Consider the following 113,046-nt stretch of genomic DNA (forward strand, 5'->3'; position numbering starts at 1 on the left):
CCCCTTTGGGAGGGGGGGGGAAGACAACCACGGCGGAGGAGCTCGTTCGGGTGCCGCTGCTCCAAACCCCCCCCCTGGTTGGGGTTCGGGTTGTGCCGCCGTGCCGCGGGCCCGCAGCACGTACCAGACGACCACGGCCGCCTCGGTGACGGCCAGCTGCAGGAACAGCCCGGACACCCGGTGCACCGCGGCGATCGACACGGCGAGCCCCGCGAACGCGACCACCCGTGAGCCGATCGCCGAGGCCAGGAACCGGCGCGGGGCCGCCCGGATCATGTGCCGGACCGACAGCCACGTCGACACCGCCAGCATCGCCTTGTACACGCAGAACAGCGCGATCACGCCGACCGCCACCCGGGTCAGCTCGTCGGCGAGGACGCCCCGCACCCGCGAGCTGCCCAGGACCGCCGCGCTGACGGCCACCAGCAGCACACCGGTGAACACGCGCGTACCGGTGAGGAACCTGCTGGCCCGCCCGCCGACGATGTCCTCCCGGGTGCTCGCCGACAGGGCCACGTGGAACGGCCCGAACGCGAGCTCCATGGCCCGCAGCACCACGATCGCGTCGACGCCCACGATGCGGCCCGCGACGGAGGGCAGCGCGACCGAGTACGACAGATCGACCCCGGCGGCGAGGCAGTACGCGGCCCCGACCCGCACGCTGGCCAGGTACGGCGGCCGGACCGGCCGGTCGGGCGCGGCGCCGCGGCGCAGCCACACCCAGCCGAGCACCAGCAGCTGCGCGGGGACCGCCGCGACGTCCAGGCGCTGGTCCGTCAGCGCCAGGACCGCACCGGTGACGAGCGTGCCGGCGGCGGTGAGCTGCGGCACCAGGTTCGCCAGCTGCCGGGTCCGGGTGCGGGCGGTCGACCAGAACGCCGCCTCCAGGGGCAGCTGCAGCAGCACCGGCGTGATCATCACGAGCCGGCTCAACGGCGTGACGCCGGGCAGCGCGATCGACGCCGACAGGTACGCGACGGCACCGACCGGCACGATCGTCACCGCCGCGGCCCGGCGCGCCCAGCGTTCGAGGTCCCAGCCGGCCGGCACCAGCCCGGCCGAGAGCGGCCGGCCGACCAGGGCCTCGATCAGGGTGTACGGGATGGCGAGCAGCGTGCCCTGCAGCGCGACCAGCGCGAGGTGCGACTGGTCGGTCCACGACGCGAGCAGGAAGACCATGACGCTGCTGAGCCGGGTGATGGCCTGCACCGACAGTTGCGAACGCTGCAGCGCGGCCACCGTCCGCCGGGCGAAGCGCATCGCTCAGGCCTCCTCAGCCGCGACGTCCACGGGCGCGGCGACCGGGGCGGGCGGCACGGCGCCGGCCACGACGAACGCGGCCAGGCACAGCATGGCGCCGTCGTACTCCCATGCCTCCAGCACCAGGAACGCCGCGGCGAGCCCGGCGAGCACCGCGACCTGCACCACGGCGGCGGGCCGGGTGGCGGTGTCCCGGGCCAGGCGCACCAGCAGCACACCGAGAAGCACCACCGCCGCGAGCGCGACGACCGGCCCGAACTGCAGGGCCAGGCTCACGTAGTAGTTGTCGACGAAGACCGGCTCGGCGTGGGCGAACCGTGAGCCGGACGCGGCACCGACCGCACCCACCCCGCGCCCCCACCACGGCAGGTCGTGGCGCAGCAGGCCGGCCCACACGTCGAAGCGCTGGAACAGGCTGCTGGCGCCGGTCGCCCCGACGATCACGAAGCCGGCCGCGACCAGCGCGAGCACGCCGAATCCCAGGAACCGCGCCCGGCGCCGGCGGGCCGCGCCGCCACCGCGGTTGAGGACCACCGCGGCGACCACCCCGCCGGCCAGCAGCACCGCACCGGACCGGCTGGTGCTCAGCGCGAGGCACAGCCCGGCGGCGACCGCGCCGGCGTGCCAGGAGCGCTGCCGTGGGCGGCCGGCCGGGCTGAGCCACAGCGCGACGTAGCCGAGCAGGTACGCGCCGGCGAGCATGCCGAGGTCGGCGTTGAACTCGGTGAGGCCGGGCGCCCGGAAGTTGCCGTCGATGTACCGGATGGCCCGGCCGTGGTTGAGCCCCCACGCGTCGAGCCGTGCCGGTCCGAGCAGCACCTCGAGGAGCGCCGCGACACCGTTCGCGACGAGCAGCCACGCGAGGACCCCGACGAAGCGCAGCCGGTCCCGCACCGGCTGGGCGGCGAGCAGACCCAGCAGCAGCACCGGGAACACCACGTACCGCACCCCGAGCAGGCTCTGCGCGACGCCATGCCGTGCCGCGCCGACCGCGAGGCCCAGGAGCAGCACCGCGCACGCGACGCCGCCGGCCACCAGCCGGCCACGGTGCGGGCGCCGTCCGCCGCGCAGTGCCTTGACCGCGGCCACGGCGCAGTGGACCACCACCACGAGCACGACGGACTGGTCGAGCAGGTACGCCCGCCCGCCGAACGCCGCGCCGAAGACGTGCTCGACCCCGGTCGCCCACAGCCCCAGGGCGGTGGTGAGCACGATCGCGACGTACACCAGGCCGGCGAACGGCTTGGCCAGCACGTAGCACAGCAGGGCGAGGACCGGCGGCAGCCACGGCGACAGCCCCGCCAGGGCGCATCCGGCGACGGCGAGCACCGTCGCGAGCACCGCGACGCCGACCTGCCACGAGGTCTCGCGCATGCGCAGGCGGATGCTCACCCGTGCCCCCTGAGTGCCCCGGGCCGCGCGCCGGCGACCGCGTGGTAGGCCTCGAGCACCGCGTCCACATGGGCCGGCCAGTCCAGCCGGATCCCGTCTTCGGCGGCGGAGGCGGCCATCGCCGCGTGGTGCGCGCCGGTGCCGAGGACCGCCTGCCGCACGGCCGCGGCCAGCGACGCCGCGTCGGTGAACTCGACGACCGAGCCCGCCGACGCCATCGGTGGCCGGGCGACGGCGCTGCTGATGATGGGCCGGCCGGCGCGCAGCGCCTCGACGCAGGAGATCGGGAAGTTCTCCACCCACTGGCTGGGGAACACCAGCCAGCCGGCCTCGGCCAGCGCGGCGGCCTTCCCGGCGGTGTCGAGGTACCCCAGGTAGCGCAGCGTCGGGTCGGCCGCGGCGGCCGCCTCCACGGCGGCGCGGGCCGGGCCGTCGCCCGCCACGAGCAGCGTCGCGCCGACCTCGCGGCCGGCCGACCGCCACGCCTCCAGCAGCACGTCGATGCCCTTGTGCGGGCTCAGCGCCCCCATGAACAGCAGCACGTCCCGGCGTCCCGGCGGCCAGTCGCCGCCCATGCTGTCCGGCACCGCGAGGGGCACCACCCGGCCGGGCAGCCGCCGGGCGCCGGGCACGTGCGAGGCGAGCAGGTCGCGGGTGCGGGCCGCCGGCCACAGCGTGGTGACCCGGCGCAGCCGGCGGACCAGCCAGGCGGAGCGCAGATCGAGCAGCCGGTCCAGCGGGCCGGACCGGCCGCGGTTGGCGAGCGAGTTGTTCGGGTCGGCGATCGCGTAGTCGTGCACGGTGTGCACGACCGCGTGGGCCCGCGCGAGGGCCGCGACCGGCAACGCTCCGACGCCCTGCCAGTTGTGCACGTGCACGACGTCGGGGGCGAAGTCGCGCAGGTCGCGCGGGCCGGCCCCGGTCGGGTCGAAGACGTCGCCCAGATGCGTGAGCAGCTTGCGTGCCACGGGCACGCGCGCGGACAGCCGGGTGCTCAGGACGCCGTCGCCGGGCTGGGCGTTCGCGGACGCGCGCGCGAAGACCCGCACCTCGTGGCCGCGCGCCGCGAGGTCGCGGGAAAGATCCCGGACGTATTGCTCGGCGCCGCCGAGCAGGGCGAACGACGAGTGGACCATGGCGATGCGCACGCGGCACCCTATCCTTCACCGGGCTCGGGCACCGCCTCGGGAACCGGCTGCCGGCGGGCCGCCGCGAACGGCACGCCGAGATGCCCGGCCAGTTCCCCGGCCGCCTGCCGCCAACCGCGATGGGCCGCCGCGGGCGGCGCGCTCCACGTGCCGAGCGTGTGCAGCGCCGCCGCCAGCGCCGCGCCGGTCCAGGTGGCCATCCGGATCGCGCCGCCGCCCGTCGCCTCGTGCAGCGCCGGATCGGGCGAGATCACGGTCGGGACGCCGAGCCGCATGGCCTCGGCGGCCGGCAGCCCGTACCCCTCGAAGTGGCTCGGCATGAGGAACGCCGCCGCGCCGGCGAGGGTGGCGAGGTAGTCGGCGTCGCTGAGCCGCTGCAGGAACACGACCCGGCCGGCGGCCGGCGACGCCGCCACGGCCCGCTCGAACGCCTCGACGCGCTGCCCGCCGGTGAGCACGGCCAGGGTGTACCGCGGGTGCTCGGCCAGTGCCTCGACGGCGAGCTCGACGCCCTTGTGCGCGGCGTGGCCGGGCACCACGAGGTACGGCCGTCCGCGCAGGGCCGCGGGCAGCTCGCCCGGGGACCCGGCGACGTCGCTGCCCGGATGCCAGACGCGGGTCCGCCCGACCGGCACACCGTAGGAGCCGAGCAGGTCGTGCTGCGTGCGGGCGCTGACGCACAGCAGCCGCTCGGAGCGGCGCACCGCCATGCCGTAGCTGGCCTGGCGGTACCGGCGCACCGCCGCCGACAGGTCGTGCGGCCAGAGCTTGAACGCCAGGTCGTGCATGACGGTGACGACCGGCAGGCGGCTGCCGGTGACGGCGATCGACGGGCTGAGCGACAGCACGCGCGTTGTGGCGGGGTCGCGCCCCGCGGTCGCCCGGTGCAGGGCCCTGGTGGCCGCCGCGATCGAGCTGCCCCGCCCGCCGGCCTGGCGGCTCACGATCCGCGCGCCGGCCTCGGCACCGTCCGGCACGTCCCAGCCGGCCGGCACCGCGACCAGTTCCAGGCCGTGCCCGCCGGGCCAGAAACGGACGATCTCGGTGAGCACCCGGGTGATGCCGCCCGGACCGACGCCGCTGCAGTCGACGACCGTCGACGTGGATGCCTCAGCCGCTGGTCGCATCGGTGACCCATGCGCTCGTCCGGGCGGCGAACCGCTCCGGGGAGAACCGCGCCGCCTGCTCCTGCATGCGGCGCGGTGCGGGCAGGTGCGGCAGGCGGCGGACGGCCGCCGCGTGCGGCGCGGGCTCCAGGGAGTCCACCAGGTAGCCGGTCTCACCGTCGACGACCGTCTCGAGCAGCCCGCCGCGACCCAGCCCGATGACGGGGGTGCCGCACGCCTGGGCCTCGACGGGGATGATCCCGAAGTCCTCGTGCGCCGGGAACAGCAGTGCGCGGGCTCCCCAGTACAACTCCCGCAGCCGCTCCTTCGAGGGCCGGACCTCGAACGTGACCGGGACGCGGGCCGCGGCGGCGAGCTTGCGGAGGCGCGGCTCCTGCGGGCCGGAGCCGGCGATCACCAGCGGCAGCCCGGCCTCGTCCGCGATGGCGATCATGAGGTCGAAGTTCTTGTACGGGATCCAGCGCCCGACCCCGAGCAGGTAGTCGCGCGGCTGTTCCCGCTGCGGGCCGGGCGCCGCGGCGAAGTAGTCCACGGCCACCGGCGGGTTGATCACGACGGCGTCGCGCCGCCAGAACCTCCGGATCCGCGTCTGCACCTCGACGGAGTTCGCCGCGTAGGCGTGCACGTGCCGGTTGAGCCGCGAGTCGGCGACCTGCAGCAGTTTGCGCGGTGCGCGCAGCAGCGGGTTCGCGCCGCGGCCGTCGAAGGAGGGGCTCCAGACGTACCGCGCCGGTGAGTGCACGTAGCTGAGGTACCGCGTCGCCTCGTGCGAGCCCAGCCGGACGGTGTGCGCGAACGCGTGGGTCGAGGAGATCACGACGTCGAACGTGGCGCGGCGGTCCAGGGTCCGCCAGACCAGCGGCATCATCGGCAGCGCGAGCGCCTTCCGGCGCCGCAGCGGCGTGCGGGCCAGCCACGACTCGCGCAGGCCCAGCCCCTCGGCGCCGGCGTCACGCTCCGCCCACAGCACGTAGCGCGCCGCGTGCGGCAGGAGGCCGGCGATGGCCATGAAGACCTGCTCCGAGCCGCCGGTGGCGCTGAACCACTCGTGGACCAGCGCCACGGACGAGCCCGCCAGCAGCCCCGCGCCCGGCTGCCTCTCGCTGTCGTGCACGATTCCCCCGTCGCCTCAGCGCGCCGTGCCGGCGCCGCTGCCGCTCAACTGTGCTGCTGCCACAGGTCCCGGAACGGCTGCCAGTCGCCGCCGAGGACCTCCTCGCAGAGTGCCTCCATGAGGACCGCGGCATTGCCGTCGTCACGGTTCCACCAGATGCCGCACAACGCCCGGCCGTCGCTGCCCTTGAGCGCGTACTCGACGTACTGGCCGGTCGCGCCGCTCGCGCCGGTCTTCGGCCCGGGCGCACCCTGACCGGGCGCGATCCCCTGCGAGGTGACGCTCAGCTGGACCCGGAAGGCACGGGCGGCGTCCCGCTCGGTCGGCGACGCGTACTGCGCGAAGTGCACCGACACCCCGCCGTACCGGCAGAAGACGTGCTTGGTCTCGTCGGACGGCAGCTTCGGGCCACCGGTGTCGGTGTTGGTCGCGCAGCCACCCATGTCCATGAGCCACGGCGTGGCGAGCGGCAGCAGGTCGCCGTCGAACTTCGCCTTGTTGAGCGTGGCCTGACCGCGGGTGAACGCGTCGAGCGCCGGGCCCGACGACGCCGCCGGCCCGGGCGTCGGGTCGTTGCCGGCCCGCGCCTTGCCGCCGCCGCCGAGGAGGTAGCCACCGCCGCCGGCGAGCAGCGCGACGACCACTGCCGTCACCACCGTCCAGACGAGCGTCCGGCGGCCGGGCGGGCGGGCGTTCACGTCGCCGAGGGGCGGGATCGGCGGCTCGGCGACCGGCGTGCTCCAGCTCTGCTGCGGCGGGGCGGACGTCGGCGATCCGGCCGGAGGCCAGGAGGTGGGCGCCGGCTGCGGCGAGGTCGGCGCGGCGGTCTGCGCGGCGCTCCACGGCCCGGCGGCGGGCGCCGGCTGCGGCGGTATCGGGGTGGGCAGGGGCTGGGCCACCGGGCCGCCCGTCCCGTACGGGACGCCGGAGGTCTGCGCGTGCCCGTAGGGCGGGGCGGAGGTCTGCCCGTACGGCGGGGCGGACGCCTGCCCGTACGGCGGGCTGGAGACCTGCCCGTAGCCGGCAGCGGGCAGGCTCGGCGGCGCGGTGTACTGCTGCTGCGGAGCCGGGTGCTGCTGCGGGTAGGGCTGCTGCTGGGGCTGCGCCGGATACTGCTGGGGCTGCTGCGGCGGGTACTGCTGGGCCGGTTGCTGCTGTGCTGGGGCCTGCTGCCAGTTCGGCGTCAGCGGCGCGGTCTGCTGGTTCCAGTCGGGCTGCTGCTGCTCCTGCTGGGGCGGCTGCGCCTGCTGCTGCGGCTGGGGCGGCGGCGGGGGTGACGGCGGCCACACCGGGGACGACGGCCACGCACCTTCCGCTGGGTTACCGGCACCTGGTGCTGCATGCCCCTCGTTGCTCACGTGGCGCAGGGTATCAACGATCGGCTAAATTTCCAGCCCGCACCCGCGGCCCCCGGCCGGGCCGCGCCGGCCTGCATCGCGGCGCATCCGGCGGGGCCGGGCGGGGTCGTCAGGCGGCGGCGCCGGCGAGCGCGGGGGTCATGGCCCGGGCGCACAGCTCACGCGCCCACTGGATCCGGCCGGCGGCGATCTCGGGGTGGTCGCCGAACACCGTCGCGGCCCGGGCGTAGCACTCGTCCGGTCCGAGCTGGTCGAGCGTGCGGTGCACGGTCTCGCGGACGGTGGCGTCGTCCAGGTCGGTGGACGCGGAGACGTCGGAGACGAACAGTGCCATGCTCAGCACCGGCTCAACGAGGCAGGTCGTCATCGGAATCACCTGTTCAAGCGGGGGTTTTCGAGGGGGTGTGTCGCGTTCCTGTAACCACGGTCTCTCGTACGGCTGGGGGACGGCCTCGGCGCCAGCGGGACACCCCGACTGCGGGTTTTCGCACCCCCGTATACCCGCTAGCAGGTATACGGTCGCGGCCGGTTCGGCGACACCTGGCACCGGGCCACCGCGACGGGGATGTCCATCCGCCCGTGTCCCGTTCGTAGTCATGCGGAAACGGCCACCATCTCGGCCCGAACCGCATGAGAGGAACACCGTCATGACCGTCCCGCCGACCGCCCGCATCGCATGGCTGGTCAACTGTGGTGCGATCGCAGGTGCCGTGTTCATCGGCGTCTCGTTCGCCCAGGCGTTCACCCGCTCCGGGTTCGACCTGCGCCGGCACGCGTTGAGCGCGCTCACCCTGGGCGGCCTGGGCTGGCTGCAGGTCGCGAACTTCGTGGTCACGGGCCTGCTGGCCGGCGCGTTCGCCCTGGGTCTGCGGCGGGCGCTGGAGCCCGGCAGGGCGGACACGGCGGGCCCGGTCCTGATCGGCGTCTACGGCGTCGCGATGATCGGCGGCGGGATCTTCACCCCGGACCCCGCGCTCGGCTGGCCGTCCGGCGCCGCGGCGGGGCCGCCCGGACAGCTGAGCCTGAACGCGGCCCTGCACACGGTCTTCGGCGCCATGGCGTTCCTGTCGTTGATCGCGGCCGGTGTCGTGTTCGCCCGGCGGTTCGCCGGTCAGGGCCACCGCGGGTGGGCCGCCTACAGCTACGCGAGCAGCGCCGCCGCGTTCGTCCTCACCGTGCCGCCGTGGAGCGAGGAGAGCGCGAGCCTGCGCTTCGCCGCCGGGGCGGTGATCATCTCGACCTGGCTGGCCGCCCTGTCCTGGCGCAGCCGCCGGGAAGGCGGCCCTCTGTCCTAGGAAGCTTCAGGGGGAGTGCGCGCGCTCACCGCGCGCCCTGGTCCGGGCATGACCCTCGATGTAGGTTCTGGCGATGGGCCCTGGGATGTCGCGGCGCTCGGTGCTCGCCGGGACCGGGATCGTGGGGGGATCGCTGCTCGCCGGGGCGGGGTGCGACGACCCGCCGCCGCCGTCGTTCTACGGGGTCCACCAGGCCGGGATCACCACGCCGGTGCTGCCGTTCCTGCAGATCGCCGGCTTCGACGTGGTGACTCGGGACCGTGCCGGGCTGGTCGAGCTGCTGCGGACGTGGACCGAGGTCGCCGCCGGGCTGGGCGGCGCGGCCGGCGGCGGGACCACCGTCACGTTCGGCTTCGGCCCGGGGCTGTTCGCGGAGGGCAGGTTCGGGCTCGCCGACCGGCGCCCGGCGGAGCTGGCCGAGCTGCCCGGCTTCCCCGGCGAGTCGCTCGACCGGGCGGCCGGCGGCGGCGATCTCTGCGTCCAGGTCTGCGCCCGGCATCCGACCACCGCGCACGACGCGGTCCGCGCCCTCGTGGGCGCCGGCCGGGCCGGCGCCGTCCTGCGCTGGCGGCAGGTCGGCTTCCGGGACGCGGGCGACGCCGCGGACCCCGTCGGACTGTTCGGGTTCCGCGACGGCACCGCCAACCTCGACCTGACCGGGCAGCGGGAGCAGGACGAGCACCTGTGGGTCAGCGACGGACCCGGCTGGCTGCACGGCGGCACGTACCTCGTCGTACGGCGGATCCGGCTGCTGCTGGACACCTGGGACCGCACCGACGTGCCGGCGCAGGAGGCGGTCATCGGCCGTCGCCGGGACAGCAACGAGCGCCTGGACCTGCCCGCGTCGCACGCCCGGCTGGCGTCGCCCGAGGCGAACGGCGGCGCCAAGCTGCTGCGGCGGTCCTACTCCTACGACGCCGGCGCCGACCCCAACGGGTTGATCGACGCCGGTCTCATCTTCATCTGCTTCCAGCGCGACCCGCGGCGGCAGTTCGTCGCCGTCCAGCGGCGGCTCGCCGCGGCCGATCCGCTCAAGGGTTTCAGCCAGCACCTGGCCAGTGGCGTGTTCGCCTGCCCGCCGGGGGTGGCGCGCGGGTCGTGGATCGGCGCCGCGCTCTTCTAGGGTCTGGCTCTGGGCAGTGCGATGCGGGTGACGGCGACGGCCTTGCCCTTGGCGTCCGCCGGTGGGTTGCGGCCGCTGAACTTGGTGATGACGTGTGTCTTGCCGCTCATCACCTGCAGCTCGTACTTGTCCGGCGTCCAGTAGGCCTCGTCGCCGATCCCCGTGACGGCCTCGACGGCGGCCGGGTTGCTGCGCCCGCGCTCGAAGTCCTCCCGGCCGCTGGTCTGCGAGTCGTCGAGCAGGTACAGGTACTCCGCCACGGCGGGGGTCGCGCCGGGGGCGAGTGGTCCGAGGCCCGGCGTCAGGCCGAAGGCGCACACCGGTGGCCAGCTCTCCACCTTCTGCGGTGCGTTGACCGGGATCGCCAGGACCTGCGCGGCCTCCTGCTGGGTGAGGGTCCGGCACGGGTCGTCGACCTGGCTGACGTCCCACGAGCCGTGCAGTGCCGTCGGGCTCGTGGACGGATGCACCGGCAACCCGGCGGCCGGGGGAGGGAGGACGGGTCCGGCGACGGCGGGTGATCGGTGTTCCGCTGGTGGCTGCCCGGCGGTGCAGCCGGCGCAGGCCATCGCGATCATGGCCGCTGCTACCACCCGGGCGGCGGGTGTCGTCCACATGCAGCGGAGTCTACGACCATCGATAGTATTTTGACAGGTCGCGAAAAAAGTCCCGATCATGATCGCGGGCGGTGCCCGTGCGAAACCCTACTATCCTACGTAGTAGCTGTGGGGCGTGGTCGTGTCGCGGCGGGGGTACGCTGACCGTCAGTCGTCGGAGGGTGTCTGTCGTGCAGGGGTTCGGGGAGCTGGAGACGGCACTGATGGAGGTGCTGTGGAAGCGGAATGCGCCGACCACCGTCCGCGAGGCGATGGACGACCTGCGATGGCGCCGGCAGCTCGCCTACACCACCGTCATGACCGTGATCGACACGCTGTACCGCAAAGGCTGGCTCACCCGTGAGCCGGACGGCCGGGCATACCGGTACACGCCGGCGCTGACCCGCGACCAGCTCGTCGCGAAGACCATGCACGAGGTGCTCGTCGACAGCGGCGACCGCGGCGAGGCGCTGATGCACTTCGTCGGCCGGATGACGATGGACGAGGCCGCCGCGCTCCGCGAAGCGCTCGGCAGCTACGAGCGCCGGATCTCGGGCCGATGAGCCCGCTGCTGCTCGTCGCGTTCACCCTCCTCCTCGCGTTCGTGGCCGCGCCGCGGCTGGCCGGGGCGGCGTGGGTGGCGCGGGCGCCGCGGCTGGCCCTGACCGCCTGGCTCGCCGGGTCGTGCGCCGTCGTGGCGTCCAGCCTGCTCACCGGGCTCAATCTGCTGCTGTACTGGGACCGCACCCACGACCTGGTGAGCGGCGCCTGGCACTTCTGCCTCGACTCGCTGTTCGGCAGGCACGACGCGGCGGCCCAGGTCGCCGCGTTCGTCGGGCTCCTGACCGTGGCGGCGCTGTGCTACCGGATGGGGCTCGGCACCAGCCGGATGGTCACCGCCCAGCGCGCGCGGCGGGCCGATCTGCGGATGCTCGTCCGGCTCGCCGGCATCCCATCGCCGGTGCCCGGTGCGACGGTGGTCCGGCACGAGCAGCCCGCCGCCTACCTGATGCCGGGCCGGGCGACCGGCATCGTGATCACCTCCGCCGCCGTGGATCGGCTCCGGGCGCCGGAGCTGCACGCCGTGCTCGCCCATGAGCGCGCCCACGCCAGCGGGCGGCACTACCACCTCACCCACTGGGTCCGGTTCCTGGTGCAGGCGTTTCCCGGGGTCGCCTGCTTCAAGCTGGCGCGGCGGCAGGTCGAGCGGCTCGTGGAGCTGTGCGCCGACGACACCGCCGCCCGCAGTGCCGAGCGGATCGACCTCGCCCGGGCGCTCGTCACCATGGCGCGGCCGGCCGGCTCGGTGAGTGCCGACGGCGGGCTGCTGGCCGTCAGCGGCGGCGACAGTCTCGAGCGGCTGCACCGCCTCCTCACGCCACCGCGACCGCTCACCGCGGCGGCCAGGGCGTGCGTCGCCGCCGGGGTCGCCGGGGTCGCCGCCGCGCCGCTCGCCATGGCGATGTTCGACCGCTACGTGCCCTGGGTGCCAGACGCGCTGTCGTTGTGACCGCCCGGCCGGCGGTGCGACCGCGGCCGGTGCGACGCGCCTTCCGTGACGGCGCGGGACTCAGCTACCTCACAGCCGGCGGCCCGTAACCGGCGTGCGCGGGACGTGTTGATCCACCCGACTGATCCGCCGGCGGGGGCCGACGAGGGGGTGGATGGTGCAGCGCAACGTCATGTCCGTCGTGGCGATGATGCTGTGCGCGCTGCTGCTGCACACCGGCGCGGTGCACCATCCGGCCGGCACCGCCCCCGGCGGCCACGCGGCGGCCGGCACCGAGCGGTCGCCGGTCGTGGAGCGTCCCGCCGACTGCCCGGGGCTCGACCGCGACCGGGTCGCGCGGCCTGTGCGGGGCCAGCCGGTGGCGGAGCGCCGGGCCGGCGCGGTCGGTGACGCCGTCCAGGGCCGGCCCGTCGATGCCGTGCTCGCCGGGCCGCCGGAGGCCCGCCACGGCCGGCGCGTCGTGGGCCGGGCCCGGGCCCTCCTGCAGATCCTGCGGTGCTGAGCGGCGCACCTCACCTCCGCCGCTCGCGACCGTGCGCGCCCCGGCCTGTGCCGGGCGACGCGCGCCGGCGGGTGCGGCGGGTGCGAGGCGCCGTCACGTCGCTCACGCCGCTATCGGAAACCTGGATGATCATGCAGACCTTCATCGACCACGCACGTGCCTTTCCCGACACCGTCAAACGGCAGCCGCACCGCTTCGCCCGGCTGGCCGGCGAGCAGCAGCCGCAGGCCATGTTCATCTGCTGCTCCGACTCCCGGGTGGTGCCGGCGCTGTTCACCGGCGCCGGCCCGGGCGACATCTTCGAGCTGCGGGCCGTCGGCAACATCGTCCCGCGGTACCGGCCCCAGGCGGCCTGCGCCGCCGCCAGCGCGATCGAGTTCGCCGTCACCGGACTGGAGGTGACCGACATCGTCGTCTGCGGCCACTCCCACTGCGCCGCCGTGCGCGCCCTGGCCGGCGCCGCGAGGACCGTGCCGATGCCGATGGTCCGGCGCTGGCTCGGCCACACCGCGGGCCTCGCGACGGCGGGCGCGGACCTGTCCGCGGCGACGCAGCGGCACGTGCTGACCCAGCTCGACCACCTCCGCAGCCACCCGTGCGTCGCGCAACGACTGGCCACCGGCCGCCTCAGGCTGCACGGCTGGGTGTACGCGGTCGACACCGGCCAGGTGCTCGCCGCGCAGCCCGGGTCCGACGCCTTCCAGCCGCTGTGACCACACCCGTGCGCCGGGCGATGCGGGTCGCCCGCACCGACCTGCCGGCCTCGGTCGTCGTGTTCCTCGTCGCGCTGCCGTTGTGCGCCGGCGTCGCCGTGGCGTCCGGGGTGCCGGCCGAGCTGGGACTGGTGACCGGCGTCGTCGGGGGACTGGTCGCCGGGTCGCTGCCCGGCAGCAGCCTGCAGGTCAGCGGGCCCGCGGCCGGCCTGACCGTGCTCGTCGCCGAGGCCGTCGACGCGTACGGGGTCGCCGCCCTCGGGCCGATCGTGCTGGCCGCCGGGCTGCTGCAGGTCGGGCTGGGCGCGTTGCGGTTCGGCCGCTGGTTCCAGGCCATCTCCGTCGCGGTCGTGCAGGGCATGCTGGCCGGCATCGGGCTGCTGCTCATCGCCGCGCAGCTCTACGTCCTGGCCGGCGCCACGGCCCCGGCCGGCGGCATCGCCAAGCTGACCGGCCTGGTCCAGCTGGCCGTGCGGACCGGCACGTCGAGCGCCGCGCTGGCCGCGGTCGCGGTCGGCTCGGGCACCGTCCTGATCGCCGTACGGTGGGCGCAGTTGCCCGGCCCGGCGCGCCTGGTGCCCGGCACCCTGGTCGGGGTGGCGGCCGCGACCGCGGCGACCGCGGCGCTGGACCTGCCGCTGGCGACCGTGGACGTCGGCGGGCTGCTCAGCGTGCTGCAGCCGTCGGTCGGGCAGCTGCGGCAGCTGGCGGACGTCGGGGTGCTCGGCACGGCCGTCGCGTTCGCGCTCGTCGCCTCGGCGGAGAGCCTGTTCAGCGCGTCCGCCGTGGACCGGATGCACCACGGGCCGAGGACGGCGTTCGACAAGGAGCTCATCGCGCAGGGCGTCGGGAACAGCGTCTGTGGTGCGCTCGGCGCGCTGCCCATGACGGCGGTGATCGTGCGCAGCGCGGCGAACGTCCAGGCCGGCGCGCGGACCAAGGCGTCCCGGGTGCTGCACGGGGTGTGGCTGCTGGTGTTCGTCGCCGCGCTGCCGGCCGTGCTCGCGCTCATCCCGCTGCCGGCGCTGGCCGGCGTACTGATCCACGCCGGGTGCAAGCTGCTGCCGGTCAAGGTCCTGCCGCAGCTGTGGCGCGAGCACCGCGGGGAGGCGCTGGTGCTGGCCGGCACCGCTGTGACCATCGTGCTCACCGACATGTTCCAGGGCGTCCTGATCGGGCTGGGGCTCGCGGTCGCGAAGCTGGCCTGGGAGACGTCGCACGTCCGCGTGCACGTCGCCGACTCCGGCCGGGGACCGGTCCACGTCAGGCTGGTCGGCAACGCCACGTTCCTGCGGCTGCCCGTCATCCTGGCCGCCCTGTCGGCCCTGCCGTCGCACCGGGCCGTGCAACTGGACCTGCGCGGCCTGCGGCACGTCGACCACGCCTGCCAGTCCGCCCTGCGGGCCTGGACCGACCAGCACAACAGCACCGCGCCGACACCGGTCCTGCTGCTCGCCGGCGGCCGGCCGGACCCGCCGGCGGCGTCCGGGCCGTGACCGGCGCGGCGCCGGCCGGTCCGCTCCCGCCCGGCGAAAAGGGGCGTGTCCTCCGCCTGACGGCGGTCGACACGCCCCGGTGGCGCCTGTGCGGGGGTGGCCGCGGGTCAGTGCCCGGCGATGGCGGGGCCGTGATCGCCGGTGGAGATCTGGGTGCCCTGGGCGAAGGAGGACTCGAACTGGGCGCGCAGGGCCTCGATGCTGGAGAACTCCGAGGCGTGCGACTGCTCGCTGCCCTCGGCGGCGAAGACGCTGTTGGTCTCGGCCTCGTCGTGGCTGTAGCTGGTGTAGTCGGTGGACTCGTAGCGGGAGCCGTCGGCGCCCTCGTACTCGACGTGCTTGCCGGTCTCGAAGTCGGTGGACTCCGCCGACGCGCTGTCCTGGCTGTAGACGCCGAAGTCGGACTGGTAGTCCTGCTCGCTGCCGGCCTCCGTGTGCAGCTGCTCGACGTCGCCGGACTCGTACCCGGTCTCGAACTCGCCGTACTCACTCATCGCGGTGTTCCTTCCACTTGGTGGTGTCGTTGTCGTCCGTGCCGATGGGCAGAACACTACTAGGCTGACTAGTAGGATCGAATCCCCGAATCGTGCCACCGCTGTACCTGCGCCTGCCCGGCTACTACAGCTGGTAGGAGGTGTTGGTACCGTGGTGGCTCGCGGCCGATCAGGGGGTGCCCGGTGGGAGACTTCTTCGCGGGGGGTCGCCGCGGGCGGCCCCCTGCTGGCGGGCATGGCGGTGGCGCTGCTGGCCGGGCTGGTGAGCTTCCTGTCGCCGTGCGTGCTGCCGCCGTGCGTGCTGTCGCTGGCCACGGTGGAGGCGACGGCCGGCCGGGGGCTGCTGCTCGCCGCGGCGTACTGCGCCGGGCTCGGCCTGCCGTTCCTCGCCGTCGCGGTCGGCCTGCGGCGCGGGCTGGCCTTCATCACCGCGACCCGGCCCTACCGCCGGGCCGTCAACGTGGCCGGCGGGGTGCTGCTGACGGCGGTCGGTCTCGCGCTGCTGACCGGCGCGTGGTCCGACTTCGTCCTCTGGCTGCGCACGACCGTCGGGCCCGGCGCCGTCGGCATCTGACGGGCGCTGTCACGCGGCGCGAGCCCCTGAGCGAGACGGGACCCGCGCCGCGTCGAGCCGGGTCAACAGCGACCACACCAAAGGTCCCCGGCTCGCGCCCAGACTACTATCACGCCTAGTAGATAGTCGAGATGCCGGCCTACGCGCCGACCGGGATGCGGGCGGTGACCGTCGCCTGGTTGATGTCGTCGACACGCACGGTGACGCGCATGTCCCAGGTACCGGCGGCGGGGAAGGCGACCTGTCCGCTGGCGTGGTCGGGGGTGAGCCCCACCAGCGGCACCGTGATCGGCTCGACCTCCTTCGACGGCAGCGCGACCGTCGCCTTCCACTCCACGACCTTGAGCGGCGCGCTGCCGTCGGGTCTGCGGGCGTACAGGTGGACGGTGTTGATCCCGGTCCTGGCCGGTGCGACGTCGACGACGACCTGGAACAGGCTGCTGCTGACCTTGACCTCGACGGGCCGGCCGGGCTGCCCGGCGGCGGCCTCGACGCTGCGCGCCGGGGTCGTCTGCACCAGCACGGACGTCACACCGAGGACGAGCACGACGACGCCGACCTCGACGAGGACCCCGATCCGCAGCCGCCGGCGCACCGCGGCGCCGGCCGTCTCGTCGTCGTCCGCGTCCCCGGTGTCCGCCGGGTAGTGGCGGTTGGTGACGTTCCGCGCGTACGCGGCGGCCGCGAGGATGACGGCGAAGAGGCCGGCCTTGACGAGGACCAGCTGCCCGTACAGGGTGCCGGTGAGCGCGCCGAGGGTGCCGACCTCGACGAGGGCCTGGGCGGCGCCGGCCAGGACGAGCACGGTGACGGCGAGCAGCGCCCAGCCGGACCAGACCGGCATGATGACGCCGATCTCGCGGTCGTCGGCGTGGCGGAGGAGGAACCCGAACAGCATGACCAGGCCGCCGGCCCAGACGGCCATCGCCGCGAGGTGCGCCGCGTCGGCGACGACGGTGAGCGCCGGGACCGGGGAGGCGCTCGGGTGCCCTGACAGCGGCCAGGTGGCGGCGCCGACGACCCCGAGCCCGATCAGCAGCGCCCGGTCGAGCCTTCCCGCGCGCAGGCCGGCGACCGGCCGCAGGAGCAGCACGACCGCGGCGACGGCGGCGACACGGACCAGGTGGGCCGCCCCGTAGGTGCTGCCGAGCACGTCACCGGCGCCGGCGGTGGTCGCGCCGAGGAGGCCGCCGCCGGAGGTGTACGGGACCTGCAGGTACAGCTCCAGCAGGGCGCTGAGCGCGACGAGTCCGGCGCCGGACAGCGCGGCGCGGACCGGGCCGGTGGTGGGCAGCCGGGCCGGCCACAGCGTGAGGAGGACGAGCGCCGGCCCGACGAGCAGGATCAGGCCCAGGCAGCCGATCCAGCGCGCGGCCGACATGGCGTTCTTCACCAGCGGGTCGGTCCGCACGTCGGCGCCCGCGTCGTCGGTGGGGGTGGCGGAGACCTCGCCGTAGGAGAAGGCGAAGCCGCCGCTGATCGGGTGGTTGTCGGCGGAGATGACCCGGTAGCTGACCAGGTACGTGCCGCGGGGTCCGGCGCCGCGCAGCGGGATGACGAGGTCGGCGCCGCGGGCCGTGGCCCTGTCGGCGTCGAGGCGGCCGCCGTCCGGCGCGATGACCCTGACCTTGCCGGCGACCGGCCGGACCGGCTCGGTGAACGTGACGACGACCTCGCCGGGCAGCGCGTCGACGACGACGTCCGCGGTCGGGGTCGAGCCGACCAGCGTCGCGTGCGCGGCCGCCGGGGCGGCCGGCAGCGCGAGGACGGCGAGCACCCCGAGCAGCACCGCGACCAGCAGCGGCCGGGTGGTCGTCACAGCAACGTCCTCCAGTAGTCGCGGAACTCGGCGCCGATCAACGCGGTCAGCAGCAGGAGCCAGGCGGTGAGGACCGTGCTGTGGTACCGCGCGGCGGCGGCGAACGGCCGTCCGCGGAGGTTGTGCAGCGTCACGTACCAGAAGACGGCGATCGTGACGACCCAGACGAGCATGCAGTACGGGCACAGGGCGCCGATGCGGTAGACGCTCTGCGCGAACAGCCAGTGCACGAACAGCACGCCGGCGACGGCGCCCGCCTGCAGCCCGAGCCACCACCAGCGGGGCAGGACGGCCCCGGCGAGGACGGCGACGCCGGTGGTGACGACCACGGTGAACCCGACGAGGCCGAGCAGCGGGTTCGGGAACCCGAAGACCCCGGCCTGGTCGCTGGCCATGATCGAGCCGCAGGACAGGAGCGGGTTGACGCTGCACGTGGGCCGGTACGCCGGATCCTGCAGCAGCCGGACCTTCTCCACCGTGAGCACGAACGCCGCGGCCAGCCCGAGCGCGCCGGCGACCGTGAGCAGCCAGCCGAGCCTGCGGGTGTGGACGGGCATCAGCCGGCGGCCGCGAGGGCGTCGTCGACGGCCTTCTTCAGGTTGGCGTACGTCGGGGACGCGCGCAGCTGCTCGCCGTTGAGGAAGAACGTCGGGGTGCCCCGCACGCCGAGGTCGGTGCCGTCGGCCTTGTCGCGGCCGACGCGGGCGGCGGTCTCCGGCGCGGCGACGTCGGCACGGTAGCGGGTCATGTCGAGGCCGAGCTGTTCGGCGTGGCCGGCGAACGTGTCCGCGTGCGAGGTGCGTGCCTCGCCCCACTCCTTCTGGGTGTCGAACAGCTTGGCGTACATGGCCTCGAACCTGCCCTGTCTCGCCGCGGCCTCGGCCGCCAGCGCGGCGTTCTGGGCGTTGGTGTGGCCGGGCAGCGGGAAGTACCGCACCACGTAGGTGATCCTCCCGGCGTACTCCTCGCGGAGCCGCTCGACCGACGGGTAGGCGGCGCCGCACGACTCGCACTCGAAGTCCAGGAACTCCACGAGGGTGACCTTCCCGTCGGCGGCGACGTCGAGGCGGTGGCTGTCCTCGCGCACGAGGCGGGGGTCGGTCGCGCCGGCGGGCGGCTCGGCCTCGCTGCCGGTGCCGTCGACGAGGAGGAACGCGCCGGCGGCGACCACGGCGGCGACGACGAGGGTGACGGTCAGCATCAGGTTGCCGTTCTGCCACCACCTGCCCGCCGGCCGCCGGGCGGGTGCGGTGCGCCGGGCCGGCGCGTTGAACGCGGTGGTGCGGGGGCTGGGCTTCTTGGTCATCGGCGGGAGGCTCCCTCGTCGGTGGCGTCGCCGGTACGTCCAGCGGACGTGCGGGCGGCTCCGGGTCGTGCCGCGGCGGCCCAGGCGGCCAGCTGGCGGTTGTAGGCGGCGAGGGCGTGGTCCTCGCCGGCGGCCTCGGCCCGGTCGATGGCCCGGTCGACGCGGCGCGCCTCGCGCTGGTCGGTGCGCCACCACTGGGCGAGGAGCACGAGCGCGACGGCGGCGGTCGGGAGCTCACCGAACGACCAGGCGATCCCGCCGCCGAGCTGCTGGTCCTGCAGCGGTGCCGGGCCCCAGGGCCGGGCGAGGGCGGTGTACCAGCCGGCGGCGAGCACGGTCGTGGACTGCTGCACCGCGAGCCCGAAGATGGCGTGCAGGGCCATCGCGGCGAACAGCAGCACCATCCGCAGCGGGAACGGTGCGGGACGGCGGCCCGGGTCGACGCCGATCAGGGTGTGGAAGAAGAGGTAGCCGGCGACGAGGAAGTGCGCCTGCATGGCCAGGTGCGCGGCGTGGGAGCGCAGCGCGAGCTCGAACAGGCCGGTGAAGTACAGCCCGTACAGGCTGCTCACGTAGACCGCGAGCGCGACGAGCGGATGGCTGAGCAGCGCGGCGGGGCGGCTGTGCAGGGCGGCGGTGAGCCACTCCCGGGGGCCGGGCCAGCTGCTCCCGTGGCCGGGGCGCAGGGCGCGCAGCGCCAGGCTCACGGGCGCGCCGAGGACCAGCAGGATGGGGGCGAGCATGCTCAACGCCATGTGCACCACCATGTGCGCGCTGAACAGCACCGGCGCGTAGCGGGCCAGCCCGGAGCTGGTGACGATGACCACGACGGTCCAGCCGGCGGTCCACACGACGAGGCGGTGGACCGGCCAGGCGCCGCCGCGCCGCCGCAGCCGCCACCACCCGGCCGCGTAGCTGCCGGCGGCGACCAGTGCGACCGTCAGCATGAGGGGCTCGACCAGCCACTGCGTCAGCAGCCGCCCGGCGGACACCGGGCCGGGCATCGGGAAGCCCAGCAGCGTCTGGGCGAGCGTCTCCTCGCCGCCGTCCGCGGGCGGCGGCGTCCGGGACAGGGCCACCGCGAGCCCGAACGCCGCGGCGAGGACGGCCACCTCGACGACCGCGATCCGCCGGAACGTCCCGGGCCGGCCGCCGGCCAGGGCCGGGATGCTGACCCGCCGGTGCCACGCGGCGAGGCACACGACGAGCACCACAGCGACGATCTTGATGGTGATGAGCCGCCCGTACGCGCTGCCCCACAGCTCGTCGGGGTGCCGCAGGCGGGTCAGGGCGTTGAGCGATCCGGCGGCGACCACGAGCGGCAGGCACCAGGCGGCGAGGACGGAGAACCTGCGCACCGCCAGGTGCCGGTCGGCGGTCCCGCGGTGGCGGAGCAGGAGCAGCGCGGTGAGCCCGCCGAGCCAGGCGGCCGCGGCGACGCTGTGCAGGACCAGCGACGACACGGCGAGCTGATGGTTGCCGGACGAGGCCGCGTGCCCGGCGAACGCGGGCGCCGCGAGCCCCGCCACGGCCACCGCGGCCAGGGGCACCACCGTGCGCACCTCGAGGGCGGCGCGGGCGGCGACCGCGATGACCGCCGCGGCGGCCGCGCTCACCAGCATCGCCCGGCCCTGCACGAGGTCGAGCAGGAAGCTCACCGCCGCCCGGCCGCGCAGGACGTCGCCGGCCGGCACGGCGAGGAGGTCCGACACGGTGAACACGGCGAGCGCGGCGACCGCCACCAGCCATCCGGCCGCGGCCAGCGACGCCAGCCGGGTGGCGTGGAACCCGGCGGCGGACAGCGACATCCGGCGCCCCCGCTGAGTCTGCCGGGACTGCTGGGCCCGCTCGCGGTCGACCGGCGCGAGGCAGACGGCGGCGAGCAGCAGCCCGAGCGTCGCCGCCGCGCCCACGTCGGCGAGCACCCGGGCGATCGGCAGTCCCCACGCGGTCACCGGCCCGGCCACCCGCAGCCCCGGCAGCGCCGTCGCGTCGGTGCCCCCGCCGGCGTACACCGCGCCCGCCGCCGCGACGACCCCGGCCACGACCGGCACCGCGACCGCCGCGCGCCGCCTCGTGACGTCCTTCACCACGACCGGGTCACTCCGGTCGTGGGTGCGCGGTGCGGCGGGCGCCGGCGACGGTCAGTACCAGCGCCGCGAACGCGACGGCGAGCGCCGCCGCCGACAGGGCGACCGGCAGCGGGCCGGTGCCCGGGGACCCGGGCGTGGCGGGTGCCGCGGCCGGGGGAGCGCTGCCGGGCGCGGCGCGGGTCAGGCGCAGGACCGGCGCCGGGTCGCCGGGCTCCTGACCGCCGGTCGGCTCCTCGATCCAGCGGGAGACCTCGCCGTCGGAGTAGGTCTGCAGCGCCTTGAACACGATGGTGTCGGCGTCGGGCAGCGGGCCGGCGGACAGTTCGAAGTCCTCGAAGTAGCCGGGCCTGATACCGCCGCCGGCCGCCGCGGTCCAGGTCACCTTCGTGACGGCCGCGGTGAGCCGGCCGTCCGGGGTGTCGACCGGCTGGGGGAGCGGGGCCCGTTCGGTGCTGGCGGTCCAGCCGGGGACGGCCTTGAGCGCGACGGCCGCGATCGGGGTCGCCGTGGGCATGACCAGCTCGAGCTTGACGGTGCTGGCGGTGTCGCTCTCGTTGGGCACGCGGAACGTCAGCCGGGCGGTCGTGCCCGGGACCGCGTCCGCGGCGGTGACGCTGACGTGTGCGGCGGCGGCGCCGGGCAGCAGGACCACCGCGGCGGTGACGGCGACGGCGACGGCGATCGGCAGCCGCATGACGGTGAACATGTGCGTCCATACCTCCGGTAGGGCGGCGGTCAGGTGGCGTCCGGCGATCCGGCGGGTGCCGGTCCGCCCGGTGGACCGGGCCGGCGGCGCCGCGGCCAGAAGGCGAGCGCGGCGGCGACCGCGATGAGCCCGCCGAGCAGCCCGGCGACGAACGCGACGCCCCACGGCTGGACCGGCTCCTGGGCCGCGGCCGCGGCAGGGGACGTGCCGGCGGCGGTCGTGGGTGCCGCGCCTGCGCCGGCCGGGGTCTGCGCCGGGCTCTGTGCCGGGGACGGGCCGCTGCCGGCCGCCGCCGGCGACGCGGCCGGGACCGCGGTCACCGTGAAGGTGATCCGTCCTTGGACCGGGTGCCCGTCGGTGGAGATGACGCGGTACGTGACGCTGACCGCACCGGCCGCGGTCGCCGCCCGCAAGGGCTGGGTGAGGGCGGTCCCGGCGCCGGTCGGGGCCCCCGCGACCAGGTCGGCGCCCGCGGCGTCGACCACCACCACCTGCGCCATGGCGGCGTTCGGCGCCTCGCGGAAGGTCATCGTGATCGACGCCGGGCTGGTGGGCAGGCTGGCGCCCTCGGCCGGGGTGCTGCCGCGCAGCGCGTTGTGCGCCCAGGCGGGCGACACCGTCGTGACCAGGGCCGTGACGACGCTCACCACCGTCAGCGCCGCGCCCGCCCGCCACCGGATCCGCCTCCGCGCCCGCGTGTCCGCCCTCACCGCACCCGTTCCTTCCCCTGGCATGACTCCTACGTCACGTAGTCGTTCGCCGGCCCAGGAAAGTTCCCGGCGGGTGCGACTCGGCCCACGCCGGCATCACTACTACGAAGCAGCATAGTAGCTAGCGGTGCCTTGACGCGTCTCCAGAGATGCATATTAGTATGCGCATGTCGGCATGTAATGTGGGGAGGCGATCCGATGGGCCATGGACACGATCACGACCGCCGGGTGACGGCGACCGGCCGGCACCGGGCCGCGCTCGCGGGCGCGCTCGCCGTCTCGGTGGCGATCTTCGCCGTCGAGGTCGCCGGCGCGCTGGTCACGGGCAGTCTCGCGCTGCTCGCCGACGCCGGCCACGTCCTCGCCGACGCGGGCGGGGTGGCCCTGGCCCTCGGCGCGACGCTGCTCGCCGCCCGCCCGGCGACGGGCCGCCGCACGTTCGGCTGGGCGCGCGCGGAGATCCTCGCGGCCGCGGTCAACGGCCTGGTCCTCGCCGGCATGGGGGTCTACGTGTTCGTCGAGGGCGCCCGCCGGCTGTTCGAGCCGTCCGCGGTCGAGCCCGGGGGCATGGCGCTTTTCGGGGCCGTCGGCCTGGCCGGCAACCTCGCCGGCGTCGCCCTGCTGTGGCGGGCCCGCAACGCGAGCCTCAACATGCGGGGCGCGTTCCTCGAGGTCGCCACCGACACCGCGACCTCGGTCGGGGTCCTCGTCGCGGCCGCCGTGATCGCGGCGACCGGGTTCACCCGCGCCGACGCGATCGTGTCGGTGCTGATCGGTCTCGTCATCGCCCCGCGCGCGGTCCGGCTGCTGCGCGAGGCGGTGAACGTGCTGCTGGAGGCGACCCCGCCCGGCATCGACCTGGACCTGATCCGCCGGCACGTCGTCGAGCTCGACCACGTCCTGGGCGTGCACGACCTGCACGTGCACGCCGTCACCTCCGGCCTGCCGGTGCTCAGCGCCCACGTCGTCGTGCGCGACGGGTGCTTCCAGGACGGGCACGCCCCGCGGCTGCTCGACGCGCTCCAGTCATGCGTGGCCGACCACTTCGACGTGGCCCACTCGACCTTCCAGCTGGAGCCGGCCGGCCACGCCGGCCATGAGCACCCCGCCCACCCGTGACCGGGCGGTCCGGCGGCCTATCCGGCCTGCCGGCTCCCGCGCTCCTGCCTGCGCTGGACGCGGTCCTGCACGTCGGCGGTCACCTGGGTGCGGAGGCGGCGCAGGACGAAGACCGACAGGACCATGCTCACGACGAACGCGACGGCGAGCCGGACCACCGGGTCGAGCTCGACCGGCAGCACGAACATGAGGCCTGCCACGGCGATGAACAGCACGAGTCGTGCGGTGAGCAGCTTTGCTACGGAGCCCATCGGACGACTGTAGCGCCAGGCGCCGCACCACCGGCGCGCGCCGCGGGGCACGTGGCGAGGATCTACTAAGAAGCATAGTATTGCAGCGCCGGCGCCGGTGCTGTCCCGCGCCGCACGGCTGGTGCGCTTCGCGGCCCCGGAGTTTCGTCGCTGTGACCCCGGGGTCGGGTGCCGGCCGATGCCCGCTCCCGGTCCACCCATCTCCCCGGACCGGGGGCCGGCATGAACGCCGCGCCGGGCCGGGTGACGAACGTCGGCCCGGCGCGGCCCCGGGAGCACCCGGGCGCCCGGCCGGCGTTGTCGTGTGCGTACATGAGCACATATTATGCGGGCATGAGCGGTGAGCACGACCATGAGCACGGGCACGACCACGCGCACGGCCCGGTGGCCTCCCGCCTGGCGGCGGGGTGGCATCGCGCCAGGCACCTGCTGACGCCGCACTCGCACGACGCCGCGGACAAGGTCGACAGCGCGCTGGAGTCCTCCAGGGAGGGGATCCGCGCGCTGTGGATCTCGCTGCTCGTCCTCGGCGCCACCGCGGGCCTGCAGGTCGTGGTCGTGCTGGTGTCAGGTTCGGTCGCGCTGCTCGGCGACACGCTGCACAACCTCGCCGACGCGCTCACCGCCGTGCCGCTCGGCGTGGCGTTCGTCGTCGGGAGAAGGGCCGCCGACCGGCGGTACACCTACGGCTACGGCCGCGCGGAGGACCTCGCCGGCATCCTCATCGTGCTCACCATCGCCGCGTCGGCGGCCTTCGCCGGCTACGAGGCCGTCGACCGGCTGCTCAACCCCGCCGGCGTGACGCACCTGCCCTGGGTGGCCGCCGCGGGGGTCATCGGCTTCGCGGGCAACGAGGTCGTCGCCCGGCTCCGCATCCGCACCGGCCGGAGGATCGGCTCCGCGGCGCTGGTCGCGGACGGCCTGCACGCCCGCACCGACGGGTTCACCTCCCTGGCGGTCCTGCTCGGCGCCGGCGGCGTCGCCCTCGGCTGGCGCTGGGCCGACCCGGTCGTCGGCCTGGCCATCACGGCCGCGATCCTGATCGTGCTCAAGGACGCGGCGCGCGAGGTGTACCGCAGGCTGATGGACGCCGTCGACCCCGCGCTGGTCGACACCGCCGAGGAGGTCATCGCCGGTACGCCCGGCGTGCGGCGGGTCCCCGCGCTGCGGATGCGCTGGGTCGGTCACCGACTCCACGCGGAGGCCGACGTCGTGTCGCGGACACCCTGACGGTCGTCGAGGCGCACGGGATCGCCCTGGCGGCCGAGCACCGGCTGCTGCACGCCGTGCCCAGGCTCACCGCGGTCACCATCCACACCGACCCCGACACCGCCGACGCGCACGCCGCCGTCGCCCACCACCGGTAGGTACACTGCGTGCTCGTGCCTGCACCTGACCATCCCATGCCGACCGATGCGCAGGTCGGCGTGGCCGTGACGGCGCTGCGGATGCTCGCCGACCCGACCCGCCTGCGGCTGCTGTGGGTGTTGCGCGACGGCGAGCTGGACGTGGGCACGCTGGCCGCGGCGGTCGGCGCCGCCCGCCCCGCGGTGTCGCAGCACCTGGCCAAGCTCCTCCTCGCCGGCCTGGTGCACACCCGCCGGGACGGCCGGCGCGTGCTGTACCGGGCGGCCGGCGGGCACGTCCGCCGGCTCGTGACCGAGGTGTTCCACGCGGCCGACCATCATCTGACCGGGGCGCCCGAGCACGACTGACGGCGCCGGTGCCGCAGCTGCTTCAGCGCCAGGGCGCGGCGCTCGACGAGATGCCACGACGCGTAGGCGACGGCGCCGGTGACCACCAGGCTGAGCACCGTGTACGGCAGGTAGCCCCAGCGGTTGCCGCCGAACGTCGCCAGGAGCTGCTGGACGACGAAGCCGTAGATGTAGACGCCGTAGGAGTAGTCGTTGACGGCAGCGACCCGGCGCAGCCGCCGGGGTGCCCGGACCGCCGCCCACACCAGCAGGTAGGCGAGGGCCGGGAAGCCGGCGACGAAGAACCCGCCGAGCAGCAGCGACCCGGTGAGGACGGCGAGGCAGGCGACTGCGAGGCCGTCGTGGACGGGGACGCGGTCGCGGTACAGCTCGATCGTGGCGCCGGTCAGGAACAGCGCGCCGAGGTAGATCAGCCACTGCACGGAGACGCTGCCGATCAGCGGCGCGACGACCGCCGCGTAATGCTCGGCCGGCGGGCCGGCCAGTCGGCGGCCGCGGATCTGGTCGGCGAGGACGAAGCCGTACAGCACGACGGCGAGCAGCGGGACGAGCCACCGGACCCGGCGCAGCACGGCGGTGACGGCGAGCACGGCGACGGCGGCGTAGCAGGCGCTCTCGTAGACCAGCGACCACAGCGCGCCGTTGAAGACGCTGGTGCCGCCGACCTCACGCCCCCAGGGGGTTTCGGCGAGCAGGTCCTGGATGCCGTACTGGCGCACACCGGTGAACCAGTTGCCGGCGACGTACCGCAGCGGCCCCTTCGGCCCGTCCCAGAACCCGGCGAGGGTGCCCCGCTCGTGCAGCGCGACGACCGGCGCGGCGACGAACGCGGTGACGAGCAGGCACACCCACAGGCCGGGCAGGATGCGCAGCGCGCGGTGCCAGAGGAACCGGCCCACGCCTGTGTGCGCGGCGGAGCGGGTGATGAGCAGCCCGGACAGGACGAAGAAGCCGAAGACCGCGAGGGTGCCGACGTTGGTCTGCCCCTGGAACAGGCTCTGCCCGAGGTCCTCCCAGCCGAAGCCGAGGGAGGTGGCGTGGGCGGCGACGACCGCGGCGGCGAGGCCGAGCCGGACGGCGCCGATGCCGTTGTCGCGCCCGTTCCACCGCTCGGCGAGGCTGCCGTGGGCGAGCCGGTGTCCACGCGGCGGGAGGTCCTGCGTGTGGTCGTCGGTGTCGGTGTCGGTGTGGGTTTCGGTGCCGGGGGCATGGTTCGGCGGCCGCCGGTCGGCGGTTGCGGGCATGTGGGAGCTCCAGGTGTGTGGCGCCGGTCAGGACACGTCGCGAGCGTCGCGCCGGCCTAGATCCGCCATACCTGCAGGAGCGCCTGTGGAGGTTGGCCGGGGTCACGGACCGGGACCGGGACCGCGCCCGGCGCGGGTCCGGCGGCGACCGTGGTGACGGTCGCGGTGCCACCGGTCAGCTGCGGCTGCTGCGGGCCGGCGAGCGCTCCGGCGGTGTGCAGCACGGCGTGGTGGTGCTCGTGGGAGTGCTCGCCGGCCGCGTCGTGGTGGTCGTGCCCGGCCGCTGCCGACTGGCCGGCCGGGTGCCCGAGCCGCAGATGGGTGGCCTGCGCCTGGGCCACGGGCGTGAGCAGCAGCGAGGTGAGGAGCAGGACGACGAGCCCGGCCCGTGCCACCCATCGCCGCATACCCCGGATGATGGCAGCCCGCCGGGCCGTGGCGGTGTCGCGAACCTGCCACGGCCCGAAGTGTTCACCCGGACGGAACACCGTGTTGCCTATCGCGCCGGCGGTGCGTCGACCCGTTCGCCGCCGGCGTGCGCCCCGGCCGCGACGGGTGCGGGGCGGCCGGCCCGGTCGGCGACGACGAGGACCGCGGCGAGGACGCCGAGCACGATGATCGCGGTGGAGGCGACCCGCTGGGCCCGCTCGGAGGTGAACCGGGCCGGCAGGTAGCTCGCGATGAGCATGACGGCGACGAGCGCGATGACCTGGCCGCCCTCGATGCCGATGTTGAACGCGACGATGCGGGTCAGGCTGCCGGTGCCGTGCACGTCGATGTCCTGCAGGCGGGTGGCCAGGCCGAGACCGTGGACGAGACCGAAGCCGAGGACCGCCCCGCCGAACAGCCGCCGGTGCAGCGGCGTCCTCGGCCGGGCGAGGAGGGCGACGGCGCCGACGAAGACGACGCTGAGGCCGATGACGAGGTCGACCTTCACCGGGCTGACCCGCCACTCGGTGATGGCGGCGGTGATGAGCGTGACGCTGTGCCCGAGCGCGAACAGCGACACGAGCGCGGCTGCGCGGCGGACGGTGCCGGCGATGAGCGCGACGCCGGCGACGAAGAGCAGGTGGTCCCAGCCGAGCAGCATGTGGGTGACGCCGAGCCAGACGAACTCGGGGACGGATCTGCCGGCGGCGTCGCCGACGCCGTGCGCGGACGCGGCGGCGGGCAGGAGCAGGAGCAGGGTCAGGGCGGCGCCGAGCACGGTGGTGCCCCGGCGCAGGGCAGGTGGACGCATGTGCAGCCTCTCGCGGTGTTCCGGGCACGGCGAAGCGACACCCGGCGGGCGTTGGGAACGGAAGGAATCAGGTTCCCGACGCGGGCGGGGCGCGGCCCGCCACCCGGAGCATCGACCAGATCGACCCGCCGCCGGCGCTGCCGCACCCGGCGAGGGCCGGCAGGGCGGGCAGCTCGAAGCCCTGCGGGGCGACCGCCGCCGCGGCGAGGCAGATCCGCTCGACGGCGCCGCGCCAGACCAGTGCGGCGATCACACCGGCGGCGCCGTGCACCGCGAGGCCGAGCAGCAGCACGATCGGCGGCGGCACCACGTGCGTGTCGGAGGCCGCCCACGCGCCGGTCTCGGCGGCGAGGAACGCCCCGGTCGACCACAGCCCGGCGGTGCGGGCCAGCCGCCGCTTGTGCACCGCCGGCAGGCGTCCACCGGAGGCGAACGCCGCGGCGGTCACCGCGAGCAGCGACGCCGCGGTGAGCGCGAGCGCCACGACGACGGCGGCGAGCTCGGCGGCGTGGACGTGGGAGACCCCGTCGGCCATCCCGTGCGCCGCCGCGTGCCGGTGCGCGAGCACCCGCGACGTGACCAGGTGCGCGGTGCTCCAGCCGAGCCCGCCGGAGGAGACCGCGGAGACGGCGACGAGCGCCCGTCCCGCATGCCGCTGGTCCGTCGCACCCACCTCCCGCGCTCGTCCGGCCGCCGTCATCGTACGGTCTCGCCGGCGGCGCCCGACGCAGCCTTTCGGCCGGAATCCACCTGACCGGGCGCGGTGCGTCTCCCGGCACCTGCGTCCCCCGGGCGGATGAGGTTTTCGAGGTGGGAGGTCACCCGCATCGGGTGGTGTTGACCGTCGTCAGCAAGGCGAACGGTCGGACGTGTGCACGTCGGACCGGCACGGCACGGCCCGGGCCCAGGACCTCGCCGACCGGGAGGCCGTATGACGGTGACCAGCGTCGTCCGGCGCCGGCTCATGGCGTGGTTGCTGCCGACCCCGCCGCCGCCGATCACCGTCGGCATCGCCGTCGCCGCGGTCGCCGTCATCGTCGAGACGGTCGTGGTCGGGGTGCTGCACGCCGCCCACCCGCAGGGGCAGCCGAGCGCCGCCGTGTACATGCTCGGCGTGGTGGCGTTGACGATCGTGTGGGGCGCCCGGCTGGGTCTCGGTGTCGCGGCGGCCAGCACGCTGGTGTTCAACTTCGTCCACATCCCGCCGGGCGGGCTGCACCTGAACGCGGCGCAGGACCTCCAGCGGGCCGTGATCTTCGGGATTCTGGCGCTGGCCAGCGGCGGGCTGGCCGACCTCGCCCGGGAACGCGCGCTGGAGGCGCAGGAGCGGGCGGACGAGGCGGACATCGTCGCCGAGGTCGCCCACCGCGTCCTCGGGGAGGACGACGTGGCGTCCGGGCTCCGGGCCGGGTCGCGGTGCCTGGCGGCCCGGCTCGGCCTGCCCGGCGCGTCGATCGAGGTCGGGGACGCGCCGGGCCCGCACGAGGTCGCCGGCGCGATCGTGCTCACGGCCGGCGGCGAGCACCGCCTGCTGCGGCTCGTCGTCCCGGACGACACCCCGCCGGCGACGCTGGACCGGCTCCGCGACCGGCTGTGCCCGGCGCTGGAGGAGACCGTCCGCACCGCCGTGGACCGGCAGGAGCTCATCGCCACCCTGCGGGCCAGCCAGCGGGCGACCCAGGCGCTGCTGGCCGAGCAGGCGGCACTGCGGCGGGTGGCCACGATGGTCGCCACGGGCGGGTCGCCGGGGCAGGTGTTCGCGGCGGTGACGGCCGAGCTGCACCGCCTGTTCCGGGGGTTCCACACCGCGCTGCTGCGGTACGAGCCGGACCAGACCGTCACGGCGGTCTCGGAACGGGACAAGGGCGGGCGGCTGCTGCCCGAATACCCGAGCCTGCCCATCGCGGGCGAGAACATCGTCGGCATGATCCTGCGCACCCGCCGCACGGCGCGGATCGACTACCGCGCCGCCACCGGGCCGATCGCCGCGGAGCTGCGGGCCCGCGGCTTCCACCACGGCCTCGGCGTGCCGATCGTGGTCGACGGTGAGCTCTGGGGCGTCACCCTGGTCCTGTCCTCCACGACGGAGCCGGTGCCCGCCGACGCCGAGCGACGCCTGCACGCCTTCACCGAGCTGGTCGCCACCACCATCGCGAACACCGAGAACCGCGGCCGCCTCGTCGCCTCCCGCGGCCGGCTGGTCGCCGCGGCGGACGAGGCACGGCGCCGCATCGAACGGGACCTCCACGACGGGCCGCAGCAGCGCATCGTCGCGCTCGCCCTGCGGCTGCGCATGGCCGAGGACCCGGCGCCGGACGACCCGCGGGCGGTGCGGCAGCTGCTGTCGGACACGGTCCGGAGCCTCACCGAGATCCACGAGAGCATGACCGACCTCGCCCGCGGCATCCACCCGGCCCTGCTGAGCCAGGGCGGGATCTGCCCGATGCTGCGCACGCTCGCCCGGCGCAGCGTCGTGCCCGTCGAGCTGCGGCTGCAGGTCCCGGACCGGCTTCCCGAGCGGGTGGAGGTGGGTGTCTACTACGTGGTCTCCGAGGCGCTGACCAACGTCGCCAAGCACGCCCAGGCGTCGGTGGCCACCGTCTCGGTGAGCGCGGACGCGGGGCGGGTCTGGCTGTCGGTCTGCGACGACGGTGTCGGCGGGACCAGGCCGGACAGCGGCACGGGCCTCGTGGGCCTGCGCGACCGGGTGGAGGCGCTGGGCGGCCGGTTCGGCGTCGTCAGCCCGCCGGCGCAGGGAACGACCCTGACCGCGGAGATCCCGCTCACCGGGCCGGACCCGTGCACCGCCGCGGAGTCGTTCCCGATGGTGCCCGCCGGCTGAGACCCGGGGACGCCCGGTGAGGCCCGGCACGCCGGAGCGTGCCGGGCGGCCGTCAGCAGCGTGGGACGCCGGGGATGAAGCCGTCGTAGCCGGTGAGGACGTAGGCGTCGGCGATGAAGCGGCCGGAGCCGATACGGTCCCAGATGTTGCTGGTGCCGTACGTGCCGTCGACGGTCGTGCCGGTGGTCTGGCAGGCGATCGTCACCCTCGTGCCGTCGGCGACCGTGTCGACGGGGGAGTAGTTGGTGCCCGGTCCGGACCGGACGGTCAGCGGCGTGCCGGACGTGTTCACCGTGCCGTTGCCGGAGCCGGACGAGCAGCCGTTGTCGCTGGTGTAGTTCTTCGTGCCCCAGTACAGCGCCTGCGTGCCGTTGAACTTGATCTTCACGGAGGTGCCGCCGGAGCGCTGCTCGTAGTGCAGGTGGGGGCCGGTCGAGCCGCCGGTGGTGCCGACGTAGCCGATGACCTGGCCGTACCGCACGGTCTGGCCGACGGACACGTTGAAGCGGCTCAGGTGGGCGTAGTAGGTGGTGTACCCGCCGCCGTGGTCGATCCGGACGTACTTGCCGTAGCTGGTGTTGCCGAGGTCCGTCACCCGGTCGACGGTGCCGGACGCGCTGGCCACGACGGGGTCGCCGTCGTCGTTGGTGCGGTTGAAGTCGATGGCGTTGGCGGGGCTGTGGTCGGAGCGGGTCTGCCCGGACCACACCTGGCCGCACGGGAACGGGACCTTGAACGTGGGTGCCGCGAGCGCGGCGGTCGCCGGGACGATCACGGCCGCGGCACCCACCAGGACGGCGAACGCGCGGATCATCGCGCGCCGGGACGGAAACAGTGTCACCATGCCCGCCACAATATCGCCAGATATCTATATTTTGCACTAGAGGCGCGGTGATCGCCGGGGTTCAGTATGGTCTTCGCATGGCTGCGGCGGAATCCACCGTCTTCGAAGCGCTCGCGATGCGGATGGAGCGGATCCGGCGGGGTGAGGAGGAATACGGGCCGGGCGGGGCGGTCCTGCAGGCCACCTCGTTCTACCTCGACCACCTCCTGCCCGAGGCGGTGCGGCGGGCCAGGTCGGTGAGCCGGCTGCCGGCGCGGAAGGTCGACCTGCTGATCAGCGTGTGCGGGTTCGCCGCGACGCCGACCGTGCTTACCTACGAGCTGCTGCGCCCGCGGCGGCTGCTGGTGCTGCGGTCGCAGGACGCCTCGGAGAGCGTCAACCTCATCGGCCGGCACCTGCTGGTGCCGGGGAAACTGGACTTCGAGTCGTTCCAGCACGAGACGGTCAACCCGACGGACCCGCTGGACATGTACGCGAAGATCAAGCGCTGGCTGGACGGGCAGCCCGACGGGCAGTACGCGGTCATCGACATCACCGGCGGGCGCAAGGTGATGAGCGCGGCGGCGGCCCTCGCGGCGTGGCAGCTCAACCTCGGCCTGACGTATGTGGAGAACCGGTTCGACGCGGCGACCCGGCGGCCGCTGCCCGGGCAGGACCGGCTCATCACGCTCGAGAACCCGACGGCGATGTTCGGCGAGCAGGAGATGCAGCGGGCCCTCGCCATGTTCCGGTCCGGCGCGTTCGAGGCGGCCCGCGCCAAGTACCAGGAGATCTGCGAGTCGATCGTCGAGCCCGGCGTGGCCCGGCTGATGCGGGACCTCTCGGCGCTGTACCGGGCCTGGTGCGACCTGGACCTGACCGCGCTGCCGGCCTGCGTGCCCGCGGTGCGGGCGAACCTGCGGCAGATGAGCGCCGGGACCAGGGCGACGCTGGAGGCGCAGCTGTCGTTCGCGGAGCGGCTGGCCGCGGGGGACGAAACGGCGTTCGTCGTGTGGTTCTACGTGCTGGGCCGGCACTACCAGCGGCTCGGCCGGCACGACTTCGCGGCGCTGCTGTACTACCGGACGATCGAGGCGTGCATGACGACCCGCCTGCGGCTGCGGTACCCGGGCTTCGACCCCGACGGCTGCGACTACACGCTCATCGGTGAGCCGCCGGAGGTCCGCGCCCGCTACCAGGCGGTGGGGCAGTCGCTGACCCCGCCGTCGCAGGGCACGCCGCCCGGGAAGCTGACGCTGTTCGCGGCGGCGCTGCTGCTCACGGCCGAGCGCGACGAGCTCGCCGGGAAGGTCGGGATGATCGGCGACCCGGCCAGGCTGGAGCGGCTGCGGGACCGGACCCTGGCGCGGAACAAGTCGGTGCTCGCACACGGCACCCAGCCGATCTCCGAGCGGCACACGGAGTCGCTGCGGGTGGAGGCCGCCGAGCTGCTGACCGGGTACTGGGGACTGCACGGCGACCCGGTCGAGCTGGAGGCGCTGCTGCGGCAGCTGACGTTCATCGGGACAGATCGTTGAGCGGCAGGCTCGCCCTCCCGCCCGCGTGGGCGGAGGAACGCTGCCGCGACGAGGCGCCGGAGCTGTTCGAGCCCAGCGGCGCCGAACGCATCCGGGTGCACCTGTCCCACCCGCGCGTGGCCGGGTGGATGGCGCAGTTCGAGCCCGACGACGTGCGCGCCGACCTGGCGGCCGGCTTCGTCGTCGAGCGGCGGGGCAGCGCCGCCGACCCGTTCTACCGGCTGGTCGGCGGGCGGTACACGGTCTTCGCCAAGCCCCGGTACGCCGAGAACAGCGGCGCCGAGATGGCGGCGGTCACCTCGGTCAAGCCGACGCAGGGCCCGCCGCGGACGCTGGCGGTGCGGCCGCGGTCGGTGGAGCTCCTGCCGTTCCGCAGCGAGCTGCCGTGCGACCTCGACGCGCTGGCGACCGCGTTCGAGCAGGGGCTGCAGCGGGTGCAGGCGCGCCGGGCGGCGCTGCACCGGGCCCGCGCCGGGCTCGCCGTCACCGCCGAACCGGCGCGGCCGCACACCGAGCTGCACGCCAAGGTCCGGCGGCGGTACCAGCCGCTGCGCCTGCTGCTGGAACTGCTGGAGCAGCGCAGTGACCTGGAGGGCACGGTCCGCGCCGGCGGGGTGACCGCGGGCAGCGGACCGGCCGACGGCGGCACCGTGCTGTGGATCCGGCCGGACCGTCCCGCCGCGGTCGTCGAGGGGCGCTTCGTCACGGTCGCCGGCGACGGCTGGCGGGCCGGTAACCTGCGGGTCCACGCGGTGGAGGACGACGGCGCGCTCATCGCTGTGTCGATGCCGGCCGACCGGCACGTCGAAGCGGGCGTCACCGTGCGGCTGGAGCAGCGGGGCAGGTTCGCGCTCGGCCGGCACAGCGTGGCGCTGGCGCAGTTCCTGGACGGCAACGTCGAGGGCGACTGGACGCACCTGGCGCAGCTGCTGACCGAGCCGCACGCGCTGCCGGTCGTGCCGATGCCCGCCCTGCCGCGGTACTTCGACACCGGCCTCGACACGGAGCAGCGCGCCGCGGTCGACGGCGCCGTCGGCACTCCGCACACCTTCCACATCCAGGGGCCGCCCGGCACCGGCAAGACCACGGTCATCACGGAGGTGGTGCGTCAGCTGCTCGCCCGCGGCGAGCGCGTCCTGCTGCTCGCGCCGATGCACGTCGCGGTCGACGAGGTGCTGTCCCGGATCGCGGACCAGCCGGGTGTCCTCGCTCTGCGCATCTCCTGGGACGAGGGACGGGTCGCCCCCGGCCTGCGCCGGTACCTGCCCGAGCAGGCCGGCCGCACCTACCTGCGGCAGGCCCGCCGGCCCGCGACGTCCCAGGCGGAGCGGTGGCGGTCCGAGATCGCCGGCTGTGCGGCCCAGCTGGAGGTCCTCCGGCGCCGGTTCGACGCGGAACGCCGCCACCACGCCGCGACCGGCACGCTTGCCGCCGCCGAGGACGAGCAGGGGCGGTTCCGGGACCGGCTGGCCGCCGCGGTGGCCGCGGCCGACACGGAGCTGCGCCAGGCCGACCAGGCGTTGCGGCAGATCAGCGGCCTGCTGCCCGCGGCCGTCGCACGGGAGGCGGACCTGCGCGCCCGGCGCGACGCGGTGCCGCTGCTGCGCCGGCTCTGGTCCGGGGTCCTCGACGCGTTCGGCACCACCGGCGAGGTGGCCCAGCTGTCCGCGGCCTGGCGGGCGGCGGACGGACACCGGCGGCGGCTGCTCGGCGACGGGGAGGCCTGGCTGCGCCGGCGGACCGCCGCCACGGCCCGGCTCGCTGCCCTGCACCAGGACCGCGGCAGCGGCGAGCGCCGGCACGAGGCCGCCGTCGCGGCGGGGCGGGCCGCGCTCGCCGCGGCGGGCACCGCGCTCGCCGCCGCCCGGGACGAGGTCCGCGGGCTCAACGGCCGCGACGCCGACGGCGACGAACTGCGCCGGTGGCACGACCACCTCCTCCGCGAGATCGACCGGCGGGAGCACCGCATCGCGCTGGAGCAGCGCTGGTTCGAGCTGTCCGGGCTCGGCGACGGCGCCGCCGACGCGCTGCTCGCCCAGGTCGGCACCGACCTGCGCAACTCGGCGAACCTCATCTGCTGCACGACCACCGGCATCAGCCGCGACCTCGGCGACGCCGACTTCGACACGCTCATCGTCGACGAGGCGAGCCGCGTCGTGGACAGCGAGTTCCTCATCGGCGCCCGCCGGGCCCGGCGCTGGGTGCTGGTCGGCGACGAGCGGCAGCTGCCGCCGTACGTCGAGGCCGCGGACGAGAACCACCTGCACGCCCTGAGCGCGCTGTCGCTGAGCGAGCGGGCCGCGCCTGACCAGGGCCCGGCCCGGCCGGGGCCGGGCCTCGACGAGGCCGTCGCGCGGCTCGGCGCGCTGTGGGTGGAGGAGGAGGCGCTGCACCAGTTCCGGGCCGACACGGTCCGGCGCACCGCCGAGCGGCTGCTCACCGGCGGCAGCTGGCGGGAGGCGTACCGCGCGACGTACGACACCGCCTGGACGCACCTGCGCGCGACCGGCGACGATCCGGAGCGGGACCTGCTGCGCGCCATGCTGGACCATCTCGTCCGCAGCCTGTTCGAGCGGACCGTCGAGCAGGTACCCGCCGGGCTGCGCGGGGCACTGCGGCAGCAGCGACGGATGATCGCACCCATCGCCGAGCTCGTGCGGCAGCCGGTCTACGGCGGCGCGTACGTCACCCCGGAGCCGTGCGGGATCGTGCCGCTGCCGTACGGCGGGACCCGCACCCCGGTCGTGTTCGTCGACACCTCCGCGGACGGGCCGAGGGCGAAGGAACGGCTTGTCGGCAACGGCTTCGTGAACGACCTGGAGACCAGGATCGTGGCCGACGTGTGCCGGTCCTGGGAGCGGCGGCTGCGCGACTCCGGCGGTGACCGTGTGACCGTGAGCGTGCTGACGTTCTACCGCGCGCAGGCCGGCGCCATCCGGGCCGCGCTCGGCGGCCCGAGCGCCGCCGAGTTCAAGCTCCTCGACTTCAAGGTGGTCGACGCGATCGACAAGATCCAGGGGCAGGAGAGCGACCTGGTGTTCCTGTCCTTCGGCCGGGCGTTCCTCGGCGGCGGCAGGCCGTCCGCCCGGTACGGGCGCTGGCTGCAGGACGTGCGCCGGCTCAACGTGGCCTGCACCCGGGCCCGCCGCTGCCTGGTCCTCGTCGGGCACGCGCCGACCCTGCGCCGGCTCAACGGCGTGCCGGCGGCCGAGGCGTTCTACCGCAACCTGTTCCACCTGCTGGACGGGGGCGGCGACTACAGCATGGTGAAGCAGGCGAAGTGACCGGCTACCGCCTGCTGGACCGGGCGCCGGAGCTCGCGCCCGGCACGGTCCTCACGCTGTCCGAGGTGCTGGTGCCGATGCGCTGGTGGCGGGGTGTCCAGCTGTACCGGCAGACCGCCGTGACGACGACCCCGCTGGAGCGCTTCACCGCCGAGCTGGCGTTGCGGATGGGCCGCGCCGATCCCGCCGAGTTCTTCCACATCACCGGCCTGCCCGCGGCGCTGCTGCCGGTCGCCGCCCGGCGCCTCGTGACCGGCGGCGCGCTGATCCCCTCGGGCGACGGGTTCGAGGTGGTCCGCCCGGTCGCCGAGCGGGTCGCGTCCACCGCCAGCCTGTACGAGCGGCGGCCGGAGCCGTTCGACATCGTGCTGCTGCCCCGGACCGGCGACCTCATCGCGTTCCCGCCCAAGGGTTCCTGGCTGCAGGCCGCCGAGAAGGCCCGTCCCCGCCCGGTGGGGCGGGCGCCGGTGCCGGCGCCGATCCGCGGCCGCGCCCTGGCCGACCTCGTGACCGAGCGGCTGGCGAGCGGTGGGGTGCCCGGGCTCGGGGACGACGTCGTCGCCGTCGTCGAACAGCCCGGCGAGCCGGTGCGCGTCGACGACGGCGGGGTGTGCCCGGTGTACCGCGCCTCCGCCGAACTGCACGCCGGCGACGGCGGCGCGCCCGTCCCCGTCCTGACGGTGCGCGGCCGCGGGAACCAGGCCGTCGACGTCCGGCTCCCCGGCGCGGACGGCCTGGTGCGGCAGTGGCTCGGCCCGGTCGACGCGCTCGACACGACCGCCGCCCGCGAGGCTGTGTGGAAGGACGCGACCGGCCGCGGCTCGCCGGTGCCCCGCGCCGAGCGGCTGCACGCCGGCCGGTGGCGGTGCTGGATCGACGGCGAGGACGCCGGGCTGCTCGCCGCCCGCCCGCGCAACCTCACCCTGCCCCTCGGCGTCGAGGTCAGCGGCGCGGAGTTCATCGCCGAGGTCGCCTTCGACCTGGTCGCGGCGGACGGGGTGGCGGCCGGCGCGATCGAACTGGACCGGGTGCTCAGCGCGGCCTCCCAGCCCGGCGCCGGTCTGACCGGCGTGCCGAGGTCCGCGGCCGCCCGGTCCCGTGGCTGGCAGCTGGGCCTGCACACCCTCGTGTACGCGCTGCGGGAGGCCGACGACTTCGCCTACGACTGACCCGCCCGACGGCGCGCAGCCCTGACGACCCGCCCGACGGCGCGCAGCCCTGACGACCCGCCCGGAGCCGCCGGGCCGTGACCGACCTGTCCTCGGGCGTGGAGCCCGTGACCGACCTGCCCGGAGGCGCGGAGCCATGACCGACCTTTCCGCGGGCGTGGAGCCCGTGACGGACCTGCCCGGGAGCGCGGACCGGCTGGACCTCGGCGCGCTGCGGGCGCCCGAAGGCTTCTTCCTCGACCGTCCCGTCACCGCGGTGCCGTTCACCGCCGCGCCGGACACGGATCCGTCGTACCGGCACCGTTTCACGTACCGGGGTTCGGACCGGTCGATCCGCCGGGCGGCCGTGGACCTGATCCGCGGCGCCAGGCGCAAGATCTTCCTCGCCAGCTTCCGCATCGGCGACCCGGAGATCTTCGACGCGCTGCTCGGCGCCGTCGACCGGCTGCACGGCGGCGTGTACGTGATCACCGCCCTCGACGACGCGACCCTGCGCCGCGGGCTCGCGGAGCTCGACGACGCCCCCGAGGCGGACATCGACGTCGCGGCCCAGAACAAGCAGTTCGACCGGCTGACCCGCCGGGGCATCGCCCTGCGCGGTCACGAGCAGTGCCACGCGAAGTTCCTCGTCGTCGACGACGAGCTGGCCCTGGTGTCGAGCGCCAACCTGGAGACGAGCGCGCTGGCCGACCAGCCGGGGCGGGGCAGGGACGCCACCGGTGAGAGCGGCGTGGTCCTGACCGACCCGGGCGACGTGCGGCGGCTGGGCCGGTTCTTCACCAGGCTCTGGTACGCCGGATGCACGTGGGAGGCATTGCCGGGCGCGGAGTACGCACTGCGCGTCCGCCCACCCGCCGAGTCCCCGGTCACCGTGACGGAGGCCCCCGGCCCGGTCGGTCCACTGTGGACCGACGGCGGCGAGCACGGCGTCCTGCGGGCGCTGCACGAGATCATCGGGCTGGCCCGGCACGAGCTGCTGCTCGCCACGTTCTCGCTGCAGGGCGTGCGCAGCCGGCCGGACATGCTGCTCGAGCCGCTGCGGCGGGCGATGACCGCGCACCCGCTGGACGTCAGGCTGCTGGTGCGGTCCCGCAACAACGTCGCCGGGCACCGGGCGGACACCGCGGCGCTCGCGGCGCTGGGTGTCCGGATCGCGGCGGACTCCCGTACCCATGCCAAGGCCGCCGTCGCCGACGGCCGGCACGGCGCGGTGTTCTCCAGCAACTTCGACGCCGCGCACGGGCTCTTCGACGGTGTCGAGGCCGGGGTCCGGCTCGACGGCCGGCCCGCGCTCGGCGAGGCGCGCCGCTACCTGCTGCACGCGATGGAACACGCGGACCGCGAGTTCTCGGCGGCGCCCACCGCCCGGCGGCTGGCCGACGGGCTGCACGCGGCGTGGCAGCGCCGGTGGCCGAAGGCCGCGCACTGGCAGGTCCTCGCCGGCGACGCGGACTGGGCGGCGCTGCTCGACGCGGCGCGCGACGGCCCGGTCCTGTGGGAGCGCGACGGCCGGCTCCGCCTGTACGTCGGCGACGCCACCGTCGAGGTCGGCGGCGGGAGCGGGGCGGACCGGCTGGTGGTCCGGCGCGGGGGAACGCCCGCGATCGAGCGGATGCTGCTCTGGTACGGCCGGCGCGGCGACCGGCCCGACGCGGTGCCCCGAGGGATCTGCCCGGCGGTGGTCGAACGGGTCGGCACCTGACGGGCGCGACGGTCACCGAACCTCCACAGATCTGTCACCTCGCGGGACAGCGGGCGGGCCGGTGGGCTGATTACGATCTCGCGGTGCGTCGACCCCTCCTGTTCGTGGTACCCGTGCTGGCGCTGCTCGCCGGCTGCTCACCGGACCCGGCCCCGGCCACCGGCGCCACCCCCGGCGTCCCGGCCGGCTCGGCGCCCGCCGGGCCCGACTACACGAGCTGGGCGGCCGGCAGGTCCGCGCCCGTCGCCGATCCGCTCTACCCGTCCTACGGCAACGCCGGGGTCGACGTGCTGCACTACGGCCTGGAGCTGTCGTGGGCGCCGGAGACGAAGACGCTGACCGGGACGGCGACCATCCGGCTCCGGGCGGTGAGCGACCTGACCTCGGTCCGGCTGGACTTCTCGCAGGCGTACACGGTGGACGGCGTGACCCTCGACGGGGTGTCCGCCGCCGGTACCGTCGCCGACAACGACCTCACGGTGCCCGGCGCCGTCGCGAAGGACGCGTTCGCCACCGTCGTCGTGCGGTACCACGGGACGCCGGTCACGGTGCCGATGCCGTCGCACCGGGGTGACGCGGAGCCGCTCGGGCTGACCGTCACCAAGGACGGCGGGCTGTGGACGATGCAGGAGCCGTACGGCGCGTCGACCTGGTACCCGGCGAACGACCAGCCCTCGGACAAGGCGCTGTACGACATCGCCGTCACGGTGCCCGAGGGGTGGGCGGCGGTGGCGTCCGGGACCGCGAAACCCCAGGAGGGCACCACCTTCCGCTACACGTCCGCGGATCCGGTCGCGACCTACCTGACGACCCTGGCGGTCGGCAGGTACCAGAAGGAGACCGCGGCGGGGCCGCGCGGCATCCCGCTGACCTACTGGTTCCGCCAGGGCGTCGACGACCGGCTGCTGCCGTCGCTGCGCAAGGGCCCGCAGCAGCTCGCCTGGCTGGAGCAGCGGTTCGGCCCGTATCCGTTCGCCAGCGCCGGCGTGGTCATGGTGCCGTCGGAGTCGGGCATGGAGACCCAGCAGATGGTCACCATGGGCACCCCCGACTACGGCACGACGAAGCCGGCCGAGTTCGCGAAGTACTTCGAGGACGACCTGCTGCACGAGTACGCCCACCAGTGGTTCGGCGACGCGGTCGGGCCGGCCACGTGGAAGGACCTGTGGCTCAACGAGGGCTGGGCGACGTACGCCCAGCACCTGTACGCCAACGAGCGGGACAAGATCACGGCGAAGCAGTGGGAGGAATGGGCCCGCGGCGTCGACGGCAGGCTGCGCGGCAGGCTCGGCCCGCCCGGGAACCCGAAGGCCGAGAACTTCGCGGAGAGCAACGTCTACATGTGCCCCGCGCTGATGCTGCACCAGATCCACAAGCAGCTGGGCGACGACGCGTTCTTCGCGCTCGCCCGCGAGTGGGCGCGGCAGCACCGCGGCACCAGTCAGGACCGGGCGTCGTTCATCGCCTTCGTCAACAAGCAGACCGGCAAGGACTTCACCGCGCTCATCAACACCTGGCTGGACTCACCGACGACGCCGAAGTAGCCGGCTCAGGTCAGGCCGCCCGTGTACGGGCGGCCCGACTCGCTCTCCCAGCGGGCGACGGCTTCCTGCTTCGCCGCGGCGGACGGGGCCAGGAAGTCCAGGTACTGCAGGATCGCGGCGCGGGCCTCGTCGAACGTGTAGGTGGCCGACTCGTCCTCGTAGTCGAGCTCGGAGATCCGCACGCCGTCGGGCGTGGCGAGGAACAGCGACGAGTTGCCCTCGTAGGACTCGGCGGGGGACTCGCCGGCGCGGACCCGCTCGATCTTCTCCAGCAGCTGCACGAGGTCGGGCGCGTAGTTGACGATGTCGCTGATCAGCTGGCCGGCGAGGAGGTTGAAGTAGCCGGTGTCGGTCTTGGCCGACGGCGAGCCGTGCTGGTCACGGCTGAAGGCGATCCGGTCGCGCATGGGTGCCCACCTGTCCTCAGTTGATCGGCCAGGCCGAGTTCCACGACGTGGTCGTCGGGAAGTTATCGTAGCTGCCCTCGATCTCCAGGCCGTCGGACGTCCCGCGCCACCGCCTCGGGCTCGTCGGGTGCGGCGTACGGTTGGCGAAGGCGTCCTTGATCGTGTCCTCGACACGCTGCGGGTGCCAGCTGTCGGGGAAGAACGTGCTCGAGCCGTCCTTCGGGTGCCAGGTGCCGTCGGCCGCCTGGACGTCGACCCGGGCCCGGTAGGTCCCGGACGGGTTGCGCTCCAGGACGATCTCCATCCCGTCGGCGTCCCGCCGGACCCTGGCACCGGGAGGGTTCCAGCCGTTGTGCCGGTGGTGGTAGCCGGAGCCGCGCAGCCCCTGCGGCTTGCGGATCACGTGCCCGCGGAAGACGTGCTGGTAGCGCGGGTGCCGCAGCCTCGCCCTCAGCCACTTCTCGACCGGCGTGAAGACGCCGCTGCCGCTGCCGCCCCGGCTGCGTCTAACCACCCAGCACCGCGTTCAGCGCGAGGTCGATCAGCTGGTCGATGACGAACTGCGTGATCATCTTGAAGATCGGGATCTCCAGCAGCGACGCGCCGAAGGTGGCGATCGCGGTCGCGACGGCCTGCGCGATCTCGATCGCGAGCAGGACCAGCTGCACGATCACGTTGATCTTCAACGCGAGCACGATGCCGGCGCAGATCATCAGGCCTGCGCCGATGAGGTGGGCCGCGGTCGCGCCGTCCTCCAGGTTCGCGCGGGCCGAGTCCCCCTCCTGCCACGTGGCTCGGAACGCCTCGACGGCCTGGTCCTTGTTGTCGGACCAGACCCGTTGCGCCGCGGCGTCGGCGTCGGCGATGCCGCTGGTGATCCGGTCCGGGAACGCCATCCACGCGCCGCCCAGCTCGAACAGCTTCGTCTCGTCGGCCTCGGGCCAGCTGTACCCGAGCATGCCCAGCAGCGAGACCAGCTCGCCGGGAAGTTGCAGTCCCATGCCTCAGCCGCCCAGCATCCGCTTGTAGGCGTTGATGTCGGAGCCGGTGGCGGCCTCGTTGTCGGCGTAGTTCTGGCCCATCTGGCGGGCCGTCGCGCCGATCTGCTGGATCTCCTCGGTGTTGCCGGTGTACGTCTCGAACGCGAGGTCGGAGATCACGCCGTACACCATCCCGATCAGCGAGCCGATGTCGTCGGTGCCCCACGGCTCCCCGTACGCGGCCAGCTCACCCTGGAACGCGGTGATCTCCCGGTTGATCACGTCGGCGGCGGTCATGATCCCGTCACCGGAGCGCATGATCCCCTCGGGGTCGATCTCGACACGGTCGGACGGCATCGGCTCACGGCTCCCTGATCCTCGACATGATCCCGGTCAGCGACGTGGTCAGCTGCGTCATCTGGGTCACGCTCGCCTCGCGCAGCTCACCGACCCGCCGGCGCAGGTCGGCGAGCTCCTCGGCGCTGCGGGCCGCCGCTTCGGTGCCGGCGGCGGCGAGCGCGGCGTTGACCGCGGTGACGGTGTGCCCGGCCAGGTCGGCGGACGGCAGCCTGGCCGCCCGCGGCCCGAACGCGAACCCGGTGACCGTGCCGCCGTCGTCGACCCGCGCGGAGACGTGCCCGTCCTCGTCGGCGCCCGTGTGCCCGTCCCGCGGCGGCGGCTCGCCGGTCTCGCCGGTCTTGTGCCGGGCGGCCCGGAGCGTCCCGCCGAGCGCCGCCAGGAGCTGCTCCAGGCCCTGCCCGCCGGTGTCGCCGCCGAGGCCGGTGCGGTCGCCGACCCTCGCGATCGCGCGGTTCAGCGCGCCCTGGATCTCGTACATCGCGCGCTCACCCTGGTCGCGCACCTGCTCGACGCTCGTCTCCAGCGCCGCCAGGGACGGCGCGTCGGCACCACCGCCCGCGCCAGCTCCCGCGAGCAGCAGCGCCCGCGAACTCCGCAGCGCCTGGTTGACCGCCTCGGCGAGCAGCTCGCCGAGCTCGTCGTCGCCGAGCCGCATGACCTGCGGGGCGAGGGTGACGGTCCGCAGCCGCCCGCCTTCGGCGACGGCCTCGACGGCACCGTCACCGGCCCGGCCGGTCGCCTCGGCCGGTGCCGTCCCGGGGTCGGCGGCCTGGCTGTGCTGTTTCCCGGCGGATGGCAGGTCAGCCCGGAGCGCGGCCAGCTGCCGCTGCGCCTCGTCGATCCGCTGGGCGTAGTCGTCCGCCATGGTCCACCCACTCTCCGTACACCGCCGGGAAACCCTAACAAGAACGGTCAATCCATACCGTCCCGCCGGATGTGACCGTCACGACCCGGGTGCGGGCTCCGGCTCGCGGCGCGGCTGCCGGATCCGGTCGCTGACCGGGCCGAGGTGCCGGCCCTCGTCGGTGGCGAAGCGGAGCCGGTCGGCGGGTGTCAGCGGGGTACGGTGCACGATCTCCTGGTCGTTGACGAAGGTGCCGTTCGGCGCGGCGGGGTTGGGTGTGATCCAGGCGTCGCCCTGGGTGTCGACGTTGACCGTGGCGTGCCAGCGGGACACGTTGGGGTAGCGCGCGAAGACGTGCCGGTGCGTGCCGGCCCGGCCCAGGTCGGCGGACATGCCCGGGGCGGTCAGCACCACCGGGCCGTCCGGGAACTCGATGACCAGCGCCGGCGGCACCAGCGACTCGTGGCACCGCGCGCACGTGACGTTGGTGGCGTCCACGGCGTGGGTGCCGCACTTCCAGCAGACGGTGCGGGCCCGGTCCGGCTCGCTGTCGTCGCCGGCGGGGCCGTCCTCGCTGTCCTCGTTCTCCGCCGTTGCCTGCGGCGGCACCAGCTCGGTCCCGTGGTGGACGGGGCAGTACAGGTGATCGGCCGAGTACAACTCCCCGTCCAGGGGGCACATCAACTGCTCGTGCGGCCGCGCCGCGCTGCCGTCCGCCGCGGGCGGGTCCGTCAGCTCGACCGAGGTATGGACGGGGCAGTACAGGTGCTCTGCCGGGTGCAACTGTCCGTCGACGCGGCACCACAGCTGGTCGCCGGCGCTCACCGGTCGTGCCTCGCGATCAGCGTGACCACGCCGTTGTCCGCCTTGATGTCGCTGACGGTCACGGTGCCCCACCTGACCTGCTCGTCGAACAGGTAGCGGGCGAGCGGGTTGATCAGCTTGCTCTCCACCTCGCTGCCGACGCCGCGGCCGCCGTTGGCGAGGGTCTCCGAGCTGGTGCACCAGCCGTCGAGCCGGCCCAGCGCCTCGGTGTCGAAGCGCAGGTCGATGCCGTTCTCGCGGTCCAGCCGGCGCTGGACGTTGCCGAGCTGCTGGCGCAGGATGCCGCGGGCCGTCTCGGCGTTGATGAAGTCGAAGACGACGATGTTGTCGCCGAAGCGGTTGAGCAGCTCCGGCCGGCCGAGCCGGACCGTGAAGTGGTCCTTGATCGCGGCCAGGACGATCCGCTCCACCTCCTCGTGCGGGGTGCCCGGAAAGACCAGCTGCTCCTTCTCGTTGGTGCCGGGGATGTCGCGGTAGATGCCGAGGTTCGAGGTGAAGATCAGCATGCACTCGGTGAAGTAGGTGGTGGTGCCCTGCCCGTCGGTGAGCCGGCCGTCGTCGAGGATCTGCAGGAACTTGTCGAAGATCTGCGAGTTCGCCTTCTCGAACTCGTCGAACAGCACCACCGAGAACGGCTTGCGCCGGATCGCGCCGGTGAGCTCGCCGCCCGCCTCGAAACCGACGTACCCGGGCGGCGCCCCGGTGAGCCGGTCCGCGGCGTGGCTCGCGGAGAACTCGGACATGTCGAAGCGCAGGTACGCGTCCGGGTCGCCGAACAGGATCGTCGCGATCTGCTTGGCCAGCTCGGTCTTGCCGACACCGGTCGGGCCGGCGAGGAACAGGATGCCCCGCGGCCGGTTCGCGGAGCTGGCCGCCTGCGCGCCCGACAGGCCCAGCGCGGCGCGCTTGAGGATGTCGAACGCCTTGGTGACCGCGGCGGCCTGGCCGAAGATCCGCTGCGGGATCTCGCGCTCGCCGAGCAGGATCTGCTCCCGGATGGTGTCCTGCCGCCACGGGTTCTCGTCCACGCCGATCTTGTAGATCCGGATCGCGTCGTCGATCTGCGCGAGCGGGATCGCCCGGTCGGCGGCGAGCCGCGCGATCTCCCGCATCGCGTGCACCGTCATGTCGTCGGTGCGCTTGGCGAAGCGGTTGACGTCCGGATCGTCCGCGGCCGGCACGCTTCTGGTGACGATCGGCGCGAAGAACCGGGCGGCCGTCGTCCGGTCGGACAGCCCCGGGTTGGCCAGCGCGATGGTGCGCACCCGCTCCATCCCCATCGCCAGCCAGGCCGGCAGGTCCCGTTCCCCCTCGCTCAGCCAGATGACCGGGTTGAACAGGTCGATGGTGCGCTCCGGCGGCCCGCCGTGCCGGGTGACCGCGGTCGCCGCGAGCTTCTGCGCGAACAGGAAGAAGTCGCGTTCCTCGCTCTCCAGCCCGGTCGGGCTGCGGGGGATGCGGGCCGCGTAGTCGATGACGAACGCGGCCCGCACGTGCTTCGACCCGCCGTCGGGCGTCTCGTCCTTCTTCTGCTCCGCCTGGATCGCGTCGGCGTTGATCGGCGGCGGCTCCGAACCGCCGACGACGCGGGCCATGCAGGTGCGCAGCCGCTCCAGGGTCTGCTTCCGGCCGACCATGGTCCGGCCGAGCAGCTGGTCGGCGGCCGCGCGGGCGTCGGCGTCGTTGGGCGGGTACACGGTGATCCCGTCGACCTGGTCCGAGACGATGAGGCAGCGGTACCCGGACGGCCGCAGCGCCCGCCACAGCACCTCCAGCAGCGGCTCGGGCCGCACCCCGTCGGGCGCCCGGCCGGTCTGGTCCGGGACCATGTAGAGGTCGCGGATGTTGCCGTACAGGACGTACTGGGAGTGCGCGGCGAGGGTCCCGGCGAGCTCCTGCGCGAACGACGGATAGCCCGGCAGGAACGCCGACTGCTTGCGGGTGGAGACCTGCAGTGTCATGACTACCTCTCAGAGCCGTCGACGGTGCGGTACTTGGGTGCGGACTCGTCGCCGGACCGGCGCCGCGGGATCGTCTGGTCCCACCGCCGGACCGGCTTGCGCAGCGTCGCCGGCACCTGCACGGTCGCGTCGAAACCCTGCGCGGCGAGGGCCTCACCGGCCTCGCGCATGCTCTCGTTGAGGTCGCCGCAGCGGGTCGCCTCGGCGCTCGCGCCGGCCCGCAGCTCGGCCATCTGCCAGCGCACCTGGCCCTGCTCGTCGACCCAGACGTCGGCGCTGTGCTCCGCGTTCCACGAGCCGCGCGCCACGGACAGCGCCGCGGTGTGGTTGACCTCCATCCCGGTGCTGACCGAGTAGCCGAGGCCGGTGAACGTCGCCGCGAGGGCCTCCAGCAACCGGAGGCGGTCGACCTCCCGCTGCACCCAGGCGAGGGTGCTGTCGGCGTCGCGGCGGTCGGCGGCGGTCAGGTCGGCGTCGCCGGCGACCACGGCCCGCAGCCGTTCGATCGAACGCGCGCACTGCGGCACCGTCGCGGTCTTCGCGATCACGTCGGTGACCAGCGGCTCCTCCAGCGCGACCAGCAGGCGGGCGGCCTCCTCGCGGCGGGCGACCCGCGGGTTGATCTCGGTGTCCACGGTCTCGGCGAGGGCCTCGACGAACGTGCTGCTCATGCCGGGGTCCCGCTGGGACGCGGTGATGGCGGCCAGCCGCAGCGCCTGCTCCCGGTCCGTCGCGTTCGCCTCGGCGGACAGGCGGCCCAGGATCGCCTCGATCTCGGCCTGGACGCGGTGCTGATCGGCGCTGGGCGCCACCGGCACCGGTGCCGTCGTCCGCCCGCGCTGCTCCTCGCGCAGCGCCCGGCGGCGGTCCAGGACGCTCTGGTACCGCGACAGCAGCTCCGCGGCGGTCAGCGAGGTGCCGGCCGGCGCGGGCAGCTGCGAGAGCAGGGTCCGCTGCTCGCGGTCGGTCTCGGCGCGCTCGACGGCGGCCCGGGCCACCGCCAGCTCCCCCTGGACCCGGGCCACCCAGCCGCGGACGTCGGCCAGGCTGCGGCCGGTCAGGTCGTACGGCGAGGGCATCGGCACCCGGACCCCCGCCCGGGCGGCACGCGCCGACAGCAGGCGCACCTCCTTGTTGGCCTGCACGACCGCCGCGGCGGCCAGACCCCACAGCCGGCTGCGCATCTCCCGGTCGTCCTGCGCGTCGGCGGCCCGCGCCATCTCCTCGCCGAACTGCTCCAGGGCGCGCCCGCCCGCTTCGGTGCCGGCCTGCGCCGCCTTGATCACCAGGGCGGTGGCCACGGCCGCGCCGATGACGACCAGCGCGGCGGCGGCGACGGCGGGCCCGATCACCATCACCGCCGGGGCGACCACGATCTCTCCACCACTCATGTATCCGCTCCTCAGATCGTTCCGACTCGAATGCCAGGGATGGACGGGTTGTTCAGCTCTTCCTGCGCGACGCGGCGGTCCTCGTCCTCGATCTGGCGCCGCCACGCCTGACCGCGCCGCACGACCCAGACGAGATGCGCGGCGGTGGTGCACACGGCGACGGCCTGCGGCAGCTGTATTGCGAACAGCCCGACGGCGGCGAGGCCCAGCAGGATGACGCCGGCGGCGGCCAGCGACGAACGCTGCATCCACCGGCCGACCGGGCGCAGCGCGATGGCCCCGGCGCCCGGGATGGAGTACCGGACGTGGAACCGTCCGCCGATCTCCGCCGCGAGGAGGCACTCGGCGACCAGGGACACGGCGAGACAGACGGCGGCGGCGACCCAGGCGAGCCCGACGGCGACGTCGCCGGCCCGGTTCGCGGCGTCCGCGGCGACGATGAGCGCGACCCACAGGACGGCGATGAGGCAGACCCCGCCGACGGCCCAGCCGAGCGCGGCCGGCCGGTTCTGCCGCCGGGACCACTCCCGGAAGCTCGCGCTCATGTGCAGCGCGGCATTGTGGAGCCGCTCGGCCTCGATCGCGTCCGCCGCGGTCTGCGCCCGGGTGCTCGCGTGGGCACGCAACAGGAACGCCATCCAGACCCGGTCCGGCCGGGCGGCGAGCCCGCTGAACCAAGGCATCGGCGCGGGCAGCCCGGCGTCGGTCTCGCGGACGAGCCGGCGGGCGGCGTCGAGGTCGGCGGGGCGGCGTAGCACCGCCCGCAGGGCGAGCGCCAGGGCCTGCCTCTCGATCTCGGGGCGCGCCAGGTACGCGCGGGCCTCCTCGTCGTGCACGGTGGCGACCTGGTCACCCCACCTGCGCCACTCCTCGCGCCAGTCCCGGTCGAGGTCGGCGAGCGCCTGCATGCCGCTCTCCCGCTGGTCGGGGTCGTGCTCGATCGGCGTCGCGGTGTCGAAGAGCGGCAGCAGGTTGTGGTTCCACAGCTGGCCCAGCACCGACACGGAGTTGCCTTCGTTCCTGAACACCAGCTCCGTGAGGTCCGCCAGCGGAACCCGGGCGACGACACGGTTGCGGAAGGTCGCCGGGCGGGTCGGGTCGAGCGCCCGCAGGACGCGCAGGAGCCGCACGTCGCCGGGCTCCGCGGTCTCTGCGGTCTCCAGCCGCACCCCGTCGACGACCCGGCGGGTCTGTTCCGCCTCGGCGTCGGTGAACTGCTCCAGCCACTCCAGCAGCCGGTCGAGGGCGCCGTCGTGGGTGAAGAGCACCTCGACCGAGTGGTTCCAGGCGGTTGCCATCGCCTGCGCGAGGTCGGCCCGTGAGCGGTACTCGCCGTCGTTGAACACGAAGGGGTTCGCCGCGTCCGGCACGTCCGGGGCGGTCGTCGCGGGCCACGTCGCCGCGGTCGGCGGCAGCTGCGGGTCCTCGCCGACGAGCCACTGCGCGACCTGGTCCCGGCCCCAGCGCTGGGAGGGGTCGGAGCACAGCAGGCCCTGGCAGAGCATGCGGACCCGGTCGTGGCGCCCGGAGTTGCCCGACGGCGGGCCGTCGGGCACACCACCCACGTCGACGGTGCGCGCCCGTCCGAAGTGCCTGCGGATCACGGCCTGCGGCAGGTAGGCGAACGGGTGCTGGCCGGAGGCCAGTTCGAGCATCGTCATGCCGAGTGCCCACCAGTCGGCCGCCTCGGCGACCTCGTCGACGAGGATCGACTCGGGCGCCTGGTAGGCGAGGTTGATCCGATCGTCCAGCGGGATCTGTCCGGGCGGACCGGCCAGGCCGAAGTCGACGAGCGTGACGTCGAGCGGGTCGCCGGGGCCGGGGCCGAGCAGGAGGTTGGCCGGCTTCACGTCCCGGTGCACCAGCCCCCGCCGGTGCAGGCTCTGGAGGGCCGCCGAGACCTGCTGCGCGACCGCGTGCAGGGCGGGGAAGTCGAAGCCGCCCGGGTGCGTGTCGCGGTAGCCGAGCACGCTGCCGCCCGGGACGTGGTCCATCACCTCGTAGCCGGGCCCGAACTCGCGGCACCGCACGACGTGGTCCTGCGGAGCGGTCAGGAACGCGACCAGGTCAGGGTGCGGGCGGTGGGCGGCGCGGTAGTGCTTGATCACCCGCTCGGCGCCGCTGCCGCGCTCCCTGACCAGGAACAGGTCGGCCTGGCTGGACGGACCGTCGAGGGGGCGGATCAGCTCGTACCGCGCGGCGAGCGCGTCCGGCAGGCCACCGCCGGGCCAGTCGAGCGCGTCCGCGGCCGCGTCGGGCCACTCGCGGCCCTCGTCCAGCAGTGTCACGGCCAGGTCGGCGTCGTCGCGCGGCGCGCGTGGCGGGAACCGCCGGACCCTCCCCGCGTCGAGCAGTGTCTCAGCGAGGCCGCCCGCCCGCTCAGGCTCAGTCATGCGCCGCCCCCACCTCCCGTCATCGAGCCGCGGCATTTCCGGTCCGCCAGAACTGTGGTGACACGTACGTGCCTCCATCAAAGAAAGTGACGGACAGGTGAACCCACTCCAGCTCCTGGCGCGCCGGCTCCGGCAGGCGTTCGCGGTGTTCCGTGACCCCGACGCGGGTCTGCTGCTGCCGTTGCCCGAGCCGGCCGTCGACCCGCGGGTCAACGCCGGGCGTCTCGCCGAGGAGGCCCGCCGGCAAGGGCAGGCGGACGGCCGGAAGTACCTCTTCGACGGCTGGTCGTTCGGCCACGACAACGACCCGCCGGACGCGGTGCTGGACCCCGAGTACGTGCTGGGCCTGCGGCACCAGTGCCAGTCCGCCGTGCACGAGCACCGCGACCGGCAGAAGCTGACCGACGCGCGCCTCGCCGACCTGCACCTGGTGGTGCGGGACTCGGACCGCACCATGCGCGCGGCCCGGGACCGGATGGCCCGCGTCGCCGCCCGCGACCAGCTCGGCGAGGACGACTCGCTGCGCGCGTTCCTGCACCGGCGCAACATCAACGCCGACGCCCTGAACCTGCCGCCGCTCGACCATCCGGTGTGGGAGGGGGAGGCGCCGCCGATGCCGCTGATCTGGCGGGTGCTCATCGTGCTCTTCCTGACGGCCGTGGTCTTCGAGATCGAGCACTACGTCACGGAGACGTACCTGCCGGTCACCGGGCTGGGCGGCACGACGACGCTGCTGATGACGCTCGCGATGGCGGGCCTGACGATCGTCGGGCCGCTGGTGTCCGGCCAGCTCTTCCGCAACCGGCACGCGACCGGCTACGACCGGGTCATGGGCGCGCTGACGTTCCTGCTCCTGGTGCCGACCCTGGCGATCATCCTCGGCTTCGGCCTGCTCGCGGCGCGGCTGTTCGACCACGGCGTCACCGCCGACGGCGGGATCGTCGGCGCGTCCCGCTCCGCGGCGCTCGGCCTCACCCCGGCGACGCTCATCGTCGTGTTCGACGTCGTGCTGTTCCTGGCGTGCGCGATGGCGTACATCCTCGGGCTCGCCCAGCGGCACCCGTTCCAGCAGGCGTTCGCGCGGAGCCGGCAGATGCGCAACCGGACCGTCCACCTGAGCCAGCGGATGGGGACACGCATCAACGGCGACTACCGGGCCACCACGGTCGGCCCGATGCGGGGCGGGATCGGCGACGAGCCCGACGAGGAGCCCCCGGCGCCGGAACCGGACCGGGAGCTGGCCATCCAGCACGCGTACCTCGCCGCCGAGGACGCCTACTACCAGGGCCTCATCGAAGCGGTCGCCGACCCGACCTTCACCGAGGCCGTGATGCGCCGCCGGAACCGCCGCACCGCCCTTCCGGCACCCCGGCCGGCGCCGGAGCCCACACCGGCTCCGGAACCCGCGCCGGTGCCGGCGGCCGGGCCGGAGCCGGTCGAGGACGGTGCGGCGGCGTGAGCGCCACCCTGCGGGTCACCCGCTCGCACTTCCCGGTCACGGCGCTCGGCCCCGGCGTCCGGCTCGGCGTGTGGGTGCAGGGCTGCCCCCTGCGGTGCCCGGGCTGCATCGCGAAGGACACCTGGGATCCCGGCGCCGGGCTCGAGGTCGGCGTCGGGGCCCTGCTGCGCGACGTGCGCCGGGCGATCGACGCCGGCGCGGACGGGATCACCATCAGCGGCGGCGAGCCGCTGGAGCAGGCGGAGCCGCTCGGCGACCTGCTGCGCGGGGTGCAGGACCTGCGCACGGCCGCCGCGGCGGCGTTCGACGTCATGCTCTACACCGGCTACGAGCCGCCGGAGCTCGACGCGGCGCAGCGCCGCACGGCCGCGCTCGCCGACGTCCTGGTCACCGGCCGGTACGTGGCCACGGCCCCGACGAAGCTCATCTGGCGCGGCTCCGCCAACCAGCGGCTGCGCCTGCAGACCCCGCTCGCGCGGGAGCGTTACGCGTCCTATGTGGACTGCGAGCCGGCCGAGCCGCCGATCCAGATCGAGACGTCGCCGGACGGCCACGCGTGGTGGGTGGGCGTGCCGAACAACCCGGACACCAAGCGGGCGGTGGAGGCCACCCTCGCGGCGTACGGGTATTCGGTCGAGTCCGTGAGCTGGCGGCGGCCGGTCCGCTGAGACCGGCCGCCGCCCCTGCCCGTGGCTCAGTCCGCGGCTCAGTCCGCGCGGTGCGAGCCCCGGCCCTCGTCGTCCGGGTAGTGGATGTGCACCGTGGCCTCGTCGTCGAGGCGGTTGACGGCCACCGTCGGCTCGTCGTCCGCGGGCCGCCGGGGGTGGTACACGGTCCCGCCCCGGTCGTCGTAGCCCCGCTTGCCCGAGTAGGTCGCGCCGCCGTCCCAGCGGGTCGTCGGATACACCTTGGCGGTGCCCTTGTCCCGCTTGCCGGCGCCCGGCCCGGCCGGCTCGGTCTCCAGCGGGGTCTCGACCTTGAACTCGCCGGGGATCGGGTCCGCCGACGCGCCGCGACCGCCGACGAGCCGCCGGAACCAGCCCTGCTCGCCGTCGTGCAGGAGGCTGCGGGCGATGACGACCACCTCGGCCTTCAGCCGCATCGCCGCCGCCTTCGAGCGCTGGATCTCCTCGGTGTACTGGTCGACGCGGGCCGCCCGCAGCGCGGTCAGCTCGGTGTGCAGCGCGTCGGCCTCGGCGGCGTCCCGCCGGAGCCCGGACAGCCGCGGCCCCCGCCGGCGGATCTTGCGGTCCGCCCGCTTGAACTGCTCGATCTCCGACCGGGGCCCCAGGTATCCGGCGGCGAGGGCGATCGCGCCCGTCAGCAGGTACAGCAGGCCCATCATCGAGGCGTTCAGCAGCGCCTTGTCGTCGGCGGCGGTCGCGGTGCCCGAGGCGATGAAGGCGTCCACGGCGCTGACGGCGACCGGGGCCGGGGCGAAGATCCGGACGAGGAACGCGCCGATGCCCATCCCCGCCCACGTCCCGGTGAGCGACCAGCCGCCGAGGCTCTGGCTGAGCCGCCGCCGGCGCAGCCGGTTCTTCTTGAAGAAGGTGCCGGCCAGGTGCGCGACGTACGTCGTCGCCCCGGTCAGCGCGACCACCAGCGGCAGCACCATGGTGTCGTCGGTCAGCCGCTCGACGACCTGGCGGAACGTGATGAGGTCCGCGACCATCGCCAGGATCAGCACGGCGTAGAGGATGATCCGGCCGCCCCAGTTCCGCCCGGCGAACTCGCCGACGTTGCCGTGCTGGTAGCCGTCCTCCTCGACGCCGTCGGACCCGGCCGGCATCGACGTGTCCCGGTCCTCGACCTCCCGCATCGCACCGCGACGCTGGTAGGCCAGCAGGTTGATCGCCTCGTCCAGGCGGTCCGACTCGTCCTTCCACTGCGCGCGCAACCCGCCGAGCTTCGCCTCCAGCTTCCCCAGCTCGACGTCCTCGGCCTTGCGCTGCCGGTCGATCCCGACCTGCAGCTCGATGATGTGCGACTCGATGACCTGGCCGATCGCCTCGATGGTGGCCGGGTCGTTGCGCTGGCGCCCGCTGTGGACCAGCCGCTCCACCCGCGTGCGCAGCTCCGCCTCGCCGGTCATCGGCAGCACCCGGGGCTTGTTGAGTTTCGTCAGCTGACGGCCGATCCGCGCGAGCTTCACGGATCGCAGCCACTCCTGCCAGTGCTTCACGCTTGCTCCAGCTCTCGGGACGGGTCGTCGGTCGGGCCCAGGTCACGCACCCACGCGGGGAGCGGGACCTCGGACACGGTCAGCAGCGGGTAGAGGGTCTTGCCGTCCGGGTGGTTGCGGGCCAGCGCGTCGAGGTAGGTCGCGATGCGCCGGTGGTAGAGCTCCGCGATCCGGCGGGCCTGCACGACGAACGCGGCGAGCGCCTCGTCCCGGCGCCGCGCCGCGTCGGCGTGCTGGGCGCGCCGCTGCCGCAGCAGGTCACGGGCGGCGTCGGCGGCCTCCTGCGCCAGCTTGATCCGCCGGGACCGGGCCACCTCGCGCCGGTCGCGCAGCATCCGCTGGTCCCAGGTCTGCTCCTCCGGGTTGCGGGGGCGCAGCTCGTCGTCGGTGAGCGCGGCACCGGCGGCGGTGACGTCCTCCTGCCGGCGCCGCAGGTCGTCGCGCGCCTCCACGATGTGCCCGGCGAGCTGCGCGAGCTGCTGCGCGGCCTCGCGGCCGGTGCGCTGGAACATCGGGTAGAGGGCGTGGATCTCGCCGTCGCTGTCCGCCAGCAGTTTCTTCTGATAGCCGACGGTCACCTGCCCGCCGCTGTCCTGCGTCAGGCGGCGGACCTCGGACAGCGCCGGAATCCGCTGCTCACCGTCGCGCCGGCCCCGCAGCTCGTCGTCGCGCCGCAGCAGGGCTGGGTACGTCGTGTCCTCGGTGGTCGCCATGGGCTGTTCTGACGGACGCGGGGATGCGGTCCGTCAGCAGACGGCCATGAGGCTACCCAGGTCCCTGCGACTCGCCGCGCTGGCGATGTGCGCAACGCTCGGCATGACCGTCACCGCCGGCTGCGGCGAGCTCCGCAAGGCCGTCATGGGCGAGGAGTCCACGTTCACGTGCCCGAAGCCCGCCCACGCCGGGCTGGCCATCGCGGTCGGCGCCCGCGCCAACAGCCCGGCGCCGGCGATGTCGGCCGAGGTCCGCAAGCTCATCGCGGAGACGATGCAGGGCTGCGGCAAGATCACGGTCGTCCGGGTCGACGGCCGGCCCAGCGTCGCCGGCGACCGGGTGTTCGCGCCCACGGCCAAGACCAAGCAGAACTCGGACATCGAGCAGGCCGAGTTCCTCAAAGGCGTCGGGGAGCTGCTCACGACCGCGGCCAAGGCGGTCGAGCCGGAGGCCAACGTGCTCGGCGCGCTCAGCGTCGCCGCCGGCGCCGCCGGGCAGGGCGGCACCGTCGTGCTCATCGACTCCGGCGTGCAGACGACCGACCCGATGGACCTGCGCACCAGCAACCTCCCGGCGAAGAAGCCGCAGGTCATCGCCGACGCGTTGCACCGCGACAAGCTGCTGCCGGACCTCACCGGCCGCACGGTGATCCTGTCCGGGATCGGCTACACGGCCGCGCCGCAGGCCCCGCTCGACGACCGCAACCGCAACTTCCTGCGCGACCTGTGGCGCGAGATCGTCATCGCCGCCGGCGTGAAGGACCCCGTCGTCCTGCCCGACCCCAACACCAGCGCCGCGGTCCAGTCCAACCCGCCGGTCGGCGTCGTGGCCTTCCCGGCCGGGGCGATCCTGCTGGAGTGCAACGCCAACTCGACCCTGCCGGACGACGGCGAGGTCGGCTTCATCCCCGACCAGGCCGAGTTCCGCAACCCGGACGCGGCCCGCAACGTCCTCAAGGGCCTCGCCGGCTTCCTCACCGCCAACTCCCGCGCCGTCGTGGAGATCCAGGGCTTCGTCGCGCACTACGGCAAGGGCGACCTGTCGCAGCGCCGCGCCGACCGGGTGAAGCAGGAGCTGGTCTCGCTCGGCGTGCACAACCCGATGACCGCGAAGGGCATGGGCTGGGGTCCGCACCCCAACCCGACCGCCCCGCCGGACCCGAAGTACGACCAGCTCAACCGCCAGGTCGTCATCTCCATCAGCTGCCCCTGAGCGGCTCGGCGGCGCCGCGTCAGCCGGGCTCGGCCGCACGTTCGGGGGCGGGCCCCGGCGGCTCGGCGCCGGGGCCGGGCTCGGGTCGCGGCCGGTCGAGGTCCTGTGCGTGGGCCTGGATCCGGTCGAGCGCCGCCCGGGCCAGCCGGATGCGTCCGACGGCATCGTCCAGGGCCCGCTGCCCGGTGGGATCGGCGTCGTCGACGCCCTGCTCCGGCGCGGGTTCCGCCACGTCGGACGGCCGCGCCGGTACGGCGTCCGCGGTGTCGGACGTCCGCGCCGGTCCGGCGTCCGCGGTGTCGAGCGCCCGCTGCGGTGCGGCGTCCGCCGGTGGCCCGGCGCCGCGGGTGTCGTCGCGCAGCAGCGGCCCGGCCAGGCGGTCGATGTCGTCGAGCTCGGGCCCCCACTCCTGCCCGCTGCGGGCCCGTTCCCCGGCCATGGCCCGCCGGTACGCGGCCCGCTCCGGCTCCGTCCAGGGCCGCGTCCGCTCCTGCTCGACGGCCGCCGCGAGGCCCGCCGGCGCCTGCCACCCGCCGTCCGCGCCCGCGTGGTTGGCGTAGACGGCCTCGCCCGAGCGGCGGAACGCGAACGCGGCGTCGGCGAGACCACCCGCGTCGACAGCGGCCGCGCCGCGGAGCACCCCCTCGGCGCACGCGTCGTGGCCGGCGGGGGAGACGTACCGGCCCTGCCCTGACCGCTCGACCTCGTCGTGGTAGCGGGACAGGACGCCGAGCCGGCTCAGCGCGGGCGGGACGGCGGCCAGGGCCACCTCGACCCGGTAGCCCCCGGCGCGGAAGGCGGCCGCGATGTCCTCGAACTCCGACGGGTCCCGCATCGCGGACTCCAGCACCACGTTCTGGCGGTTCTCGACGGCGTACCGCTGGGCCTTCGCCCACCACAGCTCGCCGTCGGGGCGCACCTTGGCGCTCGCGGTGGCCGGGTCCTCGGCCTGCCAGCGGGTGAAGCCGGGGTGCATCGGGTTGTAGAGGTCCATGTCGATGTTGGTGTACTCGCCCGGCCCGCCCAGCGCCCGCCTGACCATCTTGGTCATCTCGGTCTTCCCGGCGCCGGTCTGCCCGCCGACGATGACGGCCACCGGGTGGTCCCTCGACGGCGGGCCGGCGAGGAACGCCGGGACGATCCTGGTGCGGAAGATCTCCTCGTTCATCTCCTCGGGAAGCTGCGAGGGCGGGGGGACGGTCACCGCGCCCGGGCCTCGCGCAGGAAGGCGGCGCTCGCCGCCTGGACCTCCGCGACGCGGGCCCGGTCGCCGGGGTCGAGGGTCCGCACCAGCCGGGCCGTCTCCGCCTGCGCGGCGAGCGCCGCGGCCAGGGCCTCGGGGTCCCGCGGGTCGGCGTGCTCGAGGTCCCAGATCCGGGCGGAGTGGACGCCGAGGACCTGCAGCAGCAACCGCCGGGTGAGCTCGAACTCCTCGTTGGCGTCGGGGTCGTACGGTCCCGGGGTGAGGCGGGCGAGCACCGCGTCGGCGTCGGGTTCGGGTGTGGTCACGGGGTGCCCCCTGCCTCGGTGAGGTGGTCGACGGCGTTGTACCGCAGCAACCGCCGCGCGCCGCCGGTGTTGTCGAACTGCGTGATGGAGCCGTTGAGGACCGGCCCGCCGGCCATGACGGCGGTGACCTGCTCGACGGTGAGACCTTCCAGGAGGAACCGGAGCACGAGGACGATCGCGTCGTGCGCGACCACCCACGTGCGCCGCCCCGGATGGTCGCGCTCCAGGTCGGCGAGAACACCCGACACCCGCGCGGCGATGTCGTGGAAGGACTCCCCGCCCGGCGGCCGGTAGCCGAACTCGCCGGCGGCCTCGCGCCGGGCCGCCTCCGCGGGGAAGCGGGCCCGGACCGCGGCGCCGGTGAGCAGCTGGAGCTCACCCATCCGCCGGTCGCCGAGCCGCTCGTCGAGGGTCGCGTCGGGCAGCGCCACGCCGTGCGCCGCGGCCACCGAGCGGGCGACCCGCCAGGTCTGCACCGCGCGCACGTACGGCGAGCACACCACGACCTCCGGCCGCTGCCCGGGGTCCGCGGTGGCCAGCCACCGCCCGATCGCCGCCGCCTGCTCCCGCCCGAGCCCGGTCAACGCGATCCGGTCGTCCGGCCCGCTGACCCCGCTGTCGAGCAGCCCGGCCGCCTCGGCCACCGCGAACGCGGCGTTCGCCTCGCTCTGCCCGTGCCGCACCACCGTCAGCCACACGGGACCTTCCCCCTCCGTCATCGCCCGGCCTCGGCGTCCGTCCGCCGGGCGTCGGGCGCCGGCGCCCCGGGCTCGTCGTCGGCTGGCGACGGGGCCTCGACGGTCTGCCGCGCCTGCCTGACCGCCTCGGCGGCCCGGCGGACGCCGCCGAGCGTCTCGGGGCTCAGGCGCGGCCGGGGCGCCTGCGTCCCGGCTCCCGCCGCGGGTCCGCCACCGGACGCCGCTTCCGGCGCTCCCACGCCGGCCTCGGCGGAGGGCTCGGCAGAAGGCTCGGCAACGGGCTCGGCCGGGGGCTCGGCAAGGGGACCGGCCAGGGGTTCGGCCAGGGGTTCGGCAAGGCGGCCGATGCCGGCGAGCTCCTCGTGCCATTCCGGTCCTGCGCGGTCCGCGAGCCGCCGCACCGTCGCGGTGAAGGCCGCCGCCTCCTCGGCGGTCCAGGGGCGGGCGCGTTCGGCGGCGACCGCGTCGGCGGTGGCCGGAGGGTCCAACCGCTGATATCGCGGATGGTCGGGCTCGTAGAAGTCGGAGTTGACCACCACCGCGCCCCGCTCGCCGAGCCGGCGCCGCACCATCTCGGTGGTCCTGGTCTTGCCCGCGCCGGGCTGGCCGGCGACGAATATCACCGTCGGCTCGGCCTGCGGCACGCCGTGGGCCAGCTCGTCCGGGACGATGTCCTCGACGAAGATCCGCCGGGACTCCTCGTCGGTCAGCAGGTGCCGGCGCGGGTCGACCGGCCCGGTCAACCGAGACGCTCCCGCAGCTCGCGGATCAGCTGCGCGTAGTCGTGCGACGCGCGCGCGATGCCGTCGTGGTCCGTGGAGCTCAGCTCTCGACGGTCCGCGGCGCATCTGGACCGCTCCGCCCGGAGCCGCTGCGCCCCGTCCTCGTCGCCGGTCGCGCGGGCCCGGTCGATGAGCGCCGTGCAGCAGGCCGTGGCCTCACCGATGAGCTCGATCGCCACCTCGTAGCGGACGGCTTCGTCGTGGTTCCACTCGAAGGGCTCGAGCCCTCGGGCGGTTGAGAAGTCGGACATGGCATCCCCCCGGGATCCGCGCTTCGTGCCCGCATCGTACCGCTGTGTAGCTGGCGCATCGATGCCGTTACGTGTATCACTACAGTCGACGACGGGGGCGATCGACATGTATTGCGATCAGTGTGGGCTGTTGCTGCCCGCCGGGGCCGCGAGCTGCCCGCGCTGCGGCGCGCCGGTGCCGCCCGCCACGACGCCGCAGCCGGCACCGCAGCCGGCACCGCAGCCGGCACCGCAGCAGGCACCGCAGCCGGCACCGCCGACGATTCCGCGGCAGCGGCCGCCGCTCGCGCATCCGCCGGCCGTCCAGCCGCCGGTGGTGCCGGCGCCGCCGGTGGTGCCGGAGCAGCGGCCGCCGGTGGAGCGGTCGTTCGTGCCGGCCGGGCCGCTCGGGCGGGGGCCGGGAGTGCGGGCGTGGCTCGGCGCGGTCGTCGTGCGCAACCTGCGCGGCACCGCGGCCGGCATCTTCGGCGCGTGGTTCAACGTGCCGTTCACGGTCATGATGGCGGCGGTCGGGGCGTTCGTCGGCGGGATCGTCGGGCTGTTCAACGGGTCGTTCGCCGGGCCGCAGGTCGTCGCGCGGGTCGACAGGGTGCTGCAGTGGGTGCTGCCGCTGCCGATGAGCGCCGGGGAGCTGCTGCCGACCGCGAGCGCGCAGATCGGCGGCATCATCGGCGGGATCCTCGGCGCGGTCAACGGCGGCTGGACCCTCGGCTGGCTGGCGTTCGCGGAGCCGTGGCGGCGCATGTACCAGGCCGACGCCCTGTGGCCCGTGTCGTTCGCGATCGGTCAGGTGCTGGTCGCGGTCTTCGTCGGCGCGCTCTACGTGGCCTGGTCCACGGCCACGGAGGCGGTGCGGCTGCGGGTGTCCGGGGCGCGGCGGCTGTCCCGGCGCGAGGAGGAGTGGCTCATGCCGATGGTGCACGAGGCGGCGGCGCGGCTCGGGCTGCGCACCGTGCCGCGGATCCTGATCGACGACCGCCGCGAGGCGAACGCCGCGGCGGGCATCCGGCACATCGTCGTCAACCAGGGCCTGCTGGAGCAGCTCGACCACGACCGCGACCAGGTCAGCGGCGTCATCGCGCACGAGCTGGCGCACTGGCGCGACGGCGACGCCATCGCGCTCGCCTGGGCCAAGGGCGTCACGCTGCCGCTCTACCTGCTGTACGAGCTGGCGACCCGGCTGCTGCGCACGGTGCGGAACCGCCCGCTGCACTACATGATCCGGTTCCTGTTCTGGTCGGTGATCGCCACCACCCGGTACTTCGTGATCCCCGTGCAGGCCGGCACGTGGCGCGCCGCGGAGTTCCGGGCCGACGCGGCCGCCGCCCGGGCCGGCTACGGCGCCGGGCTCTACCAGGCGCTGACCTACCTGCGGCACTCGTTCGACGGTCAGCGGTCCGGCTGGGACGCGGCGATCCTGGCCACCCACCCGCCGACCGAGCTGCGGCTGGAGGCCCTCGAGCAACCCGGTCGCGGGTACCCGCTGAGCAGCCGCCAACCGATGCTGCGCGGGCTGCCGGGCTGGGCGCCGTCCTCGACCGTCGACCGGGACCGGTGACCACGATGACCCAGCCGATGCCGCTGCCACCGTTCACCGTCGAGCCCCGCCGGCAGGTCTACCTCGGCCTCGACCCCGGCGACGGGCTGCGCCGCTGCTGGTCCGGTCCCGAGGACTCCGTCGGTGTCATCGGGCCGCCGCGGTACGGCAAGACGTCCGGCCTCATCATCCCGGCGCTGATGAGCTGGGCCGGGCCGGCCGTCGCCACCTCCACCCGCGGCGACCTGCTGCGCTTCTGCGGCGGCCGGCGGGCCCAGCTGGCCGCGGCCCGCGGCGGCCGGATCTACGTGTACGACCCGTTCGGCTCCGAGCCGGGTGTCGGCGGGCTGCGCTGGTCGCCCCTCGCGGGCTGCGCGGATCCGGCGGTCTGCTACCGGCGGGTCGCGGCGATGACCGGCGTCGCCGCCCGTGGCGTCACCGACGGCGAGCACTGGCGGACCGGCGCCGCGGTCATCCTGCGCGGCGTCTTCCACGCCGCGGCCGTCGCCGGCGCCGACCTCGCCCAGGTCCGCCGGTGGCTGGCGCAGCAGGACGTGCGTACCCCGGCGGACATCCTGCGGCACACGGACGGCGCCGCCGCCGGCTGGGGCGACGACCTGCAGGCGATCGAGCTGATCGGGGAACGCGAGCGCGGCAGCTTCTTCTCCGTGGCCCGCAACTGCCTCGACGCGACCGCCGAGCCGACGGTCCTCGCCTCGACCGCCGTCACCGACCTGGACCTCGACCATTTCCTGGCGACCTCCTCGACGCTGTTCATCGTCGGGCCGTCACACCACCAGGACGCGATCGCGCCGCTGATCGTCGGGCTCGTCGACTCCGTCGCGCAGCGCGCCGCCGAGCTCGCCGCGCGCAGCCCCGGCGGGCGGCTCGCCGACCCGCTGCTGCTGGCGCTGGACGAGGTCGCCAACATCGCGCCGCTGCGCAGCCTGCCGAGCCTCGTCAGCGAGGGCGGCGGCCGCGGCATCATCACGCTGTGGGCGGTGCAGTCCCTCGCCCAGCTGCGCGCCCGGTACGGCACCGACGAGCAGCAGGCCATCCTCGCCGCCACCACCGCGAAGCTCATCTACGGCGGCATGAGCAACGGCGACGACCTGCGCAACATCTCCAGCTGGGCCGGCGAGTTCCGCGACCCGCAGGTCACCTACTACGCGGGCGGCGAACCCACCCCGGCGATGCTGCGCGGGCCGCGGCCCGGCGGCGGGCTGGCCGGCGACGACGTCATCGGCAGGCAGCACGCGGTCAGCGGCCTGTACCGCCCGGTGCTGCCCGTCGAGGCGATCCAGCGGCTGCCGCCGCTGCACGCGTGGCTGTTCTACCGCTCTGACGCGCCGCTGCTGGTCGAGACCCGGCCGGCGGGGCTGATGGAGCCGTACCGGCAGCTCGCCGACCTGCCGTGGGACGCCCGGCCCGGCACGGAGGTGCCACGGTGACCCTGCCCGATCCGCCCGTCCCGTCCTCGCCGTCCGGGCCGTCCGCGCCGTCCTCGCCGGTCGCGCCGTCCTCGCCGGTCGCGCCGTCTTCGCCGGTTGAGCCGGTTGCGCCGGTCGCGGTGCCGGGGCCGGTGTGCCCGCACTGCGGCGCGGCCGTCGGTCCGGCGGCCCGCTTCTGCCGTACCTGCGGCAGCCCCCTGGCCACCGGCCCGCGGCCCGCGGCGCCCGCACCGGCGCCGTCCATATTGGACCTGGAACGGCCGAAGCTGCGGCGGCGGATCGTCGTCGCCGGGGTCGCCGTGCTCGTGCTGGTCGGCGGGTACTTCGCCGCGAGCGTGACCGACCGGATCGCCAACCGGCCCGAACAGGTCGTCCGGGCGTACTTCGACGCCCTCGCCAGGAAGGACGCCGGCGCCGCCGCGTCGCTGGCCGGGTGCTCCCAGGGGCCGCTGTGCGAACCCGGCGCCCTGGCGTCCGGGTACGCGCCGCCGACAGGCCTGACCATCAAGGAGGTGCGGATCGGCGCCGCCACCGACGAGCAGCTGGCCCAGCTGCCGGACCGGGACCGGGCCGGCGTCGACGTCACGTACGAGGTCGGCGGGAAGACCTTCACCGACACGGTCGGCCTGGGCCGGGACGGCTGGTTCACCGGCTGGCGGATCTTCCACCCGCCCGGCTGGGAGATCGTCGTCGACGGCGAGCAGCTGCCCGAGGTGCGGGTCGCCGCCGCCACCGTGACCGCGCACCCCGAGCAGAAGGTCGGCGACTCGCCGGTCACCGCCACCGTGTGGGCGCCGCCCGGGATGTACACCTTCACCTACGACGGCGACCCGATCTACACCGCGGACCCGGTCGGCCTGGCCGTCGGCGGCGACGCCGGGAAGACCACGGTGCGGCCGGCCGCGCGGCTCCGCGACGACCTCCTCCCCGAGATCGACAAGCAGGTCAAGGCCCGCATCGACGCCTGCGCGAAACAGGCCACCGTCCGGCCCGACGTCGACCCGGCCCTGCTGAGCGGCAACGACTGCCCGTTCTCGGCGCGTGACCGGTACACCAGCACCCGGAACATCACGTGGAGGATCACCCGCTATCCGAAGCTGGCGCTGTCGCCCCTGCCGGGGCGGTTCGCGGCCGTCAAGACGGTCACCGAGGGCGAGGCGGTGATCAGCTACGACTACACGTTCGACATCCTGGAGCCCCGGGACTGGAAGCCGTTCAGCGAGCCCGTCCCGATCTCCGCCGGCGGCAACGTCACCATCGAGGACGGCAAGCCGCTGTGGTACATGTGAGCGACGACGAGACCGCCCGGCTGCTGGGCCGCCTCGACGACGTCGAGCGGCGGCTGGCGACGGTGATCGGCGCGGTGCGGGACCTGGCCGGCATCGCCGACGACGTCACCGCCCTGAGCACGCGGCTGACCACCGGCCCCGCGGCAGGCGCCGGGCCTGCCGCCGCGCCGAGCTGGTTCGAGGTGGACGCCGACCGGGCCGCCGTCATGCTGCAGGACCTCGCCGAGTGGGTCACCGGGATCCTGGTCCGGCACAACGCCGCCCGCGAGTCGCTGCCGGAGTGCTGGATGCTGCACGGCGAGGTGGTGGAGCTGCTGCTCGGCCTGCAGGCCACGTGGGTCGCCGCCTACCGCGACCCGGCCGCCGCCCCGACGCTCGCCGCGGACTGGCACGAGCGCCGGCTGCCCGGCGTGACCGACCGCATCCGGCGCCACCCGGGCCGTGACTGCGTCCTCGAACACCACGACGGGACCGCCGCCGGCTACCGGCTCCGCGACGAGCACCACCCGAACGACCGGATCCGGCCCGTCGCCGCTGACGCCGTCGCCGCGTACGCGCGGTGGTGGGCGACGACCCGCGGCCTCGGCCCGCAGCGGCCGCCGGGGCTGCCGGGCGGGCCCGCGCCCACGTTGCCGTGACGCGGGCGGCGGGGCAGAATCCGGCGGTGACCTCACCAGCTCAGCCGTCGCGGCGCCGGCGCGCGATCATCATCGGCGCGGTCGCCCTCGCGGCGGTCGTCGTGGCGGGCATCGCCGGATTCGCGATCACCCGCGGGGACGACGGCCCCACCGCCGCGCCCCCGGCGCCGGCGGCGAGCGGTCCGGCGGCTCCCGGCGGTACATCGGCGGCCGCGACCACCACGGGAGCGCCTCCGGCACCCGCGACCACCGCTCCGGCGCCGCCCTCGGCGACCTCCGCCGCGCCGGTCGCGGTGACGGTGCCGAACCTCGTCGGCAAGAACGCGGCGGCGGCCCGCATCGAGCTGGAGCAGCTGGGCTTCGGCGACGTGCGGTTCGGCTCGCAGGACCAGGGGGACACCGAGGTCGTCCTGCCCCAGAACTGGACGGTGACGAAGCAGTCGGCCGCCGCGGGCGCGAAGGTGCCGACGAGCACGACGGTCGTGCTCACCTGCACCCGGCGGGTGTGACTCAGGCGGGCGCCGCCGGCAGGCTGCCCCGGTCCACGAGGAACCCGCGCAGCGTGCCCTGCTGCTCGGCCGTCATGAACTGCAGCGGGATCACCGTGTACGGCACGCGGCCGGTGAACAGCACGAAGAAGCCGCGGGACTCGGTGACGCGGGTGACGTCGTCCCAGTCGAGCTCACCGCTCTCGTCGCCGCTGCGCATCGTCACCGTGTCGTCGCTGATGTCGTAGCCGCCGTCGACGGCGAGCCCGTCGAGGCGGCGGCGGGCCGCATACCGCGCCCAGACCGGGAACAGCATCGACAACACGCCCACCACCAGGATCACGGTGAAGAAGGGGCTCGCGTCGAAGTCGCGGCCGCCGATCGGCACCCACAGGCCGACCAGCCCGAGCGCGACCAGCGCGAAGCCGATGTACCGGTACTTGCGCAGGTAGACGTCGCTGAGCACGGTGGCGACCCGGGCCGCGTACGCGGGATCGGCCGGGACATCGAATCGGATGTGCACCCGCGCAACGTTACCGCCCTTGCGGTGAACGCCGGTCGGCCGACGGCACCTGGCCGGGTGGTGGACACCGAAACGGCAACCGCCGGCGAACCGGGGGCGCTCCGCACGCCCCGGAATCTTGTTCGTGTCAGGCCGCACGGGCCTGGCACACAGAAACCGGGGAGATCTTTTGACGTTCGCCACGCTGAACTCCGACCGCGTCCGTCGCGTCGTTCGCCGCCTGCTGCCGATCGGAGTGCTCGCCGCGGGTGTCCTCGCCGGCGCCGGCACCGGCACCGCCGCGTTCGCCGCCGACGCCACGGCCGCGGGTCCCCAGTGCACGGTGGACGCCAAGCTCGTCCCGACCTGCGGCGTGCTGTGGGGCGCGGCCGCCGGCGGCTTCTCCGACGTGCCGCGCGACCAGGCGCTGAAGACGTTCGAGCAGAAGACCGGCCGCACCGCCGCCATCTACCACACGTACCACAAGGGCAACGAGCTCTTCCCGACCAAGGACGAGATGGCCATGACCGCGGACCCGGCCAAGCCGCGCACCCTGATGCTGAACTGGAAGGTCGCCTACGCCACCACGTGGGCGAAGGTCGCCGCCGGCGCGCAGGACGCCCGGATCGACCGTGAGGCCGCCTACCTGAAGGCCAACTTCACCAAGCCGTTCTTCCTGGTGCTGCACCACGAGCCGGAGAACGACGTCAACCCGAAGGCCGGCTCGGGCATGACCGCGAAGGACTTCGCCGCCATGTACCGGCACACGATCCTGCGGCTGCGCGCGCAGGGCGTCACCAACGCCATCTCGACGATCGCGTACATGAACTACGAGAAGTGGAACAACTCGCCGTGGTGGGCCGACCTGTACCCGGGCGACGACGTCATCGACTGGATCGGTGTCGACTCCTACCTCAACGCGCAGCCGAAGGGCTTCCACAGCGGCGACTTCACCTCGCTGATGAACCGCACCACCGGCAACCAGAAGTCGCAGTACCCCGGCTTCTACACGTGGGCCACCACCAAGCACCCGGGCAAGCCGGTCATGGTCGCCGAGTGGGGCGTGTACGACTCGTCCGCGAAGGTCAACGGCGTCAACAAGGCCAACACGTTCGACACCGTGCTGAAGAACCTCGCCGCGATGCCCGCCATCAAGGGCCTGGTGTACTTCGAGACCGCCCGTGACCAGTCGGGCCACGACATCCGCGTCGACGACACGCCGCAGGCGCTGACCGCGTTCAAGCGCATCGCCGCCGACCCGCGCTTCGACGTCAAGCTGTAGTCCGGTTGTCCACAACCGCCTCGTTCTCCACAGCCGCCCCGGGCCTTTCGCCCGGGGCGGCTGCTGTTTTGGCAGACTGCCCCCATGAGCGACACGCCCACCGGGATCGTCATCCCCACCGTCGACGGCGCGGCGAGCACGTCCGCGCTCGGGCGGGGGGTGGTCGGCGACGCGCTGCGGTCCGTCGCGCCCGGCTGGGCCCGGGAGGCGGAGACCACGAAGGACTGGCGCGGCGACTACCTGCGCCACTTCCACCGGCTCGTCGAGGCCGGCCTGCCGTCCCGCGAGGCGGCGCTGACCATCGCCGGGGACGGGCTCGCGTCGTTGCGGTCGCGGATGCGGTATCGGCCCGGGCCCGCCGCCGAGGAGCTGCCCCTGGACGACGCCTTCGACGCACCGTCCGGTGCGCCGCTGCGGACGGTGACCGTCACCGGGACCGGTGAGGTGCGGCGGGAGCTCGTCGTGCCCTACCGGGGCGAGCGGCTGCAAGGGGAGAGCCTCCTGCGGCAGCTCGACCGGTGGGTCTCCGGCGGCGTCATCGAGCCGTCGTGCGCGGAGGCGGTGCGGACCGTCGCCGCCAACCCGTCCTGGCTCGCCCTTGCCGGGCGGCCCGTGATGGTGCTCGGCGCCGGGGCGGAGATGGGGCCGCTGACGGCGCTGCTGCGGTGGGGCGCCGACGTCGTCGCCGTCGACCTGCCGCGACCCGCGATCTGGGAGCGGCTCCTGGACGTCGCGCACCGCTCGGGCGGGCGCCTGCACGTGCCGGTCGCGTCAGGTGCGTCTGATGTGTCTGATGCGTCTGATGTGCCTGATGTATCGAGGCACGCCGGGGCCGACCTGCTGCACGACCTGCGGCGGGTCGCCGACTGGCTCGGGGAGGTCGACGGCGCGCCCGTGCTGGGCAACTACGTGTATGCCGACGGGCCGCTCAACGTCCGGGTGGCCGTGGCGGTGGACGCGCTGACCGTGCGGCTGCGGCAGGCGCGACCCGACCTGGCCCTCGCGTTCCTCGCCACGCCCACCGACGTCTTCGCCGTCCCCGACGACGCCGTCGACGAGTCCGGTCACCGCTATGCCACCGCCAAGGGCATCGGGCGGCTCCGGGGGCCGCTGCGGGTGATCAGCGGCGGGCGCCTGCTCGCGCCCAACTACCCGGGCACCCGTCCGGGGATCAACGACAGCCTGGTGCCGCAGCAGGGGCCCAACTACGCCCTGGCCAAGCGGCTGCAGCGGTGGCGGGCCGCGCACGAGCGCGCCGCCGGGGCGACCGTGTCGCTGACCGTCGCGCCCGCGACCCGCACGCGGAGCGTGCTGAAGAACCGGCTGCTCGCCGCGGCGTATGCGGGGGCGCACCGCTTCGGCATCGAGATCTTCGAGCCGGCGACCAGCAACACGCTCATGGCGGCGCTGCTGGTCCACGACCTGCACGTCGTGCGGCCCGCGGCGGCCCACCCGTGGGAGGACGAGGCGTTCGCGGCGGCGCACGGGGGGCTGTGGCGGCAGCCGTATGCGCCGCGCAGCGCCCTGGGGATCGCCGTTCTCTTCGGTATCGGCGTCGCCCGCGGCTAGCGTTGTGACCTCGGCTTCGGTGGCGGCTCCGGCAGCGGCGGCTTCGGCTCCGGTGGCGGCTTCGCCTTCGACGGCGGCTCCAGCTTCGGCTCCGGCGCTGGTGGCGGCTTCGCCTTCGGCTTCGGTGGCGGTTTCGCCGTCGGCTTCGGTGCTGGCGGCGGCTCCGGTTTCGGCGTTGGTGGCGGCTTCAGCTCCGGTTTCGGTGGCGGCTTCGGCTTCGGCTCCGGTTTCGGTGGCGGCTTCGCCGTCGGCTCCGGCGTTGGCGGCGGCACCGTTTTCGGCACTGGTGGCGGTTTCGGCTCCGGTTTCGGCGTTGGTGGCGGCTTCGGCTCCGGCTTCGGTGCTGGTGGCGGTTTCGGTTTCGGCGGTGGTTTCGGCGTTGGTGGCGGCTTCGGTTCCGGTTTCGGTGGCGGCTTCGCCTTCGGCTCCGGCGTTGGCGGCGGCACCGTTTTCGGCGCTGGTGGCAGTTTCGCCTTCGGTTTCGGCGTTGGTGGCGGCCTCGGTTTCGGTGGCGGTTTCGCCTTCGGTTCCGGTGCTGGTGGCGGCTCCGGTTTCGGCGGTGGCTTCGGCCCTGGTGGCGGCTTCCGCTCCGGCGGCGGCTTCTGCTTCTGCTTCTGCTTCGGGAGGATGGTGAGGATTTGTCCGGTCTGGACCGGATCGCCGCCGCCGCGTCCAGTGATGCCGGCGGGGTGGACCCGTCGCTGCTCGGTGGCTTTCTGACCGCCGTCGTGGCGGCGACGGCCGACGGGCGGCGGCTGCGCCGCCGCGAGCTGGAGGCGTGCGCCGCGTCCGGGCGCCGGGCCGCCGTGCAGGGTGTGGCGCTGCGCGCGCTGGTGGACCTGTACCTGTCCGCGGCGTGGCGGCTGTGGCGGGACGCGCCCGACGTGGCCGCCGGGGACGCCGCCCGGGTCCGCGGGTCGGCCCTGGCGGTGCTGCGGGCCGCGGACGACGGGGTCGCCGCGCTGGTCGAGGGATTCCAGCTCGCGCGGGCCGACGTGATCCGGCTCCAGGAGGCCGTCAAGCACGACGTCATGGAGGCACTCCTTGCCGGTGGCCAGCAGGCGATCGAGGCGACCGGCCCCGCCGCCGACATCGGCCTCACCCTGACCGGGCCGGTCGCGGTGCTCGTCGCCCGGCGGCCGGCCGGCTTCGGCGGGCCGGACACGGCGGCCACCCCGGGCCGGCTCGAACGCGCGCTGCAGGGCCGGCACGGCGACGCGCAGCCGCTCGTGCTGATCCGCTCCGGCGAGGTCGTCTGCGTGTTCGCCGCGCCCGACGCCGCGGCGGTGCAGGCCGTCCGCGACCTCGTCACCCGCGAGCTGGACCTCGCCGTCCGGTCGGCCTGGCGGGGCGCGGTCAGCAGCCCCCGTATCGGCGCCGCGGCGGTGCGGACCAGCCACGACGAGGCGCGGTATGCGCTGGACCTCGCCGACCGGCTGGGCCTGGAGCAGCCCGTGGTCGACGCGCGGGACCTCACCATCTACCGGGTGCTGCTGCAGGACCTGCCCGCCGTGCACGACCTGGTCCGCAGCACGCTGACCCCGCTGACGCGGGCGCGGGGCGGTGCCGCCCACCTGGTGGAGACCCTCGACGCGTACTACGCGACCGGGTGCGTCGCGACGGAGACCGCGAGCCGGCTCAACCTGTCGGTGCGGGCGGTGACGTATCGGCTGGCGCGCGTGGCAGAGTTGACCGGCAGGGACCCGTCCGACCCTTCCGAGCGGCTCACCCTGCACGCGGCCGTCACGGCCGCCAGGCTCCTCGACTGGCCCTCGACGCCGCTCGAGTGATTGCCGGTCGTCGGCAACATACACCGGGCCGATTGTCCAGTGGCGGACGCGGACGGGACCCCATCCTCCGGGCGAGGCTTGACCCAGACGATTTGCGATCTGTGGAGGCATCATGCTCGATGTGCCGATCTGGCTGTGGGCGACGTTCGGCATCGGTGTCGTCGTCATGCTCGCCGTCGACCTCTTCGCCCACCGTAAGGAACACGTCATCGGCTTCCGCGAGGCCGCCAGGTGGAGCGCCGTGTGGGTGGCGCTGTCGCTCGCGTTCGCGGGTCTGGTGTGGGCGGTCCTCGGCGCCGAGGCCGGTGTCGAGTTCACCACCGCGTGGCTGCTGGAGAAGAGCCTGTCGGTCGACAACCTGTTCGTGTTCGCGCTGATCTTCGGGTACTTCGCCGTACCGAAGCAGTACCAGCACCGGGCGTTGTTCTACGGCGTCATCGGCGCCCTCATCTTCCGGGCGATCTTCATCGCGGCCGGCGTGGCGATCATCAGCAAGTTCACCGTCGTGCTGTTCGTGTTCGCGGCGATCCTGCTGTGGAGCGCGTACAAGCTGGTCAAGGACAACGAGGACGACTACGACCCGAGCACCAACATCGCGGTGCGGCTGGTGCGCAAGGTGCTGCCGGTCCAGGACGAATACTCCGGGGCGAAGTTCTTCGTCAAGCAGGGCGTCAAGTGGGTCGCCACCCCGATGCTCGTCGTCGTGGTCGCGATCGAGGCCGCCGACCTGGTGTTCGCCGTCGACAGTGTGCCGGCGGTGCTCGCCGTCAGCGACGACACGTTCATCGTCTACTCGTCGAACGCGTTCGCGATCCTGGGCCTGCGGGCGCTGTACTTCCTGCTCGCGGGCATGCTGGACAAGTTCCGGTACCTGTCGAAGGGCCTGGCGATCATCCTCGCCTTCATCGGCGTGAAGCTGATCCTGCAGGCGGCGCACAAGACGATCAGCACCTCGGTGCCGGAGATCCCGTCGCTGGTCAGCCTGGCGGTCGTGGTCGTCGTGCTGGCGGGCTCGGTGATCCTGAGCCTGCGTCACCCGCCGGAGGACGAGCTGGAGGGCGCCCCGGCCACCGCGGCGGACGCCCTGCCGGAGGACGCCTCGCCGGGCGCCTCGCCGGACAACGCCTCATCGGACGCCAGGAGCGACCAGATCTCGAGGTCGTGACGGATGCCCTGGTAGAGGTAGGCCTCGCGGAGCAACCCGTCCCGCCGCATGCCGAGCCGCCGGGCGACATCGCCACTCGCGATGTTGTCCGGCCGGCAGTGCCACTCGACGCGGTGCATGCCACGGGCACGGAACGCCCAGTCGATCAGCCGCCGCACGGCCCGGGTGACGAGACCCTTGCCCTGGCCGGCCGGCTCCAGCCAGCAGCCGATCTCGCAGTGGCCGGAGCCGGCGTCGAAGGTCACGAACATCGTGCCGCCGACCAGGGTGCCGTCCAGCCAGATGCCGTAGATCCGGCCGGCGTCGCGGGACTGGAGGTCGGCGTACCGCTGCAGCGTCGCCCGCGCCGAGTCCAGGTCCGTGCTGATCCCGGCCCACGGGATCCACGGGTCGACGGTGGCGCGGGCGCGGTCCATGTGGGCGAGGAACTCGGCGGCCTGCCACGGCTCCAACGGCCGCAGCTGCGCTCCCTCGCCGAGGGCGACACTGAACATGATCTCCACGCTAGCCGGTCCCGGTTTTCGCCCGGGGGTGTGGCTTCGGTGCGGGAGCTGGCGACGGGTGGGGGAGACTGCAGGGCATGAGCGACACCTCTCTTCGCGTCGGGCTGGTCGGATACGGCACGGCGGGCTCCGTGTTCCACGCGCCGCTGATCAGCACGACACCCGGGCTGACGTTGAGCGCGATCGTCACCGCCAACCCCGAACGCCGGCAGGCGGCGGCCGCGTCGCATCCGGGCGCCGAGCTGTTCGGGACGGCCGAGGAGCTGTGGGCGGCGGCGGGGAGCGTCGACGTGGTGGTCGTCGCGTCGCCGAACCGGACCCACGCGCCGCTCGCGCGGGCGGCGCTCGAGGCGGGGCTGCCGGTCGTCGTGGACAAGCCGCTCACGGCGACCGCCGACGAGGGCGCGGCGCTGGTCAGCCTGGCGGCCGAGCGCGGGCTGCTGCTCAGCGTGTATCAGAACCGCCGGTGGGACGGCGACTTCCTGACGGCCCGGCGGCTCGTCGAGGAGGGGACGCTGGGGCGGGTGCTGCGCTTCGAGTCGAGGTTCGATCGGTGGCGGCCGGTGCCGAAGGGCGGCTGGCGGGAGAGCGGCGACCCGGCCGAGGCCGGCGGCCTGCTGTACGACCTCGGCAGCCACCTCGTCGACCAGGCCCTGCAGCTGCTGGGACCGGCGACCGAGGTGTACGCGGAGGTGCACACCCGCCGTGCCGGGATCGACGCCGACGACGACGTGTTCGTGGCGCTGCGGCACCACGGCGACGCGCGGTCGCACCTGTGGATGAGCGCCCTCGCGGCGTCGCCCGGCCCGCGGCTGCGGGTGCTCGGGGACAAGGGGGCGTACACGAAGTTCGGCATGGACGTGCAGGAGGACGCGCTGAAGGCGGGCCGGCTGCCGACCGAGGCCGGCTGGGGCGAGGACGACCCCGCCCGGCACGGCACGCTGACCGTCGACGGGCAGGACCGGGCCGTGCCGACCGCGCCGGGCGCGTACCAGGACTTCTACAGCGGTCTCGTCCGGGCGTTGCGGGACGGCGCGCCGCCGCCCGTCGACCCGGCCGGACCGGTGGCGGCCCTCGCGGTGCTGGCGGCCGCCCGGCGTTCGGCGCAGCGGCGCGAGGTCGTCACCCTGGGATGAGCGGGAACCCGGCGGGCGGCCGCGGCGTCGGTACTGACGTGAGAACGCTGCTGCTGGTGACGCTGCTCCTCGCCGGGTGCTCCGCGGTGAGCCCGGCGAGGACGGAACAAAGGGGCACGGGGGCCGAGCCGTTGCGCGGGTTCTCGGTCGCCGTCGACGAGGCCGTGGCGCCGCGGGTGCCGTCGGTGCACCTGCGGGTCTGCGGCGGCTGGGGCTGCCACGAGCAGGACGTGCCGCTGATGATCTCCGGCCCGACCAGCGCGGCGCCCTGCGCGACGGCGACCGGGACCGGTCCGTCGGGCGCGGCGGGTGACGTGTGCGGGGTGGTGCACCTGCCGGGCGCCGGTCCGGGGTACGGGTACGCGCCCGTGCCGCAGCTGACCGCCGACCCGGTCACGGTGACGGTGACGACACCGCCGGGCGCGCCGCTGGCGGTCTCCGCCGAGCTCCGGGTCACGGCGCCGCTCGTCTGCCGGGACCCGCGGGCGTCGCCGTGCACGGACGGTGTGCCGCAGGCGACCCTGCGGATCGCCGCCGACGGGACGGTCAGTCAGCGCGGGTGACCGTGCGGGTCGGCTGCGGCGCGGTGCGCTGGTGCGGGACGGCGGCGCCGCGGTCCGGGCCCCAGCGCACGGACCGGTCGAGGATGCCGCGGCTCATGATGTACAGGCACGCCGCCCCGTTGAGCGACGACGCGACGACGTCGCTGGGGTGGTGCATGCCGCGGTACATCCTGGTCGCCGCGACACCGAGCGGGACGGCCAGCAGCAGCCACCAGGCCGCCCGCGGCACGGGGCGGGTGGCGAGCCCGCTGAGCAGCAGCGCCAGTCCACAGTAGAGCGCGACGGCGGCGGACGTGTGCCCCGACGGGAAGCTCGACGTCGGCAGCGAGCCGTCCATGCGCTCGACCGCGGGCCGCTGCCGGTGGATCGCGATGGTCGTGAACAGGAAGATCACGGCCTGGGCGCTGACGGCCGCGCACAGGAACAGCGGCTCGCGCCACCGGCGCAGGACCAGGGCGAGACCCGCCGCGGCGACCGCCGTGACCGCGACGACGGCCGGTGTACCGGCGATGGTGCTGAACACCAGCGACACGTCGTTGCGCGCGCCGCTGCGGTGCGCCTCCAGCGCACGGTTGACGCCGTCCTCGACGGTCAGCGGCCACACGCCGGGCAGCGCCCTCGTCACGAGCAGTCCCAGGCCGGCGAGGGCCACGTACACGAGCAGCACCGGCAGCAGCAGCCGGACGGCGGCCTGCCGCAGCACGGTGAGGAACGTCGCGAGGCGCATGAGCGGTCTCGTACCCGGCGGCGCCGCGCGCTACGCGCCGGGGCGGGCGGTCCCTCAGGCGCCGTGGTAGAAGAAGCCGCCCAGCCCGACGGTGAAGATGAGCAGGCCGTAGGCGGCGTGCTCGACGGAGACCGTGAACAGTGAGCGGGACGTCTGGTAGCGGCGGGCGAACAGCCAGCCGCCCGCCAGGGTCAGCACCACGGCCAGGACGTTGCCGAAGATGACGTGGGCGAAGCCGAACGCGAGGGCGCCGGCGAGCGCTGCGGAGCGCGGCCCGGGGAACAGCGGCGCGTAGCGGTGCAGCAGGAACGCCCGGTACAGCAGCTCCTGCGGGTAGACCGACGCCAGGGGGTAGAAGACGACGATCAGGGCCCACAGCAGCGGACGCTCGCGGGGCAGGTCGAAGAGGCGGTCCGGGGCGAGCCACGCGACCAGGCCGGTCATCGCGGCGGCGGTGCCGAGCCACAGGCCCAGCATCGGCTTCCACGAGTCGCGCAGCGCGCCGGGGCGCCACAGGTCACGCCGGTCGAAGCCGTCCTGGCGGCGCAGGTGGATCGCGGCGGCGACGGCGAGGACCACGAGCACCGGGATCGGCCCGCCGGGCGGCTTCAGCAGGGCGTACACGGCGATGAGGACGAAGAACACGAGGCCGAACTCGGCCGCGAGGCGGACCCGCGTCAGGCGGCCGGTGCCCGCCGGACGCTCCAGTCGAAGCTGCCCTGGCACACCACGGCTCCTGTCTCGTCGGTGATGTCCGTGGTCGTGGTGACGCGGACGCGGGTCGCGGCGCCGATGAACACCTCGGCGAGGGCCTCCCGGGCGTCGGGGTCGACGCGGCAGGTGGCGGTGAGCCGGCCGCGGGCCGGCGCCAGGAACCGCAGCGTCGCGGCCGCGCCGAGCGGGGTCACGCCCTGGAACGCCTCGCCGGTCGGGCACGCGGAGATGATCGCGGCGAGGCCGGCCGCGTCGACGAGGGTCACGAGGCCGCTGGAGTGCAGCGAGCCGATCACGTTCGCGAGGGCGGGCGGCGCCGTCACCGCGACCACGCCGAGGCCGTTGACCGCGCGCACGACCTCGAGTCCCACGGTGCGGTGCGCCGGGATCGGATCCAGCAGCGACCGGGCCAGCGCGGTGGCGTCCATCCCGCCGATGCTGCGGCATCAAGATGGCCGCAGGTTCACCAAAGCTCCACGGGTTCCCCACGTTCCGGTGACGGGGGTACGGCATCATCGGCTGGATGAGAGCACGGTGGCTGACGGTGACGGCGCTGGTGGCGGCGCTCGCCGGGTGCGGCACGACCCCCGCCCATCCGGTCGCGGCACGGCCCGACGTGTCCGTCCCGGCCGTCGTGGAGCCGGTGTCGCCGTCGGTACCGGCGCCGCAGACGACATCCGGGTGCCTCGAGCCGGGCGTGTCGCTGTCGGTCGGTGAGGTGGACGCGGCGATGGGCCTGCGCGCGTTGGGGGTGACGCTGCGCAACTGCGGCACGGCCGTCTACACCGTGCGGGGCTACCCGGCCGTCGAGATCCTCGACGCCGGTGGGAAGGTCCTCGACGTCGAGGTCCTCGACGGCACCGCGAACGTCGCGACGATCGAGCAGTACGAGGTCGCCCCGAAACGCGTCGAGGTCCCGCCGGGCGGCAGCGCCCACGCGGTCCTGGTGTGGCGCAACCTGACCACCGACGCGGCGACCGTGGCGAAGGGCGCGTTCGTGAGCGTCTCGCCCGCCGCGGGACAACCACGTCACACGCTGACGCTCATGACCGACCCCGGCAACACGGGCAAGATGGGCGTCAGCCCGTGGATCGCCGGCTGACCTCGTCCGTCAAGCCTGCGCTGAACGGCTGAACCTGAGGGGGACTCCCGTCCAGTACGGTGCGGGCGTGGCCAACGGGGAGAACGAGGCGCCGCTGCGCGGCCCGGACATGACGCCGCCGCCGCCTCGACCGGCCGGGCCGCTCCCCGTCGCGGCGCAAGGAGCGCCACCGTCCGCCGAGCCGCCGCCCTTCGCGGCGGAAGGCACGACGGCGCAAAGCGTGCCGGTGCGGCGGCGGAGATCTGTCCGGCTCGCGGTCGCGGCGGCGGTCGCCGGGGCCGTGGCCGCGGGCCTGTTCCTCGTCCCGGCCGTCACCGGGCCGCGGGCGACACCGGCCGCCGCCGTCGCGTCACCGTCGGCGAGCCCCGCACCGTCGCCTTCGCCGTCGCGGCCGCCGACGGCGCGGGAGACCGTCGACCTCACCCTCGCCGCGCAGGACAAGGCGCTGCTCGCCGGGGACCTCGCCGGATACCTCGCGCCCGTCGACCCGGCGCTGCACGGCTGGTTCACGTCGCGGTTCACGTCGCTGCGGACGCTCGGGGTGGCGCTGTTCTCGTCGCGGGCCGCGGACGCGCCGGCGGTCCAGCCGGACGGGCAGTTCACCCTGCTGCTGGAGACGTCGCACTGCTTCGGCACGGCGGACTGCCGCACCCAGCAGCTGTTCGTGGACAGCACCTGGACGGTCGCCGAGGGCAGAGCGGTGCTGACGGCGGCGAAGCGGTCGACGGCCCCGTGGGACGCGACGGAGCTGCGGTTCGCCACCGGCCGCCGGGTGGTCGTGGCAGCCCCGGCGAAGTACGCCGGCAAGCTCGCGGCCACGGTCAAGGCCGCCGACCGGGGCGCGGACATCGCCGACCGGTTCGCGCACTGGGGGCAGCCGCCGGCCCGGTACGTCGTGTACCTCGCCGGGCCCGCCGAGTGGAAGTCGTGGTTCGACGGGCACACCGAGAACGCCGCGGACGCGTTCGCCCGCGGCGGCGAGGTCGTGCAACGCGTCGACCGTGGCGTCGGGTCGTACGAGCTGTTCGCGCACGAGTTCACGCACGTGGTCAGCCTCGGCAGGCGGGCCCGCGGGCAGCAGGACTGGTGGCTGGTCGAGGGGCTCGCGGAGTACGCCGCGAACCGCGACGGCTCCTGGGTCCGCGCCCGGCTGCCGTTCGTGCGCCAGTACGTGCGCAAGGGCCGGTGGGACGGTTCGGTGGCGCTCGGCGCGATCCCGGAACGGGCCACCGACGACGACTGGCAGGCCCGGTACGGCATCGCGCTGCTCGCCGTGACCCGCCTCGCGGAACGGTTCGGCGAGCCGGCGATGCTCGACTTCTTCGCCGCCGTCGTCCGCGACGGGACCTCCCCGGACGTCGCCGCCCCCACCGCGCTCAAGACCGACTGGGCCGCGGTCGCCGCCGACTGCGCGGCCTACGTCCGCACCCGCGCGAAGTAGACACCCGCGGGAGCCCGCTCACTCTGTGCTCATTCGAAGGCGGCGGCGGGCGCGTGGGCGAGGACCGCGGCCGCGGCGACCGTGGCGATGACGGCCACGACCGCCACGGGCGCCCACCCGGCCCGCACGTCGTCGCCGAGGAGCAGGACCCCGGCGCCGGACGGCACGAGCACCTCGACGATCCACAGCAGCGCGGTGACGGGACCCACCTGCCCGTGCTCCAGGGCATGGGCGTACAGCAGCGTCCCGGTCAACCCGAAGCCCGCCAGCGCCCAGGCGAGCGGCTCGGTCAGCAGCGGGCCGGGCCAGGTGACCGCGCGGGCGCACAACGCGGCGCCGCCGAACGCGAGCCCGGCGACGGCACCGGTGAGGTTCGGCGAGCCGCGCCGCGCGACGGCCCACCCGGCGAGCGCGACCGGCACCACCGCGAGCGCCAGCCCCAGGCGGGTCGCGGCGGGCGGCATCGCCGGGTCCTGCGGCCCGGACGCGGCGGCGAGCGCGGTGAGGGCGACGACGGTGACCGCGACCGCCGCCACGTCCACCGTGCGCAGCCGGGCCTTGAGGACCAGCCGGGCGACGACGACGGTGACGGCGAGGGACCCGGCGAGGACCGCCTGCACCTGGTACACCGGCAGGGTCCGCAACGCGGCCACCGACAGCAGCCAGGCGACGAGGTCGAGGGCGACCCCGGCGAGGTACGCCGGCTGCCCCAGCGTCCGGAGCATCCCCGGGTCGCGCTGGGCGCCGACGGCCTGCAGCACCGACGCGACGCCGTAACCGATCGCGCCGGCGGCGGCGAGGGCGAGCGCGACCGCGGGACTCACGGACGGCCGAGGAGCCGGCCGATCACCGGCAGCTCGGCGACCCCTTCGGCGTCGGCGACCGCGACGCCCTGCGCCGGGGCGTTGCCGAGGCCGCTGAGGACGAGGTACCTGGGCCGCCACAGCGGCTGGTACTTCTCGTTGTACCGCCACAGCGACTCGATCTGCATGGAGTCGGAGAACCGGTGCAGCAGCCGGCGTTGCAGGTCGCTGAGGCGGCCGCCGCCGTGCTCGCTGTCGCAGTCGCCGGCGAGGACCTGGCGCATGACGGCGAAGTTCAGCCCGAGCCCCCAGGCGCCGAGTGACCGGAGCCGGTTGATGGTCTCCACGATGATGAAGTCGGTGAGCCCGTTGGGCAGGTCGGGCGAGGTGCCGCGGCGCATCACGTCGAGGGACCAGCCGGAGATGTCGGCGGCCGGGATCCAGTGGCAGAAGCCGCCGGCGCGCCCGTCGGGGCCGTGCGCGACGGCGAGGAGCAGCCCGGTGTCCCGCGGGTCGAACAGCCGCGACAGCGTCATCGAGAAGCCGCGTTCGACCTCGCCGTGGCGGCTCTGCGTCATCAGGTCCCTGAGCTCGGCCGTGAGGTCGGCGGGGAGCTTCGCCGGGTCGTAGAACCGCACGGTGTAGCCGGCCCGGCTGACCCGGTTGCACGCGCCGCGGAGCCCTTTCATGGCCCGCCCGTCGAGGGTGAACGCGCCGCAGTCGACGATCGCCTCGTCGCCGAGGTACACGGGGCGCAGCCCCGCCGCGCGGTAGACGGGCAGCCAGCCGGTGGCGGCGCCGACGACGCTGACGGGCCAGCCGTGCCGGTCGGCGAACGCCGTGAACTCCGCCCACGCCGCCGCCCACTGCTCGGTCGGGCCGATCGGGTCGGGGGAGACGAGGCACACGCCGTCGCGCACCGCGTAGGCTACGACGCAGTCGCCGGTGAAGAACCACGACTTGTCCTCGCGCAGCGCGAAGTAGGCGAGGGTGTCGCCGCCGTGCTCGGCCACGATCCGCCGGGCCCGTTCCAGGTCGGCGCGGTGCTCGGCGGCGCTCGGCGGGCGGTGCAGCCTGGGCCGGACGAGGAGCCAGCCGACGACCAGCAGGAGGCTCAGGCCGGCGGCGTACAGGGCGGGCGCCAGCAGCGGCATCGTCGACGGCAGCGGCACGGCCCGGTCGCCGACCAGCCGCTCGGCGACGGCGCGGGCGGTCTGGCCCGAGGCGCCGCGCGCCCCGGCGACGAGCACGAGCACGCCGGACACGGCGGCGACGAGCAGCGCCCCGGCGAGCAGCGCGGCCGTGGCGAGGCGGAGCTGCCGGCTGTCGGGGCGGGACGGGAACGAGGACCGGTGCCACAGCAGCCAGCACGCGACGACGGCGGCGAACGCGGCCTCCTCCACGTCGATGCCCTTCAGCACGTGCAGGGCGGCGGTGACGGCAAGGAGCAGCACCGTGATCGCCCACGCGAGCCGCCGCCCGCGCCGCAGCCCCCAGGCGAGCAGCAGCAGCGCGGCCGCCGAGAACACGACGGTGGCGGCGGCGGCCTGCGGTACCTCCACCGGCAGCGCGCCCAGCAGCGCGGCGAGCCTGCCCCGCAGCGGCGTCGTCAGCGCGGACAGCAGGCTCAGCACGGCGACGGCGGCGACGGCCCACGCGGAGACCCGGCGGACGCGTTCGTCGCGGACCCGCCGGCGCAGCCCGGTGGTCTGCAGCGGCCACCCGGCCTCGCCCGGCAGCGTCGCCATCACCTCCAGTGCCCTGGGCTTCTCCCGGGCGGCGAGCCGCTCGAGCCGGGTCTCCTCCCCGCTGGGCGATTCGGCGACGTACAGGCGCATCCGCAGGTCACGATCGGCGTCGACCTCGACCCACGAGCGGCGCAGGACGGCGGCGAACACGGGCGGCAGGAACCAGCGGGCGGGCCGCGACTCCACACAGCGGGTCCCGCAGCCGCTGTTGGCGTACATGCCGCCGGGCACGGCCGCGAGCTCCGGCTGGTGCGTGTGCCCGGTGATCAGCCCGGCGACCCCGCCGGCGCACAGCGACGCGGCGACGGCCTTGGGCGCGCCGTTGAGGTGCATGCCGCGCGGGCCGAGTCGGCTGCCGGCCATCGCCGCGTACACGACCCGGGACGTCAGGACGGCGAGCAGCACCAGCAGCGCCGCCTCGGCGATCAGGCCCGTGCCCGCCAGCGCCGTCCACGTCGGCAGTGCCCGCAGCGCGTGGGCGTGCGTCATCAGCTCCGGTACCCGCAACAGCAGCGCGGCGAGCAACGGCAGCAGCAGCCACCAGGCGCGCGGTCCGAGGCGCCGGTACACGAGACGGGAGGCGATGTACTGCCCGACCGCGTTCGGGTCGGCGATGGAGGAGAGGTCGGCGAGCAGCGGGCTGCGGCGGACCTCCGGCAGCACCTCCTGCACGATGTGCTGGCCGAGCGGCGAGTCGAGCGGGTTGCGCGGGTCGCGCATCGCGTTCGCCGGGTCGTAGGCGTGGCCGTGCTCGATCCGCACGCGCCGGTTCCCGGCCGGGGTCTCGACGTCGAGGTCGGCGGACAGGGCGCAGCGGGCCCCGATCCGCCGGGCGAAGGTGTCCGCGGAGACGCCGTCCCACGCGACGGCCGCGTCGTGGTTGCCGACGATCACCACGACGTGCCGCCCGGGCGCCCCGGCGAACTTCAGCAGGGCCGCGGTGAGGTCCGGGTGCGCGTCGAGGGCGGCCTCGACGGTGCCGCCCGGCTCGCCCCAGAGCTCGATGACGTCGCCGTTGAGCACGACCGCGCCGGGTGCGTCGCCCCAGCCGGCGAGGCGGGCCGTGAGGTCGCGTTCGACCTGCGCGGAGGCGGGGGTGGGGCGGGAGGCGAGGTGCAGGTCGCCGCAGACGAGCGCGCTCGCCCCGGCCGGCAGCGGCACGGTGATCCGGTCGGGCACCGCGTGCTCGGCCTGACCTTCCGCGGTGCCCGTCCCGTCGGCGCCGGTGTCCGCTCCGGCGGGGTCCGTGTCCGCCCCGTCGACGTCCGTCTCCGTGCCCGTCCCGTCGGCGCCGGTGTCCGCTGCGGTGGGGTCGGTGTTCGTCCCGGAGGGGTTCGTGGTCATTCCGGCAGGGTCAGGCAGGCGACCCTGGCGCCGGCGTCGCCCGCCTGGCCCGCTCCGGTCTTCGTCGGCGACGCGTGGATGACGAGGGACCTGGGCGCCGGGTCGAACGTCCACGGGTGGGTGGAGACCGCCGACCCGCGGCCGTCGGCGCGGGTCGTGATGTCGAGCCACACCTCGTTCTGCGGGTTGACGTACGACGGGTTCGCGGGCATCGGCGACGCCGCCGACGAGACCGCCGGCTGCGCGGAGGCGCGCGCGGGCGCCGAGACCGGCCCCGGCGGGGACGGCGCGGTCGGCGGGACCGGCGGGTGCCGGTGCTGGTAGTGCGGCCCGGCGGCGTCACCGGTCGCCCCGCACGGCTCGGTGTGCAGGTGGACGCCGTAGCCACGGTTCGGCAGCAGCCCCGCGACGGTGAACCAGACCCGGCTCTCCGACGACGTCTGCGTGATGCTGACCGTGGCGACCGCGCCCGGCGGGACGAGCGCCGGGTCGTAGGTGACCGCCGTCGCGCCCGGCGAGTACGCGGCGAACGTGCCCGTCGCCGACGCCACCCGCGGCGACGGGCCGGGCTGGGCACCGCCGGCGGAGCTGGAGCACCCGGCGGTGCCGGCGGTGAGACCCAGGGACGCGAGCAGCAGGACTTCGGTGACGCGACGCATGTGCCCAGCGTGGTCCCGGTGGCCGGGTGCCGGGGCGCGGGTCGCCGCGCATCACCCCATTTCCGGCCCCTTGCGGGGTACGGCGGTACGCTGCCGCGCGTGGACTCCGGATGGACGTCGGACGGGTGGATCCTGCGGTCGATCGCCGCGACGGGATCGACGCTGCGCGGCGTGATCGGCGTCGCCGACTACCTCAACCACGCGGTCCCGACGGAGGAGGAGTTCACCGGCGCCGTCGGCCGGCTCGTCGCCGCGGGCCTCGCCGGGTGCGACCCCTCCGCGGACCGCTACTGGCTCACCCCCGCCGGGCAGGCGGCGCCGGCCGTCCTGCCGGCCCTGCCGCCGGCGCCGCCGCTGACGCTGCCACCGGGTGCGTTCGCGGCGGCGGTACAGGCGTATCTCGGCTAGTCGTCGCCGGCCGGGAGGCGCACCTCCACGAGCAGGCCGCCACCTTCCTGAGCGGTGGCGGTCACCGTGCCCGCGTGCGCCTGGGTGATCGACCGGACGATGGCGAGGCCGAGCCCGGCGCCGCCGCTGTGGTCGATCCGGTCGGCGGCGAGCCGCTTGAACGGCTCGAACAGCTCGGCGACCGCGTGCGGCGGCACGTCCTGTCCCGTGTTGGCGACCGCCAGCTCCACCTCGCCGCCGACGGTGACGTGCACGGTGCCGCCGCGGTGGTTGTACTTGACCGCGTTCTGGACCAGGTTCGTCACGAGCCGCTCCAGGAGCACCTCCTCGCCGCGGACGGTGCACGGCCGCAACGCCGTGGTGATCGTGACCCCGGCCGCGGCGGCCCGCGCGCCGTGCGCGGCGACGACCGCGGCGGCGATCGTGTCGAGGCGCTGCGGCAGCCGTACGGCGAGCCCCTGGTCCGCCTCGCTCAGCACGAGGAGCCCGTCGACGAGCCGTTCGTTGCGTTCGTTGGTCTGCAGCAGCTGCGCGGTCAGCAGCGTGAACTGCTCGTCGGTCAGCGGCTGCCCCATCCCGACCTCGATCAGCGTCCGCTGCACGGCGAGGGGGGTGCGCAGCTCGTGGGACGCGTTCGCGGCGAACCGGCGCTGGCCCTCGTAGCCGGCGACGATCCGGTCCATCATGTCGTCGACGGCCATGCACAGCGCCGCGAACTCGTCGCGGCGGCTGCCGCCGGCCCGGATGCGGTGCCCGAGGTTCTGCGGGCCGACCTGCGCGATGACCGGCACCAGGTCGCGCATCGGGCGCAGCGCCCAGCCGGTCACCCGCGGCGCCACGAACCGCAGCAGCGCCAGCCCCGCGACGAGGGCCAGCCCGTACGGCACCAGCCACCACGCCTCCTCGCGGGCGGTGGCGCACAGCGACAGCCGCGGGTCGCAGAACACCGCCAGGAACCGGAACGTCGTCGGGGTGAGCGCGTACGCGTCGGCGGCGGCGCGCACCGCGTACCCGGCGGCGAGCGCGGCGGCGACGAGCAGCAGCACCCTCCTGCGCGGGGTCCTCACGCGCCGCCGATCCGGTAGCCCGCCCGCGGCACGGTGTGGATGACCGGCGGGTCGCCGAGCTTGCGGCGCAACGTCATCACCGTCACCTTCACCACGTGCGAGAAGGGGTCGGCGTGCTCGTCCCACGCCTGCTCGAGGAGGTCCTCGGCGCTGACCACCTGCCCGCCGGCGCGCAGCAGCACGTGCAGCACCGCGAACTCCTTCGGGGTCAGCCCCAGCACCCGCCCGTCGCGGACCGCGGTGTGCCGGCCCGCGTCCAGCACGACGCCCGCGTGCTCCAGGACCGGCGGGAGCGCGGGCGCCGAGCGCCGCCCGAGCGCCTGGATGCGGGCGACGAGCTCGGCGAACGCGAACGGCTTCGTCAGGTAGTCGTCGGCGCCGAGGCCGAGGCCCTCGACCCGGTCGCGGATGCCGCCGGCGGCGGTGAGCAGCAGCACGCGGGTGCTCGCCGCGGAGCCCAGGATCCAGCGGCACACCTCGTCGCCGGTGCGCCCCGGCATGTCCCGGTCGAGGACCGCGACGTCGTAGCGGTTGACGCCGAGCTTCTCGACCGCGCCGTCGCCGTCGTAGCAGACGTCGACCGCCATCGCCTGGCGGCGCAGCCCGGCCGCGATCGTGTCGGCCATCAGCCGCTCGTCGTCGGCCACCAGGACCCGCATGCCCACTCCTCCCAGCAGTCGTCCCGCCCCAGCATGCCAGCCCCGCGGTAAGGGCCCGGTCAAAAGATCACTGACGGTGCTCGTACCGGCGGATCGGCAGAGTCCGCCGGCATGACCGCGATGACCCGTGCCGACCGGACCGTGCTGGCGGGTCTCGTGACCCTCGCCGCCCTCGTCCTCGGCGTCGCCGTGCGGCTACGGCTGCCGGCGCTGCCGATGGGCGACGAGCCGCACTACCTGGCCCTGGCGCAGGCGATGCTCGAATACCACACGTTCGACCCGACGCCGGTCTACGAGCACCGCGACTACTGGTCCTACTACCCGGCGGAGATCGACGCGCACGTCGCGGTCGTCGACGGCCGCCCGGTGCCGTTCCACAACCTCGGCGCGCCGTTGCTGTTCGCGTTGCCGTTCCTGTTCTGGGGCCGGGCGGGCGCGCACCTGGTGACCCTCGCCGCCGGGGTGCTGACCGTCGTCAACGTCTACCGGCTGCAGCGCTCGCTGGGTGTCCGCACGCCGTTCGCGGGGTTCGCCACGGCGCTCTTCACGCTCGGTTCGCCGCTGTACGTGTACGCCTCCATGCTCTTCGTCGAGCCGCTCGGGATGCTGGCCGTCGTCTACGCCGCCCGGATCCTGCTCGCCACCCGGCCCGCCCGGTGGCAGCTGGCGCTGGCGTCCGCCGGGATCGGCTGGCTGCCCTGGGTGCACGGCCGGTACGCGGCCTTCCCGGTGATCTTCGCCGGGCTCGCGTTCGTGCGCTGCCGCCGGCTCCTGGCGTTCGTGCCGGTCACCGTGCTCGCGGTCGGGCTCGAGGTGTTCAACGTCGTCATGTACCGGTCGCTGAGCCCGGCACCCGGCAGCACCGACGCGCTCGGGGAGGGGCTGCTGCGGCAGTCGCCGCTGCGCGGCGTGCTGTATCTCGCGTTCGACGGGCGCTTCGGCCTGCTGCCGAACTTCCCGGTGCTCGTGCTGGCGTTCGCCGGGATGCTGCTGTGCGCCCGGCGGACCAACGTCGTGCTGCTCGGCTTCATCGTGCCGTACACGCTGCTCATCGCGACGTACCCGAACTGGCCCGGCGGGTTCTCGCCGCCGGGTCGGCTGCTGTCGGTGACGGCGCCGCTGCTCGCCTGCTACGCCGCGGTCCTGCTGCAACGGCTGCCGGCCTGGCCGGTGCTGGTCGCCGCCGAGGTGCTCACCGGGTACGCCTACGTCATGTCGCTGCTGTCGGACGCGCACCCGCTGGAACGGTTCCACTGGCTCAGCAGCCCTGTCAACGCGCCCCTGGCCAGGACGGCGGAGCTGCTCGGCGCCCCGGTGGACCGGCTGCCGCCACTGGTCGGCGCGGACAACACGGTCGCGGCCGCCGGCGGCGCGCGGTTCGCGCTGTGGACCCTGGTGACGGTGGCGGTCACGGTGCTCCTGTGGCGGCGCGCCGTGGCCGGCCGGCGCGGCCCGGGCGACCGGACGGCGGCGCTACTTCCTGCCGGCGGCGCCGAACATGGAGACCTCGGCGGCGCTCGCGTGCTCGGCGGCGGCCGGGCGCCATTCGCTGATCGCGACCACGCCCGGGTCGACGAGCGACAGGCCGTCGAAGAAGCGTGAGAACGTCGCCCGGTCCCGGGGCCACGCGTCGACGAGGCCCCGGGCGAGCATCTGGTCGTACATGCCGGCGACCTCCGGCGGCACGAAGTCCTTCGTGGAGTTCGTCGCGACCAGGTAGCTGCCGGCCGGGACGGCGGCGAGGAGGTCGGCGACGACCTTGCGGGCGTGCGAGTCCTCGCGGATGAAGTGCAGCACCGCATACAGCAGGATGCCGACGGGCTCGCGCAGGTCCAGGGTCGCGGCCAGCTCCGGCGCGTCGAGGATCGCGGCCGGGTCCTTGAGGTCGGCGTCGATGTAGCTGGTGGCGCCCTCCGGGGAGCCGATCATGAGGGCCCGCGCGTGGGCGAGGACCATCGGGTCGTTGTCGACGTAGACGACCCGGGCCGACGGCGTGATCGCCTGGGCGACCTCGTGCGTGTTGGCCGGCGCGGGCAGGCCGGTGCCGATGTCGAGGAACTGCCGGATGCCGGCCTCGCGGGCGAGGAACGTGATCGTGCGGTTGTGGAAGGCGCGGCCCTCCTGCGCGGCGATGCGGATCGCGGGATACGCCGCGGCGATCCGGTCACCGGAGTCCCGGTCGACCTGGAAGTGGTCCTTGCCGCCGAGCCAGTAGTTCCACCGGCGGGCGGGCGACACGACGCCGGCGTCCAGCCTCGGGTCCTGCTGCGGCGCGGAGTGGTCCAGGTCGCTCGTCGGCACGGTGGAGCCTCCCGGCGGGGCAGGGGGGTGGACGCAACGACGCTCATCGTAGCGGCCTTGACAACACGGCGTGTCTTATCGATTATCGGTATATCGAAAAACGATAAGGGGGAGATCGTGATGCCGTGGATCCTGGCCCGGTTGCGCCGCCGTGACTGGCTGGGCGAGCTGCAGACGTTGCTCGTCGTGGCGCTCGTGGTGTGTGCCGCGGTGGCGGTGGTCGACCTGAGGGCGATCGCCGTCCGCGAGCCGATCAGCGTCGCCGTGGGCGCGGGCGTGGAGATCCGGCCCAGCGGGGTGACGGGCATGCGGCCCGGGGTGCGGCTCGACCCCGGCGCCGACATCGGCGTCATCGTCGACGACCCGAGCACGCGGCAGGTCGTCCTGCACGCGGCGCAGGCCGCGCCGTGGTTCGTGATCGTGGTGTTCGTGCTCGTCATGCTGCTGCTGGTCGTGCGGACCGCCCGGCGCGGCGATCCGTTCGCCGCGGCCAACGTCCGGCGCCTGCGGACCCTCGGCTGGACGGTGCTGCTCGGCAGCATCGCCGCGTTCCAGGTCGAGCTGCTCGCCGGGCTGGAGCTGTCCACGTCGGTGGTGGCCGACCCGGCCAGCACCAGCGCCGACCTGCCGTTCGTGTGGTTCCTCTGCGGCTTCGGCTTCCTCGCCCTCGCCGAGATCATCCGGCGGGGGCGGGCGCTGCAGGCCGAGCTCGCGGAGGTCATCTGATGCCGCCCGCCGACGACCACCGCGTCGACGTGCACATCGACCGGCTGCTCGCCGAGCGCGGCATGACCCTGACCGACCTGGCGACGAAGGTGGGCATCACGCTGGCCAACCTGTCGGTGCTCAAGAACGGTCACGCCAGGGCGATCCGCTTCAGCACCCTGACCGCCCTGTGTGAGGCCCTGCGGTGCCAGCCGGGGGACCTCTTCACCGTCCGGACCGACGAGGAAAGGAAATGATAAGACGCAGGTAGGTGGGCGTTGAGGTGCGGCGATTGACGGTGAGAGCGCTCTCTCCATAGCGTGGAAGACGATCAATCCACAGAGCGGAGCACCCGTGAGCACGTCCCTCAAACGGCGCTGGACCAACCGCCCGCTGCCGGTCATCGTGGCCACCCTCGCGATCGCCGTCGCCGGTCTGGTCGCCACCACCCTGAACAGCACGCCCGAGGCGTCCGCCGGCATCGGCAACCTCACCTGGTCCGACGAGTTCGACGGACCCGCCGGCGCCGGACCGGACGCGTCGAAATGGAAGCACGACGTCGGCGGCGGCGGCTTCGGCAACAACGAGCTGCAGTACTACACCGACGGCGCGCAGAACTCCGCGCTCGACGGCGCCGGGCACCTCGTCATCACCGCCCGCAAGGAGAACCCGGGCAACTACAACTGCTGGTACGGCCGCTGCCAGTACACCTCCTCCCGGCTGCTGACCGCGGGCAAGTTCGCCCAGAAGTACGGCCGCTTCGAGGCCCGTATCAAGATCCCCCGCGGGCAGGGCCTGTGGCCGGCGTTCTGGATGCTCGGCGACGACATCGGCACCAACCCGTGGCCCAACAGCGGCGAGATCGACATCATGGAGAACGTCGGCAAGGAGCCCGGCACCCTGCACGGCACGCTGCACGGCCCCGGGTACTCCGGCGGCAACCCGCTCACCGGCAGCACCGTGCTGTCCGGCGGGCGCGCCCTCGCCGACGACTTCCACACCTTCTCCGTGGACTGGGCGCCGGACTCCGTCACCTGGTTCCTGGACGGGGTCCAGTACTTCCGGCAGACCCCCGCCGACACGCGCGGCAACAAATGGGTCTACGACCACCCGTTCTTCATGCTGCTCAACGTCGCCGTCGGCGGCAACTGGCCCGGCCCGCCGGACGGCAGCAGCGTGTTCCCGCAGACCATGACCGTCGACTACGTGCGGGTCTACGCGTACACCACCGGCACCACGAACCCGCCCGCCACCGGCAACCGGATCACCGGCATCGGCGGCAAGTGCGTCGACGTCAAGTCCTCCGGCACGGCCAACGGCACGCAGGTGCAGCTGTGGGACTGCAACGGCACCGGCGCCCAGAAGTGGACGCGCCCGGGCGACGGCACGATCCGCGCCCTCGGCAAGTGCCTCGACGTCAACGCGGCGAGCGCCGCCAACGGCACGAAGGTCCAGCTGTGGGACTGCAACGGCACCGCCGCCCAGAAGTGGACGGCGAACGCCGACGGCACGGTCCGCGCGCTCGGCAAGTGCCTGGACGCCAAGGACGTGTCCTCGGCGAGCGGCACCCCGCTGCAGATCTGGGACTGCGCCGCCAGCACCAACCAGCGGTGGGCCTTCGCGTGACGTGACGCTCAGGCCGCCCGGTCCCCGGTCCGGGCGGCCTGCGCCTCGAACGCGTCCAGGAAGCGCTCCGGATCGTCGGCGAAGCAGCGCACGGTGCCGACCTCGCAGGTGGCGCCGAGCGGGCGCACCGCGGTGACGGGGGAGGACAGCTCCAGCAGCAGGTTCGCCTGTGAGGACACCGCGACCGTGACGGTGTCCCCGTCGACCCGGACGCTGCCCTGCTCGCCGTAGGTGCGGATCCGGCGGACCGCGGCGATCCGCGAGCGGGGGATGCGCAGGTCGAAGAACGCGCCGTAGCGGATGCGGACCTCGGCGCCGCCGACCACGTGCGGCCGGGTCACGCAGGACGCGATGACGGCCAGGGCGAGCAGGATCGAGTACCCGTCCAGCGCCAGCAGGACCGCGCGGACCGCGAGGGGCGCGCCGAGCGAGCGCAGGACGATCTCGACGACGACGAGCTCGACGACCATCGCGCCGACGAAGACGACCAGTGCCGGGGCCTGCGCGCCGAAGTACGGCACGGGCACCGCACCCGGTGGCACGCCGTGGCGGCGGCGGGCGAGCCACAGCAGCAGGCTCACCATGCCTTTGGCGTCGAAGCCCATCAGGCGCCGCACCTGCACCGGCACGAGGGTCTGCCAGGCGGCGCGCACGGCGGCGCGACGGTCACCGCCGTTGCGGCGTTCGCGGGTGTACAGGCGGAGCACCGTCACGAGCTCGAGCAGCAGCACGGCGACCACGAGGATCTCCACCGCCACCACGAGCGCGGCCGGCGGTCGCACCCCGGCCACCAGGAGCACCACGAGCAGCAGCTCCGCGGGGAGCGCGGCGAACAGGGCGGCGCGGGCGACTCTCAGCATCACGGCATTCCCCCAGCTGCGGCGAACAGGTCGGCGCGCGCGGTCCTCAGCATCACGGGGCCTTCCGCAGCAGGTCGACCACCAGGCGGAACACCTCGGCCTGGGCGGCCGACATCTCCGCGGTGACGGTGTCCATCCAGCGGCCGGGGTCGGCGCCGGTCATCGCCGCCGCCATCGCCGGCGGCAGGAACCCGGCGAGGTCCGCGGCGAGCGCGGCGACCCGCGGGTCGGCCGGGTCCGCGCCGGCGAGCTCGTCCAGCCTGGCGTAGATCGCCCGGCCCCGGGCCTGCGCCTCCGGCGAGGTCAGCGGGCGCAGCAGGTCGGCGACGCCGGGGTCGCCGGTGCCCGTGTCGATCAACGCGAGGAGCTCGCGGTCGAGGGCGCCGAAGGCCGAGTCGCCGGCGGGGAGGTCCCGCAGTACCGCCGCCATCTCCGGCGAGACGGTCGAGTCCGGACCGAGGTCGGGCCGGGCGAGCAGCGCCGCGAGCCGCTCCCGCCGGGCGGCGAGGGCGGCCTGCTGCCGGGCCAGGTCGTCGTCCAGCTCCCGCAGCATCTCCCGCAGCTCCCGGCCCTGGTCGTCGGCGAGCACGTCGCGGATCTCGTCGAGGGACAGACCCAGCTCGGCGAGCCGGCGGACCCGGGCGAGCCCGACGGCGTCGCGCAGCCGGTACTCCCGGTAGCCGTTGACCAGGCGCTCCGGCTCGGGCAGCAGGCCCAGGTGGTGGTAGTGCCGCACGGTGCGGGTGGAGACCCCGACCAGCGCGGCGAGCTCGCCGATCCGCATCGCCCAAGTAAAAACGTTGACGCTACGGCAAGGTCAAGGGTGGGTCGCTTGACAGCCCGCGGGCACCCGACTTCGATGATCCGGGGACAGGGGAGGTGCGGTGGAGCTCGGCATCGACCTCGGCACGTCCAGCACCGTCGCGTTCCTGCGCCGCGACGACGGCCGGCCCGAGCCGGTCCTGTTCGACGGCGCGCCGCTGCTGCCGTCCGCGGTCTACGCGGAGGACGGCGGCACGTTCCTCGTCGGCCGGGACGCCGTGCATGCCGCCCGCGCCCGCCCGGAACGCTTCGAAGGCAACCCGAAGCGGCGCATCGACGACGGCACGGTCCTGCTCGGCGCGGAGGTGACCGTCGAGGCGCTGCTCGGCGCGCTGCTGGGCCGGGTCGTGACCGAGGCGCGGCGCGTCGGCGGCACCGACGTCACCGGCGCCACCATCTGCCACCCGGCGGCGTGGGGCCCCGCCCGCCGCGCGACGCTGCTGCGGTCCGCGGCCGCCGCCGGGCTGCCCGCGACGGTCCGGCTGGTCCCGGAGCCGGTCGCGGCGGCCGCGTTCCACCTGCGCCGGCACGGTCCCTCGCCCGCCGACCTCCTCGTGTACGACCTGGGCGCCGGCACCTTCGACGTCGCCGTCGTCCGGCACGCCGGGGTGCCCGGCGGCATGCAGGTGCTGTGCAGCGCGGGGCTCGACGAGACGGGCGGGCAGGACGTCGACGCCGCGATCGTCGACCTGCTGCGCCGCCGGTCCGGGGCGCCCGAGCCGTGGGCGCGCCTCGACAACCCCGTGACCGTCGCCGACCGGGCCGCCCGCCGGCAGCTGTGGGACGACGTCCGCAACGCCAAGGAGATGCTGTCCAGGACGAGCTCGGCGCTGCTGTACCTGCCGCTGCTGGACACCGACCAGATCCTCACCCGCGAGGAGCTCGACGCGCTCGCCGCGCCGCTGATCCAGCGGACGGTGGCCGCGGTCGCCGCCACGCTCGCCGAGTGCCCGGTGCCGCTGCGCCCACTCGGCGCCGTCATCCTCGTCGGCGGCGCCAGCCGGATGCCGCTGGTCGCCACGATGCTGCACCGTGCGCTGGGCATCGCCCCGACCGTCATCGACCAGCCGGAGCTGGTGGTGGCCGCGGGCAGCACCGACCCCATGGCGACGGGCCTGCCCACCGCCCCTCCCGCCGCCTCTGCCACCGACCGGCGGCCGATCGGCTGGACCGGCCCCGTGCCGATCTCCGGCGGCGACACGTCCGGCGGGCCGCCGACGTCCTCCCCGCCCTACGCGCCCCGGTCGGCCCCGCCGTCGCACTCCCCGCAGTCGGTCCCGCCGCTCGCGCCGCAGCCCTACTCGCCGCCGTCCTACGCACCCCAGCAGGTCCCGCCGCCGCACCCGCCGCAGTCGGTCCCGCCGCTCGCCGCGCAGCCCTTCTCCCCGCGGCCGCAGCACGTGTCGCCGCCGCCGCGGCCGTTACCGCAGCCGCCGTATCAGGCGCCGCCGCAGCAGCCGTATCAGCACTGGCCGTCGCAGCAGGTGCCGCCTTGGGTGCCGCCCCGGCCGGCGCCGCAGCCTCAGCAGTGGGGGCCGCAGGCGGTGGGCGGGGACGGGACCGTCATCGGCGACGTGGAGCTCATCGAGATCGTCACGCCGGTGGTGCAGGGCGTGACGCTGCGCGGGCGGCTGCACGGCGGGCACGGCGTGTTCGAGCCCGTGTTCCCCGCCGACGCCGACGGCCGGCTGCTGGTCTTCGCCGACACGGCCGCGCTCGCCAGACACGCCGCGTCGGACCGGACGGACCGGCTCGTCGCGACGCCGCCGTGGCAGGTGCGCAACGACGGCGCCGACGAGCTGCGCTTCGACCTGGAGCTGCTGCTCGAGCACCTCGGCGGGCCGCCGGAGCGCTGGCTGCCGAGCTTCGTCTGCCGCTGCCGCGACCTGTGCGCGCAGCTCGTCGTCTACCTCGACCTCGACGGCGCCGACGACCTGCTCGGCGAGCACTCCACCATCGACCACGTCGACGACGTCCTGCGCCGGCACCTCGACGACGCCGTCGCCGGCCGGGCCGCGCTGCGCAAGCTCGCCCGCGTCGACCGGGCGCAGCTCGTCGAGGACTGGACGGATCTGATCGCGCTGATCGACGAGAGCACGGTCATCAAGCCGTAGCTGTCAATGCCTTTCGAAAGCTTCCGAAATTCGTTCCCGGCCCGGGTATCGGCGGCTATCAACAGCACGTGATGGATGTCAGCGGGTACGTCGCCCTCACGTACGACGACGGCCCCGACCCGGGGAGCACCGCCGCGCTGCTCGGCGCGCTGCGGTCCGCCGGGGCCCGCGCGACGTTCTTCAACGTCGGGCGGCGCGCCCGGGCGCATCCGGCGCTGGTCCGGGCCCAGCGGGCGGCCGGGATGTGGGTCGGCAACCACAGCTGGACGCATCCGCGCCTCACCGGGCTGAGCGCCGCCCGCATCACCGCCGAGCTCGCCCGGACCCAGCGGGCGCTGCGGGACGCGACCGGCGGCGTGCCGGTGCTGTTCCGGCCGCCGTACGGCGACACCGACGCCGTCGTGGGTGCCGTGGCGGCGCGGCTCGGCCTCACCGAGGTCCTGTGGGACGCCGACTCGCGGGACTGGGCCGGGGCCGGCACCGAGGAGATCGTGGCGGCCGCGTCGGCGCTGCGGCCGGGCGACGTCCTGCTGATGCACGACGGCCACCGGGCGACCGTGGCCGCCGTGCCGCGGATCGTCGCCGGCCTCGCCGCCCGGGGCCTGCGCACCGGCATGATCAGCGCCACCTCCGGCCGTGCCGTCGCCCCGCCGTCGCATGCAGGTACACCTGGAGAAACGGAGCAGGGATGAGATTGCGAAGACTGGTCCACGCGAGTGTCCTCGCGATCGTGGCGGTCGGCTCGCTGAGCACCGTCGCGGCGTCGGCGCACGACGGCCGTCCGCCGCAGCCGCAGGACCAGACGCTGCGGTCGCTCGCCGCGCGGCACGGGCTGTACTTCGGCACCGCCGTCGACGCCGCCGCCTACGCCGGTGAGCCGGTGTACGCGTCGATGGTCGACACGCAGTTCTCGACCGTCACCGCCGAGAACGCGGTGAAGTGGGAGAGCCTGGAGCCGGTCCGCGGCCGGTACGACTGGGGACCCGCCGACGCGCTGGTCGACGCGGCGCGCCGCAACCGCCAGCTGGTCCGCGGCCACGTGCTGAGCTGGCACAGCCAGCTGCCGGGCTGGCTGGTCGCCGGCATCGAGGACGGGTCCGTCGACGGGCCGCGGCTGCGCGCGCTGCTCAAGGAGCACATCACCGCCGTCGTCACGCACTTCCGCGGCCGGATCTGGCAGTGGGACGTGGCGAACGAGGCGGTCAGCGACCCGTGGGAGACGCCGGGCACCATCCACCTCGGCGGCGACGTGGGGTCGTTCAAGCAGAAGTTCGCGGACCTGGTCGGCCCCGGCTGGCTCGCCGAGGCGTTCCGCACCGCGCGGGCCGCCGACCCGAAGGCGCTGCTGTTCTACAACGACTACAACATCGAGGCGTTCGGTGACGGGGGCCCCGGCGACAAGACCCAGTTCGTCTACGACCTGGTCAAGCGGTTGCGGGCGGAAGGTGTACCGGTCGACGGCGTCGGCAGCCAGGGGCACCTGAGCACGCGGTACGGCAACTACGACGTGCTGCAGGTGGCCGACGCGTTGCGGCGCTTCACCGACCTGGGCCTGGCCGTCGCGCTCACCGAGGTCGACGCGCGCAGCCTCACGCAGAACGCCGACGACCCAGCGCTGGCGGCGAACGGCGCCGACGTCGCGGCACGGGACCAGGCGGCGGCGTACAACTACCACGTCCTGCTCCAGGCGTGCCTGATGAACCAGCACTGCCTGTCGTTCACGGTGTGGGGCTTCACCGACCGGCACTCCTGGATCCCGGGCTGGTTCAAGAACCCGCCGGAGGGCCTCGGCTGCCTGTGGGACGCCGCGTACAACCCGAAGAAGTCGCTGCGGACCGTCCAGGGTGACCTGGTGGCGGCCGGTCCGCCGCTGGTCCGGCAGCGCATCGCGCAACGGCCGCGGCGCTAGGAATGGGCCCACTGCCCGGCATCGCGGCGGCGGCGCCGGGCAGTGCCGTACCGGGCGGGAGAGCGCTCTCTCAAGTTTGTCTTAGACTTTGATGAAGTCGGGTTCTCCGGCTTGACGTGCCTATTCGCATCGGCGAGCTTGAGTGCCATGAAGCTCCATCGGACCGTCCGCCGCCGGACCCTCGCGCTCATCGTGTCGACCGCCGCCGTCGCGGCGCTCGGCGTGGTCGGGCTGACCAACGCCCTCGCCGCCACCGCCGGCCCGATCACCGGGATCGGCGGCAAGTGCGTCGACGTGGCCGGGGCCAACTCCGCCAACGGGACCGCCGTGCAGCTGTACACCTGCAACGGCACCGGCGCGCAGCAGTGGACCGTCGAGTCCGACGGCAGCGTCCGGGCCCTCGGCAAGTGCCTCGACGTCGCCGCGTCCGGCACCGCGGACGGCACCAAGGTGCAGCTGTGGGCGTGCAACGGCACCGGCGCGCAGCGCTGGACCGCGAGCTCCGGCCGCCTGGTCAACCCGAGCTCCGGCAAGTGCCTGGACGCCTCCGGCAACAGCTCCGCCAACGGCACCCGGCTGCAGATCTGGGGCTGCACCGGCGGCGCCAACCAGGCCTGGAAGCTCCCGGGCGGCACCACCCCGCCGCCCACCTCCACGCCGCCGCCGGCGCCCTCGGCGAAGAAGAAGGGCGTCAGCACCTGGGAGTTCCCGGGCCTGTCGCAGGCGGTCACGAACGTCGGCGCCGGCTGGTACTACAACTGGTCGCCGAACAACGACAGCATGCCCGCCGCCGCCGAGTTCGTCCCGATGATCTGGGGCGCCGCCAACGTCACCGACGCCACCCTGGCGAAGGCGAAGAGCGAGGGCACCGTGCTGCTCGGCTTCAACGAGCCGGACCTCGCCGGGCAGGCCAACATGAGCGTCGAGCAGGCCCTCTCGCTGTGGCCGCGCCTGGAGTCGACCGGCATGCGCCTGGGCAGCCCGGCCGTCGCGTACGGCGGCAACACCCCGGGCGGCTGGCTCGACCGCTTCATGACCGGCGCGCGCCAGCAGAACCGCCGGGTCGACTTCATCACCCTGCACTGGTACGGCTCCGACTTCAGCGACGCCGCCGCCGGGCAGTTCGCCGGCTACCTGCAGGCCGTGTACGACCGCTACCGCCTGCCGATCTGGGTCACCGAGTACGGCCTGATGAACTTCACCGGCACCCCGAAGTACCCGAACACGGCGCAGATCACCGCCTTCATCACCGCCACCACCACCCGCATGCAGGCCACGTCGTGGATCGAGCGGTACGCCTGGTTCTCCCTGCCGGCGGTCGGCGACTCCGTCGCCTACGGCCTGTACAAGGACGGCACCACCGCGACCCCGGCCGGTCAGGCATACCGGGCGGCCGGCTGACGGGGTTTCGCCGGAAGAGAACCCACCTGGGTGAACCCGAAAAACTGGTATGGCGGAGCTAGATTTTCGCCGGGGCGGGGAGTAGCGTTTCTGGGGTCAAGAGAGTTGGAAAACGACGCTGACGATGCCGCCCCGACAGAGGGCGAAGGGACAGAGCCGCGCGACTGGCTGCGACTCCGTTCGGCACAGTTGGTCAGTCACGACGAGAGGAAGGGGAGGGTTCACACCGTTGGATCGCCCGCTGGCGACCGTGCTGCACGGTCCGGCGAGCACCGCAGTATCCATCGAACGAGAGGTGGTCTCCGGTCTGGCTGATGCGATCCCCGCACGCGGCGACGGTTGTCGCGGCAGATGCGGACATGACACTCCGGCATTCGTGTCGGTAGATGGTGTTTAGACCCAATACCCTGGGCCCCGGTGCACAAGCGCCGGGGCCCTCGACGTGGAGGTGACGTGGCACAACAAGACGATCCGCTGGACGACGACGATTTTCCCGCATACACCATGGGCCGCGCGGCGGCGATCATCGGCGTCTCGCACGACTTCCTCCGTCGGCTCGGCGAGCTCAAACTGATCACCCCGCTGCGGTCCGACGGCGGCCACCGCAGGTATTCCAAGCATCAGCTCCGGCTGGCGGCCAGGGCCCGCGAGCTGTGCGACCGCGGCACCCCGCTCGACGCGGCGTGCCGCATCATCGTCCTGGAGGACCAGCTCGAAGAGGCCCTGCGGATCAACCGGGAGCTGCAGGCGGAGATCGACTAGAGTCCACCTCATGCGTGTGCTGTTCGTGTCCGCGCCGCTGCTGGGTCACGTCATGCCGCTCGTCCCGCTCGCGGAGGCGTTCCGGCGGGCCGGGCACGACGTCCTCGTCGCCACCGCCGCCGACGCGCTCACCGCCGGGCGGACCCGCAAACTGCCCGTCGTCGACGTCGCGGCCGGCTTCTCCTTCGACCGGATCGCCCGCCGGACGATGCTGCGCCACCCGTTCATCGCCCGCGCCGAGCTGGCCGGCACCGGCGGCACGCGCGGCGTGGCCCTGCTGTTCGGCGCCGTCAACGAGCAGCTCGTCGACGGCGTCGCGGCGGTCGCCGACCGCTTCCGCCCCGACCTCGTCGTCTACGAGCCGCTCGCCGTCGCCGGTGCGGTCGCCGCCGCCCGGCGCGGCATCCCCGCCGTCCGCCACGAGAACAACCTCTTCGACGGCGCCGTCCTCGCCGGCGTGACCGCGGGCCCGGCGCTGCGCCGGCACGGCGTCGACGCCCTGCCCGACCCGGTCACCGCCGTGCAGCTCGCACCCGCCGAGCTCGTCGGCGAGCGGCCCGGCCTGCCGATGCGCCGCCTGCCGGTCAGCAGCGACACCCGCACCAACGCCCCGCTGCCGTTCGGCCGCCCGGCCACCGGCCCGCCGCCACGCGACCAATCGGGTGCCGGCTCGGTGCCGCGCGACCAATCGGGTGCCGGCTCGGTGCCACGCGACCAATTGGGGGGCGCTTCGGTGCCGCGCGACCTTTTCGGGGGCGGTCGTGAGCCGGTCACGCCGCTCCCGCCCGCCGGTGGGCGGCCACGGATCGCGGTCACCCGCAGCACCATCGACGGACCCGGCAGCGGCGGCATCATGCGCGCGATCGTGGCCGTCGCGCCCGAGGTCGACGCCGACATCCTGCTCGTACGGCCGGAGCGGGGGCTGCCGGACCGGCTGCCCGGCAACGTGTACACCACCGGCTGGCTGAACCTCGACGCGCTCATGCCGTTCCTCGACGCCGTCGTGCACCACGGCGGCGCGGGGACCGTCCTCGGCGCGCTCGCCGCCGGGATCCCGCAGCTCGCCGTGCCCGGCCCCGGCGACCGCCGGCACAACGCGGGCGTCGTGGAGCGCTCAGGTGCCGGCTGGTCGATGTCGGGCGCCGCGATCACCGCCGACCAGCTGCACCGCCTGCTGTCCGACTACGGCCTGCGGATGACCGCCGCCCGGTTCCGCGACAGCATGGCCGCCCGCCCCCACCCGGACGAGGTCGCCGCGCACCTGGCCGCCATGATCCAGCGTTCGAGCTCGCCGCACGCCTGACCACCGCGACGCGACGGCCGCCCTGGCCCGTCGCGGTTCAGCGGCCGCTGGGAGGGCGCTGTGCCCGGCGGGCGACCGGAGGCGGACGGCCGGCGTCGGGCGTACGCTGCGGACGTGCACCGGCTGGCCATCGACCTCGGCACCTCCAACACGGTCGCGGTGCTGCGCGACGGCGACGGCACCGCCCGGCCGGTCCTGTTCGACGGCCATGAGCAGCTGTCGTCCGCGGTCCACGCCGGTCCCGGCGGCGCGCTCGTCGCGGGCCCCGACGCCGAGCGCCTGGCCCGCGCCGACCCGGCCGCGTTCGAGCCCAACCCGAAGCGCCGCGTCGACGACGGCACCGTCCTGCTCGGCGGGCACACCGTCGCGGTCACCGACGCCCTCGCCGCGGTCCTGGCCGCCGTCGCCGCCCGGGTCCCCGCGGCGCCGGCGCCCGTGGTGCTGACGGTGCCGGCCGGGTGGGGCGCACCGCGGCGGGCGGTCCTGACCGCCGCGGCGGCGAAGGCCGGGCTCGGCCGGGTGGAGCTGGTCAGCGAGCCGCTCGCCGCCGCCGCGTACTTCGCCGGGGAGCACGACCTGCCGCCGGGCGCGGCGCTGCTCGTCGTCGACCTCGGCGCCGGCACCACCGACCTGGCCGTGGTCCGCGACGGTCAGGTGGTCGCGCAGGGCGGCCTCGACGTCGGCGGCCTCGACATCGACGCCGCGCTCGTCGGTGTACTGCGCACCGTGCTGCCGCGCGAGGTGTGGGAGCGGCTCGACGCCCCGGTCACGGCCGCGGACCGCCGGGACCGGCTGCTGCTGTGGCAGGAGGTCAGGGCCGCGAAGGAGAGCCTGTCCCGGCTCACCGTCGCGCCCGTCCACGTGCCGGGCTGCCCGTCGGACCCGCACCTGACCCGCGAGGAGGTGGAGTCGGCCGCCGCCCCGCTCCTCGCCCCCGTCGCCGACCTCGCCGCGGACCTCACCGGACCGGACCTCGCCGCCGTGTTCCTCGTCGGGGGCGGCAGCCGCCTGCCGCTGCTCGCACGGATCCTGCACGCCCGGCTCGGCGTGCCGCCCGTGGCCGTCGAACGGCCGGAGACCGTCGTGGCCGAAGGCGCCCTGCGCTCGGCGGCCGCGCCCGGCGTTGCCGCACCGGCCGGTCCGCCCGTCGCCCCGGCCACGCCGGCGCGGGCCGCGGTGACGCCGCTGCGGCGCAGGTGGCGCAGCCCGGCGACGGTCCTGCTGATCCTGCTCTGCTTCGCGCTGCCGTTCGCGACCGTCTCGTGCGAGCCGCTCGACGGCTACGGGCGGGCGCAGCGCGGCGGGACGACCCAGTACACCGGGTTCGACCTGGCGGCCGGCGGCGCCCCGGAGGTCAGCCCCGACGACCAGCGGCGCCCGCCCGACCCGCGGCACCCCGACCGGCTCGACCCGCAGCCGCCGCACATCGCCGCGCTGCTGCTGATCGCCGCGATCCTCGCCGTCACCGCCGGGCTCGCCCACGACCGGCGCCGCCGGGCGGTGACCGCCGCCCTCGCCGCGCTCGCGGTCCTGGTCCTCGCCGCCGGGCAGCTCATCGTCACCGACCGCCTCGCCGCCGCCGTCGCCGCGCAGAGCCGCCTGCCGGAGGGGAAGACGGCCGCGGACATGGTCGGCACCGGACCAGGGTTCTGGCTCGCCGCGGTCCTCCTGACACTGCTCGCGGCCGGCAACGCGATATTCCTGCGCCGGCGCCGCGCCACCGCCGGGCCGTGAACCGGGCGCGGGCCGTGCACCACGCGGCCCGCGCCACCGACGGCCCGCACCACGCGGCCCGCGCCGCCGGACGGCGCCCCGCGGAGCCGTCCCGGAGGTCGACGCGGGCCTGAGCAGTGGTCAGTGCCCGCCGAACGGGTGGATGAGCCGGTTCAGCCGCCGCTGGGAGCGGACGTGCTCCAGGTACGCCTCCCACGACGCCGACCACGCCGGGCCGAACGCGGCGATCAGCTCGCCGACGCGGTGCAGCTGGCGGCTCGACGCGCGGGTCGCCCAGCGCAGCACCGGCGCGGTCAGCACCGGCCGGAGGCCGCGGCTCTCCGAGTTGTGCATCAGGTGGTACGCGACGACCGCGTGCCGCTCGTCGCCGGGCTTGCGCAGCAGGTCGCTGAGCAGCGCGACGTAGTGTTCCACGACGCCGGGGTGGCGGCGCAGGACGGCGAGCAGCTCCCGGGGCGGCGCGCTGTGGGCGAGGGCCGCGGCGACCCCGTCGGCGTGCAGCTCTACGAGGCGGGCCGGCAGCTCCTCCAGCTCGTGCAGCAGCGCGACGGTGCCCCCGTCGGCCCGGGTCGTCGCCGTCGTCAGCCGCTGGACGACGGTGCGCAGCACCCGGTCGTCGGCGAGCAGCTGGAACAGCCGCCGGTGCCGGGGCACGAGCCGGGCGTCGACGAGCAGGTGCCCGGCGGCCAGGTCCTCGGCGGTCAGCGGGTCGTCGCCGGTCAGCCTGCCGACGAGCCCGTCCAGGACCGCCGGCGGCAGGACCGTGCCTTCCGGCGCGAGCCGTTTGATCAGCCGCAGCTCGCCGGCGGTCGGCTCGGCCATGCCCCACAGCGCGGTGGCCGTCCACATGAAGCGGTCCGGGTCGTGGGACACCGCGGTCAGGTGCCGTTCGACGAGCCCGGCGCGGTCGTCACCGGCGAGGACCGCCCCGGCGAGGACGGCCTCGACGAGCGCGGGCTCCAGATCGTCGATCCGCGGCATGAGCCACCGCCACCAGCCGGTGCCGATGCCGTGCCGCCGCACCGGGACGGCCCTGACCCGGCGGGTCAGTTCGTCGACGAGTGCCTGCGTCAGCCGTTCGCCGCACGGCCAGCGGTCCGCGTCGAAGCCCGCGTGCGGGTGGTCGGCCCAGAACTCGACGAGGTCCCGCCCGCGGTCGGCGAGGTCGGACAGCCGTACGTCGACGCCGAAGCGGGACGCGACCCTCAGCAGCGCCTCGGACCCGGTCGGCGCGGGCCCGGCGTTCAGCGCGGCGAGGACGAGCCGGCGCGCGGCGGAGGCGTCCTGGGCGGTCCACTCGCCGGCGGGCAGCGCGGGCGGCACCCGGCCGGCGACCTCGGCCCGCAGCGCGGCGGCGTCGGTCTCGCCGAGCACGAGCGCCAGCCGCACCGCGGCGGCCCTGCCCGGCAGGAGCCCGTCGCAGCCCGCCGCGTCGAGCGCTTCCAGGACCGGCAGCGGCCAGCCCCGTACCGAGGTGGTGAACACGTCGGCGACGGTGCCGGCGTACGTCTCGCGCACGTCCTGCGGTCCGGTGCGCAGCCAGCCCGCGACGGCCTCGGCGTGCCGCTGGTCGGGCTCCAGGCGCATGACGGCGGCGAACCCGAGCGCGGCGGCCGCCTCCGGCGGCTCCAGGCCGCAGGCCGCGGCGACGTCGAGCGCCTCGACCACGGCGCCGGGGTCCTCGGCGAGGAACGGCCCGACCCATCGCAGCGCGTGCGGCGTCGGCACCGTCTCGGTGAACGCGTCCTCGGCCAGGTCGAACACGGCGCACCCGTCCGGCAGGTCGGTGCCGGGCCGGACGCCGACGACCGGCACGCCGGCCGTGGCGGGGTCGGCCGCGAAGACCCTGAAGCCGAGGGCGAGGGCCTTGCCGGGCGGCAGGAGCAGGGTGCCCGCGGCGATCCACTCGACGACCGGGGCGACCTGCGACCCGACGACGGCGATCAGCGGTGCGCCGGGCTCGCCGGTCCGGTCCATCGCCGACACCAGCGCCAGCAGCATCGCGGCGCCGCCCGGCCGGGCCAGGACGCGCTCACGCAGCAGCGCCGGGGTCAGCGTGGTCGTCGGTGCCGGTGTCAGGGTCCCGCGGGCGGGGGGTTCCTCGGTCGCGCCGGTCCAGAACGGGGCGCCGAACAGCTGCGCCGGGCGCAGCGACCCGTACGCGGCGGGGTCGCCGGTGACGATGCCGTGGGCGACGTGGCTGGCGGTGCCGGTGTGCCGCCGGACCGTCGTGGCGTAGGAACCGCCGTCGGCGACGTGCCCGAAGGAGGCGACGTGCCCGGCGGGGGCGGGCGGCTCGTACCGCGGGAACGCGCGCACCTCGGGCGCCGCGCCGGTCCGGTCCGCCCGGTTCGCGACGTGGATGCGGGTCTCGATCCGGGGCGTGCCGGTGGCCGCGGTCCGCTCGTGACGCGTCTCGTCGTGCATGCCGTCGCTCCCATCCTGGCCCGGGCATGGTTCGGCGCTCTCTGACGGACCGGTCCGTCAGAGAGCGCCCGGGCGCCGCGGATGGGGCGGGGTGTGGCTACAGGTCCTCGACGATGGCGAGGACGGCGACGACGATCCGGGAGATGCGGTCCTGGTCGCGCAGGAGCCGCCCGACGTGGTCACCGTCGGCGGCGCTGAGGTGCGGGCCGCCGTCGAGGACCGGCCCGGAGCCGTCACCGAAGGCGACGTTGATCACTTCGGCGACGACGGTGCGCGGGTCCTCGCCGGCCTGCAGCCGGGTCCGCATCGCGGTCATCGCCAGGTGCGCGAGCTCCCGCATGTACAGGTCGTCGCGCTCGCCGGCGTCGATCAGGCTGAGCGCGGGGCCGAAATGGTCGCCGGAGGCGTTCTCCGGGGTGAAGCGGGGCACCGGCACGTGCTTGTGGCCGAGGGGGCCCTCCACGTACCGCTCGTACCATTCCCGCTTGGCCCGCATGACCCGCAGCACCGTCTCGATGTCGTGGCGGACGTCGACCTGGGCGGCGGGGTCCCAGTTGCCGGTGAACCGGCAGCGCAGCGCCGTCCAGCTGTCGACGGGCCACACCTGGGAGCCGGCGGTCGCCGGGTTGCCGACCCAGTTGAGCATCTGCACGGCGAGGTGGACCAGCCAGCGGTCCCCGCCGAGGCCGTTGACCAGCCACTTCGGGGCGCGGGGCCGCTGCAGGGCGCCGATCTCGCCGCGGCGGCGGCGGTGCCCGTCGACGGTCGCGGAGTTGATGAGCCCGCAGATCCAGGCGTCGAGGTTGTCGATGGGCGCCGTCGCGCGGCGTACCACGTCGTGGACGACCGCCTCGACGTCGTCGTGGAAGCGGTCGAGGCAGTCGTCGGCGAGGTGGCGCACCGAGACCGCGCAGGCCGGGTGGCCGCGCCGGCGCTCCAGGCCCTGGGTCAGGCCCGTGTAGACGACCGGGTAGACGACGGAGTAGGCGCCGCCGGTCAGCCGGAGCCGCTCCGGCTCGTCGGCGTCAGCGACGGTCGCCGCGAGTGTCCCGAGCCTGGCCAGGCCGCGAACCTCATCGGCCGCCGTCGCACTGCGTCGAGGCATGACGATTCCCTTCACCAATTCGAGACCTGCGTGACGTGGGCACACCGCGGGTTGGATACTGCGCCGAATCGCCTTGTCGAACGCATACGCCAGTCTGGCATTGCATATTTGGAAGGGAACGGCACTTCCCGTCGAATCGGAAGTCGATCAGACCGGAGTGGATCGGCCTTTTGGCCGAGGCGTCCGTCGATCAGTTACGGCGATGGTGACGCTTCGCGCTGCACCGCTTGTGAACGAACGACCCTGCCCGGGCGGGCGAATACGGACATCGGTGCGGTCCGAACGCCGCCGCGCGGTCCTCAGTGGCCAGGAAAGGGCATGTCAGTGGCCAATGTGTGGCCAGTTTCGCCGGGTGGTCACGGGCGAACAATCCATCGGTTGACATCAATCTGTGAACGGATGTTCGGTGGATGGATGGTTGCGGTCCGTCAAAGTCATCCGGGTCGTGCAACCACGCCCCGGGACGCGAGCGCGGAGGTCGATGCCATGGGCGGAACCAGGTTGCCGGTGACCCCCGAAGCGGCTGTCGGGCGCGCTCCGGGCGCGGGTCTGCGAGCATAGGGGCATGGCCACTCCGCCCACGGACCCGCCGGCTGACCGGCTCACCGAGCTGTTACACCGGGAGCTGCGCACCGCACGGTCAGCGGCGATGGAGGAGGGGTCCAGCCCCGACGAGATCACCGCGGACCTGACCGAGCGGGTCGCCCGCATGCGCCGCCTCAACGCCGCCGGCTGGCGGCCGGGCTCCGGCGCGCCCGAGCCGGCGCCGGTCACCCAGGACGACGAGGCCCGCGGCACCGACCCGGCCTGACCCGGGTCGTCATGGGCCGTCCGGCCTGACCCGATGCGACCCGGTTCGTCCGGCGGCTCCCAGCCAATTCAGAGCAACGTGCGCGGGCTTGCGCCAAGCTCGGCCGCCGGGCCGCCGTGGATCGGTAAAATCGGCCGTGACCTGCGGCGAAGCGGCCCGCTTCCGGGCCGCCAGATGCCCGGACGCGCGGAGGTTGATCAGCGGTTTGGGACCGGCCTCTACACTCGCACATGAATTTCCGGTGCAACCGTTCGTTCCCGGTCGTCAAAGGCTCCGCTGATCTGCGACGCTTTCCGCGATGGTCGGCACGTCCATGGCGGCCTTTGGAAATGGTCCGGCACGGTCCGGTCCGTATCTGCAACAGCGGGGGTCACCCCGCATACCGAGTTGGAGGAGTTCGTGGGAGTCAGCCTCAGCAAGGGCGGCAACGTCAGCCTCACCAAGCAGGCGCCCGGTCTGACGGCCGTCACCGTCGGTCTCGGCTGGGATGTCCGGACCACGACCGGGGCCGAGTTCGACCTGGACGCGAGCGCGATCATCTGTGGCGAGTCCGGCAAGTCGATCTCGGACCAGCACTTCGTGTTCTTCAACAACCTGGCCTCGCCGGACGGCACGGTCCAGCACCTCGGTGACAACACGACCGGTGAGGGCGAGGGCGACGACGAGCAGGTCAACGTCAACCTGGCCGGCATGGCCGCCGAAGTGAGCAAGGTCGCCTTCCTCGTGTCGATCTACGACGCCGAGACGCGTGCCCAGTCCTTCGGTCAGGTGTCCAACGCCTACATCCGGGTCGTGGACCAGGCCACCGGCGCCGAGCTCACCCGTTACGACCTGTCGGAGGACGCGTCGACCGAGACCGCCATGGTGTTCGGCGAGCTGTACCGCAACGGCGGCGAGTGGAAGTTCCGCGCCGTCGGTCAGGGCTACGCCTCCGGCCTCGCCGGCATCGCCCGGGACTTCGGCGTCAACGTCTGACCCGTCAGGGTCGCTGCACCACCGCCGCGGGTCGCCCATCCATACGGACGGACGGCCCGCGGTCCCGTACCCGCACCTCCACTACCGGCAGCGATGGCACGTTCACACAGTCCGATATCTGCCACGGGGATCAAGAAGTCCATGCCGCTCGAATTCACAAACCTGACCTAGGGTTCCCCCGCCGGGCCACACCTCGTCCAGGTCACGCCACGGCACATGTTTCCCCGCCCGGGTCAGAGAGAAAGGACACCGAGTGCGCTACTTCTCCCACCTACCCGGGTCCGCCGACGCGCTGTTTCACCGGCGGCCGGTCGCGTTCACCCAGGACAGCCCGCCCGAGACCCTCGCGATGGCACTCGGCGCCACCCTCTACTCACCGGCGGTGCGCCCGCGTCTCGCCGAGGACATCGTCCGCTGCCACGCCGAGGGCGTGATGAGCATGGTCGGCTGCCTGGAGGACTCGATCCGTGACCGCGAGGTCGACGAGGCCGAGGTCAACCTGGCGAGCCAGCTGCGCCGTCTCGCGCGCATGGAGGCCGGTGGACCGCTGGTCTTCGTGCGGGTCCGCAACCCCGACCAAATCTACCGACTCGCCGACCGGCTCGGCGACGATCTGCGGATCCTCAGCGGGTTCGTCCTGCCGAAGTTCCGGCCCGACGAGTCCGGCCAGGCAGGGCTGAAGGCGGTCCGGGAGATCGCCGACGGCAGCGGCCTGCCCCTGTACGCGATGCCGGTGCTCGAGACGCCGGAGATCGCGTACGCGGAGACCCGGATGCCGACCCTGCTCGCGGTCCGTGACATGCTCGAGAGCAACCGCGACCGGGTCCTGGCCGTCAGGGTCGGCGCGACCGATCTGAGCAGTATCTACGCCCTGCGCCGGACGGCGGAGCTGACCGCGTGGGACGTCAACGTCGTGGCCGGCATCCTGACCGACATCGTCAACGTGCTGGCCCGCCGGGACGGCAGGGGGTACGAGGTGACGGGCCCGGTCTGGGAGTACTTCTCCGGCGGCGAGCGCGTGCTCAAGCCGCAGCTGCGGGTCACGCCCTTCGAGGACCACGACCCGATGCTCCGCACGAAGCTGGTCCGCCAGGCCCTCGACGGCCTGATCCGCGAGATCGTGCTCGACAAGGCCAACGGCATCGTCGGCAAGACGGTCATCCACCCCAGCCACGCGGCGGCCGTGCACGCGCTCAGCGTCGTCAGCCACGAGGAGTACTGCGACGCCCAGGCGATCTGCGACGACTACGCGGGCGACGGCGGGGGCGGGGTCCTGCGTAGCGTGTACATGAACAAGATGAACGAGGTGAAGCCACACCTGTCGTGGGCGGAGCGGACGCTGGTGCGCGCCGACATCTTCGGGGTGGCCGCCGAGGGCCTCGGTTTCGTCGACTTCCTCGACGCCTCGGTCAGCAGCAGCAAGGAGCACGTCGCTTGAGCGGGCACAGTCCGGTGTGGTCGGGCACCTGGGTCACGGACCGGCTCGGGGTCCGGCTCACCGACGCCACCGCGGAGGGGCCGCGGGTCGCGGACCTCGCGGGGCTCGCCGTGCGGCGCAACCCCCGGCGCGCGCACCTCGTCGTGTCGCAGGTGCTCGGCAAGCACGTCCCGGCCGAGCCGCGCACGATCTACGCCGCCGGCCGGCTCCTCGCCCTGCGGGCCGCCGCCGTCCTCGGCGCGGAGACCGTCCCGGACGCCGACCTGACCTGGGACGCCGACGACCTCGACGAGGTCAAGCTGCCCGGCGGCCCGCCCCTCGTCGTCGGCTACGCGGAGACGGCCACGTCGCTGGGGCACGTCGTCGCCGACGGTTTCGCCGACGCGGACTACCTGCACTCGACCCGCCGGGCCGTGCCCGGGGTCGCGCTGCTCGGCCGCTTCGACGAGGCGCACAGCCACGCCACCGAGCACCTGCTCCTGCCCGCCGACGCCGCCTGGCTCGACCGGGACGGCCCGCTGATCCTCGTCGACGACGAGCTGACCACCGGCCGCACCGCGCAGGCCACGATCCGTGAGCTGCACGCCGTGCGCCCCCGCGAGCGGTACGTCGTCGCCGCGCTGCTGGACCTGCGCACCGCCGCGGACCGGTCCGGGTTCGCCGCCCTCGGCGAGGAGCTCGGCACCCGCGTCGACGTCGTCGCCCTCGCCACCGGTGAGGCGGTCGTGCCGGCCGACGCCCTCGAACGCGGCCGTGCGCTGGTGGCGTCGCTGGACGTTCCGGGGCAGCATCAGCAGCCAGGGGCGGCAGCGGCGGGCGGGGTCACCAGGATCGACGCGGACTGGCCGGCAGGACTGCCCGAGGGGGGCCGGCACGGGTTCGCCGCCGCGCACCGCCCGGCGCTGTGGGAGACCGCCGACCGGCTCGCCGGGCAGGTGGCGGCGGCCCTGCCCGAGGGCGGTCCGGTGCTGGTCCTCGGCAGCGAGGAGCTCATGTACGCGCCGCTGCTGCTGGCCCGCGCCCTGGCCCGGCACCGGCCGGTCCGCTTCTCCTCGACGACCCGGTCGCCGGTCCTGCCGGTCGACGAGCCCGGCTACGCCATCCGCAGCCGGCTCACGTTCGCCGCGCACGACGGCACCGACACCGACAAGCCCCGCTTCGCCTACAACGTCCGCGGGTTCGACCGGATCGTGCTCGTCGTCGACCGTACCGGTGACACTCCCGCACTGTGGGAGGACGGCGGCCTGGTGGCGGCGCTGCGCGGAGTCTGCCAAGGTGTCACGGTCGTGGTCGTCCCGGATCTGCGGCCGGCAGTCGTCCGAGCAACGCAACCGCAGGAAGGGACCCGGTGAACGTCCAACCCCCACCGCTGCACGGCCCGGAGTTCTCCTCCTACGCCGCGTCCGAGGTGAGCTGGCTGCTGACCGACCTGTCGCACGTCGCCCTGGAGGCGCCGGCGGCGGAGCGCGAGGCGATGATGCAGGCGAAGGCCGGGCACTACGCCGAGTCGCTGCCGATCGAGTACCAGCCGACGGCCGAGTACCTCGACCTGTTCCACGAGGCCCTGGCGCTGTCCGCGGAGCGGGTCGCGCACGCCGTGGGGATCGTCACCGAGCTGGTCCTCGCCGCCCGCTCCTCCGGGGCGGTGCTGGTCTCGCTGGCCCGGGCCGGCACGCCGGTCGGCATCCTCATGCGCCGGTGGGCGAAGTTCGCGCACGACCTGGAGCTGCCGCACTACGCGGTGTCGATCGTCCGCGGGCGCGGCATCGACGGTGAGGCGATGCGGTACCTTGCCCGCCACCACGACCCGGCGCAGGTCATGTTCGTCGACGGCTGGACCGGCAAGGGCGCCATCTGCCGGGAGCTGCGCGAGGCCCTGGCGGGGACCGCCTTCGACCCGACCCTGGCCGTGCTGGCCGACCCCGGCGGCTGCACCGAGCTCTTCGGCACCCGCGACGACTTCCTCATCCCGTCGGCCTGCCTCAACTCGACGGTGTCGGGGCTGGTGTCGCGCACCGTCCTCAACGACCGCTACATCGGGCCCGGCCAGTTCCACGGCGCCAAGTTCTACAAAGAGCTCGCCCCCGGCGACGTGTCGGGGCTGTTCCTGGACGCGGTCGAGGCGTGCTTCCCGGCGGTCGCCGCCCGGGTCGCCGCCGACTGGCCCGGCCTCGCCGCCACCGACCGCACCCCCGACTGGAGCGGCTGGAAGATCGCGCTGCGGCTCAGCGAGGAGTACGACCTCGACGACGTCAACCTGCTCAAGCCCGGCGTCGGCGAGACGACCCGGGTGCTGCTGCGCCGCTCGCCGTGGCGGGTGCTGATCCGCCCCGACGCGCGCGCCGAGCTCGGGCACATCCTGCTGCTGGCGAAGGACACCGGCATCCCGGTCGACGAGGTCGCCGACCTGCCCTACGCCTGCGTCGGGCTGATCCGCCCGAAGGGTGCGAAGGGGGCCACGCAGTGACCACCGTCGTCGCCACGGACCTGGACGGGACCGTCATCTTCTCGGAGAAGGCGATGTCGCACGGGCCCGTCCGCCCCGCCGACGAGGACCTGGTGCCCGTCGACGTCGACGGGGACCGGATCTACGCGTACATGACGACCCGGGTGGTGCGGCAGTGGACCGGCCTCGCCGACGCCCGCGTCGTGGTGCCCGCCACGACCCGCTCGGTGGAGCAGTACCAGCGGCTGCGGCTGCCCGGTCAGCGCCCACCGGCCGCGGTCGTCTGCAACGGCGCCCGGATCCTCGTCGACGGCGAGTCCGACGCCGCGTGGGAGCGCACGGTGCGGCAGCGGCTCACCGACGGCGGAGCCTCCTTCGACACGGTGTGGCAGGAGGCGCAGCGCTGGCGCGAGCAGCGCGGCTTCGACGCCGTCCGGGCGGTCGAGGACTTCTTCATCTACCTCACCGTGCGGGTCCGCGAGCCGTGGCTCACCGACTTCGCCGGCGAGGCCGCCGCATGGGGACGGATCAACGGCTGGAGGGTCTCGCTGCAGGGCAGGAAGCTGTATCTTCTGCCCACCGGTCTGGACAAGGCCGCCGCGGTGGCGCACGCCGCCGAGCGGCTGGGCGCGGACCGGGTCGTCGCCGGCGGGGACTCCCTGCTGGACGCCGACATGCTCCGGGCGGCGCACGCGGCGATCCGACCGGCGCACGGGGAGCTCCACCTCACCGGCTTCACGTCGCCGCACTGCCTGACCACGGCTTCCGCGGGTGCGGCGGCCGGCGACGAGATTCTGGACTGGTACGTGGCGCAGACCGGTGACCGGTCGGCCTTGACGGACATCTGACAAGAGGAGAACAGAGCATGGCCACCACGCTGGTGAAGGGTCAGAACACCGCGCTGACCGCCAACGACGTCCGCGTCGTGGTGGAGGTCGGCGTCGCCACCGACCTGTCCGCGCTGCTGGTGACGACGGCCGGCAAGGTGCGGACCGACGCCGACTTCGTCTTCTACAACCAGCCGGACGGCCCCGGCGTCAACGTGCGCGACGCCGGCGGCGGCAAGTGGCAGGCGTCCGTCTCCACCGGCGCGATCCCGGCCGACGTCGACAAGGTCCGCGTCGTGGTCAGCGTCGACGGCACCGGTCAGCGCTTCGGGCAGTTCGCCCCGCCCGTCGCGAAGGTCTACGACCAGGCCGGCGCCGAGCTCATCCAGTACGTGGTCACCGGCCTGGACACCGAGAGCATGGTGATCGCGCTGGAGATCTACCGTCGCGGCGCCGACTGGAAGGTCCGGGCCGTCGGCCAGGGCTACGCCGGTGGTCTCGCCGACCTGGTCCGCGACCACGGCGTGTCCGTCGACGACTCGCCGGCCCCGCAGTCGGCCCCGCCGGTCGCCTCCGCCCCGCCGGTCGCGCCGCCGCCGCCCGTGGCGCAGCCGCCCGCGCCGCCGGTCGCGCAGCCGCCCGCGCCGCCGGCCGCGCCCGTCTACACGATGCCGTCGCAGACCGCGCCGTCGCACGTCGCGCCTCCGCAGGAGACCCCGGCGTACGGGCAGAACACCCCGCAGCACAACCCGCCGCCGTACGGCCAGCAGCCCCCGGCCGCGCCCGGCTACGGCCAGCAGCCGCCCGCCGTCCCCGGCTACGGGCAGCAGCCGCCCCCGGCCTACGGTCAGCAGCCGCCCGCCGCGCCCGGCTACGGTCAGCAGCCGCCCGCCGCGCCCGGCTACGGTCAGCAGCCGCCGGCCGCCCCCGGTTACGGGCAGCCGACCCAGCAGATGCCGCCGGTCCCGCCGGCGCCGGCCGCCCCCGTGCAGGACGCCCCCGTCGGCGGTCCCGGCGGGCCCGTCAACCTCAGCAAGGGCCAGCGGGTCTCGCTGCGCAAGCAGGACGGCTCGTCGCTCAGCCTGGTCCGGATGGGCCTCGGCTGGGACCCGATCAAGAAGCGCGGCCTGTTCGGCAACCGGGAGACCGAGGTCGACCTTGACGCCTCGGCGATCCTGTTCGCCGACAAGCAGCCGGTCGACATCGCGTTCTTCAACCAGCTGCGCAGCAAGGACGGCTCCGTCCAGCACACCGGTGACAACCGCACCGGCGCGGGCGACGGCGACGACGAGTCGATCGTGGTGGACCTCAACCGCGTCCCGGCCCACGTCACCACGATCATCTTCGTGGTCACCTCGTACGAGGGGCACACGTTCGCGCAGATCGAGGCGGCGTTCTGTCGGCTGGTGGACGAGACGACCCGGGCCGAACTGACCCGCTATACGCTCTCCGGCGGCACCCCGAGCACCGGCATGGTCATGGCGAAGCTGCACCGCGACGGCGGCGGCTGGAAGATGACGGCGATCGGCGAGCCGCAGAACGCCAAGCAGCCGCTGGAGATGATCCCGGCGCTGGGCCGCTTCCTGTAGCACCGAGCAGTCACCGAGTCAGGGTCCGTCGGCCATCAGGAGGACAAACAATGACGCAGGTCTTCGTCAAGGGTCAGAACGGACCCCTGGCGGCGCAGCAGCTCAGGATCATGGTCGACGCCGCCGTCGCGGTGGACCTGTCGGCGTTGCTGCTCGCGGAGACGGGACGCGTCCGGTCCGACGGTGACTTCGTCTTCTACAACCAGCCGGCGGTGCCGGGCGTGACGTGGCTGACCGGCGGCGCCGGCGGGGCGCAACGGGTCGAGATCGACCTGTCCGCGCTTCCCGCCGACGTCGCCCGGGTCATCGCGGTGATCAGCCCCGACGACCGCACCATGACGTTCGGGTCCGGCGCCGCGCCGGTCGCCCGGCTCGTCGAGGCGACCGGCGCGGAGCTGGGGACGTTCACCATGCAGGGCCTCAGCGAGGAACGGGCCGTCATCGCCTGGGAGCTGTACCGCCGCGCCGGCGCCTGGAAGGTCCGCGCCGTCGGCCAGGGGTACTCCGGCGGCCTCGCCCAGCTGATCGCCGCGCACGGCGTGGACGTCGAGCAGGAGGAGCCGGTGGCGGCCCCGGTCACGTCCTCGCCGCACTTCCCGGGCACGTCCGGCCCGGTCACGTCGTCGCCGCACTTCCCCGGCACCGGCGGGGCACCGGCCGCGTCGCAGCAGCCGCAGCAGCCGCTGCCGGAGGTCGGCGGCCCCCTGGAGGAGCGCCTCTACCAGCAGGTGTGGTCGATCTTCCAGGACGCGGCGCGGTCCACGTCGGCGCTGCGCTCCGCCGTCGGCTACGCCGAGCAGCGCCGCGACAGCGAGGTCGGTGAGCTGCTCAACGACCCGCGGCTGCGCAACTCGCCGCAGACGGCCGCGGCCCGCGCCGAGGCCGACCGCCGCCACGACGAGCTCGTCCGCCGCGCGGAGGCCGACCGCCGCCGCGACGTCGACCAGCTCGTCACCGAGCTCAAGGGTCTCTCGGCGACGCTGCCGGCGCCGATGGCCGCGTGGGACAGCCCGCGGTGGCGCGACTGGCGCCTGCCGGAGACGCTGACCGTCGGCATCCGCGTCGGTGACGTGCACGTCCCGGAGTCGCCGGAGCTGCGGATCCCGCTGCTGTTCCGGCTGCCGCTGATGCGGGCGCTGTGGATCGACTCGACCGGCGCCGACCGCGACACCGCCGTGGCGATGGCCCGCTCGGTCGTGGTCCGGCTCCTCGCCGCGCACCCGCCCGGCCAGCTCAGCGTCTCCGTCGCCGACCTCGCCGGGGGCGGCGCCGCCGCCCGCGCGTTCGACCTGGGCGGCCCCGGCGCCGCCACGTCGGTGCCGGTCGCCGCGACCCCGCAGGCGCTCAGCGACATGCTGGAGCACCTCGTCGAGCGGGTCGACCTGGTGCAGATGGCGATGCGGGCCGGCGCGACGGACCCGTCGCACGAGCACATCGACGGGGGGCGGCGGCTGCTGGTGCTGCACGACTTCCCGTACGGGTTCGACGAGGCCACCTTCGCGCGCCTGCAGTACCTGCTCAGCGAGGGGCCCGAGGCCGGCGTGCACATCCTGATGGTCGCCGACCCGCAGGACTCCTCGACGCTCGGCCCGATGGTCGGGGCGGTGTGGCGTTCGATGGCGCGCCTGCCCGTCCTGTCAGGGGACCACATGGGCGACCCGTGGGTGGGGCTGACCTGGACGTTCACGCCGGACGCCACCACGGGCAGCACCGCCGTCGAGGAGATCCTCGCCCGCCTGGCCCGTCAGGCGGACGGGCGATGATCCGTATCTGTCAGGCACCACTTGAACGGTGCCGCTATAAGTTGATCGCAGACGCGCTGTCGTTGTAGCCGAGGAGATCACGTGTCTCAGAACTTCACTCGGGGGCAGAAGAGCCCGATTTCGAACTTCACCACGGGAGACGACCTGTATGTAGGCATCCAGTTGAACGCTCCCGGGATCACGTGGGACATCTCGTGCTTCGGCCTGGACGCCGACGACAAGCTGGTTGACGACAACTACTTCATCTTCTTCAACCAGCCGAAGTCGCCCGAGGGGTCGATCCAGAAGCTGGGCCCGCAGTCCGGTGACACGGACTCGTTCCGGGCGACGCTCAGCGCCGTGCCGGAGAAGGTCGCGAAGCTGTCGTTCTGCGCGGCGATCGAGACGTCCGGCACCGCCAGCCAGCTGCAGTCCGGCTACCTGCGCATCGTCGCCGGTGGCCAGGAGGTCATGCGCTACGCCTTCACCGGCGCCGACTTCGGCACCGAGCGGGCGATCATCATCGGCGACCTCTACCGCAAGGGTGTCTGGCGCGCCGCCGCCGTCGGGCAGGGTTTCGCCGGCGGTCTCGCCGACCTGATCCGCTCGTACGGTGGCAACGTCGACGACGAGCCGGCTCCGGCGCCCGCCGGTCCCGCGCCCGGTTTCGCGCCGCCGCCCGGTGGGCCGCCGCCGCAGCAGGGCTTCGCGCCGCCGCCCGCGCCGACGCAGCAGTTCGCGCCCCCGCCGCAGCCCGCGCCGACCCAGCAGTTCGCTCCGCCGCCG

Annotated in this window: 105 protein-coding genes and 1 pseudogene (1 of these 106 only partly in view); 54 read left to right on the plus strand and 52 right to left on the minus strand. The window is 74.5% G+C overall.

The window, feature by feature from the left end:
* From ACZ6TV_RS31850 to ACZ6TV_RS31880, 7 genes are all read right to left on the minus strand, one after another.
* Window positions 1–1,260 (minus strand): hypothetical protein (locus ACZ6TV_RS31850; protein ID WP_465300991.1); only part of this gene is annotated, 1,260 nt, incomplete at its 3' end.
* Between the two features lie 3 nt (window positions 1,261–1,263).
* Window positions 1,264–2,652 carry a hypothetical protein gene (locus ACZ6TV_RS31855; RefSeq protein WP_465300992.1) on the minus strand — a complete coding sequence of 463 codons (1,389 nt, stop codon included), beginning with the start codon at window positions 2,650–2,652 and terminating at the stop codon, window positions 1,264–1,266.
* Complete coding sequence (locus tag ACZ6TV_RS31860; protein WP_465300993.1) at window positions 2,649–3,800, minus strand: glycosyltransferase; 1,152 nt, start codon at window positions 3,798–3,800, stop codon at window positions 2,649–2,651. The genes ACZ6TV_RS31855 and ACZ6TV_RS31860 overlap by 4 nt, the downstream gene beginning before the upstream one ends.
* Window positions 3,801–3,808: 8 nt before the next feature.
* On the minus strand, window positions 3,809–4,927 hold the full coding sequence (locus ACZ6TV_RS31865) for a glycosyltransferase (protein ID WP_465300994.1): 1,119 nt from the start codon (window positions 4,925–4,927) through the stop codon (window positions 3,809–3,811).
* On the minus strand, window positions 4,911–6,041 hold the full coding sequence (locus ACZ6TV_RS31870; protein WP_465300995.1) for a glycosyltransferase: 1,131 nt from the start codon (window positions 6,039–6,041) through the stop codon (window positions 4,911–4,913). Before ACZ6TV_RS31870 ends, ACZ6TV_RS31865 begins: the two co-directional genes overlap by 17 nt.
* 44 nt (window positions 6,042–6,085) lie before the next feature.
* The gene (locus tag ACZ6TV_RS31875) at window positions 6,086–7,399 is read right to left on the minus strand and encodes a hypothetical protein (protein ID WP_465300996.1); all 1,314 of its coding nucleotides are present in this window, start codon (window positions 7,397–7,399) and stop codon (window positions 6,086–6,088) included.
* 109 nt (window positions 7,400–7,508) lie between these two features.
* Complete coding sequence (locus ACZ6TV_RS31880) at window positions 7,509–7,766, minus strand: hypothetical protein (protein ID WP_465300997.1); 258 nt, start codon at window positions 7,764–7,766, stop codon at window positions 7,509–7,511.
* A gap of 280 nt (window positions 7,767–8,046) precedes the next feature.
* Between ACZ6TV_RS31880 and ACZ6TV_RS31885 the strand changes: the two genes are divergently transcribed.
* Both ACZ6TV_RS31885 and ACZ6TV_RS31890 read left to right on the plus strand, forming a co-directional pair.
* Window positions 8,047–8,694, plus strand: a complete 648-nt coding sequence (locus ACZ6TV_RS31885; protein ID WP_465300998.1) for a DUF998 domain-containing protein — start codon at window positions 8,047–8,049, stop codon at window positions 8,692–8,694.
* A 73-nt stretch (window positions 8,695–8,767) separates the two neighbouring features.
* Window positions 8,768–9,817 carry a Dyp-type peroxidase gene (locus ACZ6TV_RS31890; protein WP_465300999.1) on the plus strand — a complete coding sequence of 350 codons (1,050 nt, stop codon included), beginning with the start codon at window positions 8,768–8,770 and terminating at the stop codon, window positions 9,815–9,817.
* Here the strand turns inward: ACZ6TV_RS31890 and ACZ6TV_RS31895 are convergent.
* On the minus strand, window positions 9,814–10,434 hold the full coding sequence (locus tag ACZ6TV_RS31895; protein WP_465301000.1) for a hypothetical protein: 621 nt from the start codon (window positions 10,432–10,434) through the stop codon (window positions 9,814–9,816). The two genes, ACZ6TV_RS31890 and ACZ6TV_RS31895, sit on opposite strands and share 4 nt — an antisense overlap.
* A gap of 170 nt (window positions 10,435–10,604) precedes the next feature.
* Between ACZ6TV_RS31895 and ACZ6TV_RS31900 the strand changes: the two genes are divergently transcribed.
* The 5 genes from ACZ6TV_RS31900 to ACZ6TV_RS31920 all read left to right on the plus strand — a co-directional run bounded on the left by ACZ6TV_RS31900 (window position 10,605) and on the right by ACZ6TV_RS31920 (window position 14,634).
* Window positions 10,605–10,976 (plus strand): BlaI/MecI/CopY family transcriptional regulator, encoded by a 372-nt coding sequence (locus tag ACZ6TV_RS31900; RefSeq protein ID WP_465301001.1) that lies wholly within the window; start codon window positions 10,605–10,607, stop codon window positions 10,974–10,976.
* The gene (locus tag ACZ6TV_RS31905; protein WP_465301002.1) at window positions 10,973–11,923 is read left to right on the plus strand and encodes a M56 family metallopeptidase; all 951 of its coding nucleotides are present in this window, start codon (window positions 10,973–10,975) and stop codon (window positions 11,921–11,923) included. Before ACZ6TV_RS31900 ends, ACZ6TV_RS31905 begins: the two co-directional genes overlap by 4 nt.
* Window positions 11,924–12,077: 154 nt before the next feature.
* A complete protein-coding gene (locus tag ACZ6TV_RS31910) occupies window positions 12,078–12,425 on the plus strand; it encodes a hypothetical protein (protein ID WP_465301003.1) in 348 nt (115 codons plus the stop codon).
* A gap of 125 nt (window positions 12,426–12,550) precedes the next feature.
* Window positions 12,551–13,138, plus strand: a complete 588-nt coding sequence (locus tag ACZ6TV_RS31915; RefSeq protein WP_465301004.1) for a carbonic anhydrase — start codon at window positions 12,551–12,553, stop codon at window positions 13,136–13,138.
* Complete coding sequence (locus ACZ6TV_RS31920; RefSeq protein WP_465301005.1) at window positions 13,135–14,634, plus strand: SulP family inorganic anion transporter; 1,500 nt, start codon at window positions 13,135–13,137, stop codon at window positions 14,632–14,634. The genes ACZ6TV_RS31915 and ACZ6TV_RS31920 overlap by 4 nt, the downstream gene beginning before the upstream one ends.
* Window positions 14,635–14,741: 107 nt before the next feature.
* Here ACZ6TV_RS31920 and ACZ6TV_RS31925 read toward each other — a convergent pair whose 3' ends face one another.
* Window positions 14,742–15,128 carry a hypothetical protein gene (locus tag ACZ6TV_RS31925; protein WP_465301006.1) on the minus strand — a complete coding sequence of 129 codons (387 nt, stop codon included), beginning with the start codon at window positions 15,126–15,128 and terminating at the stop codon, window positions 14,742–14,744.
* Window positions 15,129–15,363: 235 nt separating this feature from the next.
* Here ACZ6TV_RS31925 and ACZ6TV_RS31930 point away from each other — a divergent pair, with 235 nt between their 5' ends.
* The gene (locus ACZ6TV_RS31930) at window positions 15,364–15,702 is read left to right on the plus strand and encodes a hypothetical protein (protein WP_465301007.1); all 339 of its coding nucleotides are present in this window, start codon (window positions 15,364–15,366) and stop codon (window positions 15,700–15,702) included.
* Between the two features lie 139 nt (window positions 15,703–15,841).
* Here the strand turns inward: ACZ6TV_RS31930 and ACZ6TV_RS31935 are convergent, their stop codons facing one another.
* The 6 genes from ACZ6TV_RS31935 to ACZ6TV_RS31960 form a co-directional block, all read right to left on the minus strand.
* Window positions 15,842–17,521: a copper resistance CopC/CopD family protein gene (locus ACZ6TV_RS31935; protein ID WP_465301008.1), complete on the minus strand. Its 1,680-nt coding sequence runs from the start codon at window positions 17,519–17,521 to the stop codon at window positions 15,842–15,844.
* Entirely contained in the window at window positions 17,518–18,078 is a 561-nt protein-coding gene (locus tag ACZ6TV_RS31940; RefSeq protein WP_465301009.1) for a vitamin K epoxide reductase family protein, read from the minus strand. Before ACZ6TV_RS31940 ends, ACZ6TV_RS31935 begins: the two co-directional genes overlap by 4 nt.
* Window positions 18,078–18,722: a DsbA family protein gene (locus tag ACZ6TV_RS31945; protein ID WP_465301103.1), complete on the minus strand. Its 645-nt coding sequence runs from the start codon at window positions 18,720–18,722 to the stop codon at window positions 18,078–18,080. The genes ACZ6TV_RS31940 and ACZ6TV_RS31945 overlap by 1 nt, the downstream gene beginning before the upstream one ends.
* Before the next feature lie 101 nt (window positions 18,723–18,823).
* On the minus strand, window positions 18,824–20,920 hold the full coding sequence (locus ACZ6TV_RS31950; RefSeq protein WP_465301010.1) for a bifunctional copper resistance protein CopD/cytochrome c oxidase assembly protein: 2,097 nt from the start codon (window positions 20,918–20,920) through the stop codon (window positions 18,824–18,826).
* Window positions 20,921–20,927: 7 nt separating this feature from the next.
* Window positions 20,928–21,626 (minus strand): YcnI family protein, encoded by a 699-nt coding sequence (locus ACZ6TV_RS31955; RefSeq protein WP_465301011.1) that lies wholly within the window; start codon window positions 21,624–21,626, stop codon window positions 20,928–20,930.
* Between the two features lie 29 nt (window positions 21,627–21,655).
* The gene (locus ACZ6TV_RS31960) at window positions 21,656–22,336 is read right to left on the minus strand and encodes a copper resistance CopC family protein (protein ID WP_465301012.1); all 681 of its coding nucleotides are present in this window, start codon (window positions 22,334–22,336) and stop codon (window positions 21,656–21,658) included.
* 228 nt (window positions 22,337–22,564) lie between these two features.
* Between ACZ6TV_RS31960 and ACZ6TV_RS31965 the strand changes: the two genes are divergently transcribed.
* On the plus strand, window positions 22,565–23,455 hold the full coding sequence (locus tag ACZ6TV_RS31965) for a cation diffusion facilitator family transporter (protein WP_465301013.1): 891 nt from the start codon (window positions 22,565–22,567) through the stop codon (window positions 23,453–23,455).
* A 17-nt stretch (window positions 23,456–23,472) separates the two neighbouring features.
* Here ACZ6TV_RS31965 and ACZ6TV_RS31970 read toward each other — a convergent pair whose 3' ends face one another.
* The gene (locus ACZ6TV_RS31970; RefSeq protein ID WP_465301014.1) at window positions 23,473–23,706 is read right to left on the minus strand and encodes a DUF4229 domain-containing protein; all 234 of its coding nucleotides are present in this window, start codon (window positions 23,704–23,706) and stop codon (window positions 23,473–23,475) included.
* 333 nt (window positions 23,707–24,039) lie between these two features.
* On the opposite strand from ACZ6TV_RS31970, the gene ACZ6TV_RS31975 reads away from it, so the two are divergent.
* The gene (locus tag ACZ6TV_RS31975) at window positions 24,040–24,936 is read left to right on the plus strand and encodes a cation diffusion facilitator family transporter (protein ID WP_465301015.1); all 897 of its coding nucleotides are present in this window, start codon (window positions 24,040–24,042) and stop codon (window positions 24,934–24,936) included.
* 152 nt (window positions 24,937–25,088) lie between these two features.
* Window positions 25,089–25,421 (plus strand): ArsR/SmtB family transcription factor, encoded by a 333-nt coding sequence (locus ACZ6TV_RS31980; RefSeq protein WP_465301016.1) that lies wholly within the window; start codon window positions 25,089–25,091, stop codon window positions 25,419–25,421.
* Here ACZ6TV_RS31980 and ACZ6TV_RS31985 read toward each other — a convergent pair.
* The 4 genes from ACZ6TV_RS31985 to ACZ6TV_RS32000 form a co-directional block, all read right to left on the minus strand.
* Complete coding sequence (locus tag ACZ6TV_RS31985) at window positions 25,391–26,665, minus strand: acyltransferase family protein (RefSeq protein ID WP_465301017.1); 1,275 nt, start codon at window positions 26,663–26,665, stop codon at window positions 25,391–25,393. The two genes, ACZ6TV_RS31980 and ACZ6TV_RS31985, sit on opposite strands and share 31 nt — an antisense overlap.
* A gap of 56 nt (window positions 26,666–26,721) precedes the next feature.
* A complete protein-coding gene (locus ACZ6TV_RS31990) occupies window positions 26,722–27,072 on the minus strand; it encodes a hypothetical protein (protein WP_465301018.1) in 351 nt (116 codons plus the stop codon).
* Between the two features lie 89 nt (window positions 27,073–27,161).
* The gene (locus ACZ6TV_RS31995) at window positions 27,162–27,905 is read right to left on the minus strand and encodes a HupE/UreJ family protein (RefSeq protein WP_465301019.1); all 744 of its coding nucleotides are present in this window, start codon (window positions 27,903–27,905) and stop codon (window positions 27,162–27,164) included.
* Window positions 27,906–27,972: 67 nt separating this feature from the next.
* A complete protein-coding gene (locus ACZ6TV_RS32000; protein ID WP_465301020.1) occupies window positions 27,973–28,578 on the minus strand; it encodes a hypothetical protein in 606 nt (201 codons plus the stop codon).
* 258 nt (window positions 28,579–28,836) lie between these two features.
* Here ACZ6TV_RS32000 and ACZ6TV_RS32005 point away from each other — a divergent pair, with 258 nt between their 5' ends.
* Window positions 28,837–30,747, plus strand: a complete 1,911-nt coding sequence (locus ACZ6TV_RS32005; RefSeq protein WP_465301021.1) for a sensor histidine kinase — start codon at window positions 28,837–28,839, stop codon at window positions 30,745–30,747.
* 52 nt (window positions 30,748–30,799) lie between these two features.
* Here ACZ6TV_RS32005 and ACZ6TV_RS32010 read toward each other — a convergent pair whose 3' ends face one another.
* Window positions 30,800–31,591: a M23 family metallopeptidase gene (locus ACZ6TV_RS32010; protein ID WP_465301022.1), complete on the minus strand. Its 792-nt coding sequence runs from the start codon at window positions 31,589–31,591 to the stop codon at window positions 30,800–30,802.
* Window positions 31,592–31,668: 77 nt separating this feature from the next.
* Between ACZ6TV_RS32010 and ACZ6TV_RS32015 the strand changes: the two genes are divergently transcribed.
* The 5 genes from ACZ6TV_RS32015 to ACZ6TV_RS32035 all read left to right on the plus strand — a co-directional run bounded on the left by ACZ6TV_RS32015 (window position 31,669) and on the right by ACZ6TV_RS32035 (window position 40,807).
* Window positions 31,669–33,108, plus strand: coding sequence for a TIGR02710 family CRISPR-associated CARF protein (locus tag ACZ6TV_RS32015; RefSeq protein ID WP_465301023.1), 1,440 nt, complete (start codon window positions 31,669–31,671; stop codon window positions 33,106–33,108).
* A complete protein-coding gene (locus ACZ6TV_RS32020) occupies window positions 33,105–36,392 on the plus strand; it encodes a DEAD/DEAH box helicase (RefSeq protein WP_465301024.1) in 3,288 nt (1,095 codons plus the stop codon). The genes ACZ6TV_RS32015 and ACZ6TV_RS32020 overlap by 4 nt, the downstream gene beginning before the upstream one ends.
* Window positions 36,389–37,561 (plus strand): hypothetical protein, encoded by a 1,173-nt coding sequence (locus ACZ6TV_RS32025; RefSeq protein ID WP_465301025.1) that lies wholly within the window; start codon window positions 36,389–36,391, stop codon window positions 37,559–37,561. Before ACZ6TV_RS32020 ends, ACZ6TV_RS32025 begins: the two co-directional genes overlap by 4 nt.
* 136 nt (window positions 37,562–37,697) lie before the next feature.
* Window positions 37,698–39,263, plus strand: a complete 1,566-nt coding sequence (locus tag ACZ6TV_RS32030; protein ID WP_465301026.1) for a phospholipase D-like domain-containing protein — start codon at window positions 37,698–37,700, stop codon at window positions 39,261–39,263.
* 83 nt (window positions 39,264–39,346) lie between these two features.
* Complete coding sequence (locus tag ACZ6TV_RS32035; RefSeq protein WP_465301027.1) at window positions 39,347–40,807, plus strand: M1 family metallopeptidase; 1,461 nt, start codon at window positions 39,347–39,349, stop codon at window positions 40,805–40,807.
* 5 nt (window positions 40,808–40,812) lie between these two features.
* Here ACZ6TV_RS32035 and ACZ6TV_RS32040 read toward each other — a convergent pair whose 3' ends face one another.
* The 9 genes from ACZ6TV_RS32040 to ACZ6TV_RS32080 all read right to left on the minus strand — a co-directional run bounded on the left by ACZ6TV_RS32040 (window position 40,813) and on the right by ACZ6TV_RS32080 (window position 49,968).
* Window positions 40,813–41,214, minus strand: coding sequence for a hypothetical protein (locus ACZ6TV_RS32040; RefSeq protein WP_465301028.1), 402 nt, complete (start codon window positions 41,212–41,214; stop codon window positions 40,813–40,815).
* 16 nt (window positions 41,215–41,230) lie between these two features.
* Complete coding sequence (locus ACZ6TV_RS32045; RefSeq protein ID WP_465301029.1) at window positions 41,231–41,728, minus strand: EndoU domain-containing protein; 498 nt, start codon at window positions 41,726–41,728, stop codon at window positions 41,231–41,233.
* Window positions 41,721–42,215: a WXG100-like domain-containing protein gene (locus tag ACZ6TV_RS32050; RefSeq protein WP_465301030.1), complete on the minus strand. Its 495-nt coding sequence runs from the start codon at window positions 42,213–42,215 to the stop codon at window positions 41,721–41,723. The genes ACZ6TV_RS32045 and ACZ6TV_RS32050 overlap by 8 nt, the downstream gene beginning before the upstream one ends.
* A gap of 3 nt (window positions 42,216–42,218) precedes the next feature.
* Window positions 42,219–42,551, minus strand: coding sequence for a hypothetical protein (locus ACZ6TV_RS32055; protein WP_465301031.1), 333 nt, complete (start codon window positions 42,549–42,551; stop codon window positions 42,219–42,221).
* Between the two features lie 4 nt (window positions 42,552–42,555).
* The gene (locus ACZ6TV_RS32060; RefSeq protein ID WP_465301032.1) at window positions 42,556–43,419 is read right to left on the minus strand and encodes a YbaB/EbfC family nucleoid-associated protein; all 864 of its coding nucleotides are present in this window, start codon (window positions 43,417–43,419) and stop codon (window positions 42,556–42,558) included.
* 78 nt (window positions 43,420–43,497) lie between these two features.
* On the minus strand, window positions 43,498–44,223 hold the full coding sequence (locus ACZ6TV_RS32065) for an FHA domain-containing protein (RefSeq protein WP_465301033.1): 726 nt from the start codon (window positions 44,221–44,223) through the stop codon (window positions 43,498–43,500).
* Window positions 44,220–46,184 (minus strand): AAA family ATPase, encoded by a 1,965-nt coding sequence (locus ACZ6TV_RS32070; RefSeq protein ID WP_465301034.1) that lies wholly within the window; start codon window positions 46,182–46,184, stop codon window positions 44,220–44,222. Before ACZ6TV_RS32070 ends, ACZ6TV_RS32065 begins: the two co-directional genes overlap by 4 nt.
* A 2-nt stretch (window positions 46,185–46,186) precedes the next feature.
* On the minus strand, window positions 46,187–47,575 hold the full coding sequence (locus tag ACZ6TV_RS32075; protein WP_465301035.1) for a hypothetical protein: 1,389 nt from the start codon (window positions 47,573–47,575) through the stop codon (window positions 46,187–46,189).
* 11 nt (window positions 47,576–47,586) lie between these two features.
* On the minus strand, window positions 47,587–49,968 hold the full coding sequence (locus ACZ6TV_RS32080; RefSeq protein WP_465301036.1) for a protein kinase domain-containing protein: 2,382 nt from the start codon (window positions 49,966–49,968) through the stop codon (window positions 47,587–47,589).
* Between the two features lie 97 nt (window positions 49,969–50,065).
* Here ACZ6TV_RS32080 and ACZ6TV_RS32085 point away from each other — a divergent pair, with 97 nt between their 5' ends.
* The gene (locus ACZ6TV_RS32085) at window positions 50,066–51,427 is read left to right on the plus strand and encodes a hypothetical protein (RefSeq protein WP_465301037.1); all 1,362 of its coding nucleotides are present in this window, start codon (window positions 50,066–50,068) and stop codon (window positions 51,425–51,427) included.
* On the plus strand, window positions 51,424–52,095 hold the full coding sequence (locus ACZ6TV_RS32090) for a 4Fe-4S single cluster domain-containing protein (protein WP_465301038.1): 672 nt from the start codon (window positions 51,424–51,426) through the stop codon (window positions 52,093–52,095). The genes ACZ6TV_RS32085 and ACZ6TV_RS32090 overlap by 4 nt, the downstream gene beginning before the upstream one ends.
* 38 nt (window positions 52,096–52,133) lie before the next feature.
* On the opposite strand, the gene ACZ6TV_RS32095 is transcribed toward ACZ6TV_RS32090, so the two are convergent.
* Together ACZ6TV_RS32095 and ACZ6TV_RS32100 are read right to left on the minus strand one after the other, a co-directional pair.
* Window positions 52,134–53,612, minus strand: a complete 1,479-nt coding sequence (locus ACZ6TV_RS32095; RefSeq protein ID WP_465301039.1) for a hypothetical protein — start codon at window positions 53,610–53,612, stop codon at window positions 52,134–52,136.
* On the minus strand, window positions 53,609–54,325 hold the full coding sequence (locus ACZ6TV_RS32100; protein ID WP_465301040.1) for a hypothetical protein: 717 nt from the start codon (window positions 54,323–54,325) through the stop codon (window positions 53,609–53,611). Before ACZ6TV_RS32100 ends, ACZ6TV_RS32095 begins: the two co-directional genes overlap by 4 nt.
* A 46-nt stretch (window positions 54,326–54,371) precedes the next feature.
* Here ACZ6TV_RS32100 and ACZ6TV_RS32105 point away from each other — a divergent pair, with 46 nt between their 5' ends.
* The gene (locus tag ACZ6TV_RS32105; RefSeq protein ID WP_465301041.1) at window positions 54,372–55,538 is read left to right on the plus strand and encodes an OmpA family protein; all 1,167 of its coding nucleotides are present in this window, start codon (window positions 54,372–54,374) and stop codon (window positions 55,536–55,538) included.
* Window positions 55,539–55,557: 19 nt separating this feature from the next.
* Here the strand turns inward: ACZ6TV_RS32105 and ACZ6TV_RS32110 are convergent, their stop codons facing one another.
* From ACZ6TV_RS32110 to ACZ6TV_RS32130, 5 genes are read right to left on the minus strand one after another with little or no spacing between them, the layout of a single operon-like run.
* Window positions 55,558–56,742, minus strand: coding sequence for a zeta toxin family protein (locus ACZ6TV_RS32110; RefSeq protein WP_465301042.1), 1,185 nt, complete (start codon window positions 56,740–56,742; stop codon window positions 55,558–55,560).
* Window positions 56,739–57,047, minus strand: coding sequence for a hypothetical protein (locus ACZ6TV_RS32115; protein ID WP_465301043.1), 309 nt, complete (start codon window positions 57,045–57,047; stop codon window positions 56,739–56,741). The genes ACZ6TV_RS32110 and ACZ6TV_RS32115 overlap by 4 nt, the downstream gene beginning before the upstream one ends.
* Window positions 57,044–57,766 carry a histidine phosphatase family protein gene (locus ACZ6TV_RS32120; RefSeq protein WP_465301044.1) on the minus strand — a complete coding sequence of 241 codons (723 nt, stop codon included), beginning with the start codon at window positions 57,764–57,766 and terminating at the stop codon, window positions 57,044–57,046. Before ACZ6TV_RS32120 ends, ACZ6TV_RS32115 begins: the two co-directional genes overlap by 4 nt.
* Entirely contained in the window at window positions 57,763–58,488 is a 726-nt protein-coding gene (locus ACZ6TV_RS32125) for a zeta toxin family protein (protein ID WP_465301045.1), read from the minus strand. Before ACZ6TV_RS32125 ends, ACZ6TV_RS32120 begins: the two co-directional genes overlap by 4 nt.
* Window positions 58,485–58,778 carry a hypothetical protein gene (locus tag ACZ6TV_RS32130; protein WP_465301046.1) on the minus strand — a complete coding sequence of 98 codons (294 nt, stop codon included), beginning with the start codon at window positions 58,776–58,778 and terminating at the stop codon, window positions 58,485–58,487. The genes ACZ6TV_RS32125 and ACZ6TV_RS32130 overlap by 4 nt, the downstream gene beginning before the upstream one ends.
* Before the next feature lie 130 nt (window positions 58,779–58,908).
* Here ACZ6TV_RS32130 and ACZ6TV_RS32135 point away from each other — a divergent pair, with 130 nt between their 5' ends.
* Genes ACZ6TV_RS32135 through ACZ6TV_RS32155 form a run of 5 tightly spaced genes read left to right on the plus strand, consistent with a single transcriptional unit; the run spans window position 58,909 to window position 64,202 of the window.
* A complete protein-coding gene (locus ACZ6TV_RS32135) occupies window positions 58,909–60,336 on the plus strand; it encodes a M48 family metalloprotease (protein ID WP_465301047.1) in 1,428 nt (475 codons plus the stop codon).
* Between the two features lie 5 nt (window positions 60,337–60,341).
* Entirely contained in the window at window positions 60,342–61,766 is a 1,425-nt protein-coding gene (locus ACZ6TV_RS32140) for a type IV secretory system conjugative DNA transfer family protein (RefSeq protein ID WP_465301048.1), read from the plus strand.
* The gene (locus ACZ6TV_RS32145; protein WP_465301049.1) at window positions 61,763–63,055 is read left to right on the plus strand and encodes a zinc ribbon domain-containing protein; all 1,293 of its coding nucleotides are present in this window, start codon (window positions 61,763–61,765) and stop codon (window positions 63,053–63,055) included. Before ACZ6TV_RS32140 ends, ACZ6TV_RS32145 begins: the two co-directional genes overlap by 4 nt.
* Window positions 63,052–63,693: a hypothetical protein gene (locus ACZ6TV_RS32150; protein WP_465301050.1), complete on the plus strand. Its 642-nt coding sequence runs from the start codon at window positions 63,052–63,054 to the stop codon at window positions 63,691–63,693. Before ACZ6TV_RS32145 ends, ACZ6TV_RS32150 begins: the two co-directional genes overlap by 4 nt.
* A 26-nt stretch (window positions 63,694–63,719) precedes the next feature.
* Window positions 63,720–64,202, plus strand: coding sequence for a PASTA domain-containing protein (locus ACZ6TV_RS32155; protein WP_465301051.1), 483 nt, complete (start codon window positions 63,720–63,722; stop codon window positions 64,200–64,202).
* 1 nt (window position 64,203) lies between these two features.
* Here the strand turns inward: ACZ6TV_RS32155 and ACZ6TV_RS32160 are convergent, their stop codons facing one another.
* Window positions 64,204–64,704, minus strand: coding sequence for a YcxB family protein (locus ACZ6TV_RS32160; protein WP_465301052.1), 501 nt, complete (start codon window positions 64,702–64,704; stop codon window positions 64,204–64,206).
* Between the two features lie 169 nt (window positions 64,705–64,873).
* On the opposite strand from ACZ6TV_RS32160, the gene ACZ6TV_RS32165 reads away from it, so the two are divergent.
* From ACZ6TV_RS32165 to ACZ6TV_RS32185, 5 genes and pseudogenes are all read left to right on the plus strand, one after another.
* Complete coding sequence (locus ACZ6TV_RS32165; protein ID WP_465301053.1) at window positions 64,874–65,965, plus strand: glycoside hydrolase family 26 protein; 1,092 nt, start codon at window positions 64,874–64,876, stop codon at window positions 65,963–65,965.
* Between the two features lie 84 nt (window positions 65,966–66,049).
* Window positions 66,050–67,534 (plus strand): hypothetical protein, encoded by a 1,485-nt coding sequence (locus ACZ6TV_RS32170; RefSeq protein WP_465301054.1) that lies wholly within the window; start codon window positions 66,050–66,052, stop codon window positions 67,532–67,534.
* Between the two features lie 259 nt (window positions 67,535–67,793).
* A complete protein-coding gene (locus tag ACZ6TV_RS32175) occupies window positions 67,794–68,168 on the plus strand; it encodes a hypothetical protein (RefSeq protein ID WP_465301055.1) in 375 nt (124 codons plus the stop codon).
* Between the two features lie 4 nt (window positions 68,169–68,172).
* Window positions 68,173–69,324, plus strand: coding sequence for a PucR family transcriptional regulator (locus ACZ6TV_RS32180; RefSeq protein ID WP_465301056.1), 1,152 nt, complete (start codon window positions 68,173–68,175; stop codon window positions 69,322–69,324).
* Between the two features lie 166 nt (window positions 69,325–69,490).
* Window positions 69,491–70,303 (plus strand): annotated as a pseudogene (locus tag ACZ6TV_RS32185) (TerC family protein); the annotation flags it as partial.
* A 53-nt stretch (window positions 70,304–70,356) separates the two neighbouring features.
* Here the strand turns inward: ACZ6TV_RS32185 and ACZ6TV_RS32190 are convergent.
* Window positions 70,357–70,983, minus strand: a complete 627-nt coding sequence (locus tag ACZ6TV_RS32190; RefSeq protein WP_465301057.1) for a GNAT family N-acetyltransferase — start codon at window positions 70,981–70,983, stop codon at window positions 70,357–70,359.
* Between the two features lie 86 nt (window positions 70,984–71,069).
* On the opposite strand from ACZ6TV_RS32190, the gene ACZ6TV_RS32195 reads away from it, so the two are divergent.
* Window positions 71,070–72,128: a Gfo/Idh/MocA family protein gene (locus tag ACZ6TV_RS32195; protein ID WP_465301058.1), complete on the plus strand. Its 1,059-nt coding sequence runs from the start codon at window positions 71,070–71,072 to the stop codon at window positions 72,126–72,128.
* Window positions 72,129–72,166: 38 nt separating this feature from the next.
* The gene (locus ACZ6TV_RS32200; protein WP_465301059.1) at window positions 72,167–72,691 is read left to right on the plus strand and encodes a hypothetical protein; all 525 of its coding nucleotides are present in this window, start codon (window positions 72,167–72,169) and stop codon (window positions 72,689–72,691) included.
* On the opposite strand, the gene ACZ6TV_RS32205 is transcribed toward ACZ6TV_RS32200, so the two are convergent.
* The 3 genes from ACZ6TV_RS32205 to ACZ6TV_RS32215 are packed head-to-tail and all read right to left on the minus strand — an operon-like array spanning window position 72,675 to window position 74,560.
* Entirely contained in the window at window positions 72,675–73,418 is a 744-nt protein-coding gene (locus tag ACZ6TV_RS32205) for a phosphatase PAP2 family protein (protein WP_465301060.1), read from the minus strand. The two genes, ACZ6TV_RS32200 and ACZ6TV_RS32205, sit on opposite strands and share 17 nt — an antisense overlap.
* A 54-nt stretch (window positions 73,419–73,472) precedes the next feature.
* Window positions 73,473–74,144, minus strand: a complete 672-nt coding sequence (locus ACZ6TV_RS32210; protein ID WP_465301061.1) for a CPBP family glutamic-type intramembrane protease — start codon at window positions 74,142–74,144, stop codon at window positions 73,473–73,475.
* Entirely contained in the window at window positions 74,096–74,560 is a 465-nt protein-coding gene (locus tag ACZ6TV_RS32215; RefSeq protein WP_465301062.1) for a PaaI family thioesterase, read from the minus strand. Before ACZ6TV_RS32215 ends, ACZ6TV_RS32210 begins: the two co-directional genes overlap by 49 nt.
* A gap of 95 nt (window positions 74,561–74,655) precedes the next feature.
* On the opposite strand from ACZ6TV_RS32215, the gene ACZ6TV_RS32220 reads away from it, so the two are divergent.
* Both ACZ6TV_RS32220 and ACZ6TV_RS32225 read left to right on the plus strand, forming a co-directional pair.
* Window positions 74,656–75,234 (plus strand): DUF4232 domain-containing protein, encoded by a 579-nt coding sequence (locus ACZ6TV_RS32220; RefSeq protein WP_465301063.1) that lies wholly within the window; start codon window positions 74,656–74,658, stop codon window positions 75,232–75,234.
* A 67-nt stretch (window positions 75,235–75,301) separates the two neighbouring features.
* Window positions 75,302–76,675 carry a hypothetical protein gene (locus ACZ6TV_RS32225; protein WP_465301064.1) on the plus strand — a complete coding sequence of 458 codons (1,374 nt, stop codon included), beginning with the start codon at window positions 75,302–75,304 and terminating at the stop codon, window positions 76,673–76,675.
* A 29-nt stretch (window positions 76,676–76,704) separates the two neighbouring features.
* Here ACZ6TV_RS32225 and ACZ6TV_RS32230 read toward each other — a convergent pair whose 3' ends face one another.
* The 3 genes from ACZ6TV_RS32230 to ACZ6TV_RS32240 are packed head-to-tail and all read right to left on the minus strand — an operon-like array spanning window position 76,705 to window position 81,229.
* Window positions 76,705–77,499 carry a hypothetical protein gene (locus tag ACZ6TV_RS32230; RefSeq protein WP_465301065.1) on the minus strand — a complete coding sequence of 265 codons (795 nt, stop codon included), beginning with the start codon at window positions 77,497–77,499 and terminating at the stop codon, window positions 76,705–76,707.
* Entirely contained in the window at window positions 77,496–80,570 is a 3,075-nt protein-coding gene (locus ACZ6TV_RS32235; protein ID WP_465301066.1) for a phosphatidylglycerol lysyltransferase domain-containing protein, read from the minus strand. Before ACZ6TV_RS32235 ends, ACZ6TV_RS32230 begins: the two co-directional genes overlap by 4 nt.
* A complete protein-coding gene (locus ACZ6TV_RS32240; protein ID WP_465301067.1) occupies window positions 80,567–81,229 on the minus strand; it encodes a hypothetical protein in 663 nt (220 codons plus the stop codon). The genes ACZ6TV_RS32235 and ACZ6TV_RS32240 overlap by 4 nt, the downstream gene beginning before the upstream one ends.
* Before the next feature lie 99 nt (window positions 81,230–81,328).
* Here ACZ6TV_RS32240 and ACZ6TV_RS32245 point away from each other — a divergent pair, with 99 nt between their 5' ends.
* The gene (locus ACZ6TV_RS32245; RefSeq protein WP_465301068.1) at window positions 81,329–81,637 is read left to right on the plus strand and encodes a hypothetical protein; all 309 of its coding nucleotides are present in this window, start codon (window positions 81,329–81,331) and stop codon (window positions 81,635–81,637) included.
* Here the strand turns inward: ACZ6TV_RS32245 and ACZ6TV_RS32250 are convergent.
* The 3 genes from ACZ6TV_RS32250 to ACZ6TV_RS32260 all read right to left on the minus strand — a co-directional run bounded on the left by ACZ6TV_RS32250 (window position 81,634) and on the right by ACZ6TV_RS32260 (window position 85,664).
* Entirely contained in the window at window positions 81,634–82,704 is a 1,071-nt protein-coding gene (locus ACZ6TV_RS32250) for a HAMP domain-containing sensor histidine kinase (RefSeq protein WP_465301069.1), read from the minus strand. The genes ACZ6TV_RS32245 and ACZ6TV_RS32250 overlap by 4 nt on opposite strands.
* Window positions 82,701–83,363 (minus strand): response regulator transcription factor, encoded by a 663-nt coding sequence (locus tag ACZ6TV_RS32255; protein ID WP_465301070.1) that lies wholly within the window; start codon window positions 83,361–83,363, stop codon window positions 82,701–82,703. The genes ACZ6TV_RS32250 and ACZ6TV_RS32255 overlap by 4 nt, the downstream gene beginning before the upstream one ends.
* A 1,473-nt stretch (window positions 83,364–84,836) precedes the next feature.
* A complete protein-coding gene (locus ACZ6TV_RS32260; RefSeq protein WP_465301071.1) occupies window positions 84,837–85,664 on the minus strand; it encodes an SAM-dependent methyltransferase in 828 nt (275 codons plus the stop codon).
* A 120-nt stretch (window positions 85,665–85,784) separates the two neighbouring features.
* Here ACZ6TV_RS32260 and ACZ6TV_RS32265 point away from each other — a divergent pair, with 120 nt between their 5' ends.
* From ACZ6TV_RS32265 to ACZ6TV_RS32275, 3 genes are all read left to right on the plus strand, one after another.
* Window positions 85,785–86,390: a DUF2975 domain-containing protein gene (locus ACZ6TV_RS32265; RefSeq protein WP_465301072.1), complete on the plus strand. Its 606-nt coding sequence runs from the start codon at window positions 85,785–85,787 to the stop codon at window positions 86,388–86,390.
* Window positions 86,390–86,626, plus strand: coding sequence for a helix-turn-helix domain-containing protein (locus ACZ6TV_RS32270; protein WP_465301073.1), 237 nt, complete (start codon window positions 86,390–86,392; stop codon window positions 86,624–86,626). The genes ACZ6TV_RS32265 and ACZ6TV_RS32270 overlap by 1 nt, the downstream gene beginning before the upstream one ends.
* 97 nt (window positions 86,627–86,723) lie before the next feature.
* Entirely contained in the window at window positions 86,724–87,995 is a 1,272-nt protein-coding gene (locus ACZ6TV_RS32275) for a family 16 glycosylhydrolase (protein ID WP_465301074.1), read from the plus strand.
* A gap of 8 nt (window positions 87,996–88,003) precedes the next feature.
* Here the strand turns inward: ACZ6TV_RS32275 and ACZ6TV_RS32280 are convergent, their stop codons facing one another.
* Window positions 88,004–88,855, minus strand: coding sequence for a hypothetical protein (locus ACZ6TV_RS32280; protein WP_465301075.1), 852 nt, complete (start codon window positions 88,853–88,855; stop codon window positions 88,004–88,006).
* A 52-nt stretch (window positions 88,856–88,907) separates the two neighbouring features.
* A complete protein-coding gene (locus ACZ6TV_RS32285) occupies window positions 88,908–89,639 on the minus strand; it encodes a MerR family transcriptional regulator (RefSeq protein WP_465301076.1) in 732 nt (243 codons plus the stop codon).
* A 100-nt stretch (window positions 89,640–89,739) separates the two neighbouring features.
* Between ACZ6TV_RS32285 and ACZ6TV_RS32290 the strand changes: the two genes are divergently transcribed.
* From ACZ6TV_RS32290 to ACZ6TV_RS32320, 7 genes are all read left to right on the plus strand, one after another.
* Window positions 89,740–91,791: an Hsp70 family protein gene (locus ACZ6TV_RS32290; RefSeq protein WP_465301077.1), complete on the plus strand. Its 2,052-nt coding sequence runs from the start codon at window positions 89,740–89,742 to the stop codon at window positions 91,789–91,791.
* Between the two features lie 71 nt (window positions 91,792–91,862).
* Complete coding sequence (locus ACZ6TV_RS32295; RefSeq protein WP_465301104.1) at window positions 91,863–92,483, plus strand: polysaccharide deacetylase family protein; 621 nt, start codon at window positions 91,863–91,865, stop codon at window positions 92,481–92,483.
* Window positions 92,480–93,700, plus strand: coding sequence for an endo-1,4-beta-xylanase (locus tag ACZ6TV_RS32300; RefSeq protein ID WP_465301078.1), 1,221 nt, complete (start codon window positions 92,480–92,482; stop codon window positions 93,698–93,700). Before ACZ6TV_RS32295 ends, ACZ6TV_RS32300 begins: the two co-directional genes overlap by 4 nt.
* Window positions 93,701–93,847: 147 nt before the next feature.
* On the plus strand, window positions 93,848–95,101 hold the full coding sequence (locus ACZ6TV_RS32305) for a glycosyl hydrolase (protein ID WP_465301079.1): 1,254 nt from the start codon (window positions 93,848–93,850) through the stop codon (window positions 95,099–95,101).
* Window positions 95,102–95,605: 504 nt separating this feature from the next.
* A complete protein-coding gene (locus tag ACZ6TV_RS32310) occupies window positions 95,606–95,863 on the plus strand; it encodes a helix-turn-helix domain-containing protein (protein ID WP_465301105.1) in 258 nt (85 codons plus the stop codon).
* A gap of 10 nt (window positions 95,864–95,873) precedes the next feature.
* A complete protein-coding gene (locus ACZ6TV_RS32315) occupies window positions 95,874–97,166 on the plus strand; it encodes a glycosyltransferase (RefSeq protein ID WP_465301080.1) in 1,293 nt (430 codons plus the stop codon).
* A 114-nt stretch (window positions 97,167–97,280) separates the two neighbouring features.
* Window positions 97,281–98,900, plus strand: a complete 1,620-nt coding sequence (locus ACZ6TV_RS32320; RefSeq protein WP_465301081.1) for a rod shape-determining protein — start codon at window positions 97,281–97,283, stop codon at window positions 98,898–98,900.
* 120 nt (window positions 98,901–99,020) lie between these two features.
* Here ACZ6TV_RS32320 and ACZ6TV_RS32325 read toward each other — a convergent pair whose 3' ends face one another.
* Window positions 99,021–101,327, minus strand: a complete 2,307-nt coding sequence (locus ACZ6TV_RS32325; protein WP_465301082.1) for a GTPase-associated protein 1-related protein — start codon at window positions 101,325–101,327, stop codon at window positions 99,021–99,023.
* Window positions 101,328–101,424: 97 nt separating this feature from the next.
* A complete protein-coding gene (locus ACZ6TV_RS32330; protein WP_465301083.1) occupies window positions 101,425–102,432 on the minus strand; it encodes a hypothetical protein in 1,008 nt (335 codons plus the stop codon).
* Between the two features lie 565 nt (window positions 102,433–102,997).
* Here ACZ6TV_RS32330 and ACZ6TV_RS32335 point away from each other — a divergent pair.
* From ACZ6TV_RS32335 to ACZ6TV_RS32375, 9 genes are all read left to right on the plus strand, one after another.
* Window positions 102,998–103,243, plus strand: a complete 246-nt coding sequence (locus ACZ6TV_RS32335) for a hypothetical protein (RefSeq protein ID WP_465301084.1) — start codon at window positions 102,998–103,000, stop codon at window positions 103,241–103,243.
* A gap of 399 nt (window positions 103,244–103,642) precedes the next feature.
* Window positions 103,643–104,218, plus strand: coding sequence for a TerD family protein (locus ACZ6TV_RS32340; protein ID WP_465301085.1), 576 nt, complete (start codon window positions 103,643–103,645; stop codon window positions 104,216–104,218).
* A 253-nt stretch (window positions 104,219–104,471) separates the two neighbouring features.
* Window positions 104,472–105,656: an HpcH/HpaI aldolase/citrate lyase family protein gene (locus tag ACZ6TV_RS32345; RefSeq protein WP_465301086.1), complete on the plus strand. Its 1,185-nt coding sequence runs from the start codon at window positions 104,472–104,474 to the stop codon at window positions 105,654–105,656.
* On the plus strand, window positions 105,653–107,008 hold the full coding sequence (locus ACZ6TV_RS32350) for a phosphoribosyltransferase family protein (protein WP_465301087.1): 1,356 nt from the start codon (window positions 105,653–105,655) through the stop codon (window positions 107,006–107,008). The genes ACZ6TV_RS32345 and ACZ6TV_RS32350 overlap by 4 nt, the downstream gene beginning before the upstream one ends.
* Complete coding sequence (locus ACZ6TV_RS32355) at window positions 107,005–108,123, plus strand: cysteine protease StiP family protein (RefSeq protein ID WP_465301088.1); 1,119 nt, start codon at window positions 107,005–107,007, stop codon at window positions 108,121–108,123. The genes ACZ6TV_RS32350 and ACZ6TV_RS32355 overlap by 4 nt, the downstream gene beginning before the upstream one ends.
* Entirely contained in the window at window positions 108,120–108,950 is an 831-nt protein-coding gene (locus tag ACZ6TV_RS32360) for a hypothetical protein (RefSeq protein WP_465301089.1), read from the plus strand. The genes ACZ6TV_RS32355 and ACZ6TV_RS32360 overlap by 4 nt, the downstream gene beginning before the upstream one ends.
* Window positions 108,951–108,967: 17 nt before the next feature.
* Window positions 108,968–110,518, plus strand: coding sequence for a TerD family protein (locus ACZ6TV_RS32365; RefSeq protein WP_465301090.1), 1,551 nt, complete (start codon window positions 108,968–108,970; stop codon window positions 110,516–110,518).
* A 50-nt stretch (window positions 110,519–110,568) separates the two neighbouring features.
* A complete protein-coding gene (locus tag ACZ6TV_RS32370; protein WP_465301091.1) occupies window positions 110,569–112,281 on the plus strand; it encodes a TerD family protein in 1,713 nt (570 codons plus the stop codon).
* 81 nt (window positions 112,282–112,362) lie between these two features.
* Window positions 112,363–113,046 carry the start of a TerD family protein gene (locus tag ACZ6TV_RS32375; RefSeq protein WP_465301092.1) on the plus strand. The gene runs 903 nt beyond the window's last position, so 684 of the gene's 1,587 nt are visible here — the first part of the coding sequence; it begins with the start codon at window positions 112,363–112,365; its stop codon lies beyond the right edge, outside the window.

The sequence above is a fragment of the Dactylosporangium sp. NPDC051087 genome (assembly GCF_055586325.1).

What these genes read in the sequence shown, in the direction of transcription:
- ACZ6TV_RS32285 (WP_465301076.1), bottom strand. Translation starts at nt 89,639, where the DNA reads ATGCGGATCGGCGAGCTCGCCGCGCTGGTCGGGGTCTCCACCCGCACC.
- ACZ6TV_RS32240 (WP_465301067.1), bottom strand. Translation starts at nt 81,229, where the DNA reads ATGCGTCGCGTCACCGAAGTCCTGCTGCTCGCGTCCCTGGGTCTCACC.
- ACZ6TV_RS32335 (WP_465301084.1), top strand. Translation starts at nt 102,998, where the DNA reads ATGGCCACTCCGCCCACGGACCCGCCGGCTGACCGGCTCACCGAGCTG.
- ACZ6TV_RS32310 (WP_465301105.1), top strand. Translation starts at nt 95,606, where the DNA reads ATGGGCCGCGCGGCGGCGATCATCGGCGTCTCGCACGACTTCCTCCGT.
- ACZ6TV_RS32300 (WP_465301078.1), top strand. Translation starts at nt 92,480, where the DNA reads ATGAGATTGCGAAGACTGGTCCACGCGAGTGTCCTCGCGATCGTGGCG.
- ACZ6TV_RS32295 (WP_465301104.1), top strand. Translation starts at nt 91,863, where the DNA reads ATGGATGTCAGCGGGTACGTCGCCCTCACGTACGACGACGGCCCCGAC.
- ACZ6TV_RS32195 (WP_465301058.1), top strand. Translation starts at nt 71,070, where the DNA reads ATGAGCGACACCTCTCTTCGCGTCGGGCTGGTCGGATACGGCACGGCG.
- ACZ6TV_RS32030 (WP_465301026.1), top strand. Translation starts at nt 37,698, where the DNA reads ATGACCGACCTTTCCGCGGGCGTGGAGCCCGTGACGGACCTGCCCGGG.
- ACZ6TV_RS32235 (WP_465301066.1), bottom strand. Translation starts at nt 80,570, where the DNA reads ATGACCACGAACCCCTCCGGGACGAACACCGACCCCACCGCAGCGGAC.
- ACZ6TV_RS31865 (WP_465300994.1), bottom strand. Translation starts at nt 4,927, where the DNA reads ATGCGACCAGCGGCTGAGGCATCCACGTCGACGGTCGTCGACTGCAGC.
- ACZ6TV_RS32365 (WP_465301090.1), top strand. Translation starts at nt 108,968, where the DNA reads ATGGCCACCACGCTGGTGAAGGGTCAGAACACCGCGCTGACCGCCAAC.
- ACZ6TV_RS32075 (WP_465301035.1), bottom strand. Translation starts at nt 47,575, where the DNA reads ATGAGTGGTGGAGAGATCGTGGTCGCCCCGGCGGTGATGGTGATCGGG.
- ACZ6TV_RS31975 (WP_465301015.1), top strand. Translation starts at nt 24,040, where the DNA reads ATGAGCGGTGAGCACGACCATGAGCACGGGCACGACCACGCGCACGGC.
- ACZ6TV_RS32130 (WP_465301046.1), bottom strand. Translation starts at nt 58,778, where the DNA reads ATGTCCGACTTCTCAACCGCCCGAGGGCTCGAGCCCTTCGAGTGGAAC.
- ACZ6TV_RS32100 (WP_465301040.1), bottom strand. Translation starts at nt 54,325, where the DNA reads ATGGCGACCACCGAGGACACGACGTACCCAGCCCTGCTGCGGCGCGAC.
- ACZ6TV_RS32190 (WP_465301057.1), bottom strand. Translation starts at nt 70,983, where the DNA reads ATGTTCAGTGTCGCCCTCGGCGAGGGAGCGCAGCTGCGGCCGTTGGAG.
- ACZ6TV_RS31940 (WP_465301009.1), bottom strand. Translation starts at nt 18,078, where the DNA reads ATGCCCGTCCACACCCGCAGGCTCGGCTGGCTGCTCACGGTCGCCGGC.
- ACZ6TV_RS32325 (WP_465301082.1), bottom strand. Translation starts at nt 101,327, where the DNA reads ATGCACGACGAGACGCGTCACGAGCGGACCGCGGCCACCGGCACGCCC.
- ACZ6TV_RS32255 (WP_465301070.1), bottom strand. Translation starts at nt 83,363, where the DNA reads ATGCGGGTCCTGGTGGCCGACGACGAGCGGCTGATGGCCGACACGATC.
- ACZ6TV_RS31915 (WP_465301004.1), top strand. Translation starts at nt 12,551, where the DNA reads ATGATCATGCAGACCTTCATCGACCACGCACGTGCCTTTCCCGACACC.
- ACZ6TV_RS32315 (WP_465301080.1), top strand. Translation starts at nt 95,874, where the DNA reads ATGCGTGTGCTGTTCGTGTCCGCGCCGCTGCTGGGTCACGTCATGCCG.
- ACZ6TV_RS31925 (WP_465301006.1), bottom strand. Translation starts at nt 15,128, where the DNA reads ATGAGTGAGTACGGCGAGTTCGAGACCGGGTACGAGTCCGGCGACGTC.
- ACZ6TV_RS31930 (WP_465301007.1), top strand. Translation starts at nt 15,364, where the DNA reads ATGGCGGTGGCGCTGCTGGCCGGGCTGGTGAGCTTCCTGTCGCCGTGC.
- ACZ6TV_RS32280 (WP_465301075.1), bottom strand. Translation starts at nt 88,855, where the DNA reads ATGCTGAGAGTCGCCCGCGCCGCCCTGTTCGCCGCGCTCCCCGCGGAG.
- ACZ6TV_RS32205 (WP_465301060.1), bottom strand. Translation starts at nt 73,418, where the DNA reads ATGCGCCTCGCGACGTTCCTCACCGTGCTGCGGCAGGCCGCCGTCCGG.
- ACZ6TV_RS31910 (WP_465301003.1), top strand. Translation starts at nt 12,078, where the DNA reads ATGGTGCAGCGCAACGTCATGTCCGTCGTGGCGATGATGCTGTGCGCG.
- ACZ6TV_RS32140 (WP_465301048.1), top strand. Translation starts at nt 60,342, where the DNA reads ATGACCCAGCCGATGCCGCTGCCACCGTTCACCGTCGAGCCCCGCCGG.
- ACZ6TV_RS31995 (WP_465301019.1), bottom strand. Translation starts at nt 27,905, where the DNA reads ATGCGTCCACCTGCCCTGCGCCGGGGCACCACCGTGCTCGGCGCCGCC.
- ACZ6TV_RS31880 (WP_465300997.1), bottom strand. Translation starts at nt 7,766, where the DNA reads ATGACGACCTGCCTCGTTGAGCCGGTGCTGAGCATGGCACTGTTCGTC.
- ACZ6TV_RS31895 (WP_465301000.1), bottom strand. Translation starts at nt 10,434, where the DNA reads ATGTGGACGACACCCGCCGCCCGGGTGGTAGCAGCGGCCATGATCGCG.
- ACZ6TV_RS31985 (WP_465301017.1), bottom strand. Translation starts at nt 26,665, where the DNA reads ATGCCCGCAACCGCCGACCGGCGGCCGCCGAACCATGCCCCCGGCACC.
- ACZ6TV_RS32070 (WP_465301034.1), bottom strand. Translation starts at nt 46,184, where the DNA reads ATGACACTGCAGGTCTCCACCCGCAAGCAGTCGGCGTTCCTGCCGGGC.
- ACZ6TV_RS32050 (WP_465301030.1), bottom strand. Translation starts at nt 42,215, where the DNA reads ATGGGACTGCAACTTCCCGGCGAGCTGGTCTCGCTGCTGGGCATGCTC.
- ACZ6TV_RS31905 (WP_465301002.1), top strand. Translation starts at nt 10,973, where the DNA reads ATGAGCCCGCTGCTGCTCGTCGCGTTCACCCTCCTCCTCGCGTTCGTG.
- ACZ6TV_RS32220 (WP_465301063.1), top strand. Translation starts at nt 74,656, where the DNA reads ATGAGAGCACGGTGGCTGACGGTGACGGCGCTGGTGGCGGCGCTCGCC.
- ACZ6TV_RS32015 (WP_465301023.1), top strand. Translation starts at nt 31,669, where the DNA reads ATGGCTGCGGCGGAATCCACCGTCTTCGAAGCGCTCGCGATGCGGATG.
- ACZ6TV_RS32010 (WP_465301022.1), bottom strand. Translation starts at nt 31,591, where the DNA reads ATGGTGACACTGTTTCCGTCCCGGCGCGCGATGATCCGCGCGTTCGCC.
- ACZ6TV_RS32170 (WP_465301054.1), top strand. Translation starts at nt 66,050, where the DNA reads ATGAGCGACACGCCCACCGGGATCGTCATCCCCACCGTCGACGGCGCG.
- ACZ6TV_RS32055 (WP_465301031.1), bottom strand. Translation starts at nt 42,551, where the DNA reads ATGCCGTCCGACCGTGTCGAGATCGACCCCGAGGGGATCATGCGCTCC.
- ACZ6TV_RS31955 (WP_465301011.1), bottom strand. Translation starts at nt 21,626, where the DNA reads ATGTTCACCGTCATGCGGCTGCCGATCGCCGTCGCCGTCGCCGTCACC.
- ACZ6TV_RS32215 (WP_465301062.1), bottom strand. Translation starts at nt 74,560, where the DNA reads ATGGACGCCACCGCGCTGGCCCGGTCGCTGCTGGATCCGATCCCGGCG.
- ACZ6TV_RS31990 (WP_465301018.1), bottom strand. Translation starts at nt 27,072, where the DNA reads ATGCGGCGATGGGTGGCACGGGCCGGGCTCGTCGTCCTGCTCCTCACC.
- ACZ6TV_RS32330 (WP_465301083.1), bottom strand. Translation starts at nt 102,432, where the DNA reads ATGCCTCGACGCAGTGCGACGGCGGCCGATGAGGTTCGCGGCCTGGCC.
- ACZ6TV_RS31970 (WP_465301014.1), bottom strand. Translation starts at nt 23,706, where the DNA reads ATGGGCTCCGTAGCAAAGCTGCTCACCGCACGACTCGTGCTGTTCATC.
- ACZ6TV_RS32105 (WP_465301041.1), top strand. Translation starts at nt 54,372, where the DNA reads ATGAGGCTACCCAGGTCCCTGCGACTCGCCGCGCTGGCGATGTGCGCA.
- ACZ6TV_RS32005 (WP_465301021.1), top strand. Translation starts at nt 28,837, where the DNA reads ATGACGGTGACCAGCGTCGTCCGGCGCCGGCTCATGGCGTGGTTGCTG.
- ACZ6TV_RS32060 (WP_465301032.1), bottom strand. Translation starts at nt 43,419, where the DNA reads ATGGCGGACGACTACGCCCAGCGGATCGACGAGGCGCAGCGGCAGCTG.
- ACZ6TV_RS32370 (WP_465301091.1), top strand. Translation starts at nt 110,569, where the DNA reads ATGACGCAGGTCTTCGTCAAGGGTCAGAACGGACCCCTGGCGGCGCAG.
- ACZ6TV_RS31890 (WP_465300999.1), top strand. Translation starts at nt 8,768, where the DNA reads ATGGGCCCTGGGATGTCGCGGCGCTCGGTGCTCGCCGGGACCGGGATC.
- ACZ6TV_RS31885 (WP_465300998.1), top strand. Translation starts at nt 8,047, where the DNA reads ATGACCGTCCCGCCGACCGCCCGCATCGCATGGCTGGTCAACTGTGGT.
- ACZ6TV_RS32040 (WP_465301028.1), bottom strand. Translation starts at nt 41,214, where the DNA reads ATGCGCGACCGGATCGCCTTCAGCCGTGACCAGCACGGCTCGCCGTCG.
- ACZ6TV_RS32270 (WP_465301073.1), top strand. Translation starts at nt 86,390, where the DNA reads ATGCCGCCCGCCGACGACCACCGCGTCGACGTGCACATCGACCGGCTG.
- ACZ6TV_RS32305 (WP_465301079.1), top strand. Translation starts at nt 93,848, where the DNA reads ATGAAGCTCCATCGGACCGTCCGCCGCCGGACCCTCGCGCTCATCGTG.
- ACZ6TV_RS31945 (WP_465301103.1), bottom strand. Translation starts at nt 18,722, where the DNA reads ATGCTGACCGTCACCCTCGTCGTCGCCGCCGTGGTCGCCGCCGGCGCG.
- ACZ6TV_RS32265 (WP_465301072.1), top strand. Translation starts at nt 85,785, where the DNA reads ATGCCGTGGATCCTGGCCCGGTTGCGCCGCCGTGACTGGCTGGGCGAG.
- ACZ6TV_RS32080 (WP_465301036.1), bottom strand. Translation starts at nt 49,968, where the DNA reads ATGACTGAGCCTGAGCGGGCGGGCGGCCTCGCTGAGACACTGCTCGAC.
- ACZ6TV_RS32120 (WP_465301044.1), bottom strand. Translation starts at nt 57,766, where the DNA reads ATGACGGAGGGGGAAGGTCCCGTGTGGCTGACGGTGGTGCGGCACGGG.